Below are 113,237 nucleotides of genomic sequence, written 5' to 3'. Positions count from 1 at the left end.
TGCAGGAATCCGTGGACACTCAGCGGGTGGTTGGCTTCGTTCTTGTCCGGTGTCGCCACCAACAGGGTGCAGAGCGCCCCGCCGAGACAGGCCGCGCCACAGACCGTGAAGGCCAGCGGGAAGTTGCCCATGTCGCCCAACATGCCGCCCAGCACCGGCCCGGCCACGCCGCCGACGCCATAGGATAGGAACACCAGCGGATAGTTCTGTCCGACCCGTTTATTGCCGAAAATGTCGGCGGTAAAGGTCGGGAACAGGGCAAAGTTGCCGCCGAAATTGAAGCCGATCAGCGCCGCCCCCAGATACAGCAGGTATTCCGACCCAGCCATCCGGGTAAACAGCAACAGGACCAGCGCCTGAGTAAAGGTCATCACCAGAATCGAGCGCTTGCGCCCCAGATGATCGCTCAACATGCCCCAGGCAATGCGCCCGATGCCATTGGCCAGACTGAAAAACACCGCCATGGCCGTGCCCGCGATGGCGCTCGCCTCAATCACCGAATATCCGGCGGCCTGCAAGGATTCCATGGGATAAATCTTCATCAGCCCGATGGACATCAGCCCCGCCCCGGCGCTGGCGGCAAAGGTCAGGAACACCAGATAGAATTGCGGCGTGCGCAACATTTCGCGAGCCGTGAATTCCTGACCACCATTGCCGCCGGTCGCCGCCGGAGCCACGAATCCCGCCGGTTTCCAGCCCTTGGGCGGCATCCGCATCCACCAACTGCCGAGCCCGATCAAGGCCGCGAAGGCCACCCCGTAAAGCACGAAGGTCTGGGCCAGCCCGGCGGTTTCGATCAATTGACCCCAGGCCCCCGCCATCTTCACCCAGCCCATGGCCCCAAAGCCGAACCCGGCCACCGCAAGGCCGGTAATCAGGCCCTTGCGATCCGGGAACCAGCGCATCCCGACGGCGATGGGCACCACATAGCCAAGCCCGATCCCGGCCCCGCCAATCACCCCGATGCCCAACAAGACGGTCCAGAACTCGGTCGCCCCCAAAACACCGGTCAGGGCATAGCCCCCGCCGAGCAACAATCCCCCGGCCAGCGCCAGTTTGCGCGGACCCCATTTTTCCAAAGCGCGTCCGGCGACCACCATGACCAGGGCAAAGGTCACCAGTCCGACGGAAAACACCAACTGGGTCTCCAGTTTCGTCCATCCCGCCGCGATCAGCGCCGGCGTGAAGACGGACCAGGCATAAATCGCCCCCAGGCTCAGCTGAATGAGCACCGCACCGAGGATGACATAGAGACGATTGAAGGAAGTTGTGACTTGCATGACAGGGTTCCCGTTTCAGGGCATACTCCCCATCTCTAGACGTCCAATCTCACAAGGGAGATGCCGTTCATTAGAATGTCGTAACATTATAGTGTGCAGCGCAGCATTTTGACAATGCAAAATGCGCAGGTCAGCCTTCCGCCGCTGGATTCTCGGCAATCTGCTGGTTATTTCGGGTCGGGCGTTGTCTCTGAATCCGGCGTGCAAAACCGGTAAGTGTTCCGACCGGCTTCCTTGGCCGCGTAGAGGGCGCTGTCCGCTTGCAGGATCAGGGATTCCTCGTCCTCCGCGTCACCGGGGTAGAGGGCAATGCCGAGGCTGGTCCCGATCTGGATCGGGTGCCCCATGACGTTGAGGGGCTCGCGAATGGCATCGACAATCCGTTGCGCGCTCTTGGCGACCACGTCCCGGTCCTGGGGATGGACCATGAGGATGGCGAACTCGTCGCCGCCCAATCGCGCCACCACGTCGGTTTCCCGGCTGTGCTTGGTTAAAATACAGGCGACCGCCTGCAGCAGGGCGTCGCCGACCGGATGGCCAAAAGTGTCATTCACCGGCTTGAACTTGTCCAGATCCAGCAGCACCAACGCCAACATCTGATTTTCCCGCGCCGCCAGGGCGAGGTGCTCGTCAAAACGTTGATGGAACTTGTTGCGGTTGGCCAGTCCGGTCAGTTGGTCGGTCATGGCGAGCCGTTGAATTTCCTCCTGCGCCGCCTTCTGTTCGGTGATATCGCGCAAAACGCCGATGAATTTCACCTTGCCGCCGATGCGGGTCATCCGAATGGTCGCCTCGATGGGAAACTCGGAATCGTCGATGCGGACCGCCGTCAGATCGGCCCGCTTCCCCATTCGCCCGGCCCCCTTGCCGTCCAGGAAGGCGGCGATCCTGCCATCATGTTCGACGGCGGCGGATTTGGGCATCAGGCGGCTGACATTGGTTCCCTTGATCTCCTCTTCCGAGTAGCCGAACATGGCCTGGGCGGCCGGGCTGAAGGTCTCGATCAGGCCCTTGTCATCAATGGTGACGATGGCATCCGATACCGCATTCAGGATCGTCCGAATGCGGGTCTCGTCGGCTTCGGCCCGCTCGCTGGCGTCCTCGGCCTTTTGCCGCGCCAGAGACAGACTCTCCGCCAAATCAAGGGCTTTGGCGGCTTGTGCGTCGCTTTTGGCTTTCAACTCCCGCATGCGGTCAAGTTGCGTATTCATTTCCTCGTTATTGCGGTTCAGCAGGTCTTCGATCTCTTTGACGTGGCTCATGGATTGCTGAAAGGTTTGCACCGAACGGGCCATATCGCCGATCTCGTTGGCGACCTCGGTATCGGCGATGAAGACACCCAGGTTTCCGCCCCCCAGTTCCTTCATGGAACCGGACAGCCGTTGCAGGGGCAACAGAAAATTGCCGCGAAGGATGACGTAGGAAAAAAGCGCGAGCAGAACCAGCACCACTATGCCGCCCCACAACAGGGTATGGGATACCACCTCGACCCGATTGATGGTCGCGTCAATATCCTGGCTGCGCCGTTTGAGATCCCCCAGCACTTCAGAGTCTAAAATATTCAAGGCGCGCAAGGCGCGCGTGTCATCCACGCGGACCGCCTTGTCCAATTCCTCAGGCGGGATTCCGCTGGCCGACAAGACCGTTTTCGTTTGCAGGCCATCCGCATACCTGTCGATGGTCAGTGCGATCTCCCGCAGCGCCTCGGCTTCGCCCGGGGTCGGCGACAGTTTTCCGTAAAGTTGCAGCAGGGAGCGAGCATGCCCATAACTCTCGATACAGGCTTCCACATAAAAGCTTTGCTGCCTGAGGACGTAATTCTTGAAATGATGAATCATGCCGCCGTAGCCGAGGGCGGCCCGCAATTGGCCGACCAGCATGGCTTTGCTGTCGAGGGCTTCGTTCGTCAGCGCATCCTCCGTGCTGAGTCCGCGCAAAACCTTCAAGGCTCCAAAGGCAAGGGAGTCGTCCACTTTGACGGCGCGGTCGATGGCTTGAGCATTTTGCCCCTCCGCCGCCAGAGCCGCCGCCACTTGCAAGCCCCGCTCGTAAGCATCGAGAGTAATCGACAGATCCTGGAGGGCCGCCTGGACGGCCTTGGAGAGACTGAGTTTCTGATATTGAAGCAGGACGACACGGGCTTCGTTCAGGTGTTTGTTGCCCGCAATCAAATAGTTGGGGTTTTGACGCAGGACATAATTCTTGAAGTCGTGAATCATGCCACCGTATCCAAGTGACGCCCGCAGGCGGCTCTCCAGGCGGGCCTCTTCCGAGCGTACCGCGTCAAAGGTCCGCCAGGCCGATTTGAAGTCATTGAACCCGGCGTTGATATAACTCCCGCCGATGCCGATCACCGCGCTGGCCAGCAGCAGCAGACTCAGCAGCAGGAGGCTCATTCTCCGCAGGGTCAGGTCTTTGAACATCGCAGCCATCTCATGGTTTCAATGGATAGAATAACCACGATGGCGTGACATCACAAAGCGGCAAAGCAATCGTCCCTACGAAACCAGCGGAACGAAGGCGACCGGGAGCAGTTTTTCCATGCGCAAATTCCCCCCAGGGTCGCGGTGGGCGACGGTCAGCCATTGGGTCTCCCCTTGGCGACCGATGGGCACCACCAGACGCCCGCCGGGGGCCAGTTGCGCGGCCAATTGCTCGGGGAAGCGGGGCGGGGCGGCGGTGACCATGATCGCCTCGAACGGGGCCGCCTCGGGCCAGCCCAAGGCCCCGTCGCCGTGACGCAGCATCACATTATCCAATTGCAATTGGTCGCAGAGTAAGGCCTGCGCGGACCGGGCCAGCTTGTCCACCGTCTCGATGCTGTACACCCGGGCCGCCAATGCCGCCAGCACCGCCGTCTGATAGCCACTTCCGGTGCCGATTTCCAGCACCCGGTCCCCCGCTTGCAGGTCGAGAAGATCGCTCATCAGGGCGACGATGTAGGGCTGGGAAACGGTTTGACCGCAGCCGATAGGCAGCGGTTTATTGACGTAAGCCGACCGCCGCAGGTCCTCGGGTACGAACAGATGGCGCGGCACCCGGGCCAGGGCGCGCATCACCCTCGGTGAGAAATGTGCCCGCCCGGTATAGCGGGCAGTGGCCCGCGCATCGGCCTCGATGAGATCAAGCAGCCGCTGGCGGGCCTCGTCAAACTCCCGCGACGTCAGTGGGATTTGACCTGATGTCGATGACGTTGGGTATATTCCTTGATCTGCCGCCGGGCCGCTTCAAAAGCGTCGCGCAGAGCGATGAAGATGTCCTCGTGCTCGCGCTTGTCATTGGCTTCGAGCTTGACCACGATTTCCTTGCCGGGCACCGAGATATCCAGCCGGACATGAAACAGTCGGCCCTGGGCATGGTGCTTGTGCGGAGATTCAACCAGAACACGGCAACTGGTGATGCCTTCGTGATAGTGTTCGAGCTTGGCCACTTTTTCTCTGATTTTTTCCTCTACTGCGTCGGAATGCTGTAAGCCTCTGAAGGTGATCTGCAATGGAATCTGCATCAGGTTTACATCCCTTATCTTGTTCAGTGACAACACGGAATTATACGCCTGATCAGACTGAAGCCAAAGCGGAAAACAGATTTTCAGGGGTTGCATCGCCCCGGACTTTGGCACATATGAACGCCACCTCAAGACTTTCAAGGGAGCACGAAAAACGTCATGGCCAAGGAACAGATGAACTTTCAGGCGGAAGTCAGCAAGCTGCTCGATATTGTCGCCCATTCACTCTATTCCAACCGCGAGATTTTTTTGCGCGAATTGGTGTCCAACGCCTCGGACGCCTGCGACAAGCTGCGCTATGCCTCCCTGACCGATCCGACGCTGTTGGAGGGCGGCAGCGGCTTCCAAATTCGCCTGAAGGTCGATTCCGAGGCCCAGACCCTGACCGTTTCCGATAACGGCATCGGCATGAGCCATGACGAGATGATCGAAAACCTGGGCACCATCGCCCGCTCGGGCACCCAGGCCTTCGTCGAGGGATTGTCCGGCGACGAGAAAAAAGACAGCAACCTGATTGGCCAATTCGGTGTTGGTTTCTATTCGTCCTTCATGGTCTCCAAGTCGGTCGAGGTGGTCAGCCGCCGGGCCGGGGAAGCCGCCGCCTGGCGCTGGACCTCCGACGGCAAGGGCCAGTTCACCATCGAAGAGGCGGAACGCGAGGGCAACGGCACCACCATCACCCTGCACCTGCTCGACGATGCCAAGGAATATCTCGAAGAGATGCGCCTGCGCACGGTGATCAAGACCTATTCCGACCATATCGCCGTGCCCATCGTGCTCGAGGGCGACGAGGAAAAGACCCTGAACACCGCTTCGGCCCTGTGGACCCGTCCCAAGAGCGACATCACCGAGGAACAGTACAAGGAATTCTATCACCACGCGGCCCATGCCTTCGACGAGCCCTGGATGACCCTTCACAACAAGGCCGAAGGGGTGGTCGAATACACCAACCTGTTGTTCGTGCCCAACAGCAAGCCGTTCGACCTGTTCGATCAGGAACGCAAGTCCAAGGTCAAACTCTATGTGAAGCGGGTGTTCATCACCGACGACTGCGAAGGCCTGTTGCCGCCCTATCTGCGCTTCCTGCGCGGCGTGGTGGACTCCCAGGACCTGCCGCTGAACGTCAGCCGCGAGATGCTGCAAGACAATCCGGTGCTGGCCAAGATCCGCAGCGGACTGGTCAAGAAGGTGCTGGCCGAACTGGGCAAGAAGGCCGAAAAGGACACCGAGGCCTATGCCGCCTTCTGGGAAAACTTCGGTGCCGTGCTCAAGGAGGGCATCTACGAGGATTTCATCAACAAGGACGCGGTCATCGAGCTGGCTCGCTTCAAGAGCACCCGGGGCGACGACTGGCGCAGTCTGGCCGACTATGTGGCCGACATGAAAGAAGGCCAGGAAGCCATCTATTACATCACCGGCGAAGACCTGGAGGCGGTGCGCCAGAGCCCGCAGTTGGAAGGCTTCCGGGCCAAGAACATCGAGGTGCTGTTGCTCACCGACCCGATCGACGAATTCTGGATGCCCGCCGCCGGGACCTACAAGGAAAAACCCTTCAAGTCGGTCACCAAGGCCGGTATCGAGTTGGACAAGGTGAAGGACAAACAGGCCGACGACACGGATCAGCCGGAGGACAAGCCCGACAGTCCGGCCCTCGACAAACTGATCGCCCTGTTCAAGGTCGCCCTCGGCACCTCGGTCAAGGACGTGCGGCCTTCGCACCGGCTGACCGACAGCGCCGTCTGTCTGGTCGCCGATGCCGACGACATGGACATGAACCTGTCGCGCATGCTGCGCCGTCATCAGCGTCTGGAAGAGGAAACCCCGCGCATTCTGGAACTCAACCCGACCCACGGTCTGGTCCGAAAGCTTGCTGCCCTGGCCGAGAACGAGACCGGCGCCCCGGGACCGGTGATCGAGGACGCAGCCTTCCTGCTGCTCGATCAGGCCCGCATCACCGAAGGCGACCCGATCCCCGACCCCGCCGCCTTCTCCCGGCGCATGGCGGCGATCATGGAAAAGGGGCTGGGTTAAAGGATCGCCGCGCCCCCGGCGGGGGAGGCCCTGTCCACCAAATCCCGGCGCAGGTAGCAGACCTCGCCCCGGTGGGCCGAGGTGGCGCGGGCGGCCCATAGGATCAACCCGGCTCCGGTCAGGCGTTCATCGAGCCAGCGCCGGTCGGCATCGGAGTGGTATTCCACATAGGCCGCCGTCACCTGGGGCAGGAAATCTGCCAGATCGGTGACTATTTCCACTTCGCAGCCTTCGGTGTCGATTTTCAGCAGCAACCGCCGCTCCCCCTTGAGGTCGGCCAGCGCCTTGGAGGCCCGCTGAAAATCCGCCATGGCCCGGGAGTCGAACCGTGCGGCGATGCTTTGCTTGATGCTGCTGCCCTCCCCGGCCGCCCCGGCGGTGGTGATCTCCAAGGCACAGGCGCGATCCAACAGACCGGCGTTGACCGCCGTGACCTGGGGAAAGGGGGCCACATTCTTGCGCATCAGGTCGAAGGTATGACGCACCGGCTCGAAGGCCCGCAGGGGCACGCCCGGAAAATGCAAAGCGAAATAGACCGCCGAGGCCCCGATATTGGCCCCCACATCAATGATCGCGTCCACCTGACCGGCCAGAAATTCGGGCACCGGATAGGCCTTGCCCCCCAGCACGTCCAACACCACCTCCTGAACGATCGGATGGTCGGGATAGAAAAAGCGTGTACCGGGGGCCACCTGCTCAAGGGAAATGAATTTCATCGACATGGCGGCTCTCTTCAGCGGCAATCGTGGCAGAGGGAGGGGGCCGCCGGGTCCTGCGGTTTGGGCACCCCCTGGCCGCCATGGCCGAAAAAACGACGGCGCAGGGCGACCAACTGGGGATTGTTGTAAAGGACGAGGGCATGGGTGTCGCGCACATTGCCCACCCCGCCGCGCCCGGTGCCATCGAAGCAGCACAAGGCATGACGGCCATCGGCCAGGATCATCAGATTGAACCACTGGGCGCAGGGCGACGTATTGAGCGGCGCATCGGGGTCCGCCTCGATCAATCCCAGCCAGTTGGTGGTGTCGTTGAAGGTGATCTGAAACAGCGGAAAGCGGGTCTGGCACCACAGGGCAAAGGCCGTCTTGGCCGCCGCATCGCCGCCCACCTTTTTGAGCACCACGCGGAAGGGAACCCGCCCGTCGGCCTTGGCGCGATGGAGGATCTCCAGTCCGGCCAGGGTGCGGGCGAAGGGAATCCCAAGCACCCGTTCATAAACCTCCGGCTCCGTTTCATGCAGCGAAACGGTGATATGGGAGAGATTCCCCAATTCGGACAGTTTGGCCACCGTGCGTTCGGTGAGCACCGAGCCATTGGTCGGAAAATTGACCGAAGCCTTGGGAAGCTTGCTTTTGATCCGCGCGATGAAGCCATACAGCCGCCTGTCCAGCATTGGCTCATTGACCCGCGACAGATTGATGTCGAACGGCAAATCTTGGGGGATGCCGGTCAGGTCGTCGATGATCTTATCGAACAGCGCATCGTCCATGCGATCCCCGACCCGTTCCATGGTCGGGTAGATGCAGAACGTACAGCGGGCATTGCACAGGGCCAGGGTCTCGATCCCGACGCCGAGCGGAAACTGGATGCGTCGGGGGTCCATTTTCATGCGGGGGGTCTCGGCGTCAGGCCGGCAATAGGGCGGCCAGCCGCACTTCGTCGTCCGGGTCGTCGGCCACTTCCAGCGAGACGTTCAGTTCCTCGGCCAGCCGTTGGGCGAAATAACCCTGCACGTTGCGCGCCGTCAGGTCGTCCAGGGTCGCCTCGGCACTCATCGCCAGCTTGAGGTCGTCGCGCAGTCGTGCCTTGTTGCCACGGGCGGAAATGGCCACCCCGAGGCCCTCCTCAAGAAAGCCGAACTGCACCGACACCTTGCCGCCGGACGGCAGGCAGTCGGAGGCCAATTGGATCATGTTGAGCATCAGCCGGGCGCCGCCCCGCGACACACTGCCCTCGCCGCCCGGCCAGTCCAACTCGACCTTGCCGTCGGACAGCAGACCCTCGGCCAGCTTGCGAATGTCGGTCAGGCTGTGGGTTCCCTCGGCGCTCCCGGCGAAGCCGAAGGCCAGCCGATAGAAGGACAGGCGGCGGGCCGCCATGTCGCCGCTGCGCCCGACCAGCCCCAGGGCCTCCTCGCGCAGGGCGATGTCCCCCTCTTCCAGCAATTCGATACCGCTGTTGACCGCGCCGACCGGGCTGATCAAATCGTGACACAGGCGGGAACAGACCAGTTCCGTCACCTTCAAATCGACCAATACCGGCATGATGCCCACGTCTCCCTAATTCCAGCCCTGACACAGGGTTAAGCCCATTGGGTTTACACAAGGTTACCAGAGGCGGTCAAACCCCCTGTGTCCAGGCGAATTCTTGCTTTACCATGGTCCGGTCCGCCGCTTGATGATTCTGGATCGCCGTTGAGATGACCGACCTTCGCCTGCCCACCCTGCCGCCCGCCGCCGTGGTCTATACCGGCGACACCGACGACCCGGCCCTGCTGGCCCGGTTCGCAGCGGATCTGCGCGGGCGCGGCTGGAACGTCGGCGGCATCGTGCAGGAAAAGTTGCGCAACGCCAGCGGACAGACCATCGGCCGCGATCTGGTCGATCTGGCCGACGGGCGGCGCATCCCGCTGGCTCGTCCGACCCCCGGACAGGTGGCCGACGGCACCTGTGCCATGGACGATTCCGCCCTGGCCGAGGCCAGCGGCCCGCTACGCCAGGCCATGCACGACGGGGCCGACCTGCTGATCATCGAGAAATTCGGTAAAATGGAGCAGGAGCATGGCGGCCTGCTCGATGAAATCATGACCGCCATGGCCGAGGGCTTTCCGGTGCTGACCGCCGTCGCCGCCCCGGCGCTGGAGAAATGGACCCGGCTCACCGGCGGACTGACCCGCCTGCTGGCCTGGACCGAGGCCGACCTGTGGCGCTGGTGGGGGCCGTATCGGCTGCTGCGCGATTTGGAATTAGGTATTGATCCGCAGGCCAGCGCGTCGCGGGTGGTGCTGGGCCGCAACTGGACTTTGGTCGAGGGCCCGCAAGGGTGCGGTCTGGCCCCGACCCCGGAACGGGCCGGAATCGGCGAGCGTCCGCTGCGCGATGCCGGTTTTCTGTCCGGGCGGAGGCTGCGCGATCTGGCCGCCGGGGTGCATTCCTGGGACCCGGCGGAAGCCGCTCTCGGGGTCGCCGCGCTCAATGCCCATTACAACCGCTTTGACCTGCAAGGCACCGACAGCGACGGCCTGGACCTGCTGGCCGAAGCCGAGGGCCAGTTGACCTCCGTCGGCCGCTTTCCCGGTCTGGCCCGCAAGATGGGAACCCATCGCATCGTCGAGGACTCGCCGCGCGACGGTGCCTATCCCCCTGCCGCAGCCGGGTGGCTGTTGCCCGATGGCCCGGCGGTCATTCATGCCTCGGCACTGGTCGACCGCAGCCTGCCCAATCTGCTTGCCGCCTGCCGTCAACCGGCCCTGCTGATGGGTCCCGGCACACCGTTGAGCCGTCGCCTGCTGAGCTATGGGATCGGCACCCTGGCCGGGGTGGTGGTCACCGATGTGGAGGGGGCTGCCCGGGCGGTCACCGAGGGCGGTGCCCTGCGCGCCCTGCGCCCCTTCTTACGTAATGTATTAATTTAAACACTACCTATAAGGCGTTGAGCTTCCGCTAAGTCTTCCGGAGTATTGAGGTTGAAAAACGGGTCGGGATCGCCGGAAAATTCGGCACCGAGAGCCTGCATTTCATCGGCCCACAGACCGACCTGCCGTTCCCCCCGACCGACCAGAAAATGCCGCAGGGCCTCATGGCATTCCACTGGCCACAGACCGATCACCGGATGCCGCCGCCCCGCCGATTGGGCCACCGCCGCCGACGCCCCGTCCTGCACCGTCAGGCGCAGGGTGGCTACCAGATCACCAGGCAGGAAGGGCGTATCGGTGGGCACGCTGACCACCCAGTTGGCATGGGGCACATGCAGGGCCGTCCATTCCAGCGCGGTCAGCAATCCAGCGAGCGGCCCGGAATGGTCGGGGATCGAATCCTGAAGGATTTGAATGTCTTTTGAAACAACGATTCCAGATGGATTGTTCACGTTAAGAATTAACTTTGTGACTTGCGGTTTCAGGCGTTCGGCAACCCGCGCCAGCATGGGTTTTCCGGCCAGCACCAGACGCGCCTTATCCTGACCGCCGAGGCGTCGGGAGAGTCCGCCGGCCAAGACCACGCCCACCACGTCGCCGTTATCCGTCATTATTTAATCCTTCTTGATTGGGAGACTCAGACTATCACATGACCCTCCGCAGAACAGGGGCGAAATCCCGTTGCTTTGGCGCTAAAGTATGATCATGCAGGATTCTTTTCAACGCGCCATCACCTATCTCAGGGTCTCGGTCACCGACCGTTGCGACTTGCGCTGTCGCTATTGCATGGCCGAGGACATGACCTTCCGGCCGCGCGACGAACTGTTGTCGCTGGAAGAACTGGACCGCATCTGCTCGGCCTTCGTGCGGCGCGGGGTGCGCAAGCTGCGTCTCACTGGCGGCGAACCGCTGGTCCGGCGCAACATCATGCATTTGTTCCGCCGTCTGTCCCGTCATCTGCATGCGGGCCAACTGGACGAACTGACGCTGACCACTAATGGCAGCCAACTGGCGCATCATGCCCGGGATCTGGCTGATTGCGGCGTGCGTCGGGTCAATGTGTCGCTGGACACCCTGGACCCCGCCGCCTTTGCCGAACTGACCCGCTTCGGCGACCTGGACAAGGTCCTGCGCGGCATCGACGCCGCCCGCGACGCCGGATTGGCTGTGAAGATCAATGCCGTGGCCCTGCGCGGCCTGACCGAACATCACGCCGACCGGTTGGTCGCCTGGTGCGGGGCCCAGGGGTTCGATCTGACCTTCATCGAGACCATGCCCATGGGCGACATCGGCGGCACCCGTCAGGACAGCTACCTGCCGCTGTCGGAGCTGCGCCAGCAACTGCAAGGCCGCTGGACCCTGCGTCCCAGCGACCATCACACCGGCGGCCCGTCGCGCTATGAGCAGGTGCTCGAAACCGGACAACGCATCGGCTTCATCACGCCGCTATCCGACCATTTCTGTGCAAGCTGCAATCGAGTCCGCCTGACCTGCACCGGCACCTTGTACATGTGCCTAGGACAGAACGATTGCGCTGATTTGCGGCAACCCCTGCGCGACCATCCCACCGATGACGGCCCGCTGTTGACCGCCATTGATCAGGCCATCGCCCGCAAACCCCTGGGCCACGAATTCGTCATCGACGAGACCCAGGGCACCCCGGCCCTGGAACGGCACATGAGCGTTACCGGCGGCTGATATATCACCCATGCGGAATCCCCCTCTGTTCTGAGCGCCCGCAACGGGTATACTCCCCATTCCATGCGCCCCCGACGGAGACAAACGGTGCCCCAGCCGCATTTCAAGATCGCCTTTGCCGCCGCCGACCATGACCTGGCCCGGGAAGCCAAGCGCACCCTGGAAATGCGCTATCCGCACGTCCCCGAGGACGAGGCGGAAATCATCGTCGCCCTGGGCGGCGATGGCTTCATGCTGCATGCCCTGCATGCCCACATGGCCCGCAACACCCCCATCTATGGCATGAACAAGGGGACCGTCGGCTTCTTGATGAACAGCTTCAGGGTTGAGCGGCTGATGGAACGGCTGGCGGTGGCCGAGGCCTATCGTCTGCATCCGCTGCGCATGTGTGCCCGGGCCATGGACGGCACCGAGACCGAGGCCCTGGCCATCAACGAGGTGTCCCTGCTGCGCCAGTCGCGCATGGCGGCCAAGCTGCGCATTCGCATCGACGGCGTGGTGCGCATGGATGAACTGGTCTGTGACGGGGCCATGGTCGCCACTCCGGCCGGCAGCACGGCATATAACCTCTCGGTCTATGGCCCGATCCTGCCGCTCGGCAGCAATCTGCTGGCCCTGACCCCGATCAGCGCCTTTCGCCCCCGGCGCTGGCGCGGCGCCCTGCTGCAACGCACCGCCGAAGTGATCCTGGAAGTGCTCGACGCCGACCTGCGTCCGGTCTCCGCCACCGCCGATTCCACGGAAGTCCGCCGGGTGACCCAGGTGCGCATTTACGAAGACCCGGACGCCCGCCCGATCCTGCTGTTCGATCCGGAACATAACCTGGAAGAACGCATTCTCAAGGAACAGTTCCAGCCCTGAGACCTAGACTTTCCGGCGCACGCTGTAGGGATGCTTTTCGCTCCATTTGCGCACGAAATCCTGCAAGTCCGGGTCGGGCTTGCTGGGCAGCATCACGGAAAGCCGGACGAAATGGTCCCCCGCTCCCTTGTTGGGTGGTTGCAGGCCCTGTCCCTTGAGCCGCAGCACGGTGCCTGAATTGGCGCCCGCAGGCACCCCCACCGACATGGTGCCATGCAGGGTTTCCACGTCGATCTTGGCCCCCAGCACCGCCTCGGGTAGGGTCACGGCGGTTTCCGTATGCACATCCAGACCCTCGACCCGGAACCGCTCGTCGGCGGTCACATGGACGGTGATCAGGGCATCGCCGGGACCTTCGCCACCGATACCCGGCATCCCCTGTCCCTTGAGCCGCAACACCTGACCATCGACGGTGCCGATGGGCACCCGCACATCGAGCGTCTTGCCGTTGGTGGTCTCAATACGTTTGGCGGCACCGCGCGCCGCTTCCAACAGATCCACATGAACCGTATAGGTGACATTGGCCCCGCGCACGCGGATTCCGGCGGTGGCCGGTCCCTCCTCCTCGAACCAAGCCTTCCTGCGCCCGCGGCGGAAGCCCGAGGCGGAATTCCAGAAGCCGCCCCCGGCCCGGGAATGAACGGGGTTGCCCTGGGCGTCGATCAGGCCGCGATCAAAGGCCTGCCGCTTTTTCGGATCGGACAACAGATCATAAGCGGCGGAAATTTCCTTGAATCGATCCTCGGCCCGGGGATTGCCCGGGTCGAGATCGGGATGACGCTCGCGGGCCAGCCGACGGTAAGCCTTTTTCAGCTCATCCGGCGAGACGTGGCGGGGAACCCCCAGGGTGAGGTATGGATCGTCCATGGATCGGGTGCGGGGCCTGTTGTCGTTAATGTGTCAAACTAGCCCCGTGCCCAATCCGGAACAAGTCAGTTGATCACCCGCCAGGAGCCGTCCGCCTGCCGACAGGCCGTCCCATAGGCTTCTTCCACCCGCCCGTCGATGGTCACCGTGGTCCGATATTCCCGGCAATCCTCGTTGGACTTGGAGGAATAGGTCTTGGTCGGCGTGATGGTGCCCGCATGGCCGCTATCGGGATTGCTCCAACTCGACGTGGTCCCGGCCTTGTTGTATTCCAAGGCGCTCTGGGTGGTGCTTTGCAGTTTCATCTTATCGACCTCGTCGAGCTTCGCGCCGACATTGCTGCCCAGCCAGGCTCCGGCCAGGGTGCCCACGGCGATGGCCGCCATGTTGCCTTTGCCGCCGCCGATCTGCGATCCGGCCAAGGCCCCGACGCCAGCCCCCAGCAACGTGCCCAGGGTTTGGTTCGGGTTGTCCTGCATGCTGTTGCCGGCACAACCGCCGACCAGAAGGACGGCCGCCAGGGCGGAAAGCGTGGTTTTGCGAAGGGTCATCATGTTCTGTCTTCCTCGTTGTTCCGAAGCGGATCTTTCCGCCTCCAATCCTTCATCGCACTATGGCATATTTTTGTGGCGTTCGGGAGGCATCCATCGCATATGAAGGGAGTAGATGCGCTTTTTCATTGAGTAACACGCGCCCTTAAGAAGTTCTGAATCGATGACTGAAATTGCCCCCCAGGACCGGCCCTTCGAGCATTTCGCCCAATGGATGCGCGAGGCCGAGGAAAAAGAAGTCAATGATCCCAATGCCATGTCCCTGGCTACCGTGTCAGCGGACGGGCAGCCCTCGGTGCGCATGGTGCTGCTCAAGGGTGTCGATTCGCGCGGCTTCGTTTTTTATACCAACCTGGAAAGCCGCAAGGGTCGGGAGTTGATCGCCACCCCCCGGGCATCCCTTTGTTTTCATTGGAAATCCCTGCGCCGTCAGGTGCGACTCGACGGCCCGGTGGAACGGGTCAGCGACCGCGAGGCGGATGACTATTTCCACAGCCGCCCCCGACTCAGCCAGATCGGGGCCTGGGCCTCGTCCCAGTCGCGCCCGCTGGAAAGCCGATTCCATTTGGAAAAGCGGGTCGCCGAATATACCGCCAAGTTCGCCATCGGACGCATTCCCCGTCCCGACTTCTGGCACGGATTCCGTCTCCTCCCGCAGCAGTTCGAATTCTGGGAAGACCGCCCGTTCCGCCTGCATGATCGGTTGGTCTATACGCGGGTCGAGGACGGCTGGACAACGGAGCATCTTTTTCCATGAGTGACACCCCCGCCCCATCCGACAATCCCCTGCAAGGCAACGCGCGCGCCTCCAAACTGATGCGGCGCGCCACCTATGCCTCGGTTTTCGTGGCGACCATCCTGATCGCGGTCAAGGTGGTGGCCTGGCTGATGACCGGCTCGGTGGCCCTGCTCGCCACCCTGGTCGATTCGATCCTCGACGCGGCGGCCTCGCTGGTCAATATGGTGGCCGTCCGTCAGGCGCTGGAACCGGCGGACAGGGAGCACCGCTTCGGCCACGGCAAGGCCGAACCGCTGGCCGGACTGGCCCAGGCGGCGCTGATCGGCGGCTCCGCAGTGTTCTTGCTGTTTCAGGCGGTGGAACGGCTGATTCATCCGCAGGCGGTCACCGCCAGCGAGGTCGGCATTCTCGTCATGGGCATTTCCATCGGCCTCACCCTGCTGCTGGTGCTGTTTCAGAAATACGTCATTCGGCAGACCAAGTCGGTGGCTATTTCCGCCGACTCCCTGCACTACCAGGGTGACCTGTTGGTCAATGCGGGAGTCATCGCGGCGTTGCTGATCGGCGAGCATCTGGGCTTTTTATGGGCCGACGGCGTGTTCGCCCTGGGCATCGCCGGGTACATCCTGTGGAGCGCCATCGAAATCGTCCGCGAGTCCCTGGACCTGCTGATGGACAAGGAATTCCCGGTCGAGGAACGGGAGAAAATCAAACTGATCGCGCTCGATCATCCGCTGGTCCGCGATATGCACGATTTGCGCACCCGCTCCACCGGCCCGCACCGGTTCATCCAGCTGCATCTGGAACTGGCGGGCGACATGCCGCTGTCCAAGGCGCACGCCATCGCCGACAAGGTCATGTACCGCATCGAGGCCGCCTTCCCCGGCTCGGAGGTGCTGATTCACCAAGACCCAGAGGGTGTCAACGAACGCAAGGCGACATTCGAGTAATCACACCACCTTGCCCGGATTCATGATGTTGTTGGGGTCCAGGGCCGCCTTGATGGCCCGCATCATCCGGATCTCGATCTCCGGGGCATAATGGGCCAGTTCGGCGCGCTTCAGCTTGCCGATCCCATGTTCGGCAGAGATGCTGCCCCCCAGGTCCACCACCAGATCATGGACAATGCGGTTCATGGCCTCCCATTGATCCAGGAAGGCGGATTTGTCCATGGCTTCCGGCTGGGTCAGGTTGAAGTGGATATTGCCGTCACCGATATGACCGAAGGGACAGGGCCGGATGCCGGGCAGGGCCTCGCCGACCAGATCCATGGCCCGCATGATGAAATGCGCCACCTTGGAGACCGGCACCGACACATCATGCTTGATGCTGCCGCCCTCGTGCTTCTGGGCCTCGGAAATGGATTCCCGCAGCCGCCAAAGCTCCTCCACCTGGGTCAGGCTACTGGCAATCACCGCATCGGCCACCCATTCCGCCTCGAAGGCCTCGCCCAGCACCGTTTCCAGGAGGTCATCCAGGGCATCATCGGGACGCGAGGAGGTCAGTTCCAGCAGCGCGTACCAGGAGTGGGACTGCTCGAACGGATCGCGCAGGCCCTCCATATGCGTGGTCGCCACCTCGACCGCGAAGCGCGCCATCATCTCGAACGCGGTCAGGCTGTCCCCGGCCCGTGTCCGGGCGATGTCGAACAGCTTCATCAGGCTGTCCAGGTCCGGACAGGCGGCCAATGCCGTGGCCCGGGCGCGCGGCTTGGGAAACAGCTTGATCACCGCTGCCGTGATCACCCCCAGGGTGCCCTCAGAGCCGATGAACAGTTGCTTCAGGTCATAACCGGTATTGTCCTTGCGCAGCCCCTTGAGGCCGTTCCAGACCTCGCCGTCGGCGGTCACCACTTCCAGCCCCAGCACCAATTCACGGGTATTGCCATAGCGCAGCACGGCGGTGCCCCCGGCGTTGGTGGCGATATTGCCGCCAATCCGGCAGGTCCCCTCGGCGGCCAGACTGAGCGGAAAAAAGCAGTCGGCCGCGTCGGCGGCCTGTTGCACGTTTTGCAAAATCACCCCGGCCTCGACGGTCATGGTCATATTCAGCGGGTCGGTGTCGCGAATGCGGTTGAGCCGCTCGGTGGACAGAATCACCCCGCCTTCCGCCACTGCGCCGCCGACCAGCCCCGTATTGCCCCCCTGCGGCACGATCGGCAGGCCGGACTGGGCGCACAGCCGGACCACCGCCGCCACCTCGTCGGTGGTCGCCGGTTTGGCCACCGCCAGGGCCTCGCCGCGGTACAGATCCCGGGATTCTTCCAGATAGCCTTCCATGTCCGGCCCCGGCGCAACGACCCCCTTGGGGCCGAGAATATCCGTCAGGGCGGTCAACAGTTGTTCGTTCATGCTCAATCACCTTCGTCGTCGGGATCGGTTATGGCCAGACAGGGCATGGCCGCGCCACAGGCCTCGGGCCAATCGTCAAGGGAGCGGGTATCGTCGGCCAACGTGGCCGCCCGGCGCAAGCGGTCGTTGATCGCCCGACCCAACCCCCGTTCGGGAATGGGGGCCACGGCAATGCGCGGAAAGCCCCCGGCCTCCAATTGGCGCAACATGGCGAATAAATGTGCCGCCGCCTCCACCGGATCGCCGTCGCGGCTCAAGTTCAGGGTTCCGGGCAGATCGCCAAAGCTGAGGAACGCCTCGCCGGGACGCGGGGCGCCCGCATTCAGCCGCAACGGCTTACTCGGCGCGTAATGACGGGCCAGCATCCCCGGCGAGCGGGGCGCCTCGCCTTCCCCGGCGCGGGCCAGGGGGCCACAGACCCGCTCGATCTCTTCCGCCGTCAGGCCGCCGGGACGCAACAACGTGGGTCGGTCACCGCTGACGTCGATCACCGTCGATTCCAATCCCACCACGCAAGGCCCGCCATCGAGGATGGCCGCCACCTGGGACTCAGGAAATTCCATCCGCACATGGTCGGCGGTGGTTGGGCTGACATGGCCGGAGCGGTTGGCGCTCGGCGCGGCCACCGGCACATTGGCCAATTGGAGCAACTCACGGGCCAGAGGATGGCCCGGCACCCGCAACGCCACCGTATCCAATCCGGCACTGACCAGATCCGACAACCGGCAGCCGGGCAATCGGCGCAGCACCAGGGTCAGCGGCCCCGGCCAGAAGGCGGCGGCCAGATCAAAGGCCCGTTGATCGAAAACGGCAAAATTGCCCGCCGACTCAAGGTCCGGCACGTGGGTGATCAAGGGATTGAAACTCGGGCGGCCCTTGGCGGCAAAGATGTCGGCCACCGCCCGGTCGCTGGTGGCATCGCCGCCGAGCCCATAGACGGTCTCGGTGGGAAACGCCACCAAATGCCCCGTATCCAGCAGCCGCGCCGCCTCGGCCAGATTGTCAGCGGTGGCGGGCAGGATCGGAGTCACTAGAGTTTCAACGCCCCCAGACTACAAAACCGGAATCGTTGGCAAAACCCGGCTTGGCATAGACGAACGGCGCGCCCTCTGGCGTCGTCACCCGTCCCCCGGCGGCCAGCACCACCGCATGACCGGCCCCGGTATCCCATTCCATAGTGCGGCCCATGCGCGGATACAGATCCGCCTCGCCGGTCGCCACCTTGCAGAACTTCAACGACGACCCCGCCGGGGTCATGTTGGCGACAGTGAATTGGGACAGAAAGGCCTCGTCCTTTTCCGAACGGTGCGAGCGGCTGCCAACCACATTGAGTCCCTCGGCGGGCCAGTCGCGGGTCTTGATCGCCATCGGCGCGCCGTCCCCCCGACTCATGAAGGCCCCCAATCGACTTCCCCAATACATGGTGTCCTGCGCCGGAGCCAACACCACGCCGAGGATCGGAATCTGATGTTCCACCAGGGCGATATTGACCGTGAACTCACCCCGCCGATGGACGAATTCCTTGGTCCCGTCCAACGGATCGACCAGCCAGAAGGGGCGCGTGGTGACATCGGGAATACGCCCCGCCGCCGCCGACTCCTCGGCCACTACCGGAAACTCTTCAATCAACTTGCCCGACACCTCGGAGGCGAGGGCGGCCAGGATCAAATCCTCGGCCTGTTGATCCGCCGCCGTCACCGGCGATTTGTCATCCTTGGCCTGAACGGCGAAGTCGCTTTGGTAAATTTCCATGATTTTCGCCCCGGCGCGCCGAGTGATATCGCGGATGGCCTCCACGAGCGGTTGTTCAATAGTCAAGGACACAGGCTTTTCTCCATTATTCCGCCCACAGGACGGAGGGGTCGGGAAGATCGTTCGCCGCCCGTTCTGCGGCAATGAAACGTTCGGCGCGGAAGGTATCCGACCAATGGTCGATGGGCAATCCCGCTTTGCGCTTCAAATGGGCCAGAAATTGCTTTTTGTCGGGCAACTCCCGCCAGACGGAGGGCAGGAACAAGGCCCGATGGCCCGTGTCGCTGATGATCAAACCGTCGATGCCGGGCCGCAACTGCGCCAACAGGTCCTCTTCGTCCTTGCAGGCGATCGGCCAGGGGGGACTGAGCAGCGACAGCGAGAGTTCCACCTGAGTCATTTCCTCCGCCGTCAGCGGCGGAAAACGCGGGTCTCGGAAAGCCGCCGACTGGGCGTTCTTGGCCACGTCGGTCAGCAACGGCTGATGCGCCATCACCGAGCCGATGCAGCCGCGCAATTGACCGTCGCGTTTCAAGGTGACGAAACAGGCCCCCTGTTTACGCAACTCCCGGGGATAGTCGTCCCAAACCTCCTCAACCCCGCGCTTGCCGGCCAGGGCCTCGCGGATCGAGGTGGCGGCCAGCCGCAACAGGGTTTCCCCGTGGCGCTCCAGAAGTTCCTGAGCCTGCGCCGCGAAGACGGAACTCGCCTGGCCGGACTCGGTCTCGAAAAACGCCCAAGCCCCATAGCCGACAACCCGATCCTTTGGCCCCGCCGTATCCCCGGAATTGCGCAAATCCAGAGTCTCGACGCGCAACCCGCGCCGCTGGGCCAGGGTCAGCAGGCCGCTCACCGGAATGCGCCCGCAGGCCGAGTCCTTGCCCAATCCCTTGGGGTCCAAATGCTCGATGGCCTCACAGGCTTGGGCATCCGCCGCCTTCGCTTCCTTGTAATCCAGGTAATGGCTGAGATCGGAACTGATGACGATCAGCGTCTCCGGCCCGCCCCAGACGGCGTCCAGCACCTCGGCCACCTGATCCCCGGTGGCGTTGCCAACCAACAAAGGCAGCAGGGTGAAATGGCCGAGCACTTCTTGCAGGAACGGCAGATGCACTTCCAGGCTATGTTCGTTCTGATGGCTGGCCTCGTAGGGATTGACCAAATTAAAATGCGCGCAGAGCCTATCGCAGGCTTCTCGATCCAGGGGCACGTCGCCCAGCGGCGTGCGCCAGGCATCGGAACTGCTGACCGAAAATCCGCGCACCGCCACCCGATGGCACGGACCGATCAGCACCACCTTGGTCAACCGGTCGTGCGCCGCCCTCAATCGCGCATAAACCGAGGCAGCCACCGGTCCGGAATAAATATATCCCGCATGGGGCACGATCACCGCCTTGGGTACCGGCCCTTCCCCGCCTTTGACCTGGGAAAGATACGCCAGCACATCCTCATGCAATTGAGTGGACTGATCGGCATAGAACGTCCCGGCAACGGCCGGACGACGGACGATGGACATGGGAAGACTCCTGCATTGAATTCACACCTTCAGTGTGACTCTTCACGAACCGGCTGTGAAGACATTACACATCATGATCGTGTCCGTAAAAACGACTAGCCCCGTCAGTGGCTCATGATCACTAAGCTATCAAATTATAAAATCACATTTTATTTTATATAATCAATACATTAGAACACTTCTGTTAAAGCATAAATTTACACAGGTAAGCACTAGGTAAGCAGGTTAAGGAGAACATTGGCGTAGTGAGCTGGTCCCACAATGTTGGACAGAGAGCTGGCCGGGATTGTTCAGACAGTTTTTGGCGTTGGATAAGTGGAGCCTCTGCCGGTTGCCGTGTTGTATCGCCGATGCGGGGCCTCACGCAGGGAGGGCGTAGCCCGACTGGAGTGGGGCCCCGCATCGGCAGTGAACGTCATGCTGCCACCGCCTGGGGCTGGTTGTCAAAGTAGATCCTATCCGGCGGCACCCGACCGAGGCTCGAATGTGGCCTCTTGCCATTGTAGAAGTCAAAATAGCGGCCGAGCGAGGTCCGCGCCTCGCCAACGCTGTCGTAGGCCCGAAGATAGACCTCCTCGTACTTCACCGAGCGCCACAGCCGTTCGACAAAGACGTTATCCCGCCAAGCTCCTTTGCCATCCATGCTGAGGGCGATGCCGTTGTCCAGCAGCAGGCCGGTGAATGGGGCACTGGTGAACTGGCTGCCTTGGTCGGTGTTGAAGATCTCCGGCTTGCCATACTTGGCCAGCGCGTCTTCGACCGCTTCCAGACAGAAATCCACGGTCATGGTGATCGACACCCGCCAAGACAGAACCCGGCGGCTGCACCAGTCGAGCACCACACAGAGATAGACGAACCCCCGCGCCATGGGGATGTAGGTAATGTCCATCGCCCATACCTGATTGGGACGCAGGATGGGTAGGCCGCGCAGCAGGTACGGATAGATCTTGTGTCCCGCTGCTGGTTTTGACGTGTTTGGTCGCCGGTACAAGGCCTCGATCCCCATGCGCCGCATCAGCGTGATGACATGATCGCGGCCGATCTCAACGCCCTCGTTGCGCAGGAAATCGCGCAGCATCCGGCTGCCTGCGAACGGAAAGTCCAGGTGCAATGCGTCGATCCGACGCATGATGGCCAGATCGGCGGCAGACACCGGTCGGGGCTGGTAATAGAGGCTGGCGCGACTAAGCCGCAGCACCTCCGCCTGCCGTTTCAGCGGCAGGGCATGGTCACGGTCGATCATCGCTTTACGCTCAACATGCCGGCCTTGTCGAGCGCACCGGCCAAAAAATCATTCTCCAACGTCAATTGGCCGATCTTGGCATGCAACTCCTTCAGATCAACCGGCACCGTCGCCTGGGATCGGCTCGCGCCGAAAACCCCCGATGCCCCCTCCAGCAATTGCCCTCGCCAGGTCGTGATCTGGTTCGGATGCACATCAAACTGCTGCGCCAACTCGGCCAGCGTCTTGTCTCCCTTGATCGCCGCCAAAGCCACCTTCGCCTTGAAAGCCGCTGTGTGGTTCCGCCGTGTACGCTTCGTCATGGTTCCTCCCGATCAACGGCATCATCGCCGCTCTCAGGCAGAAAATCCACTTAACCCCCTGTCTGAATTTCCCAGGCCACCTCTCCGCCCGATGGTCATGCGGCGGGACCGCCGTCCTTGCCGGTATTGGATGAGGTAACTCTTGATCCCGGTGGGTTTGAGCCGCAAGCCAAATCCGGGGATTTCATCATCCCAGACGACAAGGTCTTTGTCTTGGGGCTGAAGAACATCGACATATCGCTTGGTCAACCTTGGCATAGCATTCCCTTCCGTTCCCAGAGCTGACCCGAGGGCGTTTATAGCGCCACCGGGTAAGCAATAGGTAAGCACGAAAAGGAATATCAAGGCAAGCAACGGAGTAAGACAGAGCACTCACATTCACATATATCTTATTGTTTTTATATGAATAATAGTCATATGGCGCACCCTGTCGCACTATGGAAAAACCGCCCCGTCAGTGACTCATGATCACCGGAATGGTCATGTGTTTGAGCATGTAACGGGTGACGCCGCCGAGCACCATTTCGCGCCAGCGTTGATGGCCCCAGCCGCCCATGACAATGCAGTCGCAGCCGAACTCGACGGCCTTGGAAAGGATGGCCTCACCCACATCATGATCGCCCGCCGTCACCCGTCGGGTTTCCACGGCAATTCCGTGCCGAGCCAGATGTCCGGCGATGTTGACGCCGGTGATACCGCGCAGGTTCTCGGCCGATTCCTTGGTTTCGACCACCAGCACGAACACCTTGTCGGCTTCTTCCATCAACGGCAGACTATCGTTGATGGCGCGGGTCGCCAGTCGGCTGCCGTCCCAGCAGATCAGGATCTTGCGGCCCAACGGCTTGGACGCGCCCGCCCGAGGAATCACCATCACCGGTCGCCCGGCGGACAACACTAGGCGGTCCGGCAGTTGCTCGGACCCCACCTGTGGGTCCTCCTGGCTGTCCCGCTGACCGACGATGGCCATGTCCACATAGCGCACATTCTTCAACAGGAAATGGGTCAGATCCCCCTCGTTCTGACGCCATTCAAAGTCAATTCCGGCGGTTGCACAGGCCTGGGTGAACGCCGCTTTTGCCTTTTCTGCCAACGCGGTCATCACCTTGACCCGTTCGGCCACGATGTTTGCCCCCAGATGGGCCTCGATGAACTGCGGAATATCGGGCGGCGAGATCACATACAGCCCGGTCAGGTGCGCGCCCTGACTTTTCGCCAGATCCACAGCCGCTGCGATACGCGCCCCCGCATGGACTGAGTCGTCAACGTGAACCAGAATGTCCTTGAGTGCCATAGGTCGGATCCTTTTGTTCCGGAGGGCCTCCCTGCCCTAATTTATGATTTGGTTAAGTGTAGTCCAATTCCCCCCTTGTGCCAACGCGAGCCCGGACAAGGCAGAAATGCATTTTTTGTTCGTTCGCGGCTTGATATAAAGCCCCACTGCCTGAACTTCATCCGGCAATCCGAGGCCCCTCATGTCCCAAATCGCCAATTCCGCCGCCGCGCGCGACATCGCCCACTATCTGCACCCCTACACCAATTTGAAAACCCATCAGACCAGCGGCCCGTTGATCATCACCCGGGGCGAGGGCGTGCGGGTGTTCGACGATGAGGGTCGGGGCTATATCGAGGGGCTGGCCGGATTATGGTGCACCACCCTGGGCTTCAGCGAACCGCGTCTGGTCCGGGCGGCCACCCAGGCCCTGGAGACCCTGCCATTCTACCATGGCTTCGGACACAAGAGCACGCCGGCCTCCATTGATCTGGCGGAGAAACTGTTGCACTTGGCGCCGGTGCCCATGTCCAAGGTGCTGTTTGCCAATTCCGGCTCGGAATCCAATGACACCGCCGTCAAATTGATTTGGTACGTCAACAATGCCCGGGGCCGCCCGGAGAAAAAGAAGATCATTTCCCGCACCAAGGGCTATCACGGCGTCACCGTGGCCACCGGCAGCCTGACCGGAATCGCGCCCATGCAGGCGGATTTCGATCTGCCCATCGACCGCATATTGCATACGGATTGCCCGCACCATTACCGATTTTCAGAACCCGGCGAGAGCGAGGAATCCTTCGCGTCCCGTTGTGCCGACAACCTGGAGAAGCTCATCCTGGAGCAAGGCCCGGAGACCGTGGCGGCCTTTTTCGCCGAACCGGTGATGGGGGCCGGCGGCGTACTCGTCCCGCCCGCCACCTATTTCGAAAAAATCCAGGCGGTGTTGAAAAAATACGAGGTTCTGTTCATTGCCGACGAGATCATCTGCGGCTTCGGGCGCACCGGCAACATGTTCGGCTGTCAGACCTACGGCATCAAACCGGACATGATCAGCGTTGCCAAGGGGTTGTCGTCGGGCTATCTGCCCATTTCGGCGCTGATGATCACGGAAGAGATCTATCAATCCATGGTCTCGGAAAGCGAAAAGATCGGCATCTTCGGCCATGGCCATACCTACGGCGGCCATCCGGTCCCGGCGGCGGTCGCCCTGGAAACCCTGCGCATCTACGAGGAACGGGACATGGTCGGCCAGGTGCGGCGGATCGCCCCGCACTTTCAGACCCGGCTGGCCGAACTGTCCGACCATCCGCTGGTCGGTCAGGTGCGCGGTGTCGGACTGCTCGGCGCCGTGGAATTGATGCGGGACAAGGCGACCCGCACCGGCTTCGATCCCGCCGACGGGGTCGGCACCTATTGCGTCAACCGCTCCCTGGCCCACGGGTTGATCCACCGGGCCATGGGGGACAGTCTGGCCTTCGCGCCGCCGTTTATCATCTCCGAACAAGAGATCGACCAGATGGTGGAAATGTTCAAATTGGCTTTGGACGACACCCTCGACTGGGTGATCCAGCGCGGGCTTTTCAAGCAGCCGTAACCTGCCGCAGCCAGGCGCGGATATCGGCGGTTTCCGCCTCGATCCAGCTATGGTCACCGAAACTGTGACTGAGCATGGCCATGCCCTGCATGCGACCGACCATGCGGCGGGCCAGTACCGGGGCCTGTTCCGCCCCGACCAGGGGCCTGAACTGCCGGGTCGCCCAATCAATCAGCAGCTTAAACATGGCGTTGGCCGGTTCCTTGAGATCCGGCTGCGCCTTGCCCAATTCAGCCACCAAAGAGCCCATCGGACAGCCATAACGGGACACATCGCCCATTTCCTCGGGCAGAATATTGGCCATGCGCTCCAGCCGAGCCAGCGGATCGGCATATTGCGTCTCCCAGCTTTCCAGCAGCGCCCGCAACCGCGCGGTACGGGCTTCGAGCACCGACTTCAGCAACTCGTCCTTGGAGCGGAAATAGAAATAGAAATTGCCCTTGGGCACCCCCGAGGCGTCGGCGATATGGGCGAACGAGGTCTGATGGAACCCCTGCCGATAGAACAGGTCGTTCGCCGTCTCGATAATCCGGGTGCGGGTCTCTTCTCCCTTGCGGGGCATGGGGGTTGCCATTCCATTTGGTCCTTGATGCGGTCACTATAATCGGTTCCCGACCGCATGACACCCCCCAGCGCCCCGCCGGTCAGGCATTCTTGCGAATGGTGAACACATGGGTGCCGTTGTCGCTTTCCGCCGACAGCAGGTCGCAGCCGGTCTGGCGGCAGAAGGCTTCCACATCCTTGACCGATCCGGCATCGGTGGACAACAGACGCAGGGTGCCGCCCGGGGCCAGATCCTTGGAGGCCTTTTTCAGGCGCAGGATGGGCAGCGGACAGTTGAGGCCGGTGGCATCGACGGTTTGCGGTTGCGCATTCATGATGTTTTCCTTTCAGGTTACACAAAAATGGTGGCGTCAGCGCCCTTGGTAATTTCGAGAAAACTGGTGGCCCCGATCCATCCCGCCACTTCGGGGATGAAAATCTTCGGATCGTAGCCGAACAAATCGACCGTCATCTGGCAGGCCCAGAGTTTTACCTCCCCTTCCAGACAGGCCTCGCGCAGGTCGGCAATGGAAGCCACGCCCTTGTCACGCAGGGTCTTTTTCATCATCGACGTGGCCATGCCGTCGAACCCCGGCAGGGCGGCCATGACCGAATTGGGGATGTTCATATTGATCTTGCGCAGCCAATCCGGGCCGACCGGCAGCTTCATCGGCATGGCCGGATTGCCCAACGGGCTGATGTGCAGATCCAAATCGCTGCGCAGCAATTCCAGACCGTAGAAGGTGAAAAAAATCGACACCTCCCAGCCCAGCGCCGCCGCCGTGGATGCCAGAATGAACGGCGGATAGGCCATGTCCAAGGTGCCCTTGGTGGCGATGATCGACATGCGCGGCACCCGCTCCGCCTCACGCTTTTGCAATAGCTCCTTGAGCTTTTCCTCCACCCGGCGATCAATCAGCGCCTCCAGGTCAGGTTCGCCGCGCAACGCCTGCGGCACGGCTTTTTTCGATATGGCATTCATGAGTCCCGGTCTCCTCCGTTGATGCCCGACCCTTCACAGTCAGACGATTGTCTATTTTATGACGCACGTCTGACTATAATGTCAAGCCAAAAACCTGTTTAGTTGCCCTCCGGCTTATCGCTATGATATGCGGGCGCGCTTTTCCTGGCCTTGTTGGGCTTGGTTTTTTTCATCTGTCGGAGGCGGAGACTCATTTCTGCTCACCTGTTGGCGAACGTTGTCTTGAGCGGCTCGCTCCTCGTGCAATTCACGACCGCCTTTCTGGCGTTCCGGCTGATTCGGGAAACCGGTCACAAACTGGCCTGGGGCATGATCGCCGTTGCTCTAATTCTCATGGGGTTTCGGCGTTCCATTTCCTGGGTCCATGCGGTCTCCGGGGATCACGTCCCGGTCGACCTCCATGCCGAATTGGTGGCTTTGCTGATTTCGGTGCTGATGTTGGTCGGCGTGAGTCTCATCGGGCGCCTTTTTCGGAGCGCCCAGGAAAACCAGAATGAATTGCGCCGAAAAAACGCCGAACTCGAACGCTCCAATGCGGAGCTGGAAGCCTTTGCCTATGTCGCCTCGCACGATCTGCGGGAGCCGCTGCGCAACGTGACCAGTTTTTCCGCCATGCTGGAAAAAAAGATTTCGGGGAAACTCGATGATGAGTCGCGGACCTATCTGAATTTCATTCAAGGTGGCGCGATCCACATGAATCACCTTATTCTCGATCTGCTCGACTATTCCCGTGTCGGACAGGCCAAGGGTCCCGTCACCCGGGTGCCGACACGGCAAGCCGTGGCGGCCGCCTTGCATGCCCTGCAAGCGCAGATCGCGGACAGCGGCGCGGAAATCTCCCTGCAAGAGGACATGCCCACTCTGCAAGGCAACCGGAGCGAGTTGGAGCGGATTTTCGTTAATCTGCTGTCCAACGCCCTGAAATACCGCGCCGCAGAACGCCCTTTGAGCATTGCCGTTGCCTGCGCCCGAACGCAGGACGGCTGGACCTTCATGGTCCGCGACAACGGCATCGGCATCGAGACCGGTAAGGGGTACGAAGAACGCATCTTCGGACTGTTCCAGCGCCTTCATCATCGTGAGGAATTTGGCGGTGGCACCGGTATCGGCTTATCCATCTGCCGCAAGATCATTGAGCGGAACGGCGGCAAAATCTGGGTGGAAAGCAAATTGGGGCACGGCAGTACTTTCTTTTTTTCCTGGCCGTCCCATGACTAGCCATTTTTCGCCCTGTGGCTTACAGGTTGCGGGAAAATCGCCGCTGCATTAAGTTTGACCTTAATCAATACGGACCCAAATGCCACAGGCTAAGGTTTCGGTCCACCGCGAGACAGGAGGGGTAATGGACTACGAACGGTTCTTCGCCGAACAGATCACCACGCTCAAGGAAGAAGGGCGCTATCGCGTCTTTGCCGATCTGGAACGGAAAATGGGAGAATTCCCCAGGGCTATCAACCACTTCCATGGTGGCTCGCGGGAGATCACCGTCTGGTGCTCCAACGACTATCTCGGTCAGGGACAGAATCCCACCGTGCTCCAAGCCATGCACGAAGCGCTCGACAAGAGCGGCGCCGGGGCGGGTGGCACCCGCAACATTTCGGGCACCAATCATTATCACGTGCTGCTGGAAAAAGAGCTGGCCGACTTGCATGGCAAGGAAGCGGCGCTGGTTTTCGGCAGTGCCTGGGTCGCCAATCTGACCGGCATCAGCACCATCGCCGCGATGATCCCCAACATGGTTCTGCTGTCCGACGCCAAGAACCACAATTCGATGATCGAGGGCATGAAGCACTCACGGGCCGAAAAGGTCATTTTCAGGCACAATGACCCCAAGGACCTGGAAGAAAAGCTCAAGGCCATCGACCCGGCCCGCCCGAAGATGATCCTGTTCGAGTCCGTCTATTCCATGGATGGCAACATCGCGCCGATCAAGGAATTCTGCGACCTGGCCGACAAATACAACGCCATGACCTTCATCGACGAAGTGCATGCGGTCGGCATGTACGGCCAGCGGGGCGGCGGCATCTGCGAGCGCGAGGGGTTGTCCAACCGGCTGACCATCATCCAGGGCACCATGGCCAAGGCTTTCGGGGTGGTTGGCGGCTATATCGCCGGGTCGGCGGCGATGGTCGATTTTGTCCGCTCGTTCGGCACCGGGTTCATTTTCTCCACTTCCATGCCGCCCGCCGTGGCCGCCGGTTGTCTGGCCAGCATCCGCTACCTGAAAGAGCACAACGAAGTGCGCGAGCGGCATCAGGAGCGCTCCTGGACCCTCAAGCGCCGCCTCACCGAGGCCGGACTGCCGGTGATCGAGAATCCGAGCCATATCGTGCCGGTTCAGGTCGGCGATCCGGTGCTGTGCAAACAGGCCAGCGACATGTTGATGGACCAATACGGCATCTACGTGCAGCCCATCAACTTCCCCACCGTGCCGCGCGGCACCGAGCGCCTGCGCCTGACGCCGACGCCCCTGCATAGCGACGCCGACATGGATCATCTGGTGGAATCCATCAAGGCGGTCTGGGACAAACTGGGTTTGAAATATCTAGAAGCCGCCTGAGCGGATCTCAAATCACATCAAAGCCCCGGTGTCGCGCCGGGGCTTTTTTGTGGGCGCGCTACATACGCGGTGTCTTGCCGAGGGAGAAGTTGGACACGTTGGCCGTCGCCCGACCGAAGAAATGGCCCTGGGCGTAATCCACCCCCAGATCCCGGAGCAACCAGACGGTTTTCTCGTCTTCCACCATCTCGCCGATGGTGCGGATTTTCAGGTCATTGCACAGACCGGCGATGGCCTTCAGAAAGGGCCGTCCCTCCGGCTTGGTGAAGGCCTCGCGGATATATTGGCCGTCAATCTTGACGAAATCCACCTTGAGGCCGGCCAGATACTGGAAGGTCGCCGCCCCGGCCCCGAAATCGTCGATACAGACCTGAATGCCGAGGGTCCGCAACTGGTCGAGAACGTCGTTCACCAGTCCCAGGTCCTTGATTTCCGTGTATTCCGTCACCTCAACCATCAGCCGGGGACAAATGTCGGAGTTTTCCTTGAGCATCCCCAACAGGTGATCCATGAACGCCGGGTTGGACACCGAACGGCCCGACAGGTTGATGGCGATGCGGGCCGCAGGTGGCACCTTGCTACCCGCCCGAACCATGGAAATGGCCTTGCGGCAAACCTTCTCGTCGAAGTCGGTGATGATCCCCACTTCCTCGGCAAAGGCGATGATGCGGCCCGGGGGCACATACTCGGTGCCCTCCCGGATGCGTGCCAGGGCCTCGAAATGATGCACTCCCCACTTGTGCAAATCGACAATGGGCTGAAAATGCAGGGTGAAATCGGCGCTGTCGATGATCTTGCGGACGCTTTGCACCCGCGCCAGATTGTCCGCCATGGCCGATTCGTAGCCATCGGCCAGACTCAGGCCGTCCAGACTCTCGACCCCGCCATCGACGAACCGCTTGATGGTATGGGCCAACGCCTTGGACACATCGCCCTCGCTCAGTCCCTCGGCGGCGGCTTCGATGGTCGCCGTCTTGACTTTCAAATCGGAGCGTCCGGTCAGACTCTTGAGCAAATCGTTGACCCGCCGCCCGATGTTTTCCTCGCCGATTTCCGCATCATGGAGCAGGCCGATCTTGCCGTCTTCCAGTCTGGCCACCGGCCCATCGGGCACCGCCCAGGCGCGCAAGGCCTCCACCGCCGCCGCCTCGACTTCCCTGGCTTTTGCCGGGTCGAGTCCTCCGGCCTTGGCGGCCTCGGAAATATCGACCAGCGAAAGGTTGACCTCTTGGCCCAGTTCCTGGGCTTTTTTCAGCGAGTCCTGGACCGCGCTGCCGAATTCCTGGGCATTCATGTCTGATTTCGGCGGCGTCTTGACGTTGAGTTCCCGCGAACAGACCAGATTGTAGGTCCCGCCCCGATCCGGCATCAGGATTCCAGAAATCGTAAAGCGCCGGGAATCGCCCTTTCCGCCCAGAAACTCCATGGACAGCTTGCGCGCCCGGCCGGTCTCGCGAATGCGCCGCAGCACCTCCTCGGCCATGATTTTCTGATGGGTTGGCACCGCATCGGCCAGGGCCATCCCCTCCAGTTCCGAGGGTTTGCGTCCCAACAGGCGGTTCGACGTGGCCCGGCAAAACCGAATGACGCCGCCCGAATCCACCTCCAGCAACAGGTCTCCGGCGGCGAAAGCGAAAGCCAGAAACCGTTCCCGCTGCTGCCGTTCTGTGATCGGTTCGCCGGACTCGGGTCTCATTCAATTCTCCAGGAAAAACCGGTTGGAACCGATTCTGTCCATTGCTTGGGTCCTTGAATATGGGACGCGAAGGCGCATATGTGAAGCAGCATTTGGCTTTGGACCCGCCAGCGGATCTGTTGTAGAATGGTTCCAATATTTCGATTCAAGGGACGACCGTAGATGTATGCTGACCAGACACTGACCCCGAAGGAAGCCACCCGGCTTTGCGCGCTGGGCAGTCTGGCGCTTGAGTCCCTGCCCTATGGTGCCCTGGCCTCTTCGGTGCGCCATTTCATGAGCCGCATTACCGGCCCCTCTCTCGATCTGATGGGCTCTTCCATTGAGCTGTTGAAGTACGAGGGACTGGTCGAGGCGCTCGACGGTTCGGGGCTGGAAGACAACGCCACCCTGGCCATAACCGACAAGGGCCGCCAGGAACTGCGGGCCTTGTTGACGGCCCGCCTGCGCAGCGGGGCCAGCGAGTTGAACAAGCTCATCATCGCCCTGAAATTCCGCTTTCTGCACCTGCTCGACCCGGAAGATCGCCGCAATCAGGCCGATATGCTGATCGAGGTCTGCGAGACCGAACTGCTGCGACTCGAAGATCTGCGCGCCCACCATGCGTTGGACGGCGGTTATCTGGTGGCCTGGCTGGATCACGACATTTCCCAGCACGAGCAGCAAGTGGCTTGGCTGCGTGAATTCATCTCCACTCTTTAGAACCCCATAAGCGCGTTGCACCTGTGACCGCTCGTGGTATAACCGTGCTCAAATAGAGTGAATCGGGAACGACCATGCGGGTTTTATTGCTCAACGGCCCCAATCTGAACATGCTCGGCAGTCGGCAACCGGAAGTCTACGGTCGCGACACCTTGGCCGACGTGGAGGGCCTGTGCGTGGCCCACGGCCGTACCCTGGGCATCAGCGTTTTGTGCCGCCAAAGCAATTACGAAGGCAAAATCGTCGGCTGGATTCAGGATGCCCATCACAAATACGATGCCATCATCATCAATCCCGGGGCCTATACCCATAGCTCGGTGGCCATTCTCGACGCCCTGCTGGCAGTCAATCTGCCGACCGTGGAGGTTCACTTGACCAATATCCACCGGCGGGAGGAATTCCGTCATCATTCCTACGTTTCAAAGGCGGCCTGGGGCGTTCTTTGCGGTTTTGGAGTCCAGGGCTATTTGATGGCTCTCGATGCGCTGGCCCATCGCCTTTCCCCGACCAAGACCATGGAGGCCTGATCCCGACCATGAGCAGCAACATTAAAAAATCAGAGATCGAATCTGACATGATCCGCGCCCTGGCCAAGCTGCTGGATGAAAATGGCCTGACTGAAATCGAATACGGCACGGATCATGTGCAAATCCGTGTCGCCCGTCAGATGACCGTCGCCGCCGCACCGACTCACGCCGTCGGCGTCCACTCGGGGCCGGTTGGCGCGCCCGCCGCCGGAGGCGATGATCTGGCCGATCATCCCGGGGCCTTGCGCTCGCCGATGGTCGGGGTGGTCTACACCTGTCCGGAACCGGGGGCCGAAGCCTTCGTTCGGGTCGGCGATACGGTCACCGAGGGACAGACCATTCTACTGATCGAGGCCATGAAGGTCTTCAATCCCATTCCCGCCCCGCGCAGCGGCCGCGTCACCCGCATTCTGGTCAGCAACGGTTCGCCGGTGGAATTCAATGAACCCATGTTGGTGATCGAATAACAAAAAGGCGACCCCGGACATGTTTGAGAAAGTCCTGATCGCCAACCGAGGCGAAATTGCACTGCGCATCCATCGGGCCTGCAAGGAGATGGGCATCCGCACGGTGGCGGTGCATTCCACCGCCGACACCGATGCCATGCATGCCCGGTTGGCCGACGAAGCCGTCTGTATCGGCCCGCCCTCGGCCAAGGAAAGCTATCTGAACATTCCGGCCATTCTTTCCGCCGCCGACATCACCGGGGCCGATGCCATTCATCCGGGCTATGGGTTCCTGTCCGAGAATGCCGATTTCGCCTCCATGGTCGAGGAGCACGGATTCACCTTCATCGGCCCGTCGCCCGACCATATCACCATGATGGGCGACAAGATCGCGGCCAAGAATGCCGCGCTCTCCACCGGCATTCCGGTGGTGCCGGGCTCAGACGGGGCCGTTGAGACCGCCGCCGAGGCCCTGAAATGGGCCAAGGAGATCGGCTTTCCGGTGCTCATCAAGGCGACGGCCGGCGGTGGCGGGCGCGGCATGAAAGTGGCCAAGAACGAATCCGAACTGCTCCAGGCCTGGCAGCTGGCCCGCCAGGAAGCCAAATCCGCTTTCGGTAACGACGAAGTCTACATGGAGCGTTACCTGCAAAAACCGCGTCACATCGAAATCCAGATTTTGGCCGATCTGCATGGCAATGTGGTGCATCTGGGCGAGCGCGATTGTTCCTTGCAACGCCGCCACCAAAAGCTGCTCGAAGAGGCCCCCTCTCCGGCCCTCAATTGGAGCCAGCGTAACGAGATCGGCGAGATCGCCTGCAAGGCCATCCGCAAGTTGGGCTATCGCAGCGTCGGCACCATCGAATTCCTGTATGAAAACGGCGAGTTCTTTTTCATTGAAATGAACACCCGCCTACAGGTGGAACATCCGGTCACCGAGATGATCTGCGGCCTTGATCTGGTGCGCGAGATGATCCGCGTCGCCTCTGGCGCGCCCCTCGGCTACACCCAGGAAAGCCTGCGCTTCTCCGGCCATGCCATCGAATGCCGGATCAATGCCGAAGACCCGGAAACCTTCCTGCCGTCCCCCGGCATGGTCGGCGACTACCACACGCCGGGCGGCCTCGGCGTGCGGGTGGATTCGGCCATCTATTCCGGCTATCGCATCCCGCCCTACTATGATTCCATGGTCGGCAAGCTGATCGTGCATGGGGCCAATCGCAACGAATGCCTGATGCGCCTGCGCCGCTGTCTGGGCGAATACGTCATTGACGGCATCCGCACCACCATCCCCCTGCACCAGCGGCTGGTCGACAACGCCGAATTCATCAACGGCGATTACGATATTCACTGGCTGGAAAAATTCGTCGGGATGAAGAAGAGTCTCTAAAACCGATACCCATACCGAATGCCGAGGGTATCCAGGCCCTCGTTGGCGTCCTGGGTGTAGCCATTGGAGATATGGTCAAAATACAGGGACAGGCCGTGATGGCCGTCCCATCGGTAGCCGATTTCTACCGGAATATGGAACAACAGGTGCGCGCCCAAGGCCTTCTGGTCGGTCCGCACCAGCTTGGTTTGGCCATTGTGCCAAGCGCCGCCGAGGCCGAAATTGACATAGGCCCCACCGTCGAATTCATATTCGTAGCGGGCGTCCAGATAGACCTTGCTGGTATCGCCCGAGGTATTGAACGACCCGCCCAAGGCAGGACGGATGGCGCCGCCCAGAACCTCGACTTTCGGGGCCAGGACAGCTTCGAGGTTGAGGTCCATGCCCCGCTCGCGACTGAAGCTGCTCCACATGTTGGGGACGTCATGGGCCAGCACGCCGCCCTTCAGCTCATAAAGATAAGCGGAGGCGTCCTCGGTCCTTGCCTGCCCGGGGGCCATCAGCAGGGCCGCACAGGCCACAAGAGTCCAACCGGCTATTTTTTTCATCCGACTTATCCTTCCAGGGCCTTGGCCAGCAGCATGTAAACCTTGCCCACATCGGCGGTCAAGAAGGTGGCGGCCAGCACATTGTTGCGGTCGGTTTGACGTGACCCCTCCAGAACCTCGTCGAACTGCGCCCGATAGCGATCGACGAAATCGCGGAATTCGGCATCGGCCTGATAGCGGTCGCGAATGGCCGCCAGCTTGGCCTTTTCCCTGAAGCCCAAAATTTTGCGCACGAACACGCCCTTGTCGCCCCGGGTATAGCGTTGCCAATCGTCTTCGCTGACCGGCGTTTCCATCAGCCGGTTGATATCCACGGCCAGGGATTGCAGGGTTTCGGAAATGAAGGTCATGCGGCGCAGGAAATCGTCCGAGGACGCCTTGTCCGCATGGACCTTGAGGGATTCCAGCAAAGACGCGGCGTCGCGGGCGGTTTCGCGCATGTCCCGCGACTGACTGTCCATGACCTTGGCCACCTCCCTGGCCCGGCTGGCCACCTTTTCCGAGGTTTCGGAAAGCTGGATCGTCCGCTTCTCCAGGGTATGGTCCCAGACGCTGAGTTTGGCCAACGCCTGATCGGAGACCGTGTGCACTTCGCGGCCCCGCTTGTGCAGGGAATCGGTGATGGTCTCGATGGCGATCACAGCTTCTTGATAACCGGCCCGCAGCTCCGCCAACTGCCGTTGCAGATTGCCGGCCACCACATCGAGGCTCCCGGTCGCCTTTTTCGAGATGCGGTCGCTCTGTTCCGATTCCTGTTGCAGGCGCTGGGCGACCAAAGCGATGTTCTGGGCGCTGGCTTCGGTGGCCGAGGCCAGGCGGGCGGCCTTTTGATCGAGCATCCGGCCCATGGCGGACAGGCGCTCTGAAGCGGAATCGCTGACCGTCGCCAGCCCCTGCGCCCCCTCGCGCAGAACTTCGGCGGCGGCCCCCACATGACCGGCGGCCCGGGTCGAGACGGTCTTCAGATCCTCGGCCCGTCGCTCCAGTTCCTTGCCCGCCGTATCCATATGCGCCATGGCCTGGTCGGTCACCGCGCCCAGTTCCTGCGAGCGGGTCAACAAGGCCGCACCGGCCCCATCCAAACGATCCGCCGAACGCTTCGAGACCTGATCCAGATGTCCCACCTGATGCCCCAGGGCTTCCGACGCCACCGACATGATCCGCGCCGCCTTCTGGGCCACGCCGCCAATTTGCCGGGCCTTTTCCTCCATCGCCTGGCTGGCACGGTTGAGGTCCTCCTCCGCGTTGGCGGCGGAATCATTGAGCGCATCGACCCGTTGGCGGAGCACCTCGTCGGTCGCCATCAGCGATGCAGCGACCTGATCGGACGCTTCCACAACCTGACGGGCCTGGAACTTGATGGCACCGCCCATGCTGCTCAGGATCTTGCGCGACTGTTCGGTGGTATCCTCCAGTTCCTGAGCCCGCGCGCCGAGAATCAGCGCCGTGTCGTTGAGACGGCTCACGGTCTGGTCGGACTTGGCATTGGCGCTGTCGGCCCGGCTTTCCACGATCTCGCTGGCAACGATGATCCGCTGCGCCCCATCCTCGGAAACCGCCACCACTGATTCTGCCGCCAGTCGCAGGCCTTCGGTGGCCCGGGTCAGCGACTCGGCGGTCTCTTCCGTCGCCCGGGTCAGCGCCGAGGTGATGCCCTGCAACTGGTCGCCGGCCTGATCCATATGGCTCACGATGGTTTCGGCAACGCCTTCCAGAACCAGGGAACGGTTTTGGAACGCCTCTCCGGCCTGCCCCATGTCGCGCATCACCCGGTTGGAGGTGGTGTCCAATTCCTCGGTTTGCTGCTTGAGGGCAATCATCAACAGGTTCATCAAACGGGCCGTGCGGCTGGCCGCCTCGCCAACGTCCCGCGCCCCGGTCTTGACCGCCCCGTGCAGGGTGGCGAATTTGCTGGTCGCGGTGTCGGCAATCTGAGTCAGGGCACCGGACTGATTGTGCAAGAACTCCGCCGCAGTCCTGATCCGGCCTTCGGCGACATCGGAGACCGACACCAGGTCGGCCCGACGGTTGGCCAGCAGTTCGCCCAGGCCTTTCATCACTTCCTGGACTTTCTGAACCCCCTCAATGGCCTGCCCCGAACGCTCGGTCAACAAATGGCCCAGGCGGTTCAACAGCCCCTCGGCGGCCTGCACGGAATGCTCCAGATCAAGCGCATTGTTGGCCATCAGCTCGGCCAGATTGACCATGCGGGTGGCGGCGGCTTCCGAGGTGCTGTCCAAATCCCGCACCCGTTCCTGCAAATCCGTATCGAGGGTTTTTAACCGGTTCGCCACTTCGCTGCTCAGGCCGGACAAACGGACCACCCGTTCGGTAAAAGAATCGCTCCAGTTGCCGGTCCGGTCGGCAGCCGTTTGCATTTCCTGCAACCCGTTCTGCAAGGCGCGGGTCACAAGTTCCAGGGCCGAGGAGCCGGTTTCGCCCGCGGCTTCCAGTTCCAGAGTCCGGGCGCGCAGGGTCTCCCCCAGCCGGTCCATTTCGGTCCGTGCCTGGGTTTCCACATAGGACAGGTCGCTGCTGCGTTTCTTCAGGGACTCGCTGGTCATCTCCAGACTCTTGCGCACGTCCTCACCACGCTGCACCAGCTGAGTGGCCTGACGGGACAAATCCTCGCCCGCCGCCTCCACCTGAAGCACCGATTGCTGGGTCAGGTCCTTGAAGTCGTCGGAGCGGCGGGACAGATCCTCGGCCACCCGCGCCACATCGCCGAGCGCCTGGGTCGAAAGGTTGCTCAATTCGCCGGACAGGCCATGCACCCGTTCGCCCAGATCGCGGGTCCGCTCCTCGGCCCGATTGACACTAATCTCCATGGTCTTGGTGTGGTTCCCGTAAGCAATGCCCAGGGCTTCGATCTTGCCCAGGGCACGATCCGAGGACTCATTGAGGTTTTGTGTCGTCGAGTCCAGATTGGCCCCGGCCTCCATCATGCGCCCGGTAACCTTGTGCGAAATGTCGTCGAGGGTTCGGGCCTGCGCCCCGAGTGATGCCTCCATGGCCGCTGCCTGGGTGGACACCCGGCGGCCCACCGCCTCCAGATCCTTGGCCTGGGTCATCAGGGTTTCGCGCATCAGTTCGCCGCGTGTCGCCGCCTGATCGGTCCGTTGCTCCAGCAGGCGCCCCTGCTCATCGACAAATTCCGCCGTCGTGCGCGCCTTCTCGGCCGCCTCGGCGATGGCCCGGATCAGGGATTCGGAACTTTCCCCCAGAACCTTCGAGACATCCTCGCCCCGCTGCGCCGCCTTGGACCCCGCATTGGCCAGGGCTTCCGCCTGTCCATCGAGCAAGGTGGCCACTTCCCGGGCCACCGTGACCGCCACCTGGGCGGCCTCTTGCAACTCGCCGCCCCGTCGGCCCAGCAGTCCGGCGATGCCTTCCAGGCGGTTGGCGTCGCCCTGCGCGCGGCTTTCCAGGGATTGCACCTGTCCGCCCAGCAATTCCGCCGCTTCCTGAATGCGGGTGACGACCAGGGCGGCCGCCGTATTCAGTTCCCGCGTCTGACGCTGTAAGGATTTTTCGGCCTCCAGGGAAAATTTCTCGTTGGCTTCCGAGAGCCGCGAAAGCTCCTGCAGGCGGTCGCGGATGAGACCATCCATGGCCCGCGCCCGACTGAGCGAATCCTCGCTGGCCTCGGTCAGGCTTTGGGACTGGGCATGCAGGGAGCGGGAAATTTCACGCACCCGCGCCCCGGCAGTCTCCGAGGGATAGGCCAGCCGTTGCAGATACCAGCGCAGGGCGCGGGCCTCGTACTTCAGAATTCGCCCCCGCTCGACAAAGGCCACGGCCACCCAGATCAACGCCAAGGGCGTCAGAATCCCGACCGCCAGCCCCCCGGCTTCATGGGGCAACAGAATGGAGACCTGATCCCAACCCAGTTGCAGATGCACCATATAGATGCTGAGCGCCAACCAGGCCGCCGACAACAGGCCACCTACCAGAACAGGCAGACGGTAGCGGATGTGGCGCGGCACATTCCAACTGTCCGGAGAGAGCGGTTCATTGACCAGAAAGCCGTCCTCGGGAGGCAACGTCTCCGCCTCGGCGGCGGGAGCCGCTTGATCCGCATCGTAGGCGACAGTGATATTGCGCTTTCCGGGTCCCTTGGGACCCTGCTCGTTCGTGCCCATGGCTCAACGTCCTTGACAGGCTTTCCGACAAAAATGACAGCCTATTACAATACACGAGTATAAAAAAACCATGAACCGAAATGAAAAACAGCCTAAGACTCCTCCCCAACACCGCCCAGCGAAGATGGTTGCCCAATGATCGCCGAGACGCGCAAGATTCTTGTCCTGTTCGCCCACCCGGACTTTTCCACATCGCGCATCAACCGCCGCATGTTCGAAGTTCTGGCGGATCTTGAACATGTGACCCGGCATGATCTGTATGCCGCCTACCCGGACTTCAATGTGGATGTGCGACGCGAACAGCAACGCTGCGAGGCCCATGACATCCTGATTTTTCAGCATCCCTTCTATTGGTACAGTTGCCCGGCCCTGCTCAAGCAATGGATGGACGAAGTGCTGACCTTCGGCTGGGCCTATGGAGCACTTGGCACGGCCCTGCGCGGCAAGAACCTTATTTCAGTCATTTCCACCGGCGGTTCTGCGGCGGCCTATTCGCGCGAGGGGTTCCATGGCCGCACCATCGACGAACTGCTGACCCCCTTCGATCAGATGGCCCGTCTCTGCGGCATGTCCTATCAACCGCCCTTGCTGTTCCATGCCAGCCGGGGGGCCAGCAATCGAGCCATCGAGCTGCATGCCCAAGCCTACCGCCGCAAGATCATTGCCCTGCGTAGCGGCTCCGGAGATTAGGTATGGACGATCAAAATTTGCTCCTCAATGCCTTCATCTTCCTGGCTGCCGCTGTTTTGGTGGTGCCGCTGGCCAAGCGCGGCGGCCTGGGATCGCTGCTCGGCTATCTGCTGGCCGGGGTGGCCATCGGCCCGTTCGGGCTGGCCCTGGTGAGCAATCCGCAGGCGATCCTGCATTTCGCCGAGTTCGGCGTGGTGATGATGCTGTTCCTCATCGGCCTGGAACTGGAACCGGCCACCCTGTGGCGGCTGCGTCGCCCGATTCTCGGCCTGGGCGGCGGACAGGTGAGCGGCACCGCCGTGGTGCTGGCCCTGATCGGGCACGAAATGGGCCTGACCTGGAGCGTCAGCCTAGTGGTCGGGCTGGGACTCGCCCTGTCCTCGACCGCCATCGCCCTGCAAACCCTCAAGGAACGCAACCTGATGCAGGCCGGGGTCGGACAATCAGCCTTTTCGGTCTTGCTGTTTCAGGATATCGCGGTCATTCCCATCCTCGCCCTGCTGCCTCTGTTGGGCGATGGTAACGGCGACACGGCCTCCGGCCTGCTGCCCGGTCCGGGCTGGGCACAGGCGCTGTTCATGGTCGGCGGCGTGGCGATCATTGCCCTGGCCGGCCGCTACCTGCTGCGACCGGTATTTCGCTACATCGCCGCCACCGGCATTCGAGAGATTTTCACCGCCTTCTCGTTACTGCTGGTGATCGGCATCGCCCTGTTGATGCAGGCGGTGGGACTGTCGGCGGCGCTCGGCACCTTCCTGGCCGGGGTGGTGCTGGCGGAATCCGAGTATAAACACGCCCTGGAATCGGACATCCAACCCTTCAAGGGCCTGCTGCTCGGACTGTTCTTCATCTCCGTCGGCATGTCGGTGGATTTCGCCCTGCTGTCCAGCGCCCCCGGACTCATCGTCGCCCTGACTCTCGGGCTGGTGGTCGTCAAGTTCACCATCCTGAACCTGCTGGGCCGAATCGGGGCGCTGGGGGGCGAGCGCAATCTGTTGTTTTCCACCATTCTCGCCCAGGGGGGGGAATTCGCCTTCGTGATTTTCCAGTTCGCCACCCTGGAGGGCGCCATGCCCGGCCAGTTGGCCGCCCAACTGACCCTGGTGGTCGCCTTGTCCATGGCCACCACGCCCTTGCTGCTGTTGCTGCATGACCAGATCCAGGCGCGTCGGCAAAAACCCGCGCCCACATTGGAAGAGCCCGAAACCATTGACCATGCGGATAGTCCGGTCATCATCTTCGGTTATGGACGGTTCGGTCAGGTGGTCGGCCGGTTTCTGGCCGTCGCCGGGGTGGAAACCACGGTGCTCGACAATGACCCGGACCATATCCAGGTGCTGCGGCGCTTCGGTCACAAGGTGTTTTACGGCGATGCCTCGCGCATGGACCTGATCGAGGCCGCCGGGGCCGACCGGGCCCGGTTGTTCATTCTGGCCATTGACGATCCCGACAAGTCGGTCGAGGTCGCCACCCTGATTCGCAGCCACTATCCAGATGTGACCGTTCTCGCCCGCGCCCGCAACCGGGTCCATGCCTACAAACTGCTGAAATGCGGGGTGCGGATTTTCCGTCGCGAGATGTTCGATTCCGCCCTTCGCCTGGGCCGCGAGGCGCTGGAGCAGTTGGGCAGCCACCCCTACGAAGTGCGGCGCACGGCCATGGCCTTCGCCCGCCACGACCTGGAAACCTTCATGGCCAGCCTGGAAATCCATGACGACGAATCGTCGCTGATCTCGCTGGCCCAGCAGTCCCGCTCTGATCTGTCCATCATGCTGAAGTCGGACCGCGACGGGCGCGAGGCGCTCCGCGATGCGGACTGGGGCCTCTAGAACTCTAGATTTTCTTATTCAGCGCCTTGGCCGCCGCATTCACATCGGCCCCGCCCTCGGCGCGCTGTGTGCTGCCGGTCAGTGCCGCCGCCCGGGCCAGTTCCTTGCGCCGTTCCTTGGTGTAGCGCAGAATCCGGACGGCACCGTCGATCTTGTTCTGCAGGCCTTTCTGGAGGTCCAATTCCTGGTGAAACAGGATGACCAGCCGCTTTTTGTGTTCCTCATCGCCCTTGCGCTTGAACAGTTCGTTGACCACGACGGCGATGCATTTCCACAGATTCTCTTCCGTGTCGACCGTCCCCATCAAGGGAATCAGTTGTTGCTCGTACACGGATTCCCAGTCTGTCATGTGAACGGGTCCAGTCTGTGAAAGAGGATTCCGCTACCTCTTCAGACAGCAGAACAAAAAAAACGAACGGGGCGGTCCCTTTTTACCAAGACCGCCCCCCGTGCTAGCACGCTCGCGGCGTCAAGCCAACTGAGCGATCTCGTCCTTGATCTTCAATTTCTGCCTTTTGATATCGGCAATGGTCGTCTCGTCTGGATGGGGTCGGTTGTTTTCACGGTCAAGCACTGCTTCCAATTCATGATGTTTCGCCTTCAGCGCCGCAATCCGATCTTCAACACTCATGGGTCGATCTCCATTAGTTACCCCAAAAAATGACTTCGAATCATACACCGGTCGAAATCAAAACGCCAGAAACTGCGACACCTGTTCACAAAATGAGCCCATCGGGTCAGGACATCGCCCAGGCAATCAGGGCCAGACCGATCACCCCGGTCACCAGGGCGCTGAAAAACTCTTTTTCCATGACCCTGCGGGCCGTCATGCCGAGCAATAGAACACCGATGATGACCACCAGCCAGGTGCCCCACCCCGCCCCCTCCAGGCCACTGCCACGGGCCACGCCGGACAGAAAGTCGTCGAACGCTTCGGCAATCCCGCCGCCGATGGAGGAAAGCCAGGCAATGACGTTGCCGACCATTTCACCCAGGCTGTCAAACAGACCCTGGTCGCTGACCTTGAAATCCATATCCGTGTCCCCTTGGTTTGGCGACGGCATAGCCTAAAAATTCAGGTGGATCAACCGGGAGCGGACAGGATGAACTTGTCAAACGCCCCGAGCCTTCCCAAATACGTTCCATGAGCCGGGGAGACCACAGCATGAGCCAGTGGCAGAACGACAAATACGAACCCTGCCCCAATTGCGGCGGCGAGGGACGATTGACCGCCCAGCGCAGCGGCGACTGGCGACGCAGGCCGGATCTTTACCGACCGGACCAAATGGTGGAGTGCCTGATCTGCGGCACTACAGGTCAAATCCCCAAGCGGGGTACGTTCAACGAAGGCTGACCCCCTCAGGCCGGCTCTTCCGACGGCTTCAAGTCCTCGAATTTGGGGAGGAAACCTTTCTCCAATGTATCCGGCGACGGGAAGATGCCATTGGAAATCAGCTCATCCCATACCGTGGTATGGACCCCCTCGACCACTTCTTCGCGCGCGCCGTAATCCTCGATCCAGATCTGCACTTCATAGGTTGCCACCCAGCCCAGGTTCCATTTCATGCCGGTGAATCGCACTTCCGGTTCCGGGTCCTTGCACACGTAGGGCAGTTTGGCCGCCGTACGGGTCATAATGTCATCGACCACATCGTGATTGTAGCGGGCATCCACCTCCACATTGATTTCCAGACGCACCACCTTTCCGGAATCGAAATTATGCACCCCGGCCTCCGACACCTGACCGTTGGGAATACTGATGACATACCCGGCACGGGTCTGAACCCGGGTGGTGCGCCAGGTGATGTCGATGATCCGTCCTTCCTCAATATCCCCGATCTGCACCCAGTCCCCGACACTGAACGGCCGTTCGATATTCAGCACGATGCCGGAGAAAATATTGGAAATATTGGCCTGTACCGCCAAGCCGATGATCATGGCGAGGAGGCCGGACGTGGCCAGGAGCGAGGTCACCTTCTGATCGAACACGAAGGCGATCACCCCGAAAATGGCCAGGGAATAGAGGGTCACCGAGCCGAACACCCGCACCACGTTGGGTATGGTCCGCCCGGTGTGTTCCTCCAACGGCACCCAGACGAACCGCTCCAGGGCCAGCCCCGCCAAGCGGGCCGGAATCAGCCACCAGAGCACGTCATAAACAAGGACAATGATGTCGATGTAATGGTTGTCGAGCCGGTGAAAAGCGCTTTGCAAAGCCAGATTGCCCACCGCCAGCCACAGAAAGGGCCAGGAAATCAGGCGCAACAGCCAGGACTGCACATGCCAGAATCGGCGCTTGCTCTTGCGGTCCATCCAGACGGCGAACAGCATGCCCAGAAAACCGAAAATCCCCACATAGATGAAATATTCTGCCGCCACGAAGTCGCGCGCCTGAACCTCGCCGCGCTTGATCAAAACCCCCAGGTCGATGCGCGAAAAATCCGGAATGTTGGTGGTATAGCCCACATAGGCCGGGTCGCCGAGGGTGCCGCGACGGGAGATTTCCTGCGACACCCAGGCCCGCTCCGGCACCCAGCCCAGATTGGGATTGATCGCCTGATCCCGGCGGATTTGCGACAACACCGTGTCCCCGCCCTGCAAATTCATGCCCAGAACATCGACCACATAGAGCAGGTTGTTGCGGTTGAGCTTGCGATGCGACAGGCTCACTCCCAGCACATGGGAGCCATAGAACCGGTCAGTCTGGGTGAAATTCAGCAGGAACTTGCCGGACACCTGATAGGCCCGATAGGTCATGTCATCGACCTGCTGTTCGTCGATTGGCTCCTTGAGCTCAATGGGTTCGACCGCATTGGTGAACGCCACATCCTGGGGCGCGAAATCGCCCCGATAGCGGAACCAGATCACGAAATCCAGATGCGCCGTGTTGTTCTCGATGGAGATGTCGGAGACCTCCTTCAGGTCCATGCCCGTATAGACCACGTTGGTGCGGTACATGAACCGATCATTCACATAGAGCACCTTGCCCTTGCGCAGTTCCTCAATGTAGTTGGTCCGTCCCGCCGAAGTGATCGGCTGCAACTGGGTCAATGCCGAAACCATGTCCAGGCCGTTGTACACACCGACCAGAACCGGGGTCATGCCGCGCCGCTGCGGATCGAAGGTGCGGGTCCCGGCGACGCTGTTCACCCCATTGCCTTCGATTTTCATGGATTCGAGAAAATCGACGATGCGCTGGCGTTTCTCGGCGACCGAGCCGGTGGCGGCCCCGTCCTTGCGTGATTTCAGGCCGCTAACCAAAAGATGCGCCGCTTCATAGGCATAGGCCGCCACCCAGTCGGGAGCCTCGCCAAAGCGATCCCGATAGCGGCTGGCAAAGGTCTGCGCCTGCTCGTTGGCGGTATCGAACTGCAAGGGAGTTGCCGCCATGACACCATCGGTGTAGCGGGCCAGATCAGCCCCGGGGGGCATCCCTTCGGCAATAAACTTGCGGAAACTTTCGGTGGTCATGCTCGACGGGGCGATGATCACATTTTTAAGCCGGGCGTCGCGGATCATGCGCAACAACTGGGCCCCCTGCTGCCCGCGCACCGCCAGGAACACGGCCCCGGCATCCTTGCGTTCCTCCAACTCGGCGACAATGCGCTCCAGTTGCGGCTGTAGGTCCTCAACCCGGGTATCGAACAGCCAATTATAGCGAATGGCCGTTCCAAAACGCCGATAGGTGGCCTCGAAAGGTTCGGCCAGCGCCGCCCCGTAGCCGTCCACATCCTGGATGATGGACATCAATTTATGGCCCAGCACGTTGCGCGCGTAGTTGGCCAGAAAGCGGGCTTCCTGCTCCTGATCGAAGACCGTCCCATAGACCGGCCCCTCAGGCAGTGGGTCAGAGGACAGCGGGGCCGGGACAATCAACGGCAGGCCCGTCTGCCCATAGACCGGGGCGACCTGTCGAACCAGGGAATCCTGCCAATGGCCGAGCACGCCGAGCGCCTCTCCATCGGCCAGTTCCTTGGCCCGGGTCACCGCCACCTCGGGCTTGCCCTCGTCATCGACCATCAGCAGCGACAGCTTCTTGCCGCCGACGCCCCCGCCTTCATTGACGGTCTGGATGTAGAGTTCGGCCCCCTGTTTCAGCGATCGGCCGATCAGAGACTCCGGGCCGCTCATCGGCCCGATGACCGCCAGGCTGACAAAATCGCGCGCATCGTCCTTGAGAAAGGTCTGGCGCACGACCAGCGTGACCACCAGACTCAACAGCGCCAATACCAGCAGAATCAACAAAAACCGACGCCGCTTCGACTGTTCCGACCGGCCGCCCTGCCCCCCACTCATCGTGCCATCCCCTGTTGATTTTCTCGCCCGCCCCCCATTCTCCCGCATGTCGCGGAAAAATCAACGAAAAGGCTTCAGGTGGTTTGCACGTCGATGTGAATCGTCTCGGTGGTCTGGTTGCCGGAAGCATCGGTAAGAGTCACCGCGAACCCATCATCGGTCGCATCCGTCCCGGTATGCTCATAGGTGTATGTATTGCCCGTCATGGTCATAGTTCCATAGTCGGAATCCACGGCCAGAGCATAACTCAGGGACTCGCCCCCCGCATCGGTGCCGAGAATCAGGCCCTTGTAGGTCTCACCCAACGCCACCTCGGGCTGCGATAGATTGGTGAAGGTCGCGCCACCCGACAGAGTGCCCGCATGACCGTTGCCGGAGCCATCGGCAAGGGTGGTGCCGCTTCCTTCGTTGAAGTTCCAATAGCCGCTCAAATCGCTCTCATTCCCGTTGAGCTGACGCCCCAAGGTTTCTTGAATTTCCGTTTCACTACGCGCATCGGCCCACAGGCGCACCTCATCGACCGCCCCGCTGAACAGGGATGTGGCGGCCCCGCTGGCATCGGGATCGCCGCCGACCATCAAGGCCTGGGCGCTGGCATCCACCGTTCCGACAGGGGAAGCCACATCGCTTTGCTGCACCCCGTTGACATAGAGGGCCATGTTCCCCGCCGCATCATAGCTGCCCGCCAGATGCACCCATTCCCCTGCGGTCAGGGCGCTGTCGGACTGAACACTATAGGTCGTACCATCGACGGACAGGGAGAACGTGGCCAAACCGTCAACCAATTGCAGGCCGAACCCACCGTCCTCCAGATTGGAGACGATGCTCTGGGTCGTGTTGTCGATGACGTCTGGACGCACCCAGGCTTCCAGGGTCAGCGGCCCGGTCAGCGACAGGGCTGCCGGATCGGCCAGGGTGACATAATCGTCGGAACCATCGAAGGTCAGCGCCTGATTGTCTTCCAGCGAGATATCCGGGGTGACGGTCTGGGAGGTCTTGTCGGCGATCACTTTGCCAGAGTTGACCAGGGCGTCGAGCCCCGATTGATCCAGGTCCACGCCCTCCAGAGTCACTGAAAATTGCGTCAGATCGGCATTGCCGTCGGCGCCGGCCACCCCCAGAACGGTTTGCGTCGAATCATGGGAACTGACAATCACCTGACCACCGCTGGTGATGCCCAGGGTCTCGAAAACGCCGTCGAAATCCAGCTTGTCCTGGGCTGAATTGAAATCGGTGACCGTGTCGTGGCCCGCCTGAGTGAACACGAAGGTGTCGTTTCCGGTGCCGCCGGTCAGAACATCGTCCCCCGCCTGACCGTCGAGACGGTCATGGTCGGCCCCACCGAGAATCACGTCGTCGCCCTTGGAGCCGGTGATGGTATCCCGCCCCGCCCCGCCGTCGATGCTGTCGATATTGCGTAGTACCGTGGCACTGAAGTCCAGGGTGTTGTAGGAGCCATCGCCGCGGATGACATTGACGCCCGCGCCGCCGTCAATGACGTTGATTCCGTCACTGGCCAGAAACTGGACGTCGATCCCGATCATGTCATCGCCATCGCCGCCGAGAATGGTATCCGTGCCCAGCCCCCCGACGAACGAGTCATATCCTTGTGCGTCTCCGTCAATGCGGAACACGTCATCCCCGGCCCCGCCGGACAGGATATCGTTGCCCGCCCCGCCGACGATGGTGTCAGATGCCGACGAACCGGTAATGCTGTCCACACCAGCCCCACCGTCGATGGAGGCGATGTTGCGCAGCTCGGTGGCGCTGAAATCCAGGGTGTTGTAGGAGCCGTCGCCCAGCAGGACATTGTACCCGGCTCCGCCGTCAATGACTTCGACCGAATCCGTCGTCAAGAAATGCATATCGAACCCGATGGTGTCGTCACCGTCGCCACCCAGAATCGTATCACTGCCCGCGCCGCCATTGAATTGGTCGAACCCGTCGCCCGTGCCGTTGATGAGGAAAACATCATCCCCGTCGCCACCGGACAAAACATCATTCTGTCCGCCGCCAACGATGGTATCCGCCGCCGCAGATCCGGTAATGCTGTCCACACCAGCCCCACCGTCGATGGAGGCGATGTTGCGCAGCTCGGTGGCGCTGAAATCCAGGGTGTTGTAGGAGCCGTCGCCCAACAGGACGTTATGCCCTCCCCTGCCGTCGATCACTTCCACGGAACTTGACGGCGTGAAGCTCAGGTCAAAACCGATGTTGTCGTCGCCGTCGCTGCCAAGGATGGTATCATTCCCATCACCGCCGTCGAAAGTATCGAACCCATCGCCCGTACCGTTAATCCTGAACACATCATTGCCCGCGCCACCTGACAGGTTATCGTTCCCGGAATCTCCCTGGATCAGGTCGTCACCGTCATCGCCAGAAAGATCGTCATTTCCGGTGCCGCCGTAGAGCATGTCCGAGTCATCGCCGCCGGAGAGTTGATCGGAACCGTCGTTGCCATACATGAGGTTCTGGACGCTGAGATCGACGGAAACATCGGATGGGTTTTCGTTGCTGTTTGCCCCCTGATAGAGCGCATTGGGATCGGTGGCGATGGCAAAGCTCACCCCATCCTGGACGACCACGCTTTCGATGGTATTCCAGCCGGAAAGATGGAGTTGGAAATTCGTTTCGTCGATGATGAAAGGATTGTCCGCGTCATAGAGACTCTTGTCCGCGTTGTTGTAAGCCTGAAGGGCGGTCAAAATCTCCGTCGTCGGCATGTTGTCGGGATCGAACTCAATGCGCAGCACATCGGAATCGCTCAGGCCATTGGCCGCGCCGCCATGGATCTCGTCAAATCCGGTCGCCACATGGTCGGCCACGGAGAAGGCATAATAGGGATCGTCCTCGCCGGTGATGGTCGTCGTCGCCGTCGCCGCAGTCACTCCGCCCTCATTGTCGATCACGTTGTAGGTCACCGTCAGATCGACGCTCTCGGAAGCGGCCAAAAACGCGAACTTGGACGGATCAATGGTCAGAATGCCGGAGGCATCATCAACGGTAAAAAACGTCCCCGACGGCGTAATCCCGCCCGAGACCGCGACCGCGACGGAAGCCGTATCCAAATCGAACCCGGCATCCGCGTCGGTTGCGTTGGCCAGCAGATTGATCTGGAACGCGCTGTCGGATTCAGTGATGTCAGTCGGTCCGACCACCGGGCCGCTGATTTCCGGGGCGTCGTTGGCACCGGTCACGGTAAAGGTCGCGCTGGTCGCCACCGAGCCGCCGTGGCCGTCGGACACATTGTAATCCAGGCGCAGATCAACCTGTTCCCCGGCGTTCAAATAATCGAACTGGGACGGATCAATACTGAAAATCCCGGAGTCATTATCGACGGAATACAGTACGTCCCCCGAGGGCGCCACGCCGCCGGTCACACGCACCGTCACGGAATCCGTGGCCAGGGTATCGTTGCTGTCCACATCCGAGGCCTGGGCCAAAAGATCAATCTGGAACGTCGAGTCATTATCCGACGGGCTGTCCGATACCGCAAATGAGGCGACCACCGGCAGGTCATTTTCGCCGATGATGGTCACCGTTGCCGTCTGGGTGACGGAGCCGCCCGAACCATCTTGAATGGTGTAGCTGTAAACCAGCGTTTCCGTTACGTCCGCGCCCAGATAGGCATAGGCATCCGTGTCCACGGACAGCACATTGTCGGTGATGCTGACCCCCACATCGTTGCCGCTGATCAGGGTCATGTTGGACAGGGTGAGGGTCGAGCCCTCGGGATCGGTTGCCCCGGACAGCAGATCGACATCCTGCGTGCCGGTTTCTTCGGTATTGGTGACCACGAGCGGGCCGCCGGTGACCGGGTTGCTATTGGTCGTCGGGGTCGGGGTCGGGGTCGTATCGTTATTGTCGTTGTTCGTGTCGTTGCCGCCCCCGTCGGAGGAACTGTCCCGGCTGGTGCTGGTATTGGGGATATCGTTGGCGCTGCCCCCGACCAACCCGTTCGGTCCACTGTCACTCCCCCCATCGGAGCCGAAATTCGGCCCACTCCAAGTGCTACCCCCCGTGGGTTCTGGGCCACCGGCCGCCGTTTCAAAGTTGGCCAGGTCATCCAAGGAGATATCGTCAACGGCCACCTCCTCGGTCACCGGATCGGTCACCGGATCCTCGGTCCCGGCGGCGGTGCCGCTCTCCAGGAAGTCGGCCAAATCGTCATCGACGGTATTCTCGGCCAGCTGAGTCCCCGAGTCCGTCCCCAGGGCCGCGGCAATCTGTTGCGCGGCCTGGGACGCCTGCGCATCGGCCAACACCGGATCAACGCCCTTCTCCAGCGCCGTGGACAGGTCGGCCTCGTAGAAGCCGTCGCCACCCAGGGCATCGGCATTGCCGGTCGCCAGTGCCGTCAGAAGTTCATTCCCACCTTGATCCACTTCCCCCTCGGCAAGGACAATGTCCTGGGCGGTGGAGATCGCATTGGGCACCGCCTCGGCCAGCGACAGTCCGTTGCCCAAGGCCTCGGAAAGCGCCTGGGTAAAGGCATCCACATCCACACCAAGGGCCTCGATCCGGGCGTTCACATCGACACCGGTGGCAAGGGACAGCAACAACTCGTCAATCTGGGACAGGGTCAGTTGGGTTTCGCCCCGGGCCTGTTCCAGTGCCTCGACCGTGCGCCCGGCCACATCAAGGGCCTCAGTGCCGAGTCCCCGCGCCAGGGCCTGCCCAAGGGCGTCCAGAAAAGCCGAGCTTCCCCCTGCCTCGGGAGAAAACTCGCCCATTGCCAGCGCCGCGATCATCGCCTCGGCGGCATTCTGCGGCAGAGCCGTCAATTGATCGGCCAGGGCCAAGTCCGCCTGCGCCTGAGCGGCGATTTGCATCGCCTGTGCCATGTCCGCGCCATTGGCCAGTGCCTCGCCGAGAGCCTGTTGGAAGGCTTCGGAATCGGTCAACTCCGACCCCAAGCCCTGACCGGAGGCCAAGGCTTCGAGCAGGTCATCCCCGCCGGCCGCCGTATCCAGGCCATTGAGCAGGAAGGCATCGACGGCTTCCCGGGCTTCGGCCAGCGCGACCTCCAGGGGCACGCCCTGGGCCAGCGCCTGACGCAGCACCTGGGTGAATAGCGCCAACGCCTCTTCGAGCATTTCCGGCGGCACGTCCATGAGTTCGGAAACTTCGGCCTGACTGAGGTCGGCGATTTCCTGTCCGGGGGTGTCCTGGTCCGACAGCTCGGTCAACCAGGATTCATCAAGGGTCGGCGGGGTCATTTCGGCTTCGGCCTGGGCCTGGGCGAGACTGTTCTTGGCCTGACTCAGCGCCACTTCCGGGGCCAGCCCCTCGGCCAACCCATCCATCAGCGTCGCGACAAAGGCATCGGCAGCCGCCTCGGTCAGGACTCCGTCGAACCCTTCGGCCCGCGCTTCATTCAAGGCGGCATCCAGAATGCCGTCGAGCACCGACTCAATGCCTCCGGTGGAAGAAATGCCGCTCAACAACAGTTCCAGGGAAGTTGCCCCTTCGCCGGGAAGGTCTGTCGTCTCGTTCTGATCTATTGCCATTGTCCTTGCCCTTGAGGGATTCCGAACCTTAACCGGATCGCAACCCAAAGCGCCCCACACTCAAACCAACGGAGTGTCAACGCACAGAGCCCTCTACGAAACCGGCCTATTGTTATTATACATGATCCGGTTTTTTTGAGGGCGAGGAATAAAAAGCCTTAAATCCTCTCAAGAGCTTAGACTATAAGGTATACAGAGTTTGACTCAAAAAGCAACCTTGAAGCCTTCGCAGTGGAGCAACGGAACGCGACTATGAAGCGCCGCATCGCCCTCTCAGCAGGAAAACGGCGTTTTTCCATGACATTGGCTGCAAAGGGCGGCCTGATGGGGCTTGTCCTGGTCCTTGCACAGCCCAGCGCGGCCGAGCCCTTCTCGAATTTACTGGCCGGGGTTCTCAACGACCACGACCGCATTCTGGCGGTGCAGGCCGAACTTCAGGCGGCCCAGGAACGGGCCAGGGCGGCATTTGCGCCCTATTTTCCAACCCTCGATGTGACGGCCAACGGAGGCTGGGAAACCCAACTCAAGCACGAGTCTCCCAAGACTTCCACGACCTTTCAGGAAGCGGACCTGAGCCTGACCCAGTTGCTGTGGGATTTCGGGGCTTCCGATGCCGGGATCGAGCGGGCTCGGCTGCAAATCTCCGAAAAGGAAGTGGCGCTGATCTCGGTGCGCCAGGATCTGATCGAGGAAGCGGCCAACGCCTACGTGGACCTGCAACGGGCGATCACCGTTCTCGAATATGCCCGGCGTTCGGAGGCCAACATCCTCGACACTACCGGTCTGGAGGAGGCGCGCGTCGAAGCCGGCGGCGGCCTGTCGACCGACGTCCTGCAAGCCAAGACCCAACTGGCGGAGGCCGAATCCCGTCGCATTGCCGCCGAGGGGGCGCTGCATCGGGCGGAAAACCGCTATCGCTCGGTGTTTGGTACCCTGCCGGAAGACCTCACGACCCTGTTTGAGCTGACCCTCGAACCCAGCAACCTGCCGCCGAGCCTGGAGGTGGCATTGGAACAGGCCACGGCCCATAACCCCGACCTGCAATTGGCCGCGCTGGGCGAAGCCATTTCGCGCCAGGATCTGCGCCAGACCCGCCAAAGCGAGTTTTTTCCCAAAATCGAAGCCATCGCCGAACGCAAATGGAAGAACAACGTGGGCGGCACCTTGGACTTCAAGGGCGAGACCCTGGCCAAGGTGGAACTGTCGTTCCCGTTCAATCTGGGCTTTGTCGCCGTCAATACCCTGCGCGCCGCCGAATCGGATCTCACCTCGACCAGCCGTCGCCTGGGCGATACCCGCCGCAATGTGGAAGAGGAATTGCGCAACGCCTGGCATGCCCTGGACATCGCCCGGCAGACCGCCGAGGCCCGGCATACCCAGGCCGAAATTTCCGCCGCCTTTCTTGAACTGGCCCGCGAGGAACGCAACTACGGCCAGCGGTCGCTGATCGACGTTTTGTCCGGCGAGACCTCGCTGATCAACGCCCGCAGCGATGCCACCAACGCCGAGTCCGACGCGGTGGCCGCCGCCATCACCCTATTGCGGGTCACCGGCCAACTGACTCCCGATGTATTCGTGGAAAGTCCCCCCGCTCCCCTGGACCTGCCCCTGGAGAGGACCTTGCCGTGAGAGAACTGCTCCGCCGCCTGCTCTCCCGCCCGGGCATTGCCGCCGAATTGCTGATCGCCTCGCTGCTGGCCAACCTGTTGGCCCTGGCCTCGCCCCTGTTCGTCATGCAGGTGCTGAACCGCTATGTGTCCTATGGGGTCGATTCCACTTTGGCCACCCTATGCGCCGGTGTTCTGGCGGCCATTGTCCTGGAATTCGCCTTTCGTCAGGCCCGTTTGCGGCTGGCCGAGGCGGTGCTCGGCAACGCCAACCGGGAACGAGCCCATGGGGCCTTCGGGCTGTTGCTCACGGCACGGCGGGAAGCCCTCGACCAAATCCCCGTCGACCGGCGACGGGATGCGGTGCGCGGTCTGGAAGCGGTAGAGGCGGCCTTCACGCCGACCAACACCGCCGCCCTGCTGGATATCCCCTTCGCGCTGATCTTCGTTCTGGCTCTGGGCCTTCTCAGCCCCACCCTGGGCCTGATCGCCCTGGGCTTCGTGCTTGGCGTCCTGCTGCTAGGCATTGTCGGGCTGCGTCTGCTGCGCGGTCCCCAACGCCGCCTGGCCGACAGCGAGTCCTCTGGACAGGCCCTGGTCGCCGCAGCAGATCTCACGGCGGACAGCATCCGGGCCTTCAATGGTCATAACCATGTGATGGCCGGTTGGCGGCACTATCTGGAAACCGCCGCCCTGCTGCGCCGCAAAATCGGCGGCACCCAGGGCCTCAACCAGTTGCTCACTCAGACCGCCCAGGCGGCCATGGGGGTGGCGATCATAGCCACCGGGGCACTGCTGGTGGTGGCCGGAAAACTGGATGTGGGGGCACTGATCGGGGCCAATATTCTGGCCGCCCGCGCCCTCGGTCCGGTGGCCCGTCTGGCCCATCTGGGAGAGGCGCTGGTGCGGGCGGAAGCGGCGCTGACCCGTATTGAGGATCTGACCAGACTGCCCGTGGAGGCGGAAAAAGGCGTCCAACTGGCGCCCTTCAAGGGGCATCTGGAGCTGCGCGATTTGGCCTTTGCCCACCCGGGGAGCACCGCGCCGCTGTTCGAAAGCCTCAATCTTGCCTTGGACCAGGGGGCAATTCTGCTGATCAAGGGACGCAACGGGGCCGGCAAAAGCACCCTCACCCGCCTACTGGTTGGCTTGATCGAACCGCAACGGGGCCAGATTCTGGCCGATGGGGTCGATATCCGACAATTGGACCCGGCCTGGTGGCGGCGGCAGATTTGCTATGTCCCCCAGGAACCGCGCTTTCTGGATGGCACCCTGCTGGACAACCTGCGGGCCGCCAATCCGGCCCTCGACGAAGGTCGCCTCAACGCCCTGATTCACAATTGCGGCTTGCGGCGTTTCATTGATGAAAGCCGAGAGGGTGTGCATACGGTCATTTTCGATAACGGCCGCCGCCTCTCGGCCGGGGTCCGCAAACGCCTCGCCCTGGCCCGGGCCATGGCGGTGGATGGCCAGCTGGTCCTGTTCGACGATCCGACGGAAGGTCTCGATGCCGAGGGTCGGCAAGTGGTTTATGGTTTATTGACCGAAATGACTAAAAAGGGGCGCACTCTGATTATTGCCTCCGACGATCCGGTGATTTCACGCGGGGCGCGGCAGATTCTCGACCTGGACAGCAAGCCGGTGCCGCGCCTGCTGCGGGTCAGCGGTCGCCCCCCCACTCGGCCGGTAGGAGCCCCGACATGATCAGCCTGCACGACCCCCTGCCGCCCTGGCGCAGCAACCGGGCCACCCATTTTTTCCTGTTCAGTTGCCTGGCGTTGGTGGCCGGTTTCGTCGCCTGGGCGGCCTATGGAAAGTTGGATATCGTCAGCAACGCCACCGGCAAGGTGGTTCCGGCCAGCCATGTACAGGAAGTGCAGCATCTGGAGGGTGGCATCGTCGCCGAACTGCTCATCGAGCAGGGGGACATGGTGAAGGCCGGGCAGCCGCTGGTGGTTCTGGAAACCACCAGGAGCGGCGCCGATCTGGCCCAAATGCAGGTGCGGCGGGATGGCCACCAGATTGATATCGTGCGTCTGACCGCCGAGGCCACGGGGGCCGAGTCCCTTGACTTCGCGGAGCCGCTGGCCGCCAGCCGACCGGATCTGGTGGAACGCGCCCGACAACTGTTCCAGGCCCGCCGGTCCCGCCTGAACAGCCAGCTCACGGCCCAGGATCAGGCCATCGAACAGCGGGACTTTGAGATTCGCGAGGTCTCGGCCCGGCTGGAAGGCAATCGGCGCAATCTGGCCCTGCTCAACGAACAGTTGGGCATCAGCCGGAATTTGCTCAAACGCGATTTGACCAACCGCATGAAGCATCTGGATCTGGAGCGCGAGGCGGCCGCCCTGAAGGGCAAAATTGCCGAGGACGAGCAACTGCTGCCGCGCACCCGGTCGGCCCTGGAGGAGGCCCGCAGTCGACGCGAGGCCCTGCGTCAGGCATTCGTCGAAGAGGCCCGCGGCAAGTTGCAGGAAACTCAGGTGGCGTTGGAAGAACTCCAGGAATCCCTACTCAAGATCGAGGACAACCTGCAACGCACCATCCTGCGCAGTCCCACCGATGGCGTCGTTAAAACCCTGCATGTGCGAAACGTGGGGGTGGTTCTACGGCCCGGCGAGGTGGTGGCGGAAGTGGTTCCCTCCGACGACCGGCTGATCATCGAGGCGCAACTGCCGACCAGCGAGGTAGGCTATGTGCGGGTCGGCCAACAAGCCATAGTACGTCTGGCGTCCAGGGACGGCATGCGGTTCGGCGGCCTGTCCGCCCAGGTGGCCCAGGTCAGCCCCGATGCCCACCTGACCCAGGACGGCGCGCCCTATTATCTGGTGCGCATCGAAACCACGGAATCGCACTTCCAAAAGGGCGAGCTGCGCTATGACTTGATTCCCGGCATGCAGGTGCAATGCAGCATCCTGACCGGGACGCGCTCAGTCTACGAATATTTCCTGGAGCCCTACCTCTCGGCGTTCCGACTGGCGTTGCGCGAGCGTTGAGACTCAGCCGCGCGGCGGATAGAGCAGATCTTCGGCGGGGAGCGGAATCTGAACTGGATGCATCTGTTCTTCGCGCAGGCGGCGCAGTTGTTGCTCGGCCAGCAGGGCATCAACGATCAAGGCTTGGATTTCATCATCCATTTCCCAGGCATCGCGGGGGAGTGGGGTTGTCGTCGACAATGAGCGGGCCATGATCGCCTCCTGAGCCAATGACCTTCAGATTGACTCTGTTTCAGAGTTTTGTCTGTGACGGGCGACACAGAATTTCAGTCCAGGCGCTCCACCCGCTGGCCCTCGGGCAGGTCGGCCAGCATCTCGGCGACGGTTCGCCCCAGCACCGGATGGCGCCAATGGGGGGCGATTTCCGCCAGCGGTCGCAAGACGAAGGCCCGCTGATGCAGGCGCGGGTGCGGCAATTCGAGGCCCGATTGCCCGTCGAGAATCCTGTCATCATGGGCCAGCAGATCCAGATCCAGCGCCCGTGCCGCATTGGGTACCGTGCGCTGACGCCCAAAGGCACGTTCCGTTTCCAATAGATGCTCAAGCAACCCGACCGGGTCCCAGGCGGTTTCCAGAAGCGCCACCCCGTTGACGAACCAGGGCTGATCGGACAGCGGCACCGGGGCACTGCGCCACCAGCTCGACCGTCGGATCAGGCGCGGCCCGCCCGCCTGTTGCAGTCTGACCAGGGCCGCCTCGCAGGTGGCACGGGGGGACTCATACCCCGGAGCCGACAGATTGGCTCCGATACCGATCAAAATCACCTTGCACACCCCAGACAAAAGGACCAAATGAATTCTTGCGGCGTCGCACCAAACACCCTACGTAATACATTAGCGTCCCCATCCGATTGTATAGCCCATATAAGACGCCGCGATTGGTCTCGATTTTTTTGATTTAAAGGAACATCCAATGGTTTTTTATCCGCAAGAGCGCGTCGCGCTGTTCATTGATGGATCGAATTTGTACGCCGCCGCCCGAGCCCTTGGGTTCGACATCGACTACAAGCGGCTACTGGAACTGTTTGCCTCCAAGGGCCACCTGCTGCGCGCTTTCTACTACACCGCCCTGCTCGAAGACCAGGAGTATTCCCCCATTCGCCCGCTGGTGGATTGGCTGGATTACAACGGCTACACCATGGTCACCAAGCCGACCAAGGAATTCACCGATTCCGCCGGTCGTCGTAAGATCAAGGGCAACATGGACATCGAACTGGCCATCGACGTCATGGAAATGGCTGACCGTCTCGACCATATCGTGTTGTTTTCCGGCGACGGGGATTTCCGCCGTCTGGTGGAAGCGGTGCAGCGCAAGGGCGTGCGGGTGACGGTGGTCAGCACCGTCAAGTCGCAGCCTCCCATGGTCGCCGACGAACTGCGCCGTCAGGCCGACGTGTTCATGGAACTCTCCGAACTGGAGCCGATCATCGCCCGCGCCTCGCACGGACACGGCCAACAAAATCAAACCCGTGACGACACCCCGGCCCCCAGTTCCAATGGACATGCCCCCATCTATGGACCGGGCCATGATCTGGATCGCGGCTACGATAGCCTGCTCGATGCGGACTCCGAGGCCGACGACCCGCACCTGCGCGACCCCAACGCCTATCGCCACAGCGCCTGACCCCGCCCGTTTCATGTCAACATATGGCGACCCCCAACGGGACTGTTCGCTTTGTCCCCGGCTGGCCGCCTTTCGCGGCGACCAGCGGCGCAACCATCCAGACTGGTTCAACGCCCCGGTCCCGGCCTTCGGCGACCTGACGGCCCGGCTGCTGATCGTCGGACTGGCCCCCGGACTGCGCGGGGCCAACCGGACCGGACGCCCGTTCACCGGTGACTGGGCCGGGGACCTGCTCTATCCGACCCTGCTCGCCCACGGCCTGGCCGCCGGGACCTTTGGGGCCGACCCGGCGGACGGGCTGACCCTGACCGACTGCCGGATCACCAACGCGGTGCGGTGCGTGCCGCCGGAAAACAAACCGACCGGCCCGGAAGTCACCACCTGCCGCCGCTTTCTGATCGAGGAATTGGCCGCCATGCCCCGGCTGCGCGTGGTGCTTTGCCTGGGCGGGCTGGCCCATGGCGCGGTGCTCGCCGCCCTCGGCCACAAAAAGTCGGCCTACCCGTTCAAGCACGGCAGCCGCTATGCCCTGCCCGAGGGGCTCACCCTTGCCGACAGCTATCACTGCTCGCGCTACAACACCAATACCGGACGGCTGACCGAAGCCATGTTCCAGCAGGTGTTCGCGGATCTCTTGCCGTTGCCGGGTTGATCGGGGTATACCCCGCACCAGACAATTGGTGAGAAGGAAGAGCCCCATGCGTATCGTCTGCCTCGATCTTGAAGGAGTGCTGGTCCCCGAGGTCTGGATCAATTTCGCCGAACGGACCGGTATTGCCGAATTGCGGCGCACCACTCGCGACGAGCCCGACTACGATGTACTGATGCGCGGTCGGCTTAAAATTCTCGATGCGCACGGGCTCAAGATGCCGGACATCGAACAGGTCATCGACGCCATGGGACCGCTGGACGGGGCCCGGGCCTTCATCGATTCCCTGCGCGAGACCTATCAGGTGGTCATTCTTTCCGACACCTTTCAGGAATTCGCCAAGCCGTTGATGCGACAACTGGGATGGCCAACCCTGTTCTGCCATAGCCTGGAAATAGCCGAAGACGGGCGGGTCGCCGATTATCATTTGCGCCTGAAGGATCACAAGCGGGAAGCGGTGAAGGCCTTCCGGGCGTTGAATTTCCAGGTGGTCGCCGCCGGTGACTCCTACAACGACACCACCATGCTTGGTGCTGCTCATCAGGGCATCTTGTTCCATGCCCCGGACAACGTGATTGCCGAATTTCCGCAATTCCCCGCCGTCCATACCTATGACGACCTGCGCGCCACCATCGACAAGGCCTTTGCGGATTTGGGGTGATGACCGAAATCATCAATCTGCGTCAGGCCCGCAAACAGAAAGCCCGGGCCGAAAAAGAGGACAAGGCGGCGGCGAACCGGGTCAGGTTCGGGCGCACCAAGGGACAGAAAAAGGCCGATAGCCTGGATCGGCTCAAGGCGTCCAGGAACCTGGACGGCAAACAGCGCGAGACGTGATCCGGTTAGCTGTTCTCGGCCAGCACCTGCTGAAAAAGTTCCGGGTCCACGTTGCCGCCTGAACAGACGACCACCGTCGTCGTGCCTTCCATATGCAGTTTTCCGCTCAACACCGCCGCCAGGGCCACCGCGCCGCCGGGCTCCAGCACCAGCTTGAAATGGTGGAATGCGGTGACCATGGCCTCCGCCGTCTCCTTGTCGGACACCGCAAGCCCCCCGGCCAGCAGACAGCGGTTGATGCCGAAGGTCAAATCGCCGGGCCGCTCCACCAGCAAGGCATCGCAGAACGACCGCACCCCGGGCGGATTGGTGCGGATATGCCCCGAGGCCAGGGAATGCAGGGTATCCTCATGGCCCTCGGGCTCGACGGCGAACAGACTGCATTCGGGGTACAGTTCGCTGAGGGCCAGGGCGCAACCGGCCACCAGGCCGCCGCCGCTGCACGGCACGGCCACCCGGTCCGGGGCGAGGCCCAGTTCGTCGATCTGGCTGGCGATTTCCAGGCCGACCGTGCCCTGCCCGGCGATGACGCGCGGGTCGTCGAACGGTCGCACCAGAGTGGCGCCTTTTTCCTCGACCAGCCGGTCGGCGATCTCCTCGCGGCTTTGCTCGAACCGGTCATAGAGCACGACCTCCGCCCCATAGGCCTTGGTAGCTTCGATTTTTAGGGCCGGAGCATCGGCGGGCATGACGATCGTCGCATGAATCCCCAGCAGACGGGCCGCATAGGCCACGCCTTGGGCATGGTTGCCCGACGAATAGGCGACCACCCCCCAGTCGCGGGTGTCCTGATCCAGTCGGCACAGGCAGTTGTAGGCCCCCCGGAACTTGAACGACCCGGTGCGTTGCAGCGGCTCGGCCTTGATCAGCAACCGCCCGCCCAGTTGCTCGTTGAGCAGCGGATTTTCGAGCAGCGGGGTTTCCACCGCATGACCGCGCAGCCGGTGGGCGGCGGCGATCACATCCTGATAGCCGGGCAATTCAAAGGGCGGCGAGGAAGGCATCGACGGACTCGGCAACAAGGGGTTCATTGAGGAACGGCGGATGGCCACAGCCCGGCAGCGTGACCTGCGCCAAGTCGGGATGATTTTCGCTCATCTTTTGCAGTCCTTCGGCGGTGAGAATGAGCGAGTCCCCGCCCCGGACGACCATCACCGGCACCCGTTTCAAGGCGCGGAACAGTGGCCAGAGATCGGTCGGCCCCTCGGGGCCGGGGGACAACAAATGCCGCAGCCCGCGATCGAAATCGAAATGCAGCAGCCCGTCGGACTGCTCCTTGTAGGTCCCCTGGGCCAGCTTGAGCCAGTCTTCGGGATCGGGGAAGGTTTCGCGCGGAAACACCACCTTCATATGCTCGGCGGCGCTTTCCCAGTTCGGTTCGGTCCAGTCCTTGCTCAGGTACTCAATGATGTGGGACACCCCGGTGGCGCCGATTTCCGGCCCCACATCATTCAGTACCACGGCTTTAAGGCAGTTTGGCAAGGCCACCGCCATGGCCATGGCCATGATGCCCCCGAAGGAGGTGCCGACGACGATCACCCGATGCAGGTTCAACGCGCTGAGCAGATGGCGAATATCGTCCACCGTCTTGGACGGCTCGTAGTCGCTGGGCAGAGGGGCATATTGGGAACGCCCGCGACCACGGAAATCCGGGCAGACCACCCGCCGACGGGTCATGTGCCGCCGGGCGAAATCGTCAAAGTCCCGGCTGTTGCGGGTCAATCCGGGCAGACAGAGCAACGGCACGGAGTCGCTCAGGGGATCGCCGTAATCCCGATAGTAGAGCCGCAATCCGTCCTGGGACAGATAATGGCCTTCTCGATAGGGCATCTCGCTCAACGGGTCAGGTCCTGTTCCAGGGTCAGGGCGATTTGAGTATTGCCCAAACGGGCGCGATAAATCTGTAGGGATTCCAGAATCCGCTGCACGTAGTTGCGGGTTTCGTTAAAGGGAATGTTTTCGATCCAGTCGATGGGATCGGTCGCGCCATCGCGGGGGTCGCCGTAATCCTTGATCCAGGCCGACACCCGCGACGGTCCGGCATTGTAGGCGGCCAGTGCCAGCACATAGGACCCCTCGTAGCGATCCAGCAGCGACGCCAGATAATAGGTGCCGATGGTCATGTTGTAGTCCGGGTCCGCCGTCAGCAGGGATTTGGAATAGCGCAGCTTGATCTTGCGGGCCAGACGACGCGCCGTGGTTGGGATGATTTGCATCATGCCCCGCGCCCCCGCCGAACTGACGGCCAGCGGATTGAAGCCGCTTTCCTGCCGTATCAACGCGAGCAGCAAAGGCCGCTCGGGCTGCGGCAAGCTCTGCGGCAAATTCATCTTCGGCAGGGTGATTTTCGGATAGCCTGGGGCGATTAGCGGCTGACCGGCCAGCACCGATTTCTTGGCGATCCGCACGGCCAAATCCGGACGCTCAAATTCCAACGCCAGATCCGCCGTCAGCGCCCGCCACCCCGCACTTTGCGACAGGTTCACCAGATGCAGCAGAAACGGATCGACCTCCCGCACCGCGCCGATCTTGTGCAGCAACAAGGCCATGCGCACCAGTTCATGATGTTCGAAGGCATGGGTCTCCGTGGCGTCGGGACGGGCGTCGGGGGGGATTTTCAATTCGCCCTTGCCCTCGCGCGCCCCGGCCAATTGCCCATAGAAGGTGGTCGGGAAACGCGCCCCGATGCTGTACCAAAGGGCGGCGGATTTCTTTTGATTCAGCGCCTCGCTGGCCCGCCCCGCCCAATAGGCGGCACGGGCGCGGCTGATCGGATAATTGACCTTGCCGTAAAGATTGGAAAAATGATTCAAGGCCGCGTCGGCGTCGTTGAGATAGCGCAAGGCAATCCATCCGGCCAGCCATTCGGCGGCGGCGAATTGACCGCCATCATCCAGCCCGTGATTTTTGGCAATGCGATAGGCGTCGGTAATCAGCCCGTCCTTCAGAGCCTTGCGGGCCATCAGTCCGCGTTCCTCCCACCATTGTTCCGGGGCGTTATTGGTCGGGTTGGCATTGAGCAGCATATCCAGCGCCTGATCGTCGCGGCCCTTGCGGCGGCGCCAGCGGATGCGATCAAACAGCAGTCCCGGATCGTTTTGCAGATGCTTGGGAACCTGGGCAATGGCCGAATCCACGCCGCCCTTTTTCAGGGCAAGGCGGCTGCGAGCGATCGCCAACAGACGGTGATCCTTGTCCACACGGTTTAACAACCGTTTGGCCGCCTCATGTCGATCATCCCAGAGCAGTCGTTCCAGACGGTCCACGTGATCCGCCTGAGTCAGGTAGGGGGCATAAAGTTTCAGATACTGGCTTTCCTGACGCGGTCCGAAATCACCGCTGATCCAGGTTTCGCGGAGAAAGGTTTCGGCCTCTTTTCGCCGCCCTGTGTTGAGCAAAGCCGCGCCGTAGCGGATGCGGCCATCGACGCTGACCGGTTCCCGTTCGCTGAACCAGGCCAGGACTCGTTCGTCGGACAGGCTCGGCGGCATGACTTCCTCGGCCCGCCGCTGCAAGGACCACTGGTCGGGCCAGTCGGGATTGTCGGCGATGAAGGCAGTCACCTCTTCGAAGCCGTGGGAAACGCCTTCGCTTTTCAGATCAATCCAGTCGAGGATCTTGCGCAAATCGGCATGCCGCACCTTGGCGCGTTGTTTCTGGAAATCCGACCATTTCCGGCGGTCGGCATCCTTGAAGGCGGCCAGCGCGGCCTTGACCTCTGCGGCCGACGGGGCAGAAGCGGCCTGAACCGGGGAGGCCACAGAAAGCAGCATCAGCGCCAGCAAAAGCATGGCGAAGCGGGCACCCTTGTTCATTTGGCCCTGGAGGGTCATGGTTCGGGCCTCGCCTTCCCACGGTTGATCACGTCCGATTCTCCGGGCGAGTCTAGCAGGACGCCGGGTGAGCGTCATGCCTCAGTTATGATTCCTTTGCCGGGACCGACCTGCGGCATGGGTTGGACTCTTGCAGCCTCCGACCATGCAGCGTATTGTCCCCCCCCACATATCAAGGGTGATATGCGGGTGGACTTAAGGAGTTGAAACCATGTTCAAGGGCTCAATGGTTGCGCTGATTACACCGTTCAAGGACGGAGCGCTGGACGAGAAAGCCTATCAGGACCTGGTGGCGTGGCAGATTGATCAGGGCACCGAGGGGCTGATTCCGATGGGCACCACCGGTGAATCCCCGACCCTGGATCATGCCGAACACAACCGGGTGGTCGAACTATGCCTTGAAGTGGCCCGTGGCCGGGTGCCGGTGATTGCCGGGACCGGTTCCAATTCCACCGCCGAGGCAGTCTCGCTGACCCAGCACGCCCACAAGGCTGGAGCCGATGCGGCGTTGGTGGTCACCCCCTATTACAACAAGCCGACTCAAGAGGGCCTCTATCGGCATTTCAAGGCGGTTGCCGAGTCCTGCGAGCTTCCGGTGATCATTTATAATATCCCGGGGCGCTCGGTGATTGACATGAGCGTCGAGACCATGGCGCGGCTGTTCCATGACATCCCCAACATCGTCGGGGTCAAGGATGCGACGGCCGACCTGTCGCGCCCCATCGCCACGCGGCTGGCCTGCGGCCCGGAATTCTGTCAGTTGTCCGGCGAGGACGCGACCGCGCTGCCGTTCCTGGTCGGCGGCGGCCATGGCTGCATTTCGGTCAGCGCCAACGTGGCCCCGAAGCTCTGCGCCGACATGCACAAGGCTTGGCGGGCCGGTGACGTGGCGCGGGCGCAGGAGATCCAGTTCAAGCTCATGCCCCTGCATCAGGCGATGTTCTGTGAATCGAGCCCCGGCCCGGTCAAGTATGCCGCCGAGCGCCTCGGTCTGTGTCGGGCCGAGACCCGGCTGCCGCTGTGCGAGATTTCCGAGGCGTCCAAGAAGAAGGTGGATGCGGCGCTGACCACTGTCGGCCTGCTCTGAACGGCGAGGCATGCCCCCCAAAAGGAAACATAAGACTCCCGGCACCATCGCCGCACAGAACCGCAAGGCCCGGCACGACTACTTCATCGAGGAGTCCCTCGAAGCGGGAATCATGCTGATGGGCTCCGAGGTGAAGTCGTTGCGCGAAGGTCGGGGCAACATCACCGAATCCTTTGCCGAGGTGAAAGACGGGGAAGTCTGGCTGGTCAACGCCCATATCCCCGATTTCAAGCCAGCGGCCCATTTCAGCCATACCCCCACCCGCCCCCGCAAGCTGTTGCTGAAGCGCCAAGAGATCAACAAGCTGTCCAACGCGGTCCATCGCAAGGGCATGACCCTGGTGCCGCTGTCGATCTATTTCACCGAGCGGGGATTTGCCAAAGTCGATCTCGGTCTGGCGAGAGGCAAAAAAGGCTACGACAAGCGGGAATCCAGCAAGGACCGGGACTGGAAACTGCAACAGTCCCGGCTGATGCGCGCCAAGGGCTGAGCCTGCTCACGAAATGTTGATTCCGGCACCCTCTCCTCCTGTGCAACAAGATAACTACACATAAAATGAGGAGATGTCTTATGACTCGTTTGTTAAGTGTCGTTGGCTTGGCCCTGATGCTGCTGGCCTTTCCGGCTTTGGCGGAAAATGTCCATGATTTCGGATTCACCTCCATTGATGGCGACCCGTTGCCTCTGTCGGCCTATCGGGGCAAAGCCTTGCTGGTGGTCAACACGGCTACCGAATGCGGAAACACCCATCAATTGGGCAGCCTGCAAAAACTGTGGGAGGCTTATAAGGACAAGGGGTTGGTGCTGGTCGGTGTGCCGAGCAACGACTTCGGCCAGGAGCCACGGGACAATGGTGCCATCAAGGATTTCTGCGAATCCAATTTCGCCGTCGATTTTCCGATGACCGAACGGACCCAGATCACCGGCGCAGCGGCTCATCCGTTCTATCGTTTCGCGGTGGCCGAACTGGGCGACAAGGCGGCCCCCAGTTGGAATTTTCACAAGTTCCTGGTCAGCCCAGAGGGAAATCTGGTCGATTGGTTCGGCACCGGCGCGCAGCCCCTGGGCGGCAAGCTGGAACAGGCGATCCAGGCAAACCTGCCGAAATAGTCAGGCCTCGCCGTCCTTGCCGTCGCTGTCGTCGCTGGAAGCGTGCGCCCCGCGACCGCGACCGCGTCTCGAAGACCCGCCGCTGCTCTTGTCGCTCGACGAGTCCTTGCTGTCGGACTCGGCCTCACTGGGGGCCGACAGGGCGGGACGCGGCTCCACGTCGATCTTGGCGGTTTCCATGTGACGGCAGTGGCCTTCCAGAAAGGCCCCCTGCTCGATGGACAGGTTCTCATGCAATATGTCGCCGATCATGCGCGCGGTACGGGCCAGAATGACCTCGCGGGCCCGGATCTGGCCGGTGATGGACCCATGGACTCGGATAACATCGGCCACCATCTCGCCCTTGATCACCGCCGTTTCGCCGATCAGGATGGAGTGGCTCTTGATATCGCCATCAATGCTGCCGTCGATCTGCACCTCGCCCTCGCTGGTCAGGTCGCCGACGATGTGAAGGTCGGAACTGATCAGAGAGGGAGAAACCGTCGAAGAGGACGAGGCGAATCGGTCTTTTTTATTACCCTTGGAAAACATTCCGTCCTGCCTGGATAAACTTCAGAGGATCAATGGGCTTCTCGTGGAAGCGGATTTCATAGTGCAGATGCACCCCCGTTGAACGGCCCGAACTCCCCATCAAACCGATCTTCTGTCGATGTTCCACCTTATCGCCCGTTTTGACCAGCACCTTTTGCAAGTGTCCATAAATTGTCGTCAACCCGGCACCGTGATCCACCTTGACCATGCGGCCATAGCGGGACTTGGCCCCGGCAAACACCACCACCCCCGGGGCTGTCACGTAAATGCCGGACTTTTTCTGGCCGCCGAAATCGAGACCGTAATGCATGGCCCATTTGCCGTTGATCGGGTCCTTGCGCTTGCCGAAGCGGCTGGTCACGTAGCCGTAATTGACCGGGATGGTCAGCGGCACCCGGCTCAACACATCGCGCAGCGCGGTCCAGCGGTCCAGATGATAGTCAAGCGAGGCCAGCCGCACCTTCAGGTCCAACGACGGATCGTTCTTGTCTTCCTCGGCGGCGACGAAGGGACCGCCCTGAGCGCCCCCGAAATCCACCGCTTCGAGCAGCTTTTCCGTTTCCAGACCGGTCAAGGCGAGCAGCCGTTCCACATCCTCGATATTGTCCTGGGTCTGCTCGGTCAGCCGTTGAATCGTTTCCTGCTCGTTGCGCCGCAGGTCCTGCAGATCGTTTTCCAGGGCACTGATCCGTCCCTTCATATGCGTGCCGTCAATCAGCGCCTGATTGCGCTGGACGATGGCCTGTTGCAGGTCCAGTTCGGTGATGTTCAGATTGTCCTTGAGGGTGAAGTTCCGAGTGACCAGCGCCTGCATCTTGTTTTCGACCGCCAGCAAATCACCCTTCAGGCGTTCGCGCACGGACAAGACCCGGTTGCGTTCGGCCTCGGTGCTTTGCAGCCGCGATTCGACGGTCTCCAGGCTTTGTTGCAGCGAAGTGTTCTTCTCCACCAGACCGACCATGACCGAATGGTTTTCTTCCAGGTCATGGGTGATGGACGCGAACTTGCGCTGGTAGGAGGAGACCTCTGCCAGCAGCGACCGATAGGCGCGGCGGGCGTCGCGCACTTCCTGTTCCTTGGCCGCCAGAATATCGTCGTGCAGGAAATAGCTCAGGGAGGAATAGGCGATCCAACCGGTGGACAGGGTCAGCAGTCCGAGCAGAATGGCCTGGGGAGCACGCGACATGTGCACATAGCGAACCCGCCCCCCGGTGCGCACCATGATCTGGCGCTCCGGAAAAAGTCGATGCAACAATTTGACCCAACGGTCTCGGCGAAATGCCGAACGAACCATGCTGCGAATATCTCCCCCTAGAGACAAAATCGATCCCCTGAAAAAAAAGTATCTGTTACACCGACCTCTGGCAAGGTCTTTCCGCGCCCCTTCCCCTCGCTTCGACCGCCCTGTAAACTTAAATAAGCCCTGATTTTCCACCTTGCCGTATGAGCCCCCCATGAACCTCCTGCATCCGGTCCCCCTGCTCGCCACCTGGTTCGGCAGTGGTCTTTTGCCGAAAATGCCCGGCACCTGGGGCTCTCTGGCCGCTCTGCCCTTCGCCTGGGTGCTGATGGGGATCGGCGGATGGCCGCTGCTCTTGCTGGCGACACTGGTGATTTTCCCGGTCGGAGTCTGGTCCGGCGGGGCCTATGCCGCCCGGCAGGGTCGCGAAGATCCCGGACCGGTGGTCATCGACGAGGTGGCGGGGCAGTGGCTGACCCTGTGCGTCGTGCCCCTGGACCCGCTGCTGTTCGGGTTGGGTTTCGTGCTGTTTCGCCTGGCCGACATCTTCAAGCCCTGGCCGGTTTCGGTCGCCGACCGGCGGATCAAGGGTGGATTGGGCATCATGCTGGATGATATTCTGGCCGCCGTCTATGCCGGGGCAGCCCTGTACGGAATCGGCTCCTGGTTGGGACGAATTTGATGAAGCATCAGGCTCAAATCGAAGAACTTTTCCATGCCTGCCGCACACATGGCTGGATGATCGCCACCGCCGAGTCCTGCACCGGCGGATTGATCGCCGCCGCCCTGACTGAGGTGGCGGGCGCCTCGGAGGTCTTTGAGCGCGGCTTCGTCACCTACAGCAACCAAGCCAAGATGGACTCGCTGGGCGTGGATGCGGCACTCATCGCGGCCCAAGGCGCGGTCAGTGCCGCCGTCGCCAAGGCCATGGCCGAAGGTGCCCTGCGCCATTCCCAGGCCAAACTGAGTATTGCCGTCACTGGAATCGCCGGTCCCGGCGGCGGCTCTCTGGAAAAGCCGGTCGGGCTGGTGCATCTGGCCTGTGCCCGCCGTGATCGGGAGACCCGACACCAGCAGCAGGTGTTTCACGGCAACCGGCAGGCGGTGCGCGAACAAACCGTCACAGCGGCCCTATTGATGCTGTTGCAGGCGACCCTGGATTAATCGTACAGCGCGTGGGCGCGCTTTTCGAATGACGCGACCATGCGTCGTACCGCTTCGTTGAACACCACACCAATGGCCTTTTGCAGCAATTTCGAGTGGAATTCGAAATCGACGAAAAAGTCGATCATGGTGCCGTCCGGGTGCGGCTGGAAGACCCAGTGGTTATTGAGATACTTGAACGGACCTTGCTGATATTCCACGTGAATGCGCAGATTGTCCCGATCCAGGGCGACCTTTGACGTGAAGCTTTCGCGGAACATCTTGAAGCCGATAATCAGATCGGCCCAGATGACAACGTCTTCCCGACGCTTGATCCGCGCCCCCACGCACCAGGGCAGGAACTCTGGATAACGGGCCACATCGGCGACCAGATCAAACAATTGATCCGGTGCAAAGGGCAGCAGTTTCTGTTCGGCATGGGTCGGCATGACCGGGTTTTAACTCCTGAGACGTCCGAAGGGGAGTCCCATTTATGTCCTCCGCGCCGCCCGGAGTGCCTGAAAGTCCGCATCCGCATGATAGGACGAGCGGGTCAGCGGGGTCGAGGCCACGTGCAAAAATCCCTTGCGGGCGGCGGCGCTGGCGAATTCCTCGAATTCGTCCGGGGTCACGAAGCGCGCAATGGGCGCATGTTTCGGCGTCGGCTGCAAATATTGGCCGATGGTCAGGAAATCCACCCCGGCCGAGCGCAGATCATCCATCACCTGCAACACCTCCAGCCGCTCCTCGCCCAGACCGACCATGATGCCGGACTTGGTGAACAGGGTCGGGTCCAGTTGCTTGGCCCGGTCGAGCAGACGCAGGGAATGGTAATACCGCGCCCCCGGACGGATGGTCGGATAGAGACGCGGCACTGTTTCCAGATTGTGATTGAACACATCGGGACGGGCCGTCACCACCTGTTCCAGGGCTCCCGGCTTGTCGCGGAAATCGGGGGTGAGCACCTCGATGGTGGTGGCGGGGGCGCTTTCGCGAACGCGGGCGATGGACAGGGCAAACTGCGTCGCACCGCCATCGGCCAGATCGTCCCGATCCACCGAGGTGATGACCATGTGCTTGAGCCCCATTTCCGCCGCCGTCCGTCCGACGTTGTCCGGCTCCAAGGGGTCCACCGGACGCGGCTTGCCCGTCGCCACATTGCAAAAGGCACAGCCCCGGGTACAAATATCGCCCAGAATCATCACCGTCGCATGACCCCGCGACCAGCATTCACCGATGTTCGGACAGGCCGCCTCTTCGCAGACCGTATGCAGGTGATTGTTGCGCAGCTTGTCTCGGGTTTCGGCATATTGCCGCGACGTAGGGGCCTTGACCCGAATCCAGGTGGGTTTGCGCTGGATGGGATTGTCCGGTCGGTGGGCCTTTTCCGGATGCCGCAGCCCCTGTTTCTCGCTCATCCATGCCTCGCTGAAGCGGTTCTGCTGTCTAGATAGAGAAAATATCGCCACATTACAAGCGGACTTCGTTATTTCAATGGGTTACGGGATCGGCCCCTGATCTCCCCCGGTGCCCCCGGGGGACTGTCAAAAAAATCAGTTGTTTATTGCCGTAGAGCGTATATGGTTCGCGGACGTTGCAACGTCGATGTTGCGCTTGTGATTACTAGCTTCGCTCGTAGCCAGGTTTGTTTACCGACATTGTGGACGTTTGTTCGGCGGCACCACGCCTGTGGTGTTGTCCGTTTTTGTCATGATAGGAGTAACACATGGCTATCCGAGGTACCGTTAAGTTCTTCAACACCACCAAAGGCTTTGGCTTCATCGAACCGGAAGACGGCTCGAAGGACGCTTTCGTTCACATCAGCGCCGTTGAGCGTTCCGGCCTGTCCGGCCTCAACGAAGGCCAGAAGGTCACCTTCGACCTGGTCTCCGGGCGCGATGGCAAGATGGCGGCTGAGAATCTCTCCCTCGCGGATTGATTTCGCCTACGTTTGAGTGACGAGGCCGTCGCCGAGGCTGTTCAAGCTTCGCGACGGCCTCTCCTTTTTGATGCACCCTTTAACAGGAGGGCTTTCCCCCTGCCCCGCAAACCCAACTACAAGTTCGAGCGCCAGGAGCGTGACCGCATCAAGGCCGCCAAGAAGGCCGCCCGAGCCCAGGACAAGACCGAACGTCCCGCCGATCCCGACCCGACGCCGGGCGAACCCAATCCACCGACAACCGATACGCCAGAGAGCTGATTTTCAGCAATTGCCGCCGCAGCAGCCGCCCGGCTTGGTCGCCTGGATGTTGGCCGAGACCACGTAGTTCTCGACGCCCTTGCCCGGCGCCCAGTCCTTGATCACCGCACGGCTTTCTTCCTTGAGGTCGATGCGGATATTGGTGAACCCTGCTGCATTCATATGGGCTTCCAGTTCCGCTACCGGTGTCGCGCCGGTTACGCAGCCGCAGAGCAGGCCCAGGTCATCGACCAGTTCGGGCGGGAAGTCAGCGGTCTGCACCACGTCGGACACCGCCACCCGCCCCCCCGGCTTGAGCACCCGAAACGCCTCCTTGAACACCCGCGCCTTGTCCGGCGACAGATTGATCACGCAATTGGAAATGACCACATCGGCCTGATTGTCGGCGATGGGCAAATACTCAATCTCTCCCAGGCGGAACTCCACATTGGGATAGCCCCCCTTTTGGGCATTCTCCCGCGCCTTGGCCAGCATCTCGTGGGTCATGTCGACACCGATCACCCGCCCCTGGTCGCCCACCTGCCGAGCGGCCAGAAACACGTCGAATCCGGCCCCGCTGCCCAGATCGACAACAACTTCGCCCGGACGCATGGCCGCCAGCGCCTGCGGATTGCCACAGCCCAGCCCCAGATTGGCCCCCTCGGGCACCAAATTCATCTCGACAGTGGAATAGCCGAAACGGGCCGAGAAATCCTCCGCCTGAACCGGCGTGGCACAACAGCCCGAGGCGTCCTCGGATGCCGGACCACAGCAGCCCGTGGCATTTTTCGTTGCCACGGCAGCATAGGATTGCCGGACGGCGGCGTGGACTTGATGCGAATCGACCATTTGAGCTCTCCACAAAAACCATATTTCTAGAATAATGGAATAGTTAATCCCCCCGCGTCAAGGGGCACAAAAAAACGAGGAGCCCGAAGGCTCCCCGTGATCCCGTTCAATCTTTATCGCCGGGCTCATTGAGCCGGGATATGGAACAGGTGCTCGTTCATCCACATATGAACGGCGATACTGGCCGCATAACCCAGGGCAATGACAGGTGTCCACTTCAGATGTCCGAAGAAGGTATAGATCCCCCGCGCCTGTCCCATCAGGGCCACCCCCGCCGCCGAACCAATGGACAGCAGTGAGCCGCCAACACCGGCCGTCAGAGTGACCAACAACCATTGCCCATGGGACATGTCCGGGTTCATGGTCAACACGGCAAACATGATCGGAATGTTATCCACAATGGCCGATAGGATACCAACCAGCACGTTGGCCGTGGTCGGCCCGAGGTCGGTATACATCATATTCGACATGATCGAGAGGTAGCCAATGAATCCCAGGCCGCCGACGCAAAGCACCACGCCATAGAAGAACAATAAGGTATCCCACTCGGCGCGGGCAATTTTCTTGAAGATATCGAACGGCTCGATATCGCCGACCTCTGAATTGGAATTGCGCCAGTTCATGTGGTGATGGGTTTTTTTCAGGTAAAAGCCAAAGAGCTTCAAGTAGGCCAAGCCTGTCATCATTCCAAGCACCGGCGGCAGGCTCAGGAAGTTATGGAAAGACACTGCCGTGACAATGGTCAAAATGAACAGGAAAATCACCCGCTTGGCACCGAATTTCATTTGGACCACTTCGTCCGAGGCATCGGGCTTCGCATTCGGAATGGCGAAATGCATGATCGCCGCCGGCACCACGAAGTTGACCACCGAAGGCACGAACAGATCAAAGAATTCCCAAAAAGAGACAATCCCCTTCTGCCAGACCATCAGCGTAGTGATATCGCCGAACGGACTGAAAGCACCGCCCGCGTTTGCCGCAACCACGATGTTGATGCAGCCGATGGCAACGAAACGCGGGGAGGTGGTGCCCACAGCCATCAGAACCGCGCACATGAGCAGAGCCGTGGTCAGATTGTCAGCCACTGGGGAAATAAAGAAGGCCAGCCAGCCGGTGATCCAGAACAGTTTGCGATAACTAAATCCATGCCGCACCAGCCAAGCGCGCAGGGCATCGAAGACCAGCCGTTCCTGCATGGAGTTGATGTAGGTCATGGCAGCCAGCAGGAACAAGAATAGTTCCGCGTATTCCTCGATATTGTGTCGTACCGCCGCTTCTGCCGCATGGGGCATCCCGTGCGAGACATACATGTAGCCGATCATGCCCCAAATGATACCCGCCGCCAGCACCACAGGCTTGGACTTGCGGAGATGGGTGACTTCCTCGGCCATGACCAGACCATAGGCCAGAACAAAAATCACGATGGCCAAATAGCCGACCGTATGGTTGGTCAGGTCGAGGTTTTCATGAGCGCCGGTTTCCATGGCGAGTGCCACTCCGGGAAGTCCAAGAAAGACCGCGCAGAGACCGAGCAGCGAAAGAATACGCATTACAACTCCAGTCTTAATGTTTTCAGAACGCCCGAACCGTTGACCGGATTTTAAAGAGGCCTGGATTCGCAACGCCCGCAAATATTTTCAGGGGTATTTAAAATGCCGTTCCTTGTAAGGTCAATGTAAATTCAGTGCAATTTACATGGATACATCCAATCGAACGCAACAGACAGAACCCATGGGCCTCACTGCGCGGACAGCGCTGCCCCCATCCCATCAGACCCCATCTCATGTTTAACAAACCTTAAGTGGTTTTGGCCCGTTGAAATTCCCGTATAAGAACTTCAGGTTATGACCGTCGGTTCGGCGCGACCGGTACGGAAGCGGATTTCGCCCACGTCGACGGCCAGAGCGATCAGGTCGGCCAGGGCCTCTTGCGTCTCCAGGGCCTGATCGGCCGGATCGGCGGCGAAGCGTTCGATGTAGACGCGCAGGGTCGCCCCCTCGGTGCCGGTGCCGGACAATCGGTAGACGATGCGCGAGCCATCCTCGAACACGATGCGGATGCCCTGCTGGGCGCTGACGCTGCCATCCACCGGATCGGTATAGGTGAAGTCGTCGGCTGTGGCCACCTTGTGCCCCTGAAGGGTCTGCCCAGCCAGGCTGTCCACCCGATCCCGCAGGCTGTCCATCAGGTCGTTGGCGGCGTCGCTGTCCACCGCTTCGTAATCGTGGCGGCTATAATAGTTGCGCCCGAATTTGGCCCAGTGGTCCTGGACAATCTGCGCCACCGACTCACCGGGGCGCGCCGCCAGCACGTTCATCCAGGCCAATACCGCCCACAGGCCGTCTTTCTCGCGCACATGGTCGGACGAAGTGCCGAAGCTCTCCTCGCCACAGAAGGTGGCCTTGCCCGCATCAAGCAGGTTGCCGAAGAATTTCCAACCGGTCGGGGTCTCGTAACAGGTCAGACCCAGGGACTCGGCCACCCGGTCGGCAGCGCAACTGGTCGGCATGGAACGGGCCACCCCGGCGATGCCCTTGGCATAGCCCGGAATCAGCGTCGCATTGGCCGCCAGCACCGCCAGCGAATCACTGGGGGTGACGAAAAAGTTATTGCCCAGCACCATGTTGCGGTCGCCATCGCCATCGGACGCGGCGCCGAAATCCGGGGCGTCGGCGGCAAACAGGATCTCCACCAGTTCATGGGCATGTTTGAGATTGGGGTCCGGGTGGCCGCCGCCGAAATCTTCCAGCGGGATACCGTTGATGACGGTCCCCGCAGGCGCCCCCAGACGGTCCTCCAGGATGGCCCGGGCATAGGGGCCGGTCACCGCGTGCATGGCGTCGAAACACATCCGGAAGCCCTTTTTGAACATCGCTTGCAATGCCGGGAAGTCGAACAGGCTTTCCATCAGTTCCGCATAATCGGCCACCGGGTCGATGACCTCGACGGTCATGTCGCCCAATTGATGGGTCGCCACATGGTCCAGATCCAGATCCGCCGCTTCGAGAATTTTGTACTGGTCGATGGTCTTGGTGCGGGCAAAGGCCGCCTCGGTGTATTTTTCCGGGGCCGGTCCGCCGTTGGTGATGTTGTACTTGATGCCGAAATCCCCGTCCGGGCCGCCGGGATTATGACTCGCCGACAGCACGAACCCACCGAACGCCCCATGCTTGCGGATGACGCAGGAAGCGGCGGGGGTGGACAGAATGGCCCCCTGCCCAACCAGCACCCGCCCGACTCCGTTGGCCGCCGCCATCTTGAGAATGCATTGCACGGCGGTCCGGTTGTAGTAACGCCCGTCGCCGCCGACCACCAGGGTCTGCCCCTGATAGCCTTCCAGGGTATCGAACCAGGCCTGGATGAAGTTCTCCAGATAATGGGCCTGCTGGAACACGGTGACCTTCTTGCGCAGGCCAGAGGTGCCGGGCTTCTGCCCGTCGAAAGGGGCTGTACTGACGATCCGAACACTCATCCCGGTTCTCCTGATGGGTCCTATTTCTTGGCCAGACGCGGTGCCTGTCCGATGCAATGATAGTCGAAGCCCATGGCGGAGAGATCGACCAGCGTATAGATGTTGCGCAGATCGACGATCACCGGCGCGGCCATCAAGCTCTTGACCCGGTCAAAATCGAGGGCGCGGAACTGGTTCCATTCGGTGAGGAAACTCAGCACATGCGCGCCCTGCATCACCTCATAGGACCCCTTGCACCATTCGATGCCGTCCTGGGGCAAGAGGCTGCGGGCCTCGTGCATGCTCTCCGGATCATAGACCTTGACCTTGGCACCGGCCTCCAGCAGGGCCGGGATGATATCCAGGGCCGGGGCTTCGCGCATGTCGTCGGTATTCGGCTTGAAAGCCAGACCGAGCACACCGACCGTCTTACCCTGGAGCGAGCCCCCGGCGGCGGCGACAATTTTCTCCGCCATCTTGCGCTTGCGGGCGTCGTTGACCGCCACCACTGTCTCGATGATCGACAACGGGCTGCCATAATCCCGCGCCGTATGGACCAGCGCCCGGGTATCCTTGGGGAAGCAGGAGCCGCCATAGCCGGGACCGGCATGCAGGAACTTGCCGCCGATACGCCCGTCCAGGCCGATGCCCTTGGCTACCGCCTGCACATCCGCGCCCACCTTCTCGCACAGATCGGCGATTTCGTTAATGAAGGTGATCTTGGCGGCGAGGAAGGTATTGGCCGCATATTTAATCAATTCGGAGGTCCGGCGGGTGGTGAAGACAATCGGCGTTTCCCGCAGATACAGCGGGCGGTACAGCTCGCGCATGACTTCCTTGGAGCGTTCGGATTCAGCGCCGATAACCACCCGATCCGGTCGCATGAAGTCCTCGATGGCCGAGCCCTCGCGCAAGAATTCAGGGTTCGACAGCACGTCGAAATCGGCGTCCGGGCGGGTCTCGCGGATGATCCGTTCCACCTCGTCGCCGGTGCCCACCGGCACCGTAGATTTATCCACCACCACCGTGTAGCCGTTCATGTTCTCGGCGATTTCCTTGGCCGCCGCATAGACGTAGGACAGGTCCGCATGGCCGTCGCCGCGACGACTGGGGGTGCCGACGCCGATGAACACCGCATCGGCCTTTTTCATCGCTTCCTTGAGATCAAGGGTGAAGGTCAAGCGACCGGCCTCGACGTTGCGCGCCACCAGATCGTCGAGTCCCGGCTCGTAGATGGGAATCTCGCCCTTGAGCAGGCGTTCGATCTTTGAGGCGTCCTTGTCGACGCAAATGACTTCGTGACCAAATTCCGAGAAACAGGCCCCTGACACCAAACCCACATAGCCGGTGCCGATCATCGTAACGTGCATATTCACTTCCCCCTAGGACAAAAAATGGTCAAAAAAATCAATGGTCTTTTTCCAATCGGCAGAATTCCTGAAGGGATTCCACAACCTTGTCGCGCAAATCCGGTCGGTTCAGGGCATAGGCCACGTTGGCTTGCACGAAACCCTCCTTGCTGCCGCAGTCGAAGCGCCGGCCCTCGAACCTCAACCCATGAAAGGGAGTCCGATCGAGGGTCCGCGCCATGGCATCGGTCAACTGGATTTCACCACCGGCCCCGCGCTCATGGCGCTCCAGTTCGAGCATGACATCCGGTTGCAAAATATAGCGCCCGATAATGGCCAGATTGGACGGCGCGACACTGGGGTCGGGCTTTTCCACCAGTCCCCGCGCCCGGACCAGCTTGCCGTCATCCTCAACCACATTGAGAATACCGTAGCGGCCGGTGTTCTCGTGGGGGACTTCCTCCACCGCCACCATGTTGCCGCCGGTTTGGTTGAATACTTCGACCATCTGCTTGAGACAGCCGGGCTCGGACAGAATCATGTCGTCGGCCAGCAGCACTGCGAAAGGCTCGTCGATGATCATGTTGCGCGCACACCAGACTGCATGACCGAGTCCCAGGGGCTCTTGCTGACGCATCACGGTGACCTGACCCGGCTTGGGCAGCCACTTGGTCACCGACCGCAGGGCCTCGGTCTTGCCGCGCGCCATCAGCGTCTGTTCCAACTCATAGGAATGATCGAAATGGTCGGACATGGAGGTCTTGCCGCGCCCGGAAACCAGAATGATCTGTTCGATCCCCGCTTCCATGGCCTCTTCCACCGCATATTGAATCAAGGGCTTGTCGACAATGGTCAGCATTTCTTTGGGCATCGCCTTGGTCGCCGGAAGGAAGCGGGTGCCCAAACCGGCAACCGGAAAAATGGCCTTGCGGACAGGCTTGCTCATGAAATTTCCTTTCTCTGGGAAGGGACGTCTCTGGGGCGGAAAACACAGGGGCATGTTGTGCCACAGGTGGCGGCGGCCCGCAAGTCAAGGCGGCCTTATTGCGGACGGGATTTGGCCAATCGCGCGTCGGACCATTGGACCATCATTTTTTGCGCCCGGTCGCACAGGGAAAGATATCCCGATTCCTCGATCAGGGAGGGCGGCAGGTCGAGAGCCCGGGCCGCCCGAATCTCGTTTTCCGTCGCCTCGCATTCAAAGGCCATGTCACTCACCTGCCGTCCGTTCATTTCCACCCCCTGACGCCAACGCCTGTTGTACTCCGACATGGTCGTCGTGCCGCTGCCCTGAGCTATTTTCAGGTCATGACGCTCGGCTTTCTGCTGTTGCAGAATGTGGGTGCCCTCGTGCACGAACAGCAGCAGCCAGCTGGCCGGGCTGACCCAGCGGGCTTCCCGGCGCACTGTGATGATGCGATTGTCCGGCCCGCCCACATGCTTCATGAAATAGCCGCCGGTGGCGTCGATCCGTCCGGTTTTGAAAAAATGCCTGGATTGCGGATTGTAGCGGATCTCATGGATGGCCTGCACCGTGGGGGCCACTGACTTTGGTAGTTTTTCCGCCATATCCAAAGCCTTGGAAGCCATCTTGTAGAAATTCTTGTTATTGATGTCATCATAGACCGATCCCACCAACCTCACCCCCTTATGGGTGCGGATTTGCGGATCATTGAAGTGCGACTGCGGCAACGCATCGTAAATATGCCGCCGGACCTCCAACAAAATGGCCGCCAGCATGAAATTGGGGTCGTCGTCCATGAAACTGCCGACGGACATCTGAAGCACCCGTTGATCCGTGGCGGCGGCCCAACCCACATAGCGGTCGAACGGGTCCTCGGGCACGGCAAAAATGTCCAAACGATCAATCAGGGCCAAATAGGGCAACAGAGCCACATGATCCTTGTGCAGGGCCGTGGCTATAGATGCCAGAACCTTGAAAATCGCCCGAGCCGCTTCCTCGCTCACTTTGGGATCAATCACCACCCGTGGACCATTTCGCAATTCCGCTGTATGGGAATCGGTCTGACGCAAGGGAGCTGCGGGGGCGACCATGCAGCCCTCCGGTTCAGCCTGCCAAGTCTCGGCCCGTCGTGTGACTTCGGCAACCACTTTCTGATCGAGTGTTTCTTGCAGGTTGCTGGCGATTTTCATCCCGTTCAGATCATTCTGACGGGCCGCCACGAGGGTCCAAAACAGGGCATCCGGGATATTCTTATCCGCCCCCTCGCCGAGCAGCAGGGCATGTCCATATCGGGCCTGGGCGGGGGCGAATCCGACCTCCGCCAACGGGGCCCACAAGGCGACGGCCTGATCGAATTTTTGGTCCTGGTACAGGTCCACGGCTTGCCGGTGCTGGGCCAAATAAGCTCCGGCATTACAAGGCGATGGCGCGGCAATGACGACAGATTCGAAGGCACCCAATCCCAGTGCCAGACCGACGACCATCCCCCGCAAGATGTCCACCCAGGTCCACATGGCTCCATTTTCGCTTATTTTGCCTCATCCGCCAAGCAAGACATCCTTGGCCCGGTTGATTTTCGCCGCCAGATAATCGGACCCCCCATGATCCGGGTGCACGGCGGCGATCAGGCGATGGTAGGCGGCCTTGATCTCGGCGGTCGAGGCCGTGGCCGCCACCCCCAGAATACGCGCCGCCTCGGCCCGGTCCATGGCATCGGAGGAAAATCCCGGCCTGCGATCCCGGGAGCCCTGGTTTTTTTCCTGGTAGCGGGTGCGCCAGTCGCCGGTCCGTGCCCGGTCCAGATAGGCCTCCAGCAGCCGCGCCGATTCATCGTCCTCGGCCCGACAGAGTTGCAACAAATCGAGCAATTGCTCCAGGCTCAGACTGCCTATATCGCGTCCGGCCAGCGTGCCTTCCTTGACCTCGCCGCTGAGTTCCCCGTTGGCATGATCCAGGCGCATGCGCAAAAAACGGGTTTCCACCTCCGAACGCTGCCCCGGACGGGCCCCACTGCCCCCGGCGGCGGCGGAAGCCATGCGCCGGAACACCTTGGCCTGTTGAAGGACACTCCGCCAGCGCAGGGCCAGCGGCACCAGCAGCGGCAAAAAAGCGAACATCCAGGCAATGCGCCCGGTCAACACCATGAACAGCACCGCCCCGATGCCAAGGCCGATACCCGCCCGCTTGAGGTGCTGCACCAGCGCCGCCGTATCCGCTCCGGCATACCAGCGCAGCGCCGCCATCACGGCAACCAGGAGCGCCAGCCCGAGAATCAACATATGGAACATCGACCCTCAGCCTTTCGTACTTGTGAGCGAACGGGTCAGCCGCAGCATCTCTCCGCCCTGCTCCAACGCCATTTGATCCAACATCCCGCGCCCCCCGGCGGCGAACACCGCCACCGCCTTCAACAGATCGGACAACATGCGCGGGCTGTTGGGGTCGAATTGCAAAGTCGCCCCGCCGGTCAGTTTGGCCACCTGTCCGAACCCGAAGGCGGCCACCGGGTCCGATCCTTCCTGAAACAGGAAGGCCGGCACTCCGAGCAACCCCAGGCGACCGGCGACGGCTCCCAATGCGTCCACGTCTTCCTCCACGCAGTCCCCAACGAACACCAGGGCATTCACCGCCCCGGCCTCGGCCTGATTGACCGCATGACGCAGGACCTTGCGAATCTGGGTTTCTCCGGCCAGGCAGGAGACCCGGGTCATCATATGGGCCAAACGGGCCGGATCGGCAAGCCACGGCGAGGCCTTGAACTCTCCCAACCCGCGATAGAAGACCAACTGCATGTCGAGCCCGCCCAGGCTTTCCGCCGTCTTGAACATCTCCGCCTGGATTCCGACCGCCCGGTCCCAGGTGGGCTGACGGCTGGCCGTGGCATCCATGGCGAACAGCAGGCGCCCCCGTTTGCCCGCCCCGCCGGGGGGTCGAGCGGGAAGCGCCGCCATGCGATCGAGAAAGGACTGCACGTCGGAATCCGGTTGAGATTTTTTTTCAGGCACTTTCGACGTCATCGGGCCGCTTCCTGTGATTCCGGCATGACCGGCAGGGTGAAATGAAACGCCGAGCCCCGCCCGGGAGTCGATGTCGCCCAGATATCCCCGTCATGTCGCTCGACGATGCGCTTGCAGACAGCCAGACCGACTCCGGTGCCTTCGTATTCTCCGGGAGCATGCAGCCGCTGGAAAATGCCGAAAACCCGCTCCAGGTGCTCGGGGGCAATGCCGATTCCGTTATCGGAGACCGTGATGATCCATTTATTGACCCGGCGGGCCGGGGAGATATGAACCTGTGGCACCCGGTCCGCCGCCGTGTATTTTAGCGCATTGCCGATCAGATTCTGCATCAGCCGTTCCAACTGAATCTGATCCCCCAGCACCACCGGCAGGTCCTCCACCGACACCTCGGCCCCGCGCAGCTCGATCTCTGCGCTCAAGTTGGCCCGCGCCGTCTCCACCACGGCATTGAGCGATACCGGCTCCAACGGACGTTCGTGAGTCGTCACCCGGGCATAGTCGAGCAGATCGCGGATCAGGGCATCCATGCGCTGCGCCCCTCCGGCGGCATGTTGCAGGTATTCCCGGGCCGCCTCATCCAGTTGCGGCGCCTTTTGTTGTTCCAACAACCGCAGATAGCTGGAGATCATGCGCAACGGGGCCTGGAGATCGTGTGACGCCACATAGGCGAACTGTTGCAGTTCCTGATTGGAACGCCGCAGTTCGGCCTCGATGGCCTTGCGTCGGCTGATATCGCGAAAGATCAGCACCGCGCCCTCCAATACCCCGCCCTCGAAAATCGGCGCACAGACGTATTCCACCGGAAACGCCCGACCATCGCCGCGCCAGAAGGTTTCATCATCGGCCCGCTTAACCTCGCCCTCGGCCAGGGTTTCGAACAGGGCGCATTTTTCCTGCCGGACGGGCTGCGCCCGTTGATCTTCCGGGGCGCGACAGACCAATGTGGCGAACGGCTCTCCCACCAGCGCCTCTTCGGTCCGTTTGAATGCCGCCAGGGCCGCCGGATTGACAAAACGGATACGGGCCTCCGCATCCAGGCCGACGATCCCTTCCGCCGCCGCATCCAGAATCTGCTGCGTGCGGTGGCTCAATCTCCGGTTTTCGCGCTCGGTGGCGCGCTGTTCGGTGACATCCAGCCCGGAACTGAGAATGCCGGTGACGCGGTCTTCGTCATCGCGCAAAAAAATATTCTGCCATTGAATGAGTCTGATCCGACCGTCCTTTGTCAGAACCGCATTCTGGTATTCCGGCGCGATCAATGTTTCCCGCGCAATCATCTTTCGGAACAAATTTTCGATGCTTTCGGCCTCTTTTTCAGGCAGCAGATCAAACCACTTGCGGCCCAGCAATTCTTGTTCTGTATAGCCAAGAATCTCAGAAGCCTTTCTGTTGACCAGAGTAATCCGCCCCTGACGGTCCAAGGCGATGAACATCACCCCGGCCATATCCAGATACTTTTCGGCTTTTCGCTTTTCCTCCACCAGCGCCATTTCGACCCGGCGGCGGCTTTCTATTTCCCGTTGTTGGCGTTCGATCTGCGCCGCCTTGTCCGACTCCTCGGCAATGAGCAACGGCAGGAACCGGCGGCCCAACAAAAAGAAAACCAGCAACGCCGCCACCAGATTGACCAGCTTGGGAAGTACCAGATATTGGGACTGATTGAGCAAATGGCCGACCCATTGCGGCAATACCCCGGCGTCGGACGACCGGGCTGCTCCGAAATAGATACTCTCCAGCAGCGTCCGGAAGGCGTCGATGGTCAGGATGATCAGCAACAGGTGGACCGTGGTGCCGACCTTGGCCTGAATCTTCAAATGGCGGATATAGAGGCTCAGAATGGCAGTCCAGATGACCGCCAACAGCAGGTAACTCGTGTAGGTCAGGGTAGCGGAAAAACTCACGCAATCCTCTCAGGGCCGATTCCAAGACTGCAACGGGATGCCCATTCTACCCAATCCACCCCCGCCGCGACAGTTCAGAGACTCAAAGCCTCGATAATCGCCCGCACTTCCTGGCGCGCCGCCACATGGGACAGGGTCAGATTGCCGTCCTGCGATTCCTTGAGGTCAAGCAATGTCAGCCCCTTGGGGAACAGTTCGCGGAAAATTACCCGCTCGCCGAAGCCGGCTACCTGACGGAATCCCAACCGCCGTTCCAGTCCATCGAGAATGCGGCCCACGTCGCGCTTGTTGCGGGCATCCAGATGGCTCAGACGGTTGCGCAACAAAATCCAGTCGATGGGCTTATCCTTGGCCATGGCCCGCCGCTTACGCTGTTCCCAGACCATTTCGGCGTAATGGCTCAGACCCAGCACCTTGTGCGCATCGGCGGAAACCCGGGCCAGCACGTCCAGGTCGATGAAACTGTCATTGAGCGGCGTGATCAGGGTATCGGCCCGGGCGTGGGCCTGCCGAGCGACCTCCGTGTCATGACCGGGGCAGTCGATCAGCACCACGTCATGATCCACCGCCAGGGCGTCCAATTGCGGGTCAAACAGGCTGTCGTCGGTCAGCCGCACATGGGTCGGCATGGGCAACGGCAGTCCCTTGGACTGGCTGTAGGCGGCCCGGTTCTCCAGATAACGGCTCAGGGTACCCTGGCGCAGGTCGGCGTCGATGGTCGCCACCCGCTTGCCCAGTCGCAGCAAGGAAATCACCAGATGCACCGCCGTGGTGGATTTGCCACTGCCGCCTTTTTCATTTCCCAAAACGATGATGTGGGCCTTGTTCGTCATAATGCCTCGATCTTGATTGCGATGTCGTGAAAGGCGGCTCCCCCCATGGGGGCCACCGGGTCGGACCCGGTCAGGGTATTGATCCCCTGTCCGTCCTCGAATGCCTCGGCGGGCCAGATGCTCTCCACCACCACGACGCCCCGTTGCAGGCCGTCGAACGGTGCCGCATGAACCACCACCGCTCCCCGTCGGTTGCTCAGGCGCACCCGTTGTCCCTCGATCAGCCCCAGTTCTGCACAGTCCTCGGGATGGATTTTGGCTGTCGGACGTCCCTCGGCCTCGCGGCTGTGGGCCACTTCAGTGAACGAACTGTTGAGAAAATTGCGCGCCGGAGCAGTCACCAATTTAAAGGAATGCTCAGAATCCATTGCTTCCAGCACATCCATATGATCAGGCAGACGGGGCATTTGATGATGATCGGGTCCAATGGACGCCCAGTCTGGAGCAAAACGAAATTTCCCGTCCGCATGGCCGAACCCGGTCAGGAAATGCGCCTCCTCGAACGGTCGCTGACAATCGACCCAACGGTCGCGGGCCAACTGGTCCGCCCCGCCCACATATCCGGAGGCCTTGAGAACGGAATCCACCACTTCCCAGGCGGTCATCGTATTGGCCGGATGGCCTGCCCCCAACCGCGTCAGCAGATCTCCGATGACTTCATGATTGCTGCGGCTCTCGCCCACCGGCTCGATGATCCGCCGCGAGACCTGAAGGGAGGTCTGACCATACGAGGTATACAGATCGTCATGCTCAACGAAGGTGGTGGCGGGCAGAACGATGTCAGCCATTTTTGCCGTATCGGTCATGAACTGTTCATGGACACAGAGAAACAGGTCGTCGCGCATCAGGCCGGCGCGCACTTTGGCCGATTCCGGAGCCACCAGCGCCGGATTGGTATTTTGCATCAGCATGGCCGTCACCGGCGGCCCCTCCCCCAACGCCGCCGTATCGCCCAGCAGCACATCGCCGATCCGACTCATATCCAATGTCCGGGCCGCTTTATCCGGACAATCCAGGCCCTCGACCAATCCCATGTCGATTCTGAACACCCCGCCACTGGCCGCCAGCAGGCCGCCGCCGCGTTCCTGCCACGCGCCGGTGACCGCAGGCAGACAGCTCACCGCATGGAGATTGGACGCCCCGTTGCGCTGCCGAGTGAAGCCGTAGCCCAGGCGCAGAAAGCTCTTTTTGGTCCGCCCGTAAAGCCGTGCGAAGTCAATGATTTCCGCCGCCTCCAGCCCGGTGATCTGGGCCGCCCACTCAGGCGTGCGGCTTTCCAGATGGCGTTCCAGGTCGGCGGGAAAGTCGGTCATCCGGCTCAGGTAGTCGCGGTCGGCAAAACCCTCTTTGAACAACACATGCATCATGGCACAGGCCAGCGCGCCGTCGGTTCCCGGACGCAGCATCGCATGACGATCGGACAAAGCGGCGGTGCGGGTGCGATAGGGATCGACGGTGACGATGGTCGCGCCGCGTTCCTTTTTCGCCTTTTGGGCCAGTTGCATGGCCTGAATCTGGGTGGCCACCGCATTGGTTCCCCACAGCACCACCAAATCGGATTCGGCCATTTCAAGGCCGTCAACACCCCGCTGCGCCCCAATTCCCGCCATCAGACCCGCCTTGCCGATGGCCGAACAGATGGTTTTGCCCATGTGGGAATAGCCCATCAGCCGTCGCAAGCGCAGAATACCTTGGCGCTGCACCTGTCCCATGGTCCCGGCATAGTAATAAGGCCAAACGGTTTCCGGCCCGTGGATGGTGGCGGCCTGTTGAAAAGCCTGCGCCACCTCGTGCAGGGCTTCGTCCCAGGAAATCGCCTCGAAACGCCCTTCGCCCTTGGGACCGATCCGACGCAGCGGTCGGGTCAGGCGCGCCGGATGGTGGGTGCGTTCCTTGTAGCGGTTGACCTTGGCGCAGATGACGCCATCCGTATAAGGATGATCCGCTGCGCCGCGCACCCGGCCGATTTCCGTTGGGCTCAGACGCTCCACCTCCAAGGCGCAGGCGCTGGGGCAGTCATGGGGACAGACGGCAGGAATGAAATCGCCGGTCATGGGGCGCTCCTGGACATGGATTCTGCGCGGACGTTATCACGGTTTGCGGTTTTCGGGAGTGACTTTCGGCCAACAAAAAGGGCGGAATTTCTCCCGCCCTTGGTGATGTCCGTCAATCCGGGGACGGTCAGTTCTTGGCCTTGTCGACCAGCTTGTTTTTGCCGATCCAGGGCATCATGCCGCGCAGGCGGGCCCCGACCTCCTCGATCTCATGTTCCGCATTGCGGCGCCGGGTCGCCTTGAACGACGGCTGACCGACCTTGCACTCGGTCATCCAGTCGCGCACGAAGCGGCCGGATTGGATATCGTCCAGCACCCGCTTCATCTCGGCCTTGGTTTCCGGGGTGACGATGCGCTTGCCGGTGACGTAATCGCCGTATTCCGCCGTGTTGGAGATGGAATAGCGCATGTTGGCCATGCCGCCTTCATAGATCAAATCGACGATCAGCTTGACCTCGTGCAGACATTCGAAATAGGCCATTTCCGGCGCATACCCGGCTTCCACCAGGGTCTCGAAGCCGTTGCGGATCAACTCGGTCAGGCCGCCGCACAGCACCACCTGCTCGCCGAACAGATCGGTCTCGCATTCCTCGCGGAAGCTGGTCTCGATGATGCCGGAGCGCCCGCCGCCGATGGCCGAGGCATAGGACAGCGCCACTTCCATGGCATTGCCCGAAGCATTCTGATGCACCGCCACCAGGCAGGGCACGCCGCCGCCCTTGAGGTATTCGCCGCGCACCGTGTGGCCGGGGCCTTTGGGGGCGATCATGAACACGTCGATATCCTGGCGTGGCTCAATCAGGTTGAAGTGAATATTGAGGCCATGAGCAAAGGCCAGCGCCGCCCCGGGCTTCATGTTGGCGTGCAGCTCGTCACGATAGATGTCGGCCTGCAATTCGTCGGGGGTCAGCATCATCACCACGTCGGCCCAGGCGGCGGCCTCGGTCGGGGTCATGCACTTCAGACCGGCGCCTTCCGCCTTGGCCCGCGAGGACGAGTCGGCGCGCAGTCCGACGGCCAACTGGGTGACTCCGGAGTCCTTCATGTTGAGCAAGTGGGCATGGCCCTGGGAGCCATAACCGATCACCGCCACTTTCTTGCCCTTGATCAGGTTCACGTCCGCGTCACGGTCGTAATAAACGCGCATCTTCTTCGTCCTTTCGAAAAACCACAGAAATTACATGGAACCGGCGCCACGGGGAATGGCGGCAACGCCGGTCCGCGACACGTCGGCCAGCCCCAGGGGCTGCATGAGGTTGATAAAGGCTTCGATCTTCGAGGTCTTGCCGACAATCTCAAAGACGAAGGATTCCTGGGTGCTGTCCACCGCCCGGGCGCGAAAAATATCGGCAATGCGCAACGCCTCGACGCGCTTCTCGCCGCTGCCGACCACCTTGACCAGGGCCAGTTCCCGTTCCACCGAGTCCCCTTCCTCGGTCAGGTCGATGACCGTGCGCACCGGCACCAGCCGCTCTAACTGCGCCTTGATCTGTTCGAGGATCATGCGGGTGCCGGAGGTGACGATGGTGATCTTGGAAAGCCGTTCCACGGCATCCACCTCGGCCACGGTCAGGCTGTCGATGTTATAGCCGCGCCCGGAAAATAGGCCGATGACCCGCGCCAGCACACCCGCCTCGTTATCGACGAGGACGGACATGGTATGAAATTCGATGGCGTCGGATTTGTAATTGGTCGAATGCATGGGTCTTGCTCCTGGGGTGCCCTCGCAACGCCGAGGGTCCTGGACTGAATATTGGGGACGCTATGTAGAGGATTTTCCGGGTCAGGCCAATACCATGCCGTCGCCGCCGTCGCTCAGTGCCACGTCCTCTTCATCTTCTGGGCCGAGAATCATTTCATTATGCGCCGCTCCGGCGGGGATCATCGGGAAGACGTTTTCTTCCTTGCTGACCAGCATGTCGAGCAGCACCGGGCCATCGGTCTCCAGCATCTGCTTGATGGCGCTATCCACTTCGTCCGGCTTGCTGGCCCGCAGACCGGTCATGCCGAAGGCCTGGGCCAGGGCGACGAAATCCGGTTGATGGTCCATGTGACTCTGGGAGTAGCGTTCCTCGTAGAACAGCTCCTGCCACTGCCGCACCATGCCCATGAAGCTGTTGTTGCAGAGCAGGATCTTGACCGGCAGGTTATGCTCGCGAATGGTCGCCAGTTCCTGAAGATTCATCTGGAACGAACATTCCGAGGTCACGCAGACCACCAGCTTGTCTGGATGCGCAATCTGCACACCCATGGCAGCGGGCAGGCCGTAGCCCATGGTGCCCAGACCGCCCGAGGTCATCCAGCGGTTCGGCTTGTCGAACAGCATGTATTGGGCGGCCCACATCTGGTGCTGTCCCACATCGGTGGTGACATAGGCATCCCGATCCTTGATCGCCTCGTAAAGATGCTCGATGGCATGTTGCGGCTTGATCACGTCCTTGGCCTTCTCATAGGCCAGACTCTGCCGAGACCGCCAGTGGTCGATCTCTTTCCACCAGTTCTTCAGCGCCTTGTCGGACACTTTGTACTGCTTGGACTTCCAGATCTTGATCATGTCTTCGAGGATCAATCCCGCATCGCCGACGATCGGCACATCCACCATGATGTTCTTGTTGATGGACGAGGGGTCGATGTCGATATGAATCTTGGCCGAGCCGGGCGAGAAGGCATCGGTGCGTCCGGTCACCCGATCATCGAAGCGCGCCCCGATGTTGATCATCAGATCACAGTCATGCATCGCCATGTTGGCTTCGTAGGTGCCATGCATGCCGCACATGCCGAGGAACTGCTTGTCAGTCGCCGGATAGGCGCCAAGCCCCATCAAGGTCAGGGTACAAGGCACGCCGGTTTCCTTGACGAACTGGGTCAGCAACTGCGACGCCGCCGGACCGGCATTGATCACCCCGCCGCCACAATAGAACAACGGCTTCTTGGCCTTCGACAGCAGCTTCAGCGCCTCTTCGATGGCCCCCTTGTCGCCCTTGGTCTTGGGGTTGTAACGCTTCATATGGACCTTGCTCGGTGCCATATATTCGCCCAGGCCAGTGATTACATCCTTGGGGATATCGACCACCACCGGCCCCGGACGGCCATGGGCCGCCACATAGAAGGCCTCGTGCAGCACCCGCGCCAGATCCTGCACGTCGCGCACCAGATAGTTATGCTTGGTGCAATGGCGGGTAATGCCGGTGGTGTCGGCCTCCTGGAAGGCGTCGTTGCCGATCAGCGCCGTCGGCACCTGGCCGCACAGACAGACCAGCGGAATGGAATCCAGCATGGCATCGGTCAAACCGGTCACCGTGTTGGTCGCCCCGGGACCCGAAGTCACCAGCGCCACACCAACCTTGCCGGTGGAGCGGGCATAGCCCTCCGCCGCATGCATGGCCCCTTGTTCGTGGCGCGGCAGGTAATGACGCAGGAAATTCTGTTTGAAGATTTCATCGTAGATGGGCAGGGTCACGCCGCCGGGATAGCCGAATACCACGTCAACGCCCTGATCCTTGAGAGCCTTCAAAATGATTTCCGCACCGGTCATGGGCTGGCTGGACATAGCCTGCATCTCCTTAATTTCACGATATCTCAATGTGCCGTGATCAACTGAAAAGACGGTCGCGCCCCAGGCAGGGCCGTCATGGGAGCGCGCACCCTAGTCTCTTCATCGGACTCGGTCAACGGAAAATGGCGAACAAACGGAAAGTTTTTTGTCATTCTGCGGTAATTATATTTCGCGTCCAGCCAGGCGCTTTTGCCCGATCCACAGCCACAACACGGCGGCAAAGGCGATCAGAATGGGCAGCGACGCCGCCGCATTGACCGCCTGCCAGCCGATCATGTTCTGCAACGCCCCGGAAGAAAAGCTGGCCAGGGCGACCATGCCGAAAACCGAGAAATCGTTGATCGACTGCACCTTGGCCCGCTCTTCCGGCTGATAGGTCCGGGTCAGCAGAGTGGTGCCGCCGATGAACATGAAGTTCCAGCCGATGCCCAGAGCCAGCAAGGCCGCCCAGAAATTCATCAACTCGATCCCGGCCAGATTGAGCCCCATGCAAACCACATTGAGCAGCGTGCCGACCAGGATGATGCGCAGCACGCCAAATTTGCGAATCAGCCAACCGGTGAAAAAACTCGGCGCAAACATGCCCAGCACATGCCACTGAATGACGAACGCCGCATCCTCGAAGGCAAAGCCACAGGCCACCATGGCCAGCGGCGTGGCGGTCATGACCAGGCTCATCACCCCGTAGCCGATCATCGCCGACAATACGGCAACGATGAACTCCGGCTGCCGCGCGATGACCCGCAGCGGCCGCCCGCCGCCTTTCCTGTTTTCCAGGTGCGGCGTTGGAATATCCACGAATTGCAGCAGCACGATGGTCAGCACCGAGAGCCCGACGATGGCCAGATAGCTTCCGGCAAACAGGATCGGGGCCAGCAGATCCATGCTGTTCTTGGCCAATTCCGGTCCCGCGAGAGCCGCGAACACGCCACCCGCCAGAACATAGGAAATGGCCCGGGGGCGGAATTGAACATCAACGGATTCCGCCGCCGCAAAGCGGTAATAGGCCCAGAAGGCATTGTGGGTGCCGAGCAGGAAACTGCCCAGAGCGAACAGCCAGAAATGCCCCAGATAGATCGCCGTGGCGGAAATCAGGGCACCACAAATGCCGATCGACTGACCGACCGTGAAGCCGAACCGCCGCCCGACCCGCGCCATAAACAGATTGGCCGGGATGGTCGCCGCCATGGTGCCGACGAATTGCAGGGCAAAGGGTAATGTCGCCAGATCCGGCGTCGGGGCCAGCAGCTTGCCCGCCAGGGCCGAGACGGTGACCACCAGCGACGCGCCGGTCATCGCCAGGGCCTGGGACGCCACCAGGAAATAGACCGCCCGATGGCCCGTGGAGCCCGCCGTTTTCATCTCTCGTTGTCCCAGGAACCGTTGAAGCGACCCGACCCTACACCGCGCCGCCCGTCCTGTCACGGGACAGCTTCTCAGGCTCCTCGCCGACGGCTATGCTGACCCCATGAGCTATACCGATGCCATTGTCGTCGAATGGGGCAGCCGCGCCGGGACCATCGACTATCTCAAGGATGGTCTGTCCTGGGGGCTGCAACGCAATGGCTTTCGGACCCATCGTATTTCCATCGTCGGCAATGACGCGCCTGCCCTCATCGACCGGGTGAACCGGCTGTGGGACGCGCTGGAAAAGGACGGCGGACGACCATTCATCGTCGATACGCAAGCCCGGTCGCCCTTTAAGACCCGACCGCGTTTTTCCTTCATCCTCGATCATCCGCTGGATCATCCCAATCTGCGCCATGTGGGCACGGGCACCGTGCTCGGCCTGTGCGACGCCTCGTATCTGCGGCTGAACGGCTATTCGGATGCTCAGGCCATTTTCTTTCCCCATGCCGGACTGCCGCCCGATCCCGATCCCCTGCCCATCGAGCAACGCCCCATCGACATCCTGTTTTCCGGGGCCCTGGCCATGGCCCCTCACGGCGCCACGCGCGCCGCCCGGCTGGCCCAGTTCGCGCCGCCGATCCGTGCCGTTGTGGAACAGGCCTGCGCGGACATCGTGGACCGGGTGAGTGACCCCTACGAAGCCCTGACCGCTGCCTGTCTGGCTCAGGGGATTGATCCGAATCACTTGCAATGGCAACAGGTCTGCCGACTGGTCGCTCTGCTCGGCAATCTGGCCCAGGGGGCCTGGCGTTGGGCGATGATGGAACAACTCAAGAGCCTGCCGGTAACCGTGGTCGGACCGGTGGCCTCGGACTTTTTTCAGAACGGATGTGGTCAAGTAACTCTGCTCGGCGAGCGCCCCTATGAAGAGGTCCAGGATTTGATGCGCCGATCCAAGGTGGTGCTCAACATGACACCGAAATTCAAGGCCGGGTCCCACGAACGCATCTGTTCGGCCATGGCCGCCGGGGCGGTGGTCTGCACCAACCCCAGTCAATACCTGCCCCAGGACTTCACTCACGGGGAAAGCATTGTATTCCAGGCCTCCCCCGCAGCGACGGCGGCCCAATTGGCGGACCTCCTGGCCTGTCCGCAAAATCTCCAGGCCATGGCCGAGGCCGCGATGCCTCTATACACGGCCAAGCACACTTTCGAGGCCCGGGTGCGGGATTTTTTGACTCCGCTGTTCGGGTGAGTGACCCCAATCACAGCAAAGTCACAGACAGCTCCTATATAATGAATAAGGATTGAGTAAAAAGTCCGTCGAATCCCTATGATGGGACTGACAGGCAGATGAATTGGAACCGACCATGAGCACCTTCGACACGACCCCAGCGCCCCAGTCTCCCGCAACGATGACCCTGCATATGGAGCCCGGCCAAGAGTCTGCGGCGCTCCCTGCGGGTTTTGACATGGCGTCGGCCGACTATGGCCGCGAGGGCGCGGATTTGGTTGTCACCGCCCCTGATGGCGCTTCCGTGACCTTGGTTGATTATTTCGCCGGGGGCGCACCGGCAACACTGATGACGCCCGACGGCGCCACTATTTCCGGCAGCGTGGCCTCTAAGCTGGCCGGTCCGCTGGCCCCCGGTCAGGTGGCCCAGGACGGACCGGGCGAGCCTCAGACCGCCATCGGGCAAGTGGATACCCTTGATGGTCATGTCACCGCGACTCGGGCCGACGGCACCACCGTCGAACTGAGCAAGGGCGATCCGGTGTTCGAAGGCGACGTGCTGGTCACCGGCGACGGTGGCGCGGTCGGCATCGTGCTGGCCGATACCTCCGTGTTCTCGCTTGGTGAAAACGGGCGCATGGTGCTCGACGAAATGGTTTACGATCCGGGTGCCGAGGAAGGCTCCGCCTCCTTTGCCCTGTTGACCGGCGCGGCGACTTTCGTCTCCGGTCAAATCGCCAAGTTCGGCCAGGACGCCATGATGGTGAAGACCCCGGTGGCCACCATCGGCATCCGTGGCACCAAGGTGTTCCTGGAAACCGACGGCGAGACCGTGAAAGCGGTCAACCTGCCCGAAAACACCCTGAAGGGTGAATCGGTCGGTGAAATCGTCCTCATGAGCCCCGACGGCGACATGCTTGGCACCATCAACAACATCGGTGGCGGCTGGCAGTGGTCGCCCTCCCAGTCGGGCACCCCCACCGCCCTGCAATTGAGCGATGCGCAGGTGCGCTCGATCGTTCAGGAAACCTCCATTCATCTGCCGCAGACCCTGGAAGAACGCGCCCTCGAAGTCATGGATCGCCTTGAAGAGATTCGCACCGATGCCGCAGCGGCCCGCGAATCCGGCGACATGGATCGCGCCGACGCTTTGGAACAGCAAGCGCAGGAAATGGAAGCTCGTGTCGAACAGGCCTTGCTCGAGGTTGAAACCAACCTGGGTTACAAAATCAATATTACCGATGAGGATCAAACCGCCGATCTGTTAGGCGATCTGGAGAATTTCGATACCGCTGCCGGTCCCGTAGAGGTTCAGGGGGACACACAAAACAACGGCAATGCGCCACCGCCCAACCCCTTCAGCAATTTGTTCAATCAGCAGACCACGCCGACCGTCCCTAACGCCCCGGCCATCAATCCACAGGCGATTCCGCCAAGTGCCCCACCGACGACGCAGGGACAACAGCAGCCACAAGTTCCTGTCTCGACACCCGATGGGACCAACACGGTCACCCTGAACACCTATGAAGGCACGGTGGTCGACGGCTATATCGAAGACGCCCTCGTTTTTGTGGATGCCGATAACGACGGCAACTTCGACCATAACGAAGACCTGAACGGGAATGGCATCCTTGATGCCGGTGAAGACATTGACCAGGACGGAATCCTGGACGTGACCAACGGCCCGGATGAGGCCCATACATTCTCCGATGCCAACGGTGCATTCACCATTACCACCGACCAAGAAGGCTCCCTGCGCGCCATCCTCGGCACCGATGTCACCACCGAACTTCCCCTTTACGGGCTCATGTCCGCTCCGAATGGGTCGACGGTGATTTCGCCGCTGACCACCCTGGTCGACATGCAGATGCAAGGTGGTGTCAATGCCGAGACCGCCGAGTCCAACATCGTTGCCGCCATGGGATTGCCCCCGGGCACAGACCTGCTTAACACTGACCCGCAGGCCGCCGCCTTGGCCGGAAATGTGGCGTTGATGGCCAAGTCTGTAATGGTCGCCTCGACCCTGTCGCAAATGTCCGCAGCCTTGGAAGCAGCGGGATTGTCGACCATTGACGCCATGACTCTGGCCGTTCAGGCCATCGGCAATGCCGCTGACGGAGGTGTCTTAAATTTGACCAGCGCCGAACAATTGGGCGGAATGCTCAATAACGCGGTCAACGCCTATAATGCTCAGCAGCCCGAAGGGGCACCCGCCCTGTCGGCCATTGATGCGAAGATCATTAACGGCATGTCGGCAGCCAATAGCCGCATGGAGACTCTGCTTGAAAGCTTCGAGCCGGGCGGCGATACGGGAGCTTTCCTGTCCTCGTTGGCAGAGAGCGCCACCTTTGCCCAGGGTTCCATGGTCGAAGCCATCCGCGCCCATCAGCTGGACCAGTTGCCTCAGAGCGAAGACGCTTTTAGCTACGCCTCCGACCCCGAGGCGCCCTGGAATTGGGCTGAGGGCATGGCCCCCGGCACCAAGGAACCGGGCTCGGTGGCCGAGAAGGAACCCAACCACATTGACCAGCCGCAGACCATTGATCGCGGGGCCTTTGGTCATGGTGAAACAGTCGATACGGCGGTGGTCGAGGTGCATGGCACCCTGGGCACCTACAACACCGGCAATCATCAAGAATACAACGACGCCTTCACTTTCGAGGTGAAGCAGGGCGAGAGCCTGAGCCTGTCGCTGGATAATCCGAATGTCGAAATGCGCATCTATGCGGCCGACAGCCTCGGCGAGGGCTACGATCATGATAACCCGCCGCCGTCACTGGACCCGGCGGGCCTGGGCGCTGGCACCTACGTGGTGATGGTGCTGAACGAGGGCCGGAACAACGCCGACTTCTCAATCACCGCCACCCTGGATGTATCCGGGGCCTCCATGGAAGACCGGTTCGATCTGTTCGCCAATTCCCTGCCCGAGCAGGAACAGAACTACATGAAGCTCGACGGCACCGTCGATAGTCACGTGATTTCACGCGAAGATTTCGGGGCCGTCTCCGACGACATGGCCGGCATCACCGTGACCGGCAGTCTGGCCAATTACGATGGCAACGAAGACAAGCACAACGACGCCTTCCAGTTCGACATGGGTCCCGGGGAATGGGTCAACATTTCCCATTCGGAAGGGGCCGACGAGACTATGCGCTTCCAACTGTTCAAGCTGGAAGACGACGGCGTCAATACCCGCCTGCACCAGATCGACGGCCTGTCCCCCGAGGACGGCGGCTTCCAGGCCTACTCCGCCGATGGCGGCAGCTATGTGCTGCGCATCTGGAGCGAGGGAGCATCGGTTTCCAACTATGCGCTGGATATCTCCGTGGGCGGCGAGCGGGCCCTGAGCGCCCTGACCGGTGGTGAATTGACCGACGGTCTGTATTGGGACCCGTCCCAGTTCTCCACCGCCGAACTGTTCAGCATGTACGCCAACGAGGTGCCGGAGATCGAATCCAACTACATGAAGCTCGACGGCACCCTGGACGCCCACGAGATCGGCCGCGACCAGTTCGGCACGGTCACCGAAGATCTCGACGGCTTGATGATCACCGGCAGTCTGGCCGACAATCTGAGCAATTTGAACAAGAACAACGACGCCTTCCAGTTCGATCTTCAGGACGGCGAATGGGTCTCCATCGTGCATCCACAAGGGGCGGCCGAGACCATGCGTTTCGAATTGTTCCGCATGGAAGAGGATGGCTCCATCGACACGACCAGTCGCCCCATCGAAGGTTGGGCTCCCGAGGACGGGACCTTCTCCACTCAGGCCACCGAGGGCGGGACCTACGTGCTGCGCGTGTGGAGCGAAGGAGCTTCGGTCTCGAACTATGAGGTCGACGTGGCCATCGGCTCCGAGGAGGCTCTGGCCGACCTGACGGGCCAACCGCTCAGCGACAACATGCTCGCCGACGCAGGCCAGGACGGCCTGTTCAATATCGAAGCCCTGATCGGCGGCGATTTCGGCGACATGATCATCGACAGCTTGGGCGACGATATCCTGACCGGCGGTGACGGGGCGACCACCTTCGTCTTCGACATGGACGGCGACACGGACGTCATCACCAACTTCGATTTCGATGATGTGATGGAATTGATTGGTGAAGACCTGACCGTACAGCTGGAAACCACCGAGAACGGCGACCCGATGCTGGTGGTCACCTCGGCTGCGCCGAATGTCCCGGAAACCCGCATCATTCTCGAAGGCGCGTCCCAGGAGGACGTGGCCTGGGTCGAAACGGACTCCGGCTATTCGGTCACCACCGATCCCAACACCGGCGGCGCGGCAGTCGATATTCCATCGGACAGCAGCTGATACTTGCGGAAAGCCCGCCAAGGCGGCTATCTTATGGCGCGTGTAGCGTAGGATCACAGGGGGGATCGGGGACGATGACGAAAGCCGACAAGATCGAACAGTTGAAGGTCATCGCCGATCTTTGGCAGTCCTACATGGATATTGAATATTCCCCGTCCGACGTGGCGGCCATGCTGACCCTGCTCAAGGTCGCCCGCGCCCGCTACGAAAAAGTGGCCGGGACGCCGACCAAGGACGACAATCATGTGTTCAACGAAAAGGGCGGCGATTTCCATGAAATCATGGAAGCCCTGGATCGCCCGATGATCCGCGCCTATGAGGATGCCTTCTCCCAGTTGATGGAGAATGGCGTGCTCGACAAGGACGCCCTGCCCGCCAACGCCCGGGAAAAATTCGAACAGCGCCAGGAAATGCGGCGCAAGGGCAAGTAACAGCCGACCACGGTTAAGACTCTTTTCACGCGACTCGATTCTTAATGGACTCGCCTTGCGACAACCAGAGAGTCGAGTCCGTCATGTCCCATGCCCTCCCCGATCAAATGACCTGTATTGAAATCAGCAGCCCCGGCGGCCCGGAGGTGTTGACTCCGGTGCGACGTCCGCTTCCCGTCCCCGGAGCCGGGGAGGTTCTGATCCATGTGGCGGCGGCCGGAATCAATCGCCCCGATGTGTTGCAGCGCCTGGGCCGCTATGCGGCACCGCCGGACGCCTCCGACCTGCCGGGCCTGGAAGTGGCCGGAGAGGTGGTGGCGCTCGGCCCGGCGACCGTCGGTCTGCGCCCCGGCAGCAAGGTCTGCGCCCTCGCCCCGGGTGGCGGCTATGCGCAATACTGCGTCGTTCCGGCGGACCACTGCCTGCCCATCCCCGCTCCTTTGAGCCTGATCCAGGGCGCGGCCCTGCCGGAAACCTTTTTCACCGTCTGGACCAACGTCTTCGAGCGCGGCAATCTGGCCCCCAACGAGACCCTGCTCATTCATGGCGGTTCCAGCGGCATCGGCACCACCGCCATCCAGATGGCCCACCACCTGGGGGCCAAAGTTATGGTAACGGCGGGCTCCGATGAGAAATGCCAAGCCTGCCTTGATCTGGGCGCCGATCTGGCGGTGAATTACCGCAATGATGACTTTGTCGCCGCGGCCAAGCAATGGACCGGGGGGCGCGGCGTCGATGTGATCCTGGACATGGTCGGCGGCGACTATGTGGCCCGCAATCTCAAGGCCCTGGCCTTCGAGGGGCGATTGGTCCATATCGCCTTTCTCGGCGGCTCGAAAGTGGATCTGGACCTGATGCCGGTGCTGCTGCGGCGTTTGACCATCACCGGCTCGACCCTGCGTCCGCAGTCCGTCGCCCGCAAGGCCGAGATCGCTCATGCCCTGCGCGAGTCCGTCTGGCCGTTGATCGAGGCCGGGAAAATCGCCCCGGTGATTCATGCCACTTTTCCCCTGACCCAGGCCGCCGAGGCCCATCGGTTGATGGAATCCGGGGTTCATGTGGGAAAGATTGTTCTGACAAATGATCAGGTGATTTGACCCGTAGCAACAACGCCCCTATATTCGGCTCAATTCAATGTTCGACGGGCTCCTTCATGGGGTCCGTTGGCGTTGCGCAACCAACAACAAAAAGGGTTTAGTCATATGACGCAGCCTCTGATGCCCAAGGCGACGGCAGTCTGGCTCGTGGACAACACGGCGTTGACCTTCGAGCAGATTTCCGAGTTCTGTGGCTTGCATGAATTGGAAATCCAGGCCATTGCCGACGGTGACGTGGCCGGTGGCATGCAGGGCCTCGACCCGGTGATCAACGGTCAGATCCGGCTGGAGGAAATCCGCCGCTGCGAAGCCGACCCCACCGCCAAGCTGCAAATCGTCGTCAAGGATCTGCCGCAAGCCAAGAAGCGCGGCAAGGGTGCCCGATATACGCCGGTCTCCAAGCGTGGCGACCGCCCCGACGCCATTGCCTGGCTGCTCAAATTCCATCCGGAATTGTCCGATGCGCAAATCAGCAAGTTGATCGGCACCACCAAGCCGACCATCATCTCGGTGCGCGACAAGACCCATTGGAACAGCTCCAACATCAAGACCCGCAATCCGGTGCACCTGGGGCTGTGCTCCCTGGCCGAACTGGAAAAGGTGGTGCAGATTGCCCGCGCCGCCTCGGGAACGGTCCATGCCCCGGTGGTGCTGACCGACGAGCCCATTGAGGAGCAGCCCGAACAGGAAAAGCGACAGGAATATGTCGATCCGTTCGCCAATTTCCCGAAAAGCGCGCCGGAAGAACCGGTCGAGGACTAATCCTCCTCGCCTTTGGGCAGACGATCCACGGCCGCCGCCCCAAACGGCGGCCGTCCCATTTGCAGACGCAATTCGTTGACCTCCGCCAATGATTGGGCCAATTCCGGATCGACCTCGAAGCAGATGCCGTTGTCGCCCGGAAGCGGGGTGTCGTGGGGCAGCCCATCGCCGAAAATTTCGTCGGGGATTTCCTGATAGGCCGCGCAGTCCCCCTGTGCCTCCCACTGTTCTTCGTCGTGGTGGAAATGCAGGCAGAACAAACAGGCCGGCGGCAGAATACAGGACATGGGAGAGGCGAATCTCCGAAACAGCTTATGATCACTAGCTAATATAATGGCTGTTTCAGGCCGGGTCCGCAAGGGCATCGCCGACCATATGGTGGAGATCCACCACGTCCGAATGGGCATGCCCGAAACGCTGATAGAACCCGCGAATGTCGAGATTGGACGACTGGACCAGAAGCTGCACGTTGCGAATGCCCTTGGCCCCCAACCAATCCTGGGCATGGCAGACCAGCCGCTGCCCCAGACCGGTACAGGGGCAATGGGGGTCCACCGCCAGATAGTGCAGCCAGCCCCGGTCGCCGTCATGCTGGGCCAGAACCGACCCGACCAATTTCGACTCGCTCTGCGCCTCACCATGCAAGGCGACGAACAGACCGCTCTTGGTCGGCGTTTGCAAGGTCGGCGGCTCAATGGGCAAGGCCCCGGAGGCCCGGCGACAGCGCGCCCAAAGCTGGTCGATTTGCGCCTGATCGGCTGCCCGTGCGGCACGAATGCGAATTTTATTTTCAGTCATCTCGGGATCTTCTGTCCATTCAGGGTGTCTCGCGGACTCAAGGGGTGTCCGAACGCTTCATTTTCTAGAGCAAAACTATGACAAAATTGTGTGCCAATCGTTTAAAAATTAGAGGCATGATGCGGTGGCGGCCCTTATCCGCCATTTTCTTGCGGAAGGCAAGCCGATGGGCCACACTGCATATTAAATTCCACGCATATTCGGAGGACTCGTCCCATGCGCCTGCTCGTCAAAGGTTTGCTTTCACCCCAGGAGCTCAATCACATCGACAGCATCTTGATGAACGGCAAATTCGTCGATGGCGGCGGCAGCGCCGATACGGGAGCGCGCGCGGTCAAAAAGAATCTGGAACTGGACAGCCGCCAGACCGAAGGGGCCGACGAAATCGAGGCCCTGGTTTACGGCAAGTTGGCCAGCAACCCGGAAATCAGCGATCAGGCCCTGCCCCTGCGTTTCTCGCGTCCCATCTTCTCCCGCTACGAGCCGGGCATGTTTTATGGTCGTCATGTGGACAATCCCCTGCTCGGCCAGGGCGGCATGCGGACGGACATCTCCTGCACCGTGTTTCTTGGCGATCCCAAGGACTACGAAGGCGGCGAACTGGTGCTGTTGAACGAGGACGGCAGCGAACAGATGATCAAACCGGCGCGCGGCGATGCCTATGTCTATCCCACCGGCACCCCGCACCGGGTCAATACGGTGACGCGCGGTGCCCGGGTGGCGGCCATCTGCTTCATGCAGAGCGTGGTCGCCGATCCGCACAAACGCAAGATCCTATCCACCTTCCACCGGGTCCATCATTCGATGGTCGAAAAATACCCGGACTCCCCGGAAACGGCGGATTTCAACGAGGCCTATTACTACCTGTTCCGGCTCTGGTCACAGGTGTAATCACAGCCCCTGCTTCAAGGCGGCGAGGCAGAGCGCGATATTGCGCGGCGTGGCGCTTTGGCCCATCAGGCCGATGCGCCACACCTTGCCGGCCAGAGCCCCCAATCCGGCCCCCAGTTCCAGGCCGTAGGTGTGCAGAGCGTGGCTGCGTACCGCCGCCTCATCCACCCCCTCGGGCACATTGACCGCGTTGAGTTGCGGCAACCGGTAGGGTTCCTCGACCAGAAACGACAATCCGAGTCCTTCCAGACCGTTTTTAAGGCTTTCATGCATGGTCGCATGGCGGGCCCAGGATGCCTCCAGCCCCTCTTCGAGGATCATCCGCAGGCCCTCGTGCAGTCCATAGAGCGCATTGACCGGGGCTGTGTGGTGATAGGCCCGCTTGCCACCGCTGCCCTCCCAATAGCCCATGACCAGACCAAGGTCCAGGAACCACGACAGGACCGGGGTTTTGCGCGCCTTCACCGCTTCGGCGGCGCGCGGCGAAAAGGTTACCGGCGACAGACCCGGCGGACAGCTCAGGCATTTCTGGGTGCCCGAATAGACCGCATCGGCCCCCCAGGCATCCACCTCAACCGGAATGCCGCCCAGCGAGGTCACCGTATCGACGATGGTCAGCGCCCCTTGATCGCGGGCCAGTCGGCACAGGGTGGCGGCATCGGATTGCACCCCGGTGGAGGTTTCCGCTTGAACAAAGGCCACCACCTTGGTGTCGGGTTGGGCCTTCAGTGCGTCTTCCAGCTTCTGCGCATCGACCGGCCTGCCCCAGGCATCGTCGATCACCGTCACCTCGCCCCCATAGCGGCGGGCAATATCCTGCATCCGGTCACCGAACACCCCGTTGCGGCAGACGATAACTTTGTCCCCTGGCTCCACCAGGTTGACGAAACAACTCTCCATGCCGGTCATGCCGGGGCCTGAAATGGGGAATGTCAAAGGGTTGGAGGTCCGAAAGACCTGCCGCAGCATGCCCTTGACCTCATCCATCATGCCGGAGAAGGCCGGGTCCAGGTGCCCCACCGTCGGTCGGGACAGCGCCGCCAGCACTCGCGGATGCACATCGGACGGCCCCGGCCCCATCAAGACACGTTGCGGCGGATTGAAGGTCTGGCTGTTCATGGACCGGCTCCTCGGTGATCGGGGTTCAGGGGCTTATACCAATCCGGGCGGGGGGCTCGCAAGAGCCGGAGAGGCCATTACGCCGCTTGCAGACGTACCTGGGGGGCCTCGCGAATGGGAATTTGGATGATCGCCGAAAAGGCCCCGACCCCCACCCCGACCCACCAGACCACGTCATAGGAGCCGAAACGGTCATACATGAAGCCGCCCAGCCAGACCCCCAGAAAGGAGCCCAATTGATGGGAGAGGAACACGATTCCATACAGGGTGCCCATGAACCGCAGCCCATAGATATGACCAATCAGGCCGGAGGTCAGCGGCACCGTGGCCAGCCATAATGCCCCCATGGTCAGGGAAAAGGCCACCACCGTGGCCGGGGTCATCGGCAACAGAATAAAGGCCGCGGCAATCACCGTGCGACCGGCATAGATCCAGGCCAGCAAATATTTCTTCGGCCAGTGATTTCCCAGCGCCCCGGCGGCGATGGTGCCGACGATATTGGCTATACCGATCAGGGCGATGGCAAAGGCCCCCAGTCCCGAGGAGCTCTGAACACCCAGACTGCGGATGACCGAGTTGGGCGGAATGGCGCTACAGACCTCGGTCACAAAGGCCGGGAAATGGGCCGTGATAAAGGCCAATTGGAAGCCACAGGAAAAAAACCCGAGAAAGATCATGCTGAACGTCGGGTCGCGCAGGGCCTGGGCCAGCACCGCCCCCAGGCTTTCATGCGGTTGTGCAGGGGCGGCTTTTGCAGCCCGGCCCATCAGCGGGAGAAAGAGCATCACCGCCAAAATGGCCGCCGCAAAGATCAAAAAGACCGAGGACCAGGGCATGATCCGCAGCAAGGCATCGGCCACCGGCGGGCCGACGATCTGTCCGGCGGACCCGGCGGCGGTGGTGATCCCCAGGGCCAGGGAACGATGCTTGTCCGACGCACTGCGCCCCACTACAGCCAGAATCACGCCGAAACCTGTTCCGGCAATGCCGAAGCCGACCAGAATCTCCAGGAACTGATGGGCGGCCGGGGTCACGGCTAAGCTGCTCAACACCAGCCCCAGCGCATAGAAAACCGCGCCAAGAATAATGGCTTTTTTATCTCCGAACTTTTCGGCAAAGGCACTGAACAGCGGTTGCCCGATCCCCCAGGCCAGATTCTGAATGGCAATGGCCAGCGAAAATTCCGAGCGCAACCAGCCGAATTGATCGGCAATGGGGATCTGAAACACACCGAAGCTGGCCCGAATGGCAAAGCCGATCATCAGGATCAGACTTCCCACGATCAATACCGGAGTAAACAGACGCGCCGAAGTCGGAGACATTGTCACCTCGAAGCTTTCACACCTCTACCCATACTCGAAAAAATATGAGACCCCAAAAGAAAATGATACCTGCACCGCAACATGATGGAGCAACCAGATTTAGCCTGAGGAAATCCACCACTACTTATTGTTATCATTATAATTTTTCAGCATCTTTTATCTTTTTCAAGATGGAATATGATTGGACTTCCCACCTTGTTGAAGTCATCATGGGGCTCTGATCTCGCGATGCACAAGAACAGTGATTTCATTATAACGATTTGAAACAATGTCCCTTTCGGATTTGCAGCACCCGCTCACCGGCGACCCGCAACTTGATACCGAGCATGGCGCGTTGCTCAAGCACATACTATTGATCGACCATCTGGTCAAAACGGGCTTTGAAACGGACGCCCTGATTGCCCAAATTGATGCGCTCATAGATCTGTTTCGCCGTCATGTGGACTATGAACAGAAATATCTGACTCCGTTGACCGAGGGTCCTGCGCTGTATCACAAGGTCGCCCATGATTCCCACCATCAGGCTTTTCTGGTCGGCCTGGAATTCCTCGCCGCCTGTGTGATGGACAAGCGCGACCCGTCTTTCCTGGTGAAAATCACCGAGGAAAAAGTCCATCGGATCTTCTCCGAACTCATGGAGTTCGATCAAGTGATGATGCGGCTTTATCGAAACATCTGATCTCCACGGCATGTCACTGCTGGACCCCGAGGGTGCAAGTGGGTTATGATTCTTTGCAATCCATTCGCAGGGCTTGGGGCGAGCCCTTAAGAGCAGGTGCGGGACGTTTCATGGCCGACACATCTCAGAAGGAACGGCATCGGCGTTTTGTCGCCTTTGCGTTTGCCATGTCGGATCTCCTTCTGGAGATTGACGAAAAGTACAAGATTCATTTTGCCGAGGGCTCGCTGGCCGGTCTGAAGTTCTCCGGTATCGAGCATTTGCCGGACCTGATCGGCAAGGACTTCCGCGCCATGATGGTCAAGAAGGACCGGGCGCTGGTGGAAGCCTCGGTCAGCAACATGACCCGCACCGGGCGGCTCTCCCCCATATCCATTTCCCTCAATACCCAGGGAAAGCCGTCGCCGGTGATTCTGGGCGGCTTTTTTCTGCCCGGCACGAACGTCCGCTTCAACCTGTCCATGACCCTCAACAACAAGCTCTATTGCCAGGAGAGCCCGGCCCTCAAGCGGGACGAAAACTCCGGCCTGCTCGACGCCGAGACCTTTGCCGCCAAAGCCAAGGAGCGCGCCGTCACCGGCAAGATGAACGACTCCGATCTTGAAATGGGCATGCTGGTCATCGCCGGGCTGAAGGAGCTCAAGGAATCCGGCGATCCGGCCAAGGTCGAAGAGTTCATGCAGAAACTCGGCGCCATGCTGCGCAGTTGGAGCCTCGGCGGCGACACGGCCGGTCTGGTCGGCGACGAGAAATTCTCCTTTGTCGGCGAGGAAGGCCTGGACGCCCAGAAAATGGCCGCCATCCAGAAAGAGGCCGACAAAATTCTCGGGGCCGACGCCAAGAAGGTCTCCATCTCCTCGGTCACCGCCAATCTGGATACCGCCAACCTCAGCGAGGAGGACGCCAGCAAGGCGCTGCTCCATTGCTTGCAAAAGTTCGCCAACGAGTCCCCCGGCTCCTTCAACATCAAGTCGCTCTCCGAGGGGGTGACCGACTACCTGGATGGCACCGTCGAGCGCATCAAGGAACTGCGCAAGATCATCGACGCGCGCAATTTCCACCTCGCCTTTCAGCCCATCGTCGATCTGCGTAGCCGCGCCGTCGACCATTACGAGGTGCTGTCGCGCTTCGAGGGTTTGATGAGTCCGCTGGAACTGATCCAGTTCGCCGAAAACGTCGGCATGATTCACGACCTGGATTTGGTGATCGTGCACCAGACTCTCAACACCCTGATCGAGCGGGAGAAAAAGGAAGGCTGGCGGCCTCGGGTCTCGATCAACCTGTCGGCCAAGAGCATGCAGAACGAACTGTTCATGAAGTCGCTGCGCAAGCTGACCCGCAACAGCGATTTCGCGCGGCTGACCCCGCAGATCATTTTCGAAGTCACCGAAACCTCAATGATCGAGGACCTGCAAAAGCTCAACGGCGCCATCCAGACCCTGCGCAAGGACGGACACGGCATTTCCATTGACGACGTGGGTTCGGGCAATACCTCCTTTACCATGCTCAACAGCATCGACGCCGATCACGCCAAGATCGACGGGGCTCTGGTGCGCGGCTTCCTGGACGACACCCGGGCCAAGAACATCCTGAAAAGCGTCATCGATTCGTGCAAGAACATGGGATTCGATGTGATCTGCGAACATATCGAACACGAAGACGAGGCGCGGCAGTTGATGGTCATGGGGGCGCACCTTGGACAGGGCTACCTGTTCGGCAAGCCCACCGCCGACGGCAAGCCGCCGAATGTCATTGTTTACGGCAAGGGGACCGATCCGGTCCTGGGTTGGTAGTTCTTCGGATATATCAAAAAAGCGGCGGCCCCAGGGACCGCCGCTTTTTCGCACAGGAAATCTCTAGAGCGGGATGAATTTAGGTTGGTCCATATCCGGCGTTTCTGACGAGGTTGGCGCATTCCTGCGGCGGGAAGGCATCGAGTAGCCTTCCGATGGCCTCGCAGAGCGCATCGACGGTGCGCGCGGCCTCCTTGCGCAGCAGATGCTTGAGTTTGGCAAAGACCTGCTCGATGGGGTTCAGGTCGGGGGAGTATTTCGGCAGGAAGAACAGCTTGGCACCCGCGCCTCGGATGAGGCGGCGGATGGCTTCGCCCTTGTGGCTGCCGAGATTGTCCATGACCACGATATCGCCGGGCTTGAGGGTGGGGATGAGCACCTTCTCGACATAGACCCGGAAGCGTTCGCCATTGATCGGCCCGTCGAGAACCCAGGGCGCCTCAATGCGGTCGTGGCGGAGCGCGGCGAGGAAGGTCATGGTTTTCCAGTGGCCATACGGCACCTTGGCGTCGAGCCTTTGGCCGACCGGCGCCCATCCCCGGAGCGGCGCCATGTTGGTCTTGGTCCAGGTTTCGTCGATGAAGACTAGGCGATCAATGGCCACCCGGTCCTGATACGCCTTCCACTGTTCACGCTTACGCGCCACGTCGGGCCGATCCTGTTCCCTGGGAAGGACGCTTTTTTTTGAAACTCAGTTTTTCGGCATGCACGAATTCCCAGACGCTGCGGTAGTCGACCATCACCTTGCGCTCGGCCAGTTCCGCCACCAACCCACGCAACGTGAAGTCCTTCTCCTTGCACCGCTGGATAAGCCAATCACGGTGTTCTCCTCGGATTGTCTTCGGCCGGTTCCCTCCCATCTTGTCGGGCGCAACACTGCCCGTCTCGCGGAAACGGGTCACCCAGCGGATGACCGAACTGACACCAACGGCAAACCGCGCCGCGGCCTGGTGCCGAGAGAGGCCGCCTTCCTCAACGGCGGCGACCACACGCTCGCGGAGATCGTTCGAATAGGGTTTCGTCATCCATACTGGCCTCCTTTTCCAGCCAGTATGTTGAATCAGAATTGCGAGACTTTGGGAATCCCCTTTCGATTCACTCCGGCTTCATCCCGCTCTAATTCAAACCAGCGCCACCGCCGCGAAAATCAACGGCACGGCACTCAGGGCCCCGACCAGGGTTCCGACCCAGAACGGCGTCGAGAGGTGCATGGTTCAGGCCGCCTTGCGCCGGCGCAACCAGCCGAGACCGAGCAGACCGCTGCCGAACAGGGCCAGGGAGGCCGGCTCGGGGACTTGTTCGGCATTCAGGCTGAGGTCGTCGATCAGGAAATAGTTGCCGAAGCCCAGGCGCAACTCGTCGATCGCCCCGCTCTGCCCGGCATAGAATTCATAGCTGCCGTTCAGGCTCGTCGCCACGCTCCACACCAGCGCGCCGTTGTTGTAGCCCTGAAGGGTCCCGAACAGGCTGTCCGTTCCGCCGGAGTCGGGAGCGGTGGCCCACCGTTTCGCCCAGAGTCCGTCGAAGGTGAAATCGCTGTTATCGGCGGCGGTGACCACGCCGACCCCGCCATTGTTATTGAGCAGACCGAACTCGCCGCTATGGGCGCCAAAGTTCCAGCCAGACCCCACCAGGTCGATCCAGTCCAAAGTGTAGGAAAAATTGAAGCCCTGATAGGTCGGCATGTCGCCAACCCCGTTGGCCGTGCTGCCCGGCACATCGTCAAAGGTCAGCAGCGCGGCATTGGCCTGCGCCCCCAACAGCAACGAGGACAGCACAACGGCAATCGCCTTGAATTTGGACATACGCGCTGAAAACATCAAAATCTCCCGTGGATATCGTTCCATAGATGAGGACCAAATGCCCTTAATCCATAAACAAAGCAACTCACATGCCAAAAAATAAATACATCATATTATCAACACCTTAAATGGAACCGCCCGGAGCCCCCCACGCCAACATGTAAAACTTTCTGACGGCCTTGGCACGGCGGACAACAAAAAAGCCCGCGATAAAGCGAGCTGAGAATCAAACCCTTTTTGGCGACCCCGAGAGGATTCGAACCTCTGACCTGCGGATTAGAAGTCCGCTGCTCTATCCAGCTGAGCTACGGGGCCTTTGGGGGGGGGAATGCGCCGGGGAGGAGGATCAGCGGACCTGGTCCCATTTGAATTTATCGGCATAGTTCTTGACGATGACCCGGCGCGGCTGCGGCGTGACACAACGGTAGGTCAGGCCGTTGCGCTGGGCATAGGCGATGGCGTCTTCCCGGTTGGCGAACTTGAGCTTGACCTGACTCTGGGTATCGCTCGATCCGATCCAGCCGATCATCCTATCGGCCGCCCGGGGCGCCGAGGCCTCGTATTCCAACAGCCATTTCTGACAGTTTCCGCGCCCGGACTGCATGGGATTCTTGGCGGGTTGATAAATCACGACATCGGTCATGGCGGTGTTCCTCGGTTACGGCATGTCCCTGCTCAAAAAGCATATACCATGGCTCCGGGCACGATACCAGAGGGCCGCCGCTCAGAACTTTTCGAGCAGCCGTCGCCGCGCCGCCGGGAGACCCTGTTCCTGAAACAGATGGCGGTTCAGGAAATAACCGGTGAGGTCGAGCCCCTGGCGAATCTCCGTCCCCTGCCCGACTGCGCCTTCGTGCAGCAGAAAGGGCGGCAGAACCAACAGCCGCTCCTTGTAGGGCGCGCCGGCCGCCATCGACACCGCCCGTCCGCTTTTCGGCGAGACGTACCGCAGATCCGAGGTTTGTCCGGTGGCGGCGCATTGGCGCAGATCCAGCCCGAACCCCAGTTCCGCCAGCAGCCCCAGTTCCCATTTCACGTAAGCCCCGGCCCAGGGACCGTCGGCCACCAACAGATCGAGCCACAGATCCAGCGCCTGTTGCACCCCCGGATGGGGCTCGCGCTCGGGCAGGCAACTTTCGACCAGGGCACAGGCGCTGCTCAGGGCGGCCAGCCGCAACGGGTCGGACAGCACGAACGCCGTCACCGCGCCGGTCGGCTCCAGGGTCCAGGTCCCCAGATGCTCCGACAGCCGGGCCCGCCAGCGTACCCGCACCCGATTGCCAACCTGCACCACGCCACGCAGACGCGGCCCCGTCGCGCCACGCAACAAACCGACGCAGCGCCCGTGCTGGCACGTCAATACCCCGACAATGGCCGAACTTTCGCCATGTCGCCGCACCGAAATGATCTGTCCGTCATCGCTCCATTCCATGGGGCATCTTAGACCGGACAAGACCCTGTGCCATGTTCAATTTTTGCGCATATGACTGGCATCCTGACACAAAAAGTTTATAAATTAGGCAACCAGGGGTGCCGCGGACGGCAAAAGCCAGCCAAAAGGTGGCATTGGAATTGCTTTATTCTCCCTGAGAGTCTTTCTACGATCCAATGCTGATCAGGTGTTCCATGACCGTAGCCCCCGCCGCCCTGAGTGAATTTTTCGATGAACTCGTGCGACCGGACGGCAGTCCGCGACCGGGCATGCAGCAACTGGCCGATTGGATGATCGCCGCGCCGCGCGACATGCTGAAGGTCCGCCAGACGGAGGCCGAAGCCCTGTTCCGCCGCATCGGTATCACCTTTGCGGTCTATGGCGAGGGCGGCGACCCGGAACGGCTGATCCCCTTCGACATCGTGCCCCGGGTCCTGCTGGCCAACGAATGGGCGTTGCTGTCCCGCGGCCTGGAACAACGGGTCAAGGCCCTCAACATGTTCCTGCACGATGTCTATCACGACCGGGAGATCCTTGCCGTAGGCAAGATTCCCGAACGGCTGGTGCTGCTGAACAAGGCCTATCAACCGGAAATGCGCGGCGTCAAGGTGCCCGGCGGCGTCTATACCCATATCGCCGGCATTGATCTGGTGCGCACCGGTCCGGAAGAATTCTATGTGCTGGAGGACAACACCCGCACCCCGTCGGGGGTCTCCTACATGCTGCAAAACCGCGAAGTGATGATGCGGCTGTTCCCCGACCTGTTCGGCCGCCATCAGGTGGCCCCGGTCGAACATTATCCCGACGACCTGCACGCCAGCCTGCGCTCGGTCGCCCCGCCCGCCTGCGACGGGGAACCGACGGTGGTGGTCATGTCGCCCGGGCTCTACAACTCCGCCTATTACGAACATACCTTTCTGGCCGACAAGATGGGGGTGGAGTTGGTCGAGGGCCAGGACCTGTTCGTCAAGAACAACCTGGTCTACATGCGCACCACCCACGGCCCGCAGCGGGTCGACGTGATCTATCGCCGGATCGACGACGCCTTTCTCGACCCCCTCACCTTTCGCCCGGACAGTGCCCTCGGCCTGCCCGGCTTGATGAATGTCTATCGTTCCGGCGGCGTGACCCTGGCCAACGCGGTGGGCGGCGGCATCGCCGACGACAAGGCGATTTACATGTATGTACCGGAGATGATCCGCTTTTACATGAACGAGGAACCGATCCTGAAGAACGTCCCCACCTACTGGTGCGCCCGTGACGACGATTTCAAATATGTCATCGAACATCTGCATGAGCTGGTGGTCAAGGAGGTGGCGGGCTCTGGCGGCTACGGGATGCTGGTCGGTCCCAAGGCGACGGCGGAGGAACGAACGGCCTATGCGGAGCGCATCAAGGCCGATCCCGGCGAGTTCATCGCCCAACCCACCCTCGCCCTGTCCACCTGCCCGACCTTCGTCGCCGACGGCTACGCGCCGCGTCATGTGGATCTGCGCCCCTATGTGCTGGTCGGGGCGGACAAGATCCGGCTGGTCCCCGGCGGCCTGACCCGGGTCGCCATGCGCGCCGGGTCGTTGGTGGTTAACTCGTCCCAGGGCGGCGGCACCAAGGATACCTGGGTCCTTGAAGGAGGGCCGTCCGATGCTTAGTCGTACCGCCGCCAACCTTTATTGGATGGGCCGTTACATGGAACGGGCCGAGAATCTCGCCCGCATCCTCGAAGTGGGCTACCGCATGAGCCAGATGCCCGACCTGGAAGGCGGCGGCACCCGCAACGAATGGCGCTCCGCCGCCGTCACCGCCGCCTGCGAGGAGGAACTGCTCGAAAAACACGACGAGGCGACACTGGAAAGCGTCATCGCCTACATCATCCTCGACGAGGACAACCCGTCATCCATTCACAACTGCCTGAAAACCGCCCGCACCAACGGCCGCGCCGTGCGCACCGCGTTGACCAGTGAAATCTGGGAATGCCTCAACGACAGTTGGCTGGAATTCAACGGCCAGTGGCGGTCCTCCATCACCCGCGACGGCCTGCTGGGCTTTCTCGATTGGGTCAAGACCCGCACCACGTTGTTTCGCGGGGCGATGCTCGGCACCATGCTGCGGGATCAGGCCTATGCCTTCATCAATGTCGGCGTGTTCCTGGAACGGGCCGACAACACGGCGCGCATTCTCGACGTGAAATACCATGTGCTGCTTCCGGCTGGCGATCCGGTCGGCGGTTCGGTGGACTATTATCAATGGACAACGGTGCTGCGCTCGGTCTCGGCGCTCGGGTCTTACCACTGGCTCAACCGCGAAACCATCCAGCCCTGGCTGGTCGCCGAACTGTTGATCCTGCGCGAGGAGATGCCCCGCTCCCTGGTCTATTCCCTGTCCCAGGTGGTGCGCTTTTTGGAGGATATCCAAGGCGGGCACGGAGAACGCCACGACTGCCACCGATTGGCCGGGCGGCTTTATTCCCAGCTCTCCTACAGCAAAATTGACGATGTGTTCAAAAACGGCCTGCATGAGTATCTGGAAGACTTTCTGGAACGCAACGCCAGGCTCGGCGACGAAATCTCCGACAACTACCATTTCTACCTCTAGGGCGGGACTTCGGACATGCAGATCACCATCGACCACGAAACCGTCTACCGCTACGAGACGCCGGTCACCTATTCGATCCAAAGCCTGCGCCTGACCCCGCAAACCTTCGACGGACAGAATCTCCGGCAATGGTCGGTCGAGGCCCCCGGGGCCGGGATGTTGCAGGGCTTCACCGACAGCTTCGGCAATGTCACCCATACCTTGGTCATCGACCGCCCACATCAGGAAGTGCGCATCCGGGTGCGGGGAAGGGTCTCCACCACCGACACCAATGGTGTGGTGACCGGCACCAACGAACCCTTTCCGCCGCTGTTCTTTCTGCGCGCCACGGAACTGACCAAGGCCGACGGAGCCATCCGCGCCCTCGCCCGGGCCGCCCACAGCGCGTCGAAAAACGACCTGGATTGCCTGCATCAACTGATGGAAATGCTGCATGAGTCCCTTGAGTATCAGGTCGGCGAAACCGACGCCCTGACCACTGCCGCCGAAGCCCTGGGCAAGGGGGTCGGTGTCTGTCAAGACCATGCCCATGTGTTCATCGCCGGTGCCCGCTCGCTGGACATTCCGGCGCGCTACGTCTCGGGATATCTGCTGCAAACGGAAACCGGCGCGGAAAGCCAGGCGGCCCATGCCTGGGCCGAAGCCCTGGTCCCCGATCTCGGCTGGGTCGCCTTCGACGTGACCAATCTGATCTGCGCCTCGGACCGCTATGTGCGGGTCGGCGTCGGGCTGGATTATCGGGAAGCCTCACCGGTGCGCGGCGTGCGTCAGGGCGGCGGCGCGGAAGACATGGCCGTCTCGGTGCGGGTATCGCAAAGTGATGGCGCATCCCAATAACGGCGGCTAGAGTTCTTATCACAACCGGCGACGATTCAGCGAGAACCGAACATGACCTATTGCGTGGCCCTTTTTCTCGACGAGGGATTGGTGATGCTGGCCGATACCCGGACCAACGCCGGGGTGGACAACATCTCCAAATATTCGAAAACCTATACCTGGGAAAAGCCCGGCGAGCGGGTCATCGTGCTGATGACGGCGGGCAATCTGGCCATCACCCAGGCGGTGACCAATCTGATCGAAGAGGGGCTGCCGCCCAGCGACGATCCCGACGGCGCACTTGAGACCATGCTCAACGTGCCGTCGCTGTTCCAGGCGGCCCGTCTGGTCGGCCGCGCCGTGCGTCAGGTCCATGCCGAGGATGCCGAGGCCTTGAAGGCGCAGGACATGTCGTTCAACGCCTCGTTCCTGCTCGGCGGCCAATTGGCCGGGCGGACCATGCGGGTGTTTCAGATCTATGCGGCGGGCAATTTCATTGCCGCCACCGAGGACACCCCGTTTCTGCAAATCGGCGAGCACAAGTATGGCAAGCCGATCCTCGACCGCGCCTTGGCCTACGGGGAGACCAAGATCGACGACGGGGTCAAACTGGCCTTGTTGTCCATGGATTCGACGGTGCGCTCCAACCTTTCGGTGGGTTTCCCGCTCGATCTGGTGGTCTATCGCAAAGACAGCCTGAAGATCCAGCAACGGACCCGCATTGAGGAAAACGATCCCTATTTCCTGGACATTTCAGCCCGCTGGTCGGAAGCCCTGCGTTCCGCCTACCTCGACCTGCCGCCGCCGGACTGGACCTGATCAGGCGTCGAAGTCCAACCCCCACTCACTGAACCGCTCGCGGTCGTCGCCCCAGCCTTCGCGCACCTTGACGAACAGGAACAGGTGGATTTTCTGCTCCAGCAGATGTTCCAGTTCCTGCCGTGCCGAAGCACCGATGGACTTGATCATCTGGCCGCCCTTGCCGAGCACGATGCCCTTCTGACCGTCGCGCTGCACATAGATCACTTGCCGTACCTCGGCGCTGCCGTCGGGGCGCTCCTGCCACAGCTCGGTTTCCACCGCCACCTGATAGGGCAATTCCTGTTGCAGGCGCATGAAGATCTTTTCGCGCGTCACCTCGGCGGCCAACAGCCGGACCGGCATGTCGGAAATCTGGTCTTCGGGGAACATCCAGGGTCCGGCGTTCACATGGCCCCCGAGGAAGGCGGCCAGGTCCTCGACCCCGTCCCCGGTCAGGGCCGAGACCATGAAGATTTCGGAAAACAGGCCGGTTTCGTTCAATTGGTCGATCAGCAGCAGCAGGTCGGGTTTTTTGACCAGATCCACCTTATTGAGCACCAGCAGGACCTGTCGCCCGCCGTCCTTCAGCCGATCGAGAATGCGCCGGGTATCCGGGTCGATTCCGCGTGCCGAATCGACCAGCAGAAGGGCCATGTCGGCATCCGACGCGCCGCCCCAGGCCGCCGCCACCATGGCCCGGTCGAGCCGCCGCTTGGGCTCGAAAATGCCCGGCGTGTCGATGAACACGAGTTGCGCCGGACCCTCCATGCGAATCCCCAGAACCCGGCTGCGGGTGGTTTGCACCTTGGGCGAGACGATGGAAACCTTGGCCCCCACCAACTGGTTGAGCAGGGTCGATTTGCCGACGTTGGGCGCGCCGAGAATGGCGATAAAGCCGCAACGGCTGTCGCTGTCGTTCATGACGCCTCCGTTTGAGCCAGGAGCAGTTCCGCCGCCGCCTGTTCAGCGACCCGCTTAGAGCCCCCCTTGGCGGTGGCGCGGCCCAATCCGTCCACCGTGACCTCGATGGTGAAGAGCGGCGCATGGGACGGGCCGTGACGGGATACTTCGCAATATTGGGGCAACGGCTTGCCGCGCCCCTGCGCCCATTCCTGAAGCGCGGTTTTCGCATCCTTGGGCGGTTGCGGATCGGCCGCCACCAGCGGCGCCCAATGACGGCGCACAAAGGCCGCCGCCACCGCAAGACCGCCATCCAGATACAGGGCGGCAATCAGCGCCTCGCAGGCATCGGCCAGCAGGGCCGGATTTTCTCGTCCGCTGCCGTCTTCCGACGCCGCCACCTGAAGATACCGCCCCAGGTCCAGTCCGGTTGCCACCTGCGCCAGGGCCGGACGGCTGACCACGGCGGCCAGACGACGGGCCAGAGCACCTTCGTCTTCCTGCGGAAATTGGTGATACAGGGTCTCGGCAATGACCAGCCCCAGAATTCGGTCGCCCAAAAATTCCAGACGTTCGTTGGAGGCGGTGCCGCTGACCAGACTGGCATGGGTCAGGGCGTTGGTGAGCAGCGTCGGGTCGGCGAACACATGGTCAATCGCCCGCTGCAATTCCCCATGAGGTCCCGAGGCGCTCAATGGATTCCCATGAAAAAGCGGTCGTAACGCAGACTGCCGAACAATTTCCAGACTTCGTACCAGGCCATGTCATCGGTCTTGGAGAAGAACATCAGGTCCGCCCGTCCGACCAGATTTTCCACCGGGATGAACCCCACATCGGGAAAGCGGCTGTCGGTGGAGTTGTCGCGATTGTCGCCCATGCCGAAATAATGACCCTCGGGCACGATGAACACTTCCGTGTTGTCGGCCGGTCCGTGGTCGCCCCAGGCTTCCAGAATGCGATGCTCCACCCCGTTGGGCAGGGTCTCGATATATTGCGGAATACGCCGCACGTTGCCGTCGGTGCTGTGATCCACGAAATCCTCGATCCGCTTGCGCACCACCGGCTCGCCATTGATGTGCAGAATCCCGCGCACCACCTGCAACCGATCTCCGGGCAGGCCGATGAGGCGCTTGATGTAGTCCTGGCTGGTATCGGTGGGCTTGCGGAATACCGCCACGTCGCCGCGCTGCGGCTCGCTGAACAGAATACGGCCCGGAATCAACGGCAACCCGAAGG

Annotated in this window: 104 protein-coding genes and 1 tRNA gene (2 of these 105 only partly in view); 42 read left to right on the top strand and 63 right to left on the bottom strand. The window is 61.4% G+C overall.

What is annotated here, in order from left to right; genetic code table 11:
- The 4 genes from ACYQ1P_RS11185 to ACYQ1P_RS11170 form a co-directional block, all read right to left on the bottom strand.
- Positions 1–1,280, bottom strand: partial view of an L-lactate MFS transporter gene (locus ACYQ1P_RS11185; RefSeq protein ID WP_460020440.1) — the 5' portion only. It extends 115 nt beyond the left edge of the window; the window shows 1,280 of its 1,395 coding nt (coding positions 1–1,280); it begins with the start codon at positions 1,278–1,280; its stop codon lies beyond the left edge, outside the window.
- A 167-nt stretch (positions 1,281–1,447) separates the two neighbouring features.
- Positions 1,448–3,676, bottom strand: a complete 2,229-nt coding sequence (locus ACYQ1P_RS11180) for a diguanylate cyclase domain-containing protein (protein ID WP_460020439.1) — start codon at positions 3,674–3,676, stop codon at positions 1,448–1,450.
- A gap of 102 nt (positions 3,677–3,778) precedes the next feature.
- A complete protein-coding gene (locus ACYQ1P_RS11175) occupies positions 3,779–4,399 on the bottom strand; it encodes a protein-L-isoaspartate(D-aspartate) O-methyltransferase (protein WP_460021639.1) in 621 nt (206 codons plus the stop codon).
- Between the two features lie 44 nt (positions 4,400–4,443).
- Positions 4,444–4,785, bottom strand: coding sequence for an HPF/RaiA family ribosome-associated protein (locus tag ACYQ1P_RS11170; RefSeq protein ID WP_460020438.1), 342 nt, complete (start codon positions 4,783–4,785; stop codon positions 4,444–4,446).
- 159 nt (positions 4,786–4,944) lie between these two features.
- Between ACYQ1P_RS11170 and htpG the strand changes: the two genes are divergently transcribed.
- Positions 4,945–6,816 carry a molecular chaperone HtpG gene (gene htpG / locus ACYQ1P_RS11165; RefSeq protein WP_460020437.1) on the top strand — a complete coding sequence of 624 codons (1,872 nt, stop codon included), beginning with the start codon at positions 4,945–4,947 and terminating at the stop codon, positions 6,814–6,816.
- On the opposite strand, the gene ACYQ1P_RS11160 is transcribed toward htpG, so the two are convergent.
- The 3 genes from ACYQ1P_RS11160 to ACYQ1P_RS11150 are packed head-to-tail and all read right to left on the bottom strand — an operon-like array spanning position 6,813 to position 9,080.
- On the bottom strand, positions 6,813–7,538 hold the full coding sequence (locus tag ACYQ1P_RS11160) for an FkbM family methyltransferase (protein ID WP_460020436.1): 726 nt from the start codon (positions 7,536–7,538) through the stop codon (positions 6,813–6,815). The two genes, htpG and ACYQ1P_RS11160, sit on opposite strands and share 4 nt — an antisense overlap.
- Positions 7,539–7,549: 11 nt before the next feature.
- A complete protein-coding gene (locus ACYQ1P_RS11155; RefSeq protein ID WP_460020435.1) occupies positions 7,550–8,425 on the bottom strand; it encodes a radical SAM/SPASM domain-containing protein in 876 nt (291 codons plus the stop codon).
- 16 nt (positions 8,426–8,441) lie between these two features.
- Positions 8,442–9,080: a histidine phosphotransferase family protein gene (locus ACYQ1P_RS11150; RefSeq protein WP_460020434.1), complete on the bottom strand. Its 639-nt coding sequence runs from the start codon at positions 9,078–9,080 to the stop codon at positions 8,442–8,444.
- A gap of 155 nt (positions 9,081–9,235) precedes the next feature.
- Between ACYQ1P_RS11150 and ACYQ1P_RS11145 the strand changes: the two genes are divergently transcribed.
- Entirely contained in the window at positions 9,236–10,450 is a 1,215-nt protein-coding gene (locus tag ACYQ1P_RS11145) for a DUF2478 domain-containing protein (protein WP_460020433.1), read from the top strand.
- On the opposite strand, the gene mobA is transcribed toward ACYQ1P_RS11145, so the two are convergent.
- Entirely contained in the window at positions 10,447–11,061 is a 615-nt protein-coding gene (gene mobA, locus ACYQ1P_RS11140; protein WP_460020432.1) for a molybdenum cofactor guanylyltransferase MobA, read from the bottom strand. The genes ACYQ1P_RS11145 and mobA overlap by 4 nt on opposite strands.
- Positions 11,062–11,155: 94 nt before the next feature.
- Here mobA and moaA point away from each other — a divergent pair, with 94 nt between their 5' ends.
- Both moaA and ACYQ1P_RS11130 read left to right on the top strand, forming a co-directional pair.
- A complete protein-coding gene (gene moaA / locus ACYQ1P_RS11135) occupies positions 11,156–12,148 on the top strand; it encodes a GTP 3',8-cyclase MoaA (RefSeq protein ID WP_460020431.1) in 993 nt (330 codons plus the stop codon).
- 87 nt (positions 12,149–12,235) lie between these two features.
- Entirely contained in the window at positions 12,236–13,009 is a 774-nt protein-coding gene (locus ACYQ1P_RS11130) for an NAD kinase (RefSeq protein ID WP_460020430.1), read from the top strand.
- Between the two features lie 3 nt (positions 13,010–13,012).
- On the opposite strand, the gene ACYQ1P_RS11125 is transcribed toward ACYQ1P_RS11130, so the two are convergent.
- On the bottom strand, positions 13,013–13,876 hold the full coding sequence (locus ACYQ1P_RS11125) for a DnaJ C-terminal domain-containing protein (RefSeq protein ID WP_460020429.1): 864 nt from the start codon (positions 13,874–13,876) through the stop codon (positions 13,013–13,015).
- 65 nt (positions 13,877–13,941) lie between these two features.
- Positions 13,942–14,430, bottom strand: coding sequence for an RT0821/Lpp0805 family surface protein (locus ACYQ1P_RS11120; protein ID WP_460020428.1), 489 nt, complete (start codon positions 14,428–14,430; stop codon positions 13,942–13,944).
- A gap of 160 nt (positions 14,431–14,590) precedes the next feature.
- On the opposite strand from ACYQ1P_RS11120, the gene pdxH reads away from it, so the two are divergent.
- Positions 14,591–15,184, top strand: a complete 594-nt coding sequence (gene pdxH / locus ACYQ1P_RS11115; protein WP_460020427.1) for a pyridoxamine 5'-phosphate oxidase — start codon at positions 14,591–14,593, stop codon at positions 15,182–15,184.
- Positions 15,181–16,116, top strand: a complete 936-nt coding sequence (locus tag ACYQ1P_RS11110; protein ID WP_460020426.1) for a cation diffusion facilitator family transporter — start codon at positions 15,181–15,183, stop codon at positions 16,114–16,116. Before pdxH ends, ACYQ1P_RS11110 begins: the two co-directional genes overlap by 4 nt.
- Here ACYQ1P_RS11110 and ACYQ1P_RS11105 read toward each other — a convergent pair whose 3' ends face one another.
- The 6 genes from ACYQ1P_RS11105 to ACYQ1P_RS11080 all read right to left on the bottom strand — a co-directional run bounded on the left by ACYQ1P_RS11105 (position 16,117) and on the right by ACYQ1P_RS11080 (position 23,621).
- Entirely contained in the window at positions 16,117–17,517 is a 1,401-nt protein-coding gene (locus tag ACYQ1P_RS11105) for an FAD-binding oxidoreductase (RefSeq protein WP_460020425.1), read from the bottom strand.
- Positions 17,518–17,519: 2 nt separating this feature from the next.
- Positions 17,520–18,548: an L-threonylcarbamoyladenylate synthase gene (locus ACYQ1P_RS11100; RefSeq protein ID WP_460020424.1), complete on the bottom strand. Its 1,029-nt coding sequence runs from the start codon at positions 18,546–18,548 to the stop codon at positions 17,520–17,522.
- Between the two features lie 7 nt (positions 18,549–18,555).
- Entirely contained in the window at positions 18,556–19,341 is a 786-nt protein-coding gene (gene cysQ, locus ACYQ1P_RS11095; RefSeq protein ID WP_460020423.1) for a 3'(2'),5'-bisphosphate nucleotidase CysQ, read from the bottom strand.
- Positions 19,342–19,354: 13 nt separating this feature from the next.
- The gene (gene amrB, locus ACYQ1P_RS11090; RefSeq protein WP_460020422.1) at positions 19,355–20,785 is read right to left on the bottom strand and encodes an AmmeMemoRadiSam system protein B; all 1,431 of its coding nucleotides are present in this window, start codon (positions 20,783–20,785) and stop codon (positions 19,355–19,357) included.
- A gap of 415 nt (positions 20,786–21,200) precedes the next feature.
- Positions 21,201–22,330, bottom strand: a protein-coding gene (locus ACYQ1P_RS11085) for an IS3 family transposase (RefSeq protein WP_460018929.1) whose coding sequence is annotated in 2 segments (ribosomal slippage) — positions 21,201–22,069 and positions 22,069–22,330 — 1,131 coding nt in all. Because the reading frame shifts where the segments join, the coding sequence is not laid out codon by codon here.
- A 454-nt stretch (positions 22,331–22,784) separates the two neighbouring features.
- Complete coding sequence (locus ACYQ1P_RS11080) at positions 22,785–23,621, bottom strand: universal stress protein (protein WP_460020421.1); 837 nt, start codon at positions 23,619–23,621, stop codon at positions 22,785–22,787.
- A 181-nt stretch (positions 23,622–23,802) separates the two neighbouring features.
- Here ACYQ1P_RS11080 and ACYQ1P_RS11075 point away from each other — a divergent pair, with 181 nt between their 5' ends.
- Positions 23,803–25,194 (top strand): aspartate aminotransferase family protein, encoded by a 1,392-nt coding sequence (locus tag ACYQ1P_RS11075; RefSeq protein ID WP_460020420.1) that lies wholly within the window; start codon positions 23,803–23,805, stop codon positions 25,192–25,194.
- Here ACYQ1P_RS11075 and ACYQ1P_RS11070 read toward each other — a convergent pair.
- From ACYQ1P_RS11070 to ACYQ1P_RS11060, 3 genes are all read right to left on the bottom strand, one after another.
- The gene (locus ACYQ1P_RS11070; protein ID WP_460020419.1) at positions 25,181–25,756 is read right to left on the bottom strand and encodes a TetR/AcrR family transcriptional regulator; all 576 of its coding nucleotides are present in this window, start codon (positions 25,754–25,756) and stop codon (positions 25,181–25,183) included. The genes ACYQ1P_RS11075 and ACYQ1P_RS11070 overlap by 14 nt on opposite strands.
- An 82-nt stretch (positions 25,757–25,838) precedes the next feature.
- Entirely contained in the window at positions 25,839–26,072 is a 234-nt protein-coding gene (locus tag ACYQ1P_RS11065; protein WP_460020418.1) for a sulfurtransferase TusA family protein, read from the bottom strand.
- 17 nt (positions 26,073–26,089) lie between these two features.
- Positions 26,090–26,719, bottom strand: a complete 630-nt coding sequence (locus tag ACYQ1P_RS11060) for a DsrE/DsrF/DrsH-like family protein (RefSeq protein WP_460020417.1) — start codon at positions 26,717–26,719, stop codon at positions 26,090–26,092.
- Positions 26,720–26,941: 222 nt separating this feature from the next.
- Here ACYQ1P_RS11060 and ACYQ1P_RS11055 point away from each other — a divergent pair, with 222 nt between their 5' ends.
- Together ACYQ1P_RS11055 and hemA are read left to right on the top strand one after the other, a co-directional pair.
- Positions 26,942–27,937, top strand: a complete 996-nt coding sequence (locus ACYQ1P_RS11055) for a sensor histidine kinase (protein ID WP_460020416.1) — start codon at positions 26,942–26,944, stop codon at positions 27,935–27,937.
- A gap of 124 nt (positions 27,938–28,061) precedes the next feature.
- A complete protein-coding gene (hemA, locus tag ACYQ1P_RS11050) occupies positions 28,062–29,279 on the top strand; it encodes a 5-aminolevulinate synthase (RefSeq protein ID WP_460020415.1) in 1,218 nt (405 codons plus the stop codon).
- 58 nt (positions 29,280–29,337) lie between these two features.
- Here the strand turns inward: hemA and ACYQ1P_RS11045 are convergent, their stop codons facing one another.
- Positions 29,338–30,975 carry a sensor domain-containing phosphodiesterase gene (locus tag ACYQ1P_RS11045; protein WP_460020414.1) on the bottom strand — a complete coding sequence of 546 codons (1,638 nt, stop codon included), beginning with the start codon at positions 30,973–30,975 and terminating at the stop codon, positions 29,338–29,340.
- A 162-nt stretch (positions 30,976–31,137) separates the two neighbouring features.
- On the opposite strand from ACYQ1P_RS11045, the gene ACYQ1P_RS11040 reads away from it, so the two are divergent.
- The 4 genes from ACYQ1P_RS11040 (at position 31,138) to accC (ending at position 34,040) form a co-directional block, all read left to right on the top strand.
- Positions 31,138–31,677, top strand: a complete 540-nt coding sequence (locus tag ACYQ1P_RS11040; RefSeq protein ID WP_460020413.1) for a hypothetical protein — start codon at positions 31,138–31,140, stop codon at positions 31,675–31,677.
- A 74-nt stretch (positions 31,678–31,751) separates the two neighbouring features.
- Complete coding sequence (aroQ, locus tag ACYQ1P_RS11035) at positions 31,752–32,204, top strand: type II 3-dehydroquinate dehydratase (RefSeq protein ID WP_460020412.1); 453 nt, start codon at positions 31,752–31,754, stop codon at positions 32,202–32,204.
- An 8-nt stretch (positions 32,205–32,212) separates the two neighbouring features.
- Positions 32,213–32,671, top strand: coding sequence for an acetyl-CoA carboxylase biotin carboxyl carrier protein (locus ACYQ1P_RS11030; protein ID WP_460020411.1), 459 nt, complete (start codon positions 32,213–32,215; stop codon positions 32,669–32,671).
- Between the two features lie 19 nt (positions 32,672–32,690).
- Complete coding sequence (gene accC, locus ACYQ1P_RS11025) at positions 32,691–34,040, top strand: acetyl-CoA carboxylase biotin carboxylase subunit (RefSeq protein ID WP_460020410.1); 1,350 nt, start codon at positions 32,691–32,693, stop codon at positions 34,038–34,040.
- Here accC and ACYQ1P_RS11020 read toward each other — a convergent pair.
- Positions 34,037–34,588 carry an acyloxyacyl hydrolase gene (locus tag ACYQ1P_RS11020; RefSeq protein WP_460020409.1) on the bottom strand — a complete coding sequence of 184 codons (552 nt, stop codon included), beginning with the start codon at positions 34,586–34,588 and terminating at the stop codon, positions 34,037–34,039. The two genes, accC and ACYQ1P_RS11020, sit on opposite strands and share 4 nt — an antisense overlap.
- Positions 34,589–34,593: 5 nt before the next feature.
- On the bottom strand, positions 34,594–38,730 hold the full coding sequence (locus tag ACYQ1P_RS11015) for a coiled-coil domain-containing protein (RefSeq protein ID WP_460020408.1): 4,137 nt from the start codon (positions 38,728–38,730) through the stop codon (positions 34,594–34,596).
- Positions 38,731–38,865: 135 nt separating this feature from the next.
- Between ACYQ1P_RS11015 and kefF the strand changes: the two genes are divergently transcribed.
- Both kefF and kefC read left to right on the top strand, forming a co-directional pair.
- Positions 38,866–39,420 carry a glutathione-regulated potassium-efflux system oxidoreductase KefF gene (kefF, locus tag ACYQ1P_RS11010; protein ID WP_460020407.1) on the top strand — a complete coding sequence of 185 codons (555 nt, stop codon included), beginning with the start codon at positions 38,866–38,868 and terminating at the stop codon, positions 39,418–39,420.
- Positions 39,421–39,422: 2 nt separating this feature from the next.
- A complete protein-coding gene (kefC, locus tag ACYQ1P_RS11005) occupies positions 39,423–41,249 on the top strand; it encodes a glutathione-regulated potassium-efflux system protein KefC (protein ID WP_460020406.1) in 1,827 nt (608 codons plus the stop codon).
- Positions 41,250–41,253: 4 nt separating this feature from the next.
- Here the strand turns inward: kefC and ACYQ1P_RS11000 are convergent, their stop codons facing one another.
- From ACYQ1P_RS11000 to ACYQ1P_RS10990, 3 genes are all read right to left on the bottom strand, one after another.
- The gene (locus tag ACYQ1P_RS11000; protein WP_460020405.1) at positions 41,254–41,598 is read right to left on the bottom strand and encodes a hypothetical protein; all 345 of its coding nucleotides are present in this window, start codon (positions 41,596–41,598) and stop codon (positions 41,254–41,256) included.
- Positions 41,599–41,718: 120 nt separating this feature from the next.
- Positions 41,719–41,880, bottom strand: a complete 162-nt coding sequence (locus tag ACYQ1P_RS10995; RefSeq protein WP_460020404.1) for a YdcH family protein — start codon at positions 41,878–41,880, stop codon at positions 41,719–41,721.
- A gap of 106 nt (positions 41,881–41,986) precedes the next feature.
- Complete coding sequence (locus tag ACYQ1P_RS10990; protein ID WP_460020403.1) at positions 41,987–42,283, bottom strand: hypothetical protein; 297 nt, start codon at positions 42,281–42,283, stop codon at positions 41,987–41,989.
- Between the two features lie 131 nt (positions 42,284–42,414).
- Here ACYQ1P_RS10990 and ACYQ1P_RS10985 point away from each other — a divergent pair, with 131 nt between their 5' ends.
- Positions 42,415–42,603: a hypothetical protein gene (locus ACYQ1P_RS10985; RefSeq protein WP_460020402.1), complete on the top strand. Its 189-nt coding sequence runs from the start codon at positions 42,415–42,417 to the stop codon at positions 42,601–42,603.
- Positions 42,604–42,608: 5 nt separating this feature from the next.
- On the opposite strand, the gene ACYQ1P_RS10980 is transcribed toward ACYQ1P_RS10985, so the two are convergent.
- Together ACYQ1P_RS10980 and ACYQ1P_RS10975 are read right to left on the bottom strand one after the other, a co-directional pair.
- Positions 42,609–45,545 (bottom strand): ABC transporter substrate-binding protein, encoded by a 2,937-nt coding sequence (locus tag ACYQ1P_RS10980; protein ID WP_460020401.1) that lies wholly within the window; start codon positions 45,543–45,545, stop codon positions 42,609–42,611.
- Between the two features lie 74 nt (positions 45,546–45,619).
- Entirely contained in the window at positions 45,620–51,055 is a 5,436-nt protein-coding gene (locus ACYQ1P_RS10975; RefSeq protein ID WP_460020400.1) for a LamG-like jellyroll fold domain-containing protein, read from the bottom strand.
- A gap of 297 nt (positions 51,056–51,352) precedes the next feature.
- Here ACYQ1P_RS10975 and ACYQ1P_RS10970 point away from each other — a divergent pair, with 297 nt between their 5' ends.
- From ACYQ1P_RS10970 to ACYQ1P_RS10960, 3 genes are read left to right on the top strand one after another with little or no spacing between them, the layout of a single operon-like run.
- Positions 51,353–52,684: a TolC family protein gene (locus ACYQ1P_RS10970; protein ID WP_460020399.1), complete on the top strand. Its 1,332-nt coding sequence runs from the start codon at positions 51,353–51,355 to the stop codon at positions 52,682–52,684.
- The gene (locus ACYQ1P_RS10965; RefSeq protein WP_460020398.1) at positions 52,681–54,366 is read left to right on the top strand and encodes an ATP-binding cassette domain-containing protein; all 1,686 of its coding nucleotides are present in this window, start codon (positions 52,681–52,683) and stop codon (positions 54,364–54,366) included. Before ACYQ1P_RS10970 ends, ACYQ1P_RS10965 begins: the two co-directional genes overlap by 4 nt.
- Positions 54,363–55,658, top strand: coding sequence for an HlyD family type I secretion periplasmic adaptor subunit (locus ACYQ1P_RS10960; protein WP_460020397.1), 1,296 nt, complete (start codon positions 54,363–54,365; stop codon positions 55,656–55,658). Before ACYQ1P_RS10965 ends, ACYQ1P_RS10960 begins: the two co-directional genes overlap by 4 nt.
- 3 nt (positions 55,659–55,661) lie before the next feature.
- Here the strand turns inward: ACYQ1P_RS10960 and ACYQ1P_RS10955 are convergent, their stop codons facing one another.
- The gene (locus ACYQ1P_RS10955; protein ID WP_460020396.1) at positions 55,662–55,850 is read right to left on the bottom strand and encodes a hypothetical protein; all 189 of its coding nucleotides are present in this window, start codon (positions 55,848–55,850) and stop codon (positions 55,662–55,664) included.
- Between the two features lie 74 nt (positions 55,851–55,924).
- On the bottom strand, positions 55,925–56,422 hold the full coding sequence (gene folK, locus ACYQ1P_RS10950) for a 2-amino-4-hydroxy-6-hydroxymethyldihydropteridine diphosphokinase (RefSeq protein ID WP_460020395.1): 498 nt from the start codon (positions 56,420–56,422) through the stop codon (positions 55,925–55,927).
- A gap of 148 nt (positions 56,423–56,570) precedes the next feature.
- Here folK and ACYQ1P_RS10945 point away from each other — a divergent pair, with 148 nt between their 5' ends.
- The 4 genes from ACYQ1P_RS10945 to ACYQ1P_RS10930 are packed head-to-tail and all read left to right on the top strand — an operon-like array spanning position 56,571 to position 58,767.
- Positions 56,571–57,281, top strand: coding sequence for a LabA-like NYN domain-containing protein (locus ACYQ1P_RS10945; RefSeq protein ID WP_460020394.1), 711 nt, complete (start codon positions 56,571–56,573; stop codon positions 57,279–57,281).
- A 13-nt stretch (positions 57,282–57,294) separates the two neighbouring features.
- Positions 57,295–57,933: a uracil-DNA glycosylase gene (locus ACYQ1P_RS10940; RefSeq protein WP_460020393.1), complete on the top strand. Its 639-nt coding sequence runs from the start codon at positions 57,295–57,297 to the stop codon at positions 57,931–57,933.
- 46 nt (positions 57,934–57,979) lie between these two features.
- On the top strand, positions 57,980–58,591 hold the full coding sequence (gene thrH / locus ACYQ1P_RS10935; protein WP_460020392.1) for a bifunctional phosphoserine phosphatase/homoserine phosphotransferase ThrH: 612 nt from the start codon (positions 57,980–57,982) through the stop codon (positions 58,589–58,591).
- Complete coding sequence (locus ACYQ1P_RS10930) at positions 58,591–58,767, top strand: DUF4169 family protein (protein ID WP_460020391.1); 177 nt, start codon at positions 58,591–58,593, stop codon at positions 58,765–58,767. Before thrH ends, ACYQ1P_RS10930 begins: the two co-directional genes overlap by 1 nt.
- Before the next feature lie 5 nt (positions 58,768–58,772).
- On the opposite strand, the gene ACYQ1P_RS10925 is transcribed toward ACYQ1P_RS10930, so the two are convergent.
- From ACYQ1P_RS10925 to ACYQ1P_RS10915, 3 genes are read right to left on the bottom strand one after another with little or no spacing between them, the layout of a single operon-like run.
- Entirely contained in the window at positions 58,773–59,771 is a 999-nt protein-coding gene (locus ACYQ1P_RS10925; RefSeq protein ID WP_460020390.1) for a threonine ammonia-lyase, read from the bottom strand.
- Positions 59,749–60,597, bottom strand: coding sequence for an alpha/beta fold hydrolase (locus tag ACYQ1P_RS10920; protein WP_460021638.1), 849 nt, complete (start codon positions 60,595–60,597; stop codon positions 59,749–59,751). Before ACYQ1P_RS10920 ends, ACYQ1P_RS10925 begins: the two co-directional genes overlap by 23 nt.
- A gap of 5 nt (positions 60,598–60,602) precedes the next feature.
- Positions 60,603–62,600, bottom strand: a complete 1,998-nt coding sequence (locus ACYQ1P_RS10915; protein ID WP_460020389.1) for a lytic transglycosylase domain-containing protein — start codon at positions 62,598–62,600, stop codon at positions 60,603–60,605.
- Between the two features lie 211 nt (positions 62,601–62,811).
- Here ACYQ1P_RS10915 and dapA point away from each other — a divergent pair, with 211 nt between their 5' ends.
- From dapA to ACYQ1P_RS10900, 3 genes are all read left to right on the top strand, one after another.
- On the top strand, positions 62,812–63,687 hold the full coding sequence (dapA, locus tag ACYQ1P_RS10910; RefSeq protein WP_460020388.1) for a 4-hydroxy-tetrahydrodipicolinate synthase: 876 nt from the start codon (positions 62,812–62,814) through the stop codon (positions 63,685–63,687).
- Between the two features lie 10 nt (positions 63,688–63,697).
- On the top strand, positions 63,698–64,177 hold the full coding sequence (gene smpB, locus ACYQ1P_RS10905) for an SsrA-binding protein SmpB (protein WP_460020387.1): 480 nt from the start codon (positions 63,698–63,700) through the stop codon (positions 64,175–64,177).
- Positions 64,178–64,257: 80 nt separating this feature from the next.
- Positions 64,258–64,797, top strand: coding sequence for a glutathione peroxidase (locus tag ACYQ1P_RS10900; protein WP_460020386.1), 540 nt, complete (start codon positions 64,258–64,260; stop codon positions 64,795–64,797).
- On the opposite strand, the gene ACYQ1P_RS10895 is transcribed toward ACYQ1P_RS10900, so the two are convergent.
- Both ACYQ1P_RS10895 and ACYQ1P_RS10890 read right to left on the bottom strand, forming a co-directional pair.
- Positions 64,798–65,328: a bactofilin family protein gene (locus tag ACYQ1P_RS10895; RefSeq protein WP_460020385.1), complete on the bottom strand. Its 531-nt coding sequence runs from the start codon at positions 65,326–65,328 to the stop codon at positions 64,798–64,800.
- Entirely contained in the window at positions 65,312–66,622 is a 1,311-nt protein-coding gene (locus ACYQ1P_RS10890) for a M23 family metallopeptidase (RefSeq protein WP_460020384.1), read from the bottom strand. The genes ACYQ1P_RS10895 and ACYQ1P_RS10890 overlap by 17 nt, the downstream gene beginning before the upstream one ends.
- 160 nt (positions 66,623–66,782) lie before the next feature.
- Here ACYQ1P_RS10890 and ACYQ1P_RS10885 point away from each other — a divergent pair, with 160 nt between their 5' ends.
- Both ACYQ1P_RS10885 and ACYQ1P_RS10880 read left to right on the top strand, forming a co-directional pair.
- On the top strand, positions 66,783–67,250 hold the full coding sequence (locus ACYQ1P_RS10885) for a phosphatidylglycerophosphatase A family protein (RefSeq protein WP_460020383.1): 468 nt from the start codon (positions 66,783–66,785) through the stop codon (positions 67,248–67,250).
- Positions 67,250–67,732 (top strand): CinA family protein, encoded by a 483-nt coding sequence (locus tag ACYQ1P_RS10880; protein ID WP_460020382.1) that lies wholly within the window; start codon positions 67,250–67,252, stop codon positions 67,730–67,732. The genes ACYQ1P_RS10885 and ACYQ1P_RS10880 overlap by 1 nt, the downstream gene beginning before the upstream one ends.
- Here the strand turns inward: ACYQ1P_RS10880 and ACYQ1P_RS10875 are convergent.
- Both ACYQ1P_RS10875 and lipA read right to left on the bottom strand, forming a co-directional pair.
- Entirely contained in the window at positions 67,729–68,160 is a 432-nt protein-coding gene (locus ACYQ1P_RS10875) for a type II toxin-antitoxin system RatA family toxin (RefSeq protein WP_460020381.1), read from the bottom strand. The two genes, ACYQ1P_RS10880 and ACYQ1P_RS10875, sit on opposite strands and share 4 nt — an antisense overlap.
- Before the next feature lie 42 nt (positions 68,161–68,202).
- Positions 68,203–69,129 carry a lipoyl synthase gene (gene lipA / locus ACYQ1P_RS10870; protein ID WP_460020380.1) on the bottom strand — a complete coding sequence of 309 codons (927 nt, stop codon included), beginning with the start codon at positions 69,127–69,129 and terminating at the stop codon, positions 68,203–68,205.
- 308 nt (positions 69,130–69,437) lie between these two features.
- On the opposite strand from lipA, the gene ACYQ1P_RS10865 reads away from it, so the two are divergent.
- Together ACYQ1P_RS10865 and ACYQ1P_RS10860 are read left to right on the top strand one after the other, a co-directional pair.
- Positions 69,438–69,650: a cold-shock protein gene (locus tag ACYQ1P_RS10865; protein WP_460020379.1), complete on the top strand. Its 213-nt coding sequence runs from the start codon at positions 69,438–69,440 to the stop codon at positions 69,648–69,650.
- 12 nt (positions 69,651–69,662) lie between these two features.
- The gene (locus tag ACYQ1P_RS10860; protein ID WP_460020378.1) at positions 69,663–69,911 is read left to right on the top strand and encodes a hypothetical protein; all 249 of its coding nucleotides are present in this window, start codon (positions 69,663–69,665) and stop codon (positions 69,909–69,911) included.
- 3 nt (positions 69,912–69,914) lie between these two features.
- Here the strand turns inward: ACYQ1P_RS10860 and ACYQ1P_RS10855 are convergent, their stop codons facing one another.
- The 15 genes from ACYQ1P_RS10855 to ACYQ1P_RS10785 all read right to left on the bottom strand — a co-directional run bounded on the left by ACYQ1P_RS10855 (position 69,915) and on the right by ACYQ1P_RS10785 (position 89,229).
- Positions 69,915–70,739, bottom strand: coding sequence for an arsenite methyltransferase (locus ACYQ1P_RS10855; protein WP_460020377.1), 825 nt, complete (start codon positions 70,737–70,739; stop codon positions 69,915–69,917).
- A 125-nt stretch (positions 70,740–70,864) separates the two neighbouring features.
- Complete coding sequence (gene nhaD / locus ACYQ1P_RS10850; protein WP_460020376.1) at positions 70,865–72,289, bottom strand: sodium:proton antiporter NhaD; 1,425 nt, start codon at positions 72,287–72,289, stop codon at positions 70,865–70,867.
- A gap of 287 nt (positions 72,290–72,576) precedes the next feature.
- The gene (locus ACYQ1P_RS10845) at positions 72,577–74,211 is read right to left on the bottom strand and encodes an alpha-D-glucose phosphate-specific phosphoglucomutase (RefSeq protein WP_460020375.1); all 1,635 of its coding nucleotides are present in this window, start codon (positions 74,209–74,211) and stop codon (positions 72,577–72,579) included.
- Positions 74,212–74,231: 20 nt separating this feature from the next.
- Positions 74,232–75,560, bottom strand: a complete 1,329-nt coding sequence (locus ACYQ1P_RS10840) for a UDP-glucose dehydrogenase family protein (protein WP_460020374.1) — start codon at positions 75,558–75,560, stop codon at positions 74,232–74,234.
- A 37-nt stretch (positions 75,561–75,597) separates the two neighbouring features.
- On the bottom strand, positions 75,598–76,485 hold the full coding sequence (gene galU / locus ACYQ1P_RS10835) for a UTP--glucose-1-phosphate uridylyltransferase GalU (RefSeq protein WP_460020373.1): 888 nt from the start codon (positions 76,483–76,485) through the stop codon (positions 75,598–75,600).
- A gap of 95 nt (positions 76,486–76,580) precedes the next feature.
- Positions 76,581–78,017, bottom strand: a complete 1,437-nt coding sequence (locus tag ACYQ1P_RS10830; protein WP_460020372.1) for an SEL1-like repeat protein — start codon at positions 78,015–78,017, stop codon at positions 76,581–76,583.
- A gap of 24 nt (positions 78,018–78,041) precedes the next feature.
- The gene (locus ACYQ1P_RS10825) at positions 78,042–78,791 is read right to left on the bottom strand and encodes a DnaJ domain-containing protein (RefSeq protein WP_460020371.1); all 750 of its coding nucleotides are present in this window, start codon (positions 78,789–78,791) and stop codon (positions 78,042–78,044) included.
- 6 nt (positions 78,792–78,797) lie between these two features.
- On the bottom strand, positions 78,798–79,520 hold the full coding sequence (locus ACYQ1P_RS10820) for a VWA domain-containing protein (protein ID WP_460020370.1): 723 nt from the start codon (positions 79,518–79,520) through the stop codon (positions 78,798–78,800).
- The gene (locus ACYQ1P_RS10815) at positions 79,517–81,424 is read right to left on the bottom strand and encodes a sensor histidine kinase (RefSeq protein ID WP_460020369.1); all 1,908 of its coding nucleotides are present in this window, start codon (positions 81,422–81,424) and stop codon (positions 79,517–79,519) included. Before ACYQ1P_RS10815 ends, ACYQ1P_RS10820 begins: the two co-directional genes overlap by 4 nt.
- A 74-nt stretch (positions 81,425–81,498) precedes the next feature.
- Positions 81,499–82,257 (bottom strand): division plane positioning ATPase MipZ, encoded by a 759-nt coding sequence (locus ACYQ1P_RS10810; RefSeq protein ID WP_460020368.1) that lies wholly within the window; start codon positions 82,255–82,257, stop codon positions 81,499–81,501.
- Positions 82,254–84,311 (bottom strand): molybdopterin oxidoreductase family protein, encoded by a 2,058-nt coding sequence (locus ACYQ1P_RS10805; protein ID WP_460020367.1) that lies wholly within the window; start codon positions 84,309–84,311, stop codon positions 82,254–82,256. Before ACYQ1P_RS10805 ends, ACYQ1P_RS10810 begins: the two co-directional genes overlap by 4 nt.
- 127 nt (positions 84,312–84,438) lie before the next feature.
- Entirely contained in the window at positions 84,439–85,458 is a 1,020-nt protein-coding gene (ilvC, locus tag ACYQ1P_RS10800) for a ketol-acid reductoisomerase (protein WP_460020366.1), read from the bottom strand.
- A 30-nt stretch (positions 85,459–85,488) separates the two neighbouring features.
- The gene (ilvN, locus tag ACYQ1P_RS10795; protein ID WP_460020365.1) at positions 85,489–86,013 is read right to left on the bottom strand and encodes an acetolactate synthase small subunit; all 525 of its coding nucleotides are present in this window, start codon (positions 86,011–86,013) and stop codon (positions 85,489–85,491) included.
- A gap of 81 nt (positions 86,014–86,094) precedes the next feature.
- A complete protein-coding gene (locus ACYQ1P_RS10790; RefSeq protein WP_460020364.1) occupies positions 86,095–87,861 on the bottom strand; it encodes an acetolactate synthase 3 large subunit in 1,767 nt (588 codons plus the stop codon).
- 168 nt (positions 87,862–88,029) lie between these two features.
- The gene (locus ACYQ1P_RS10785) at positions 88,030–89,229 is read right to left on the bottom strand and encodes an MFS transporter (RefSeq protein ID WP_460020363.1); all 1,200 of its coding nucleotides are present in this window, start codon (positions 89,227–89,229) and stop codon (positions 88,030–88,032) included.
- Positions 89,230–89,335: 106 nt separating this feature from the next.
- Here ACYQ1P_RS10785 and ACYQ1P_RS10780 point away from each other — a divergent pair, with 106 nt between their 5' ends.
- The 5 genes from ACYQ1P_RS10780 to ACYQ1P_RS10760 all read left to right on the top strand — a co-directional run bounded on the left by ACYQ1P_RS10780 (position 89,336) and on the right by ACYQ1P_RS10760 (position 97,056).
- Entirely contained in the window at positions 89,336–90,472 is a 1,137-nt protein-coding gene (locus ACYQ1P_RS10780) for a glycosyltransferase family protein (protein WP_460020362.1), read from the top strand.
- A gap of 115 nt (positions 90,473–90,587) precedes the next feature.
- A complete protein-coding gene (locus tag ACYQ1P_RS10775) occupies positions 90,588–94,766 on the top strand; it encodes a FecR family protein (protein WP_460020361.1) in 4,179 nt (1,392 codons plus the stop codon).
- Positions 94,767–94,840: 74 nt separating this feature from the next.
- Positions 94,841–95,197 carry a DUF6378 domain-containing protein gene (locus tag ACYQ1P_RS10770; RefSeq protein ID WP_460020360.1) on the top strand — a complete coding sequence of 119 codons (357 nt, stop codon included), beginning with the start codon at positions 94,841–94,843 and terminating at the stop codon, positions 95,195–95,197.
- Between the two features lie 83 nt (positions 95,198–95,280).
- Positions 95,281–96,294, top strand: coding sequence for an NAD(P)H-quinone oxidoreductase (locus ACYQ1P_RS10765; protein WP_460020359.1), 1,014 nt, complete (start codon positions 95,281–95,283; stop codon positions 96,292–96,294).
- Between the two features lie 105 nt (positions 96,295–96,399).
- A complete protein-coding gene (locus ACYQ1P_RS10760; protein WP_460020358.1) occupies positions 96,400–97,056 on the top strand; it encodes a DUF1013 domain-containing protein in 657 nt (218 codons plus the stop codon).
- Here the strand turns inward: ACYQ1P_RS10760 and ACYQ1P_RS10755 are convergent.
- Positions 97,053–97,343: a hypothetical protein gene (locus tag ACYQ1P_RS10755; protein ID WP_460020357.1), complete on the bottom strand. Its 291-nt coding sequence runs from the start codon at positions 97,341–97,343 to the stop codon at positions 97,053–97,055. The genes ACYQ1P_RS10760 and ACYQ1P_RS10755 overlap by 4 nt on opposite strands.
- Before the next feature lie 55 nt (positions 97,344–97,398).
- Positions 97,399–97,854 (bottom strand): GNAT family N-acetyltransferase, encoded by a 456-nt coding sequence (locus tag ACYQ1P_RS10750; RefSeq protein ID WP_460020356.1) that lies wholly within the window; start codon positions 97,852–97,854, stop codon positions 97,399–97,401.
- Between the two features lie 216 nt (positions 97,855–98,070).
- On the opposite strand from ACYQ1P_RS10750, the gene ACYQ1P_RS10745 reads away from it, so the two are divergent.
- The gene (locus ACYQ1P_RS10745; RefSeq protein WP_460020355.1) at positions 98,071–98,745 is read left to right on the top strand and encodes a Fe2+-dependent dioxygenase; all 675 of its coding nucleotides are present in this window, start codon (positions 98,071–98,073) and stop codon (positions 98,743–98,745) included.
- Here the strand turns inward: ACYQ1P_RS10745 and ACYQ1P_RS10740 are convergent, their stop codons facing one another.
- Together ACYQ1P_RS10740 and ACYQ1P_RS10735 are read right to left on the bottom strand one after the other, a co-directional pair.
- Positions 98,746–99,864, bottom strand: coding sequence for a pyridoxal-phosphate-dependent aminotransferase family protein (locus ACYQ1P_RS10740; RefSeq protein ID WP_460020354.1), 1,119 nt, complete (start codon positions 99,862–99,864; stop codon positions 98,746–98,748).
- 77 nt (positions 99,865–99,941) lie between these two features.
- Positions 99,942–101,186 (bottom strand): MFS transporter, encoded by a 1,245-nt coding sequence (locus ACYQ1P_RS10735; protein WP_460020353.1) that lies wholly within the window; start codon positions 101,184–101,186, stop codon positions 99,942–99,944.
- 268 nt (positions 101,187–101,454) lie between these two features.
- Between ACYQ1P_RS10735 and ACYQ1P_RS10730 the strand changes: the two genes are divergently transcribed.
- Both ACYQ1P_RS10730 and ACYQ1P_RS10725 read left to right on the top strand, forming a co-directional pair.
- Entirely contained in the window at positions 101,455–101,865 is a 411-nt protein-coding gene (locus tag ACYQ1P_RS10730; protein ID WP_460020352.1) for a hypothetical protein, read from the top strand.
- Between the two features lie 110 nt (positions 101,866–101,975).
- Positions 101,976–103,658, top strand: a complete 1,683-nt coding sequence (locus tag ACYQ1P_RS10725; RefSeq protein WP_460020351.1) for an EAL domain-containing protein — start codon at positions 101,976–101,978, stop codon at positions 103,656–103,658.
- 79 nt (positions 103,659–103,737) lie between these two features.
- On the opposite strand, the gene ACYQ1P_RS10720 is transcribed toward ACYQ1P_RS10725, so the two are convergent.
- The 5 genes from ACYQ1P_RS10720 to recO form a co-directional block, all read right to left on the bottom strand.
- A protein-coding gene (locus ACYQ1P_RS10720) for an IS630 family transposase (protein WP_460018340.1) occupies positions 103,738–104,683 on the bottom strand; the annotation gives its coding sequence in 2 pieces (ribosomal slippage) (positions 103,738–104,343 and positions 104,345–104,683; 945 coding nt in all).
- 189 nt (positions 104,684–104,872) lie between these two features.
- Positions 104,873–105,478, bottom strand: coding sequence for a PEP-CTERM sorting domain-containing protein (locus ACYQ1P_RS10715; protein WP_460020350.1), 606 nt, complete (start codon positions 105,476–105,478; stop codon positions 104,873–104,875).
- Between the two features lie 220 nt (positions 105,479–105,698).
- Positions 105,699–105,775, bottom strand: a tRNA-Arg gene (locus tag ACYQ1P_RS10710).
- 31 nt (positions 105,776–105,806) lie between these two features.
- Entirely contained in the window at positions 105,807–106,103 is a 297-nt protein-coding gene (locus ACYQ1P_RS10705; protein WP_460020349.1) for an ETC complex I subunit, read from the bottom strand.
- Positions 106,104–106,184: 81 nt separating this feature from the next.
- Positions 106,185–106,892: a DNA repair protein RecO gene (gene recO, locus ACYQ1P_RS10700; RefSeq protein WP_460020348.1), complete on the bottom strand. Its 708-nt coding sequence runs from the start codon at positions 106,890–106,892 to the stop codon at positions 106,185–106,187.
- 194 nt (positions 106,893–107,086) lie between these two features.
- Between recO and ACYQ1P_RS10695 the strand changes: the two genes are divergently transcribed.
- The 4 genes from ACYQ1P_RS10695 to ACYQ1P_RS10680 are packed head-to-tail and all read left to right on the top strand — an operon-like array spanning position 107,087 to position 111,119.
- Entirely contained in the window at positions 107,087–108,541 is a 1,455-nt protein-coding gene (locus tag ACYQ1P_RS10695; RefSeq protein WP_460020347.1) for a circularly permuted type 2 ATP-grasp protein, read from the top strand.
- Positions 108,534–109,484 (top strand): alpha-E domain-containing protein, encoded by a 951-nt coding sequence (locus ACYQ1P_RS10690; RefSeq protein ID WP_460020346.1) that lies wholly within the window; start codon positions 108,534–108,536, stop codon positions 109,482–109,484. The genes ACYQ1P_RS10695 and ACYQ1P_RS10690 overlap by 8 nt, the downstream gene beginning before the upstream one ends.
- Before the next feature lie 15 nt (positions 109,485–109,499).
- Positions 109,500–110,321, top strand: a complete 822-nt coding sequence (locus ACYQ1P_RS10685) for a transglutaminase family protein (protein WP_460020345.1) — start codon at positions 109,500–109,502, stop codon at positions 110,319–110,321.
- Positions 110,322–110,372: 51 nt separating this feature from the next.
- On the top strand, positions 110,373–111,119 hold the full coding sequence (locus ACYQ1P_RS10680) for a proteasome-type protease (protein ID WP_460020344.1): 747 nt from the start codon (positions 110,373–110,375) through the stop codon (positions 111,117–111,119).
- Here ACYQ1P_RS10680 and era read toward each other — a convergent pair whose 3' ends face one another.
- The 3 genes in view from era to lepB are tightly spaced (each overlapping or abutting the next) and all read right to left on the bottom strand, a layout consistent with a single transcriptional unit that may run on beyond the window.
- Positions 111,120–112,022, bottom strand: coding sequence for a GTPase Era (gene era, locus ACYQ1P_RS10675; protein ID WP_460020343.1), 903 nt, complete (start codon positions 112,020–112,022; stop codon positions 111,120–111,122).
- Entirely contained in the window at positions 112,019–112,696 is a 678-nt protein-coding gene (gene rnc, locus ACYQ1P_RS10670) for a ribonuclease III (RefSeq protein ID WP_460020342.1), read from the bottom strand. Before rnc ends, era begins: the two co-directional genes overlap by 4 nt.
- Positions 112,693–113,237: the 3' portion of a signal peptidase I gene (lepB, locus tag ACYQ1P_RS10665; protein ID WP_460020341.1), read on the bottom strand. It continues 241 nt past the right edge of the window; the window shows 545 of its 786 coding nt (coding positions 242–786); its start codon lies off the right edge, out of view; it ends in the stop codon at positions 112,693–112,695. The genes rnc and lepB overlap by 4 nt, the downstream gene beginning before the upstream one ends.

The sequence above is a fragment of the Magnetospira thiophila genome (genome assembly GCF_054657015.1).
The sequence above is the reverse complement of the archived record's forward strand: the minus strand, read 5'-3'. Positions and strand labels throughout refer to the sequence as shown.

Bases quoted from the DNA above. Each gene is read 5' to 3' on its own strand.
- ACYQ1P_RS11180 (WP_460020439.1), bottom strand. From the start codon at position 3,676: ATGAGCCTCCTGCTGCTGAGTCTGCTGCTGCTGGCCAGCGCGGTGATC.
- ACYQ1P_RS11170 (WP_460020438.1), bottom strand. From the start codon at position 4,785: ATGCAGATTCCATTGCAGATCACCTTCAGAGGCTTACAGCATTCCGAC.
- htpG (WP_460020437.1), top strand. From the start codon at position 4,945: ATGGCCAAGGAACAGATGAACTTTCAGGCGGAAGTCAGCAAGCTGCTC.
- ACYQ1P_RS11160 (WP_460020436.1), bottom strand. From the start codon at position 7,538: ATGTCGATGAAATTCATTTCCCTTGAGCAGGTGGCCCCCGGTACACGC.
- ACYQ1P_RS11155 (WP_460020435.1), bottom strand. From the start codon at position 8,425: ATGAAAATGGACCCCCGACGCATCCAGTTTCCGCTCGGCGTCGGGATC.
- ACYQ1P_RS11150 (WP_460020434.1), bottom strand. From the start codon at position 9,080: ATGCCGGTATTGGTCGATTTGAAGGTGACGGAACTGGTCTGTTCCCGC.
- ACYQ1P_RS11145 (WP_460020433.1), top strand. From the start codon at position 9,236: ATGACCGACCTTCGCCTGCCCACCCTGCCGCCCGCCGCCGTGGTCTAT.
- mobA (WP_460020432.1), bottom strand. From the start codon at position 11,061: ATGACGGATAACGGCGACGTGGTGGGCGTGGTCTTGGCCGGCGGACTC.
- moaA (WP_460020431.1), top strand. From the start codon at position 11,156: ATGCAGGATTCTTTTCAACGCGCCATCACCTATCTCAGGGTCTCGGTC.
- ACYQ1P_RS11125 (WP_460020429.1), bottom strand. From the start codon at position 13,876: ATGGACGATCCATACCTCACCCTGGGGGTTCCCCGCCACGTCTCGCCG.
- ACYQ1P_RS11120 (WP_460020428.1), bottom strand. From the start codon at position 14,430: ATGATGACCCTTCGCAAAACCACGCTTTCCGCCCTGGCGGCCGTCCTT.
- pdxH (WP_460020427.1), top strand. From the start codon at position 14,591: ATGACTGAAATTGCCCCCCAGGACCGGCCCTTCGAGCATTTCGCCCAA.
- ACYQ1P_RS11110 (WP_460020426.1), top strand. From the start codon at position 15,181: ATGAGTGACACCCCCGCCCCATCCGACAATCCCCTGCAAGGCAACGCG.
- ACYQ1P_RS11105 (WP_460020425.1), bottom strand. From the start codon at position 17,517: ATGAACGAACAACTGTTGACCGCCCTGACGGATATTCTCGGCCCCAAG.
- amrB (WP_460020422.1), bottom strand. From the start codon at position 20,785: ATGTCCATCGTCCGTCGTCCGGCCGTTGCCGGGACGTTCTATGCCGAT.
- ACYQ1P_RS11080 (WP_460020421.1), bottom strand. From the start codon at position 23,621: ATGGCACTCAAGGACATTCTGGTTCACGTTGACGACTCAGTCCATGCG.
- ACYQ1P_RS11075 (WP_460020420.1), top strand. From the start codon at position 23,803: ATGTCCCAAATCGCCAATTCCGCCGCCGCGCGCGACATCGCCCACTAT.
- ACYQ1P_RS11070 (WP_460020419.1), bottom strand. From the start codon at position 25,756: ATGCCCCGCAAGGGAGAAGAGACCCGCACCCGGATTATCGAGACGGCG.
- ACYQ1P_RS11065 (WP_460020418.1), bottom strand. From the start codon at position 26,072: ATGAATGCGCAACCGCAAACCGTCGATGCCACCGGCCTCAACTGTCCG.
- ACYQ1P_RS11060 (WP_460020417.1), bottom strand. From the start codon at position 26,719: ATGAATGCCATATCGAAAAAAGCCGTGCCGCAGGCGTTGCGCGGCGAA.
- hemA (WP_460020415.1), top strand. From the start codon at position 28,062: ATGGACTACGAACGGTTCTTCGCCGAACAGATCACCACGCTCAAGGAA.
- ACYQ1P_RS11045 (WP_460020414.1), bottom strand. From the start codon at position 30,975: ATGAGACCCGAGTCCGGCGAACCGATCACAGAACGGCAGCAGCGGGAA.
- ACYQ1P_RS11040 (WP_460020413.1), top strand. From the start codon at position 31,138: ATGTATGCTGACCAGACACTGACCCCGAAGGAAGCCACCCGGCTTTGC.
- aroQ (WP_460020412.1), top strand. From the start codon at position 31,752: ATGCGGGTTTTATTGCTCAACGGCCCCAATCTGAACATGCTCGGCAGT.
- ACYQ1P_RS11030 (WP_460020411.1), top strand. From the start codon at position 32,213: ATGAGCAGCAACATTAAAAAATCAGAGATCGAATCTGACATGATCCGC.
- accC (WP_460020410.1), top strand. From the start codon at position 32,691: ATGTTTGAGAAAGTCCTGATCGCCAACCGAGGCGAAATTGCACTGCGC.
- ACYQ1P_RS11020 (WP_460020409.1), bottom strand. From the start codon at position 34,588: ATGAAAAAAATAGCCGGTTGGACTCTTGTGGCCTGTGCGGCCCTGCTG.
- ACYQ1P_RS11015 (WP_460020408.1), bottom strand. From the start codon at position 38,730: ATGGGCACGAACGAGCAGGGTCCCAAGGGACCCGGAAAGCGCAATATC.
- kefF (WP_460020407.1), top strand. From the start codon at position 38,866: ATGATCGCCGAGACGCGCAAGATTCTTGTCCTGTTCGCCCACCCGGAC.
- kefC (WP_460020406.1), top strand. From the start codon at position 39,423: ATGGACGATCAAAATTTGCTCCTCAATGCCTTCATCTTCCTGGCTGCC.
- ACYQ1P_RS11000 (WP_460020405.1), bottom strand. From the start codon at position 41,598: ATGACAGACTGGGAATCCGTGTACGAGCAACAACTGATTCCCTTGATG.
- ACYQ1P_RS10995 (WP_460020404.1), bottom strand. From the start codon at position 41,880: ATGAGTGTTGAAGATCGGATTGCGGCGCTGAAGGCGAAACATCATGAA.
- ACYQ1P_RS10990 (WP_460020403.1), bottom strand. From the start codon at position 42,283: ATGGATTTCAAGGTCAGCGACCAGGGTCTGTTTGACAGCCTGGGTGAA.
- ACYQ1P_RS10985 (WP_460020402.1), top strand. From the start codon at position 42,415: ATGAGCCAGTGGCAGAACGACAAATACGAACCCTGCCCCAATTGCGGC.
- ACYQ1P_RS10980 (WP_460020401.1), bottom strand. From the start codon at position 45,545: ATGAGTGGGGGGCAGGGCGGCCGGTCGGAACAGTCGAAGCGGCGTCGG.
- ACYQ1P_RS10975 (WP_460020400.1), bottom strand. From the start codon at position 51,055: ATGGCAATAGATCAGAACGAGACGACAGACCTTCCCGGCGAAGGGGCA.
- ACYQ1P_RS10970 (WP_460020399.1), top strand. From the start codon at position 51,353: ATGACATTGGCTGCAAAGGGCGGCCTGATGGGGCTTGTCCTGGTCCTT.
- ACYQ1P_RS10960 (WP_460020397.1), top strand. From the start codon at position 54,363: ATGATCAGCCTGCACGACCCCCTGCCGCCCTGGCGCAGCAACCGGGCC.
- ACYQ1P_RS10955 (WP_460020396.1), bottom strand. From the start codon at position 55,850: ATGGCCCGCTCATTGTCGACGACAACCCCACTCCCCCGCGATGCCTGG.
- ACYQ1P_RS10945 (WP_460020394.1), top strand. From the start codon at position 56,571: ATGGTTTTTTATCCGCAAGAGCGCGTCGCGCTGTTCATTGATGGATCG.
- ACYQ1P_RS10940 (WP_460020393.1), top strand. From the start codon at position 57,295: ATGTCAACATATGGCGACCCCCAACGGGACTGTTCGCTTTGTCCCCGG.
- thrH (WP_460020392.1), top strand. From the start codon at position 57,980: ATGCGTATCGTCTGCCTCGATCTTGAAGGAGTGCTGGTCCCCGAGGTC.
- ACYQ1P_RS10930 (WP_460020391.1), top strand. From the start codon at position 58,591: ATGACCGAAATCATCAATCTGCGTCAGGCCCGCAAACAGAAAGCCCGG.
- ACYQ1P_RS10925 (WP_460020390.1), bottom strand. From the start codon at position 59,771: ATGCCTTCCTCGCCGCCCTTTGAATTGCCCGGCTATCAGGATGTGATC.
- ACYQ1P_RS10920 (WP_460021638.1), bottom strand. From the start codon at position 60,597: ATGCCCTATCGAGAAGGCCATTATCTGTCCCAGGACGGATTGCGGCTC.
- ACYQ1P_RS10915 (WP_460020389.1), bottom strand. From the start codon at position 62,600: ATGACCCTCCAGGGCCAAATGAACAAGGGTGCCCGCTTCGCCATGCTT.
- dapA (WP_460020388.1), top strand. From the start codon at position 62,812: ATGTTCAAGGGCTCAATGGTTGCGCTGATTACACCGTTCAAGGACGGA.
- smpB (WP_460020387.1), top strand. From the start codon at position 63,698: ATGCCCCCCAAAAGGAAACATAAGACTCCCGGCACCATCGCCGCACAG.
- ACYQ1P_RS10900 (WP_460020386.1), top strand. From the start codon at position 64,258: ATGACTCGTTTGTTAAGTGTCGTTGGCTTGGCCCTGATGCTGCTGGCC.
- ACYQ1P_RS10895 (WP_460020385.1), bottom strand. From the start codon at position 65,328: ATGTTTTCCAAGGGTAATAAAAAAGACCGATTCGCCTCGTCCTCTTCG.
- ACYQ1P_RS10890 (WP_460020384.1), bottom strand. From the start codon at position 66,622: ATGGTTCGTTCGGCATTTCGCCGAGACCGTTGGGTCAAATTGTTGCAT.
- ACYQ1P_RS10885 (WP_460020383.1), top strand. From the start codon at position 66,783: ATGAACCTCCTGCATCCGGTCCCCCTGCTCGCCACCTGGTTCGGCAGT.
- ACYQ1P_RS10880 (WP_460020382.1), top strand. From the start codon at position 67,250: ATGAAGCATCAGGCTCAAATCGAAGAACTTTTCCATGCCTGCCGCACA.
- ACYQ1P_RS10875 (WP_460020381.1), bottom strand. From the start codon at position 68,160: ATGCCGACCCATGCCGAACAGAAACTGCTGCCCTTTGCACCGGATCAA.
- lipA (WP_460020380.1), bottom strand. From the start codon at position 69,129: ATGAGCGAGAAACAGGGGCTGCGGCATCCGGAAAAGGCCCACCGACCG.
- ACYQ1P_RS10865 (WP_460020379.1), top strand. From the start codon at position 69,438: ATGGCTATCCGAGGTACCGTTAAGTTCTTCAACACCACCAAAGGCTTT.
- ACYQ1P_RS10855 (WP_460020377.1), bottom strand. From the start codon at position 70,739: ATGGTCGATTCGCATCAAGTCCACGCCGCCGTCCGGCAATCCTATGCT.
- nhaD (WP_460020376.1), bottom strand. From the start codon at position 72,289: ATGCGTATTCTTTCGCTGCTCGGTCTCTGCGCGGTCTTTCTTGGACTT.
- ACYQ1P_RS10845 (WP_460020375.1), bottom strand. From the start codon at position 74,211: ATGAGTGTTCGGATCGTCAGTACAGCCCCTTTCGACGGGCAGAAGCCC.
- ACYQ1P_RS10840 (WP_460020374.1), bottom strand. From the start codon at position 75,560: ATGCACGTTACGATGATCGGCACCGGCTATGTGGGTTTGGTGTCAGGG.
- galU (WP_460020373.1), bottom strand. From the start codon at position 76,485: ATGAGCAAGCCTGTCCGCAAGGCCATTTTTCCGGTTGCCGGTTTGGGC.
- ACYQ1P_RS10830 (WP_460020372.1), bottom strand. From the start codon at position 78,017: ATGTGGACCTGGGTGGACATCTTGCGGGGGATGGTCGTCGGTCTGGCA.
- ACYQ1P_RS10825 (WP_460020371.1), bottom strand. From the start codon at position 78,791: ATGTTCCATATGTTGATTCTCGGGCTGGCGCTCCTGGTTGCCGTGATG.
- ACYQ1P_RS10820 (WP_460020370.1), bottom strand. From the start codon at position 79,520: ATGACGTCGAAAGTGCCTGAAAAAAAATCTCAACCGGATTCCGACGTG.
- ACYQ1P_RS10810 (WP_460020368.1), bottom strand. From the start codon at position 82,257: ATGACGAACAAGGCCCACATCATCGTTTTGGGAAATGAAAAAGGCGGC.
- ACYQ1P_RS10805 (WP_460020367.1), bottom strand. From the start codon at position 84,311: ATGACCGGCGATTTCATTCCTGCCGTCTGTCCCCATGACTGCCCCAGC.
- ilvC (WP_460020366.1), bottom strand. From the start codon at position 85,458: ATGCGCGTTTATTACGACCGTGACGCGGACGTGAACCTGATCAAGGGC.
- ilvN (WP_460020365.1), bottom strand. From the start codon at position 86,013: ATGCATTCGACCAATTACAAATCCGACGCCATCGAATTTCATACCATG.
- ACYQ1P_RS10790 (WP_460020364.1), bottom strand. From the start codon at position 87,861: ATGTCCAGCCAGCCCATGACCGGTGCGGAAATCATTTTGAAGGCTCTC.
- ACYQ1P_RS10785 (WP_460020363.1), bottom strand. From the start codon at position 89,229: ATGAAAACGGCGGGCTCCACGGGCCATCGGGCGGTCTATTTCCTGGTG.
- ACYQ1P_RS10780 (WP_460020362.1), top strand. From the start codon at position 89,336: ATGAGCTATACCGATGCCATTGTCGTCGAATGGGGCAGCCGCGCCGGG.
- ACYQ1P_RS10775 (WP_460020361.1), top strand. From the start codon at position 90,588: ATGAGCACCTTCGACACGACCCCAGCGCCCCAGTCTCCCGCAACGATG.
- ACYQ1P_RS10770 (WP_460020360.1), top strand. From the start codon at position 94,841: ATGACGAAAGCCGACAAGATCGAACAGTTGAAGGTCATCGCCGATCTT.
- ACYQ1P_RS10765 (WP_460020359.1), top strand. From the start codon at position 95,281: ATGTCCCATGCCCTCCCCGATCAAATGACCTGTATTGAAATCAGCAGC.
- ACYQ1P_RS10760 (WP_460020358.1), top strand. From the start codon at position 96,400: ATGACGCAGCCTCTGATGCCCAAGGCGACGGCAGTCTGGCTCGTGGAC.
- ACYQ1P_RS10755 (WP_460020357.1), bottom strand. From the start codon at position 97,343: ATGTCCTGTATTCTGCCGCCGGCCTGTTTGTTCTGCCTGCATTTCCAC.
- ACYQ1P_RS10750 (WP_460020356.1), bottom strand. From the start codon at position 97,854: ATGACTGAAAATAAAATTCGCATTCGTGCCGCACGGGCAGCCGATCAG.
- ACYQ1P_RS10745 (WP_460020355.1), top strand. From the start codon at position 98,071: ATGCGCCTGCTCGTCAAAGGTTTGCTTTCACCCCAGGAGCTCAATCAC.
- ACYQ1P_RS10740 (WP_460020354.1), bottom strand. From the start codon at position 99,864: ATGAACAGCCAGACCTTCAATCCGCCGCAACGTGTCTTGATGGGGCCG.
- ACYQ1P_RS10735 (WP_460020353.1), bottom strand. From the start codon at position 101,186: ATGTCTCCGACTTCGGCGCGTCTGTTTACTCCGGTATTGATCGTGGGA.
- ACYQ1P_RS10730 (WP_460020352.1), top strand. From the start codon at position 101,455: ATGTCCCTTTCGGATTTGCAGCACCCGCTCACCGGCGACCCGCAACTT.
- ACYQ1P_RS10725 (WP_460020351.1), top strand. From the start codon at position 101,976: ATGGCCGACACATCTCAGAAGGAACGGCATCGGCGTTTTGTCGCCTTT.
- ACYQ1P_RS10715 (WP_460020350.1), bottom strand. From the start codon at position 105,478: ATGTTTTCAGCGCGTATGTCCAAATTCAAGGCGATTGCCGTTGTGCTG.
- ACYQ1P_RS10705 (WP_460020349.1), bottom strand. From the start codon at position 106,103: ATGACCGATGTCGTGATTTATCAACCCGCCAAGAATCCCATGCAGTCC.
- recO (WP_460020348.1), bottom strand. From the start codon at position 106,892: ATGGAATGGAGCGATGACGGACAGATCATTTCGGTGCGGCGACATGGC.
- ACYQ1P_RS10695 (WP_460020347.1), top strand. From the start codon at position 107,087: ATGACCGTAGCCCCCGCCGCCCTGAGTGAATTTTTCGATGAACTCGTG.
- ACYQ1P_RS10690 (WP_460020346.1), top strand. From the start codon at position 108,534: ATGCTTAGTCGTACCGCCGCCAACCTTTATTGGATGGGCCGTTACATG.
- ACYQ1P_RS10685 (WP_460020345.1), top strand. From the start codon at position 109,500: ATGCAGATCACCATCGACCACGAAACCGTCTACCGCTACGAGACGCCG.
- ACYQ1P_RS10680 (WP_460020344.1), top strand. From the start codon at position 110,373: ATGACCTATTGCGTGGCCCTTTTTCTCGACGAGGGATTGGTGATGCTG.
- era (WP_460020343.1), bottom strand. From the start codon at position 112,022: ATGAACGACAGCGACAGCCGTTGCGGCTTTATCGCCATTCTCGGCGCG.